Source organism: Pseudomonas sp. WS 5410 (genome assembly GCF_012985645.1).
GTDB lineage: Bacteria > Pseudomonadota > Gammaproteobacteria > Pseudomonadales > Pseudomonadaceae > Aquipseudomonas > Aquipseudomonas shahriarae.
Genome location: NZ_JAAQWS010000003.1, coordinates 286099 through 401441, shown reverse-complemented (window position 1 = coordinate 401441; position 115343 = coordinate 286099). Strand labels below are relative to the sequence as shown.

Sequence of the window (115343 nt, the reverse complement as noted above, 5' to 3'; positions counted from 1 at the left end):
GTAACCAGCTGTCGTTGCAGCGCCAGGAAATCAACATGTCCGAACCCCTGGTCGCCCAGGGTGCGGTGTCGCCGGTGGAAGTACTGCGCCTCAAGCGCGCAGAAATGGAAACCCGTGGCCAACTGGACGCCACTACCCTGGCCATCCCCCGTGCCGACTCGGCGATCAAGGAAGTACAGCGCAAGATCGACGAGACTCGCGGTAAGTATCGCAGTGAAGCCCTGACCGAGCTCAACGAAGCCCGCACCGACTTGAACAAGGCCCAGGCCACCGGCAAAGCCCTCGAAGACCGGGTGAGCCGGACCCTGGTCACCTCGCCGGTGCGCGGGATCGTCAAGCAACTGCTGGTCAACACCATCGGTGGGGTGATCCAGCCGGGCAGCGACATGGTAGAAATCGTCCCGTTGGACGACACCCTGCTGGTGGAAGCCAAGATCCGCCCGCAAGACATTGCCTTCCTGCACCCGGGGCAAGAGGCCGTGGTCAAGTTCACCGCCTATGACTACACCATCTACGGCGGCCTCAAGGCCAAGCTGGAGCGCATCGGTGCCGACACCATCACCGACGAAGACAAGAAAACCACCTACTACATGATCACCTTGCGCACCGACCGCAGCCACCTGGGTACCGATGAGAAGCCGCTGATCATCATCCCCGGCATGGTCGCCTCGGTCGATATCATCACCGGCAAGAAAACCATCCTCAGCTACCTGCTCAAGCCCATCATCAAGGCCCGGGCGGAGTCGCTGCAGGAGCGTTGATCTTCAGTGTCTGGGCGGGCCTCATCGCGAGCAAGCCCGCTCCCACACTCAACCGCATTCCTATGTTGGAAATCGGTCGAATGTGGGAGCGGGCTTGCTCGCGAAGGGGCCCTCAACTTCACCCCATCCCTCAGCCCTACCGCAAAAAGGCCATATCGTTATTCTCTAAAGATATTTAAATTCCGATTCTTATATCTATAAAGTCACTCTCCTGACTGCCAGGGAGTGATCTCATGTCCACCGCCACAGCCGCCTTGCCCACCGCCCAAACCTTCGACATCCGCCCATTCCCCGGCAGCGTAGGCGCCGAGATCATCGGCCTGGACCTGTCGCGCCCGGTCAACGACCAGGATTTCGCCCGCATCCACCGTGCGCACCTGGACCACCATGTGGTGGTGTTCCGCGACCAGCGCATCACCCCCGAGCAACAGATCGCCTTCAGCCGCCGTTTCGGCGTGTTGCAGATCCATGTGCTCAAACAGTTCCTGCTGGCCAACCACCCGGAAATCCTCATCGTCTCCAACATCATCGAGAACGGCCAATCCATCGGCCTGGGTGATGCGGGCAAGTTTTGGCACTCGGACCTGTCGTACAAGGAACTGCCGAGCCTGGGCTCGATGCTCCACGCCCAGGAGCTGCCGTCCGAAGGCGGCGATACGCTGTTTGCCGACATGCACAAAGCCTGGGACCAGCTGCCCGAGCATCTGCGCAAAGCCGTGGAAGGCCGCAGCGCTGCGCATTCCTACACCGCGCGCTACAGCGAAACCAAATTCGAAGGCAACTGGCGCCCAACCCTGACCCCCGAGCAACTGGCCCAGGTCGCCGAAGTGGTGCACCCCGTGGTGCGTACCCACCCGGAAAACGGCCGTAAGGCACTGTTCGTCAGCGAGGGCTTCACCACGCGCATCGTCGGCCTGCCCGAAGACGAAAGCCGCGACCTGCTGGCCCAGCTCTTCGCCCACAGCATCCATCCGCAAAACATCTACCGCCACCGCTGGCAGCCCCACGACCTGGTGTTCTGGGACAACCGCTCGCTGATCCACCTGGCCGCCGGTTGCCCCAGCCACCTGCGCCGCAAGCTGTTTCGCACCACTATCCAGGGCGACGCCCCCTTCTGATTCGGAGCATGACCATGTCCAGGAAAACCCCCTTTGCACGATTGGCCGCGACTGTGGGCCTTGGCGTCAGCCTGTTGGCCGGCAGTCTGGTTGCCCCGACTGTCGCCCAGGCCGAAGGCGAGATTCGCATTGCCGAGCAGTTCGGCATCGTTTACCTGCTGCTCAACGTGGTGCGCGACCAGAACCTGATCGAGAAATACGGCAAGCAGCAAGGCATCGACATCAAGGTCGACTGGACCCAGTTGTCCGGCGGCGCGGCGGTCAATGACGCGCTGCTCTCCGGTTCCATCGACATCGCCGGTGCCGGTGTCGGCCCGCTGCTGACCATCTGGGACCGCACCCACGGCAAGCAAAACGTCAAGGCCGTGGCCTCCCTGGGCAACTTCCCGTACTACCTGGTCAGCAACAATCCCAAGGTCAAGACCATCGCCGACTTCACCGAGAAAGACCGCATCGCCGTGCCGGCCGTGGGCGTTTCCGTGCAGTCGCGGTTCCTGCAATACGCCGCGGCCAAGCAATGGGGCGACAAGGAGTTCAATCGCCTGGACAAGTACACCATCGCCGTTCCGCACCCGGACGCCACGGCCGCGCTGATCGCCGGCGGTACCGAACTGACCGGGCACTTCTCCAACCCGCCGTTCCAGGACCAGGCCCTGGCCAACCCGAACGTGCATGTGGTGCTCAACACCTATGACCTGCTGGGGCCGAACTCGCCGACCGTGTTGTTCGCCACCGAGAAGTTTCGCAATGACAACCCGAAAACCTACAAAGCCTTTGTCGATGCCCTGACCGAAGCCGCGCAATTCGCCCAGAACGACAAGGGCGCCGCCGCCGACACTTACATTCGGGTAACCAAGGCCAAGATCGACCGTGCCGCGTTGCTGAAAATCATCGATAACCCGCAGTTTGAATTCAGTGTCACCCCGAAAAACACCTATCCGCTGGCCGAATTCCTCTACCGCGTGGGCGCGATCAAGCACAAACCCGAATCGTGGAAGGATTACTTCTTCCAGGATGCCAAACCGCTGCAAGGGAGCTGAGATGAACGCGCCCTTGCAAGGCCACACGGCCAGCAACCTGAGTACCGCCCAAGCCTTGCTCGCGGTGGATCACGTCAGCCTGGAATACCGCACCCCCGAACGGGTGGTGCGGGCCACCCACCAGGTCAGTTTCGAGATCGACCCGGCCGACCGCTTTGTACTGTTGGGGCCTTCGGGCTGCGGCAAGTCCACGTTGCTCAAGGCGGTGGCCGGGTTTATCAAACCCTGTGAAGGCGAGATTCGCCTGCTGGGGCAGAAGGTCGAGCAACCGGGCCCGGATCGCATCGTGGTGTTCCAGGAGTTCGACCAACTGCCGCCCTGGAAAACCGTCAAGCAGAACGTGATGTTCCCGTTGCTGGCGTCCAAGACCCTCAAGCGCCGCGAGGCCGAGGAGCGGGCGTTGTACTACCTCGACAAGGTTGGCTTGAGCGCCTTTGCCGACGCCTATCCGCACACCCTGTCCGGTGGCATGAAGGCGCGGGTGGCGATTGCCCGGGCATTGGCCATGCAGCCGAAAATCCTGTTGATGGATGAGCCCTTCGCCGCCCTCGATGCCCTGACCCGGCGCAAGATGCAGGAGGAGCTGCTGCTGCTGTGGGAAGAGGTGCGCTTCACCCTGTTGTTCGTCACCCACTCCATCGAAGAGGCACTGGTGGTAGGCAACCGCATCCTGCTGCTGTCGCCCCATCCAGGGCGCGTGCGCGCCGAAATCCACAGCCATCAATACGACCTGCACAGCCTCGGGGGTGTGGCGTTCCAGGCGTCGGCGCGGCGTATTCATCGCCTGTTGTTCGATGAGTCGCCCGAGGCAGAAACCGAACTGGATTTCGCCGATATCCGCATCGCTTATTGAAGGACCGTGCCCATGCGCCAGGAATATGAAATCACCCTGCAACCGCTGCCCGGCGTGCCCGTGGAGCGCGCTTTACCCCTGCGCCAACGCCTGTGGCAACAAGGCTGGCTGCGCAAGGGCCTGATCCTGATCGTGCTGGCGATCCTCTGGGAGGCTGCGGCGCGCTATCAGAACAACGATCTGCTGCTGCCCAGCTTCTTGCAGACCTTCCACGCCTTCTACGACGGCATTGCCAGTGGCGAGTTGCTGGGCAAGGTCAGCATTTCCCTGGTGGTGCTGCTCAAGGGCTACCTGATCGGGATTGTCCTGGCATTTGCCCTGACCACCCTGGCAGTCTCGACCCAGATGGGCCGTGACTTGCTGAGCACCCTGACCTCGATGTTCAACCCGCTGCCGGCGATTGCCCTGTTGCCCTTGGCGTTGCTGTGGTTTGGCCTGGGGCAGAACAGCCTGATCTTTGTGCTGGTGCACTCGGTGCTGTGGGCCTTGGCGCTCAACACCTACTCGGGGTTTATGGGGGTGTCGGAAACCCTGCGCATGGCCGGGCGCAATTACGGTCTCAAGGGCATGCGCTTTGTGCTGTTTATCCTGATCCCGGCGGCGCTGCCGTCGATCCTCGCCGGTTTGAAGATCGGCTGGGCCTTTGCCTGGCGCACGTTGATCGCTGCCGAATTGGTGTTCGGCGCCACCAGCGGCAAAGGCGGCCTGGGCTGGTACATCTTCCAGAACCGTAACGAGCTGTACACCGACAAGGTATTTGCCGGGCTGGCGGTGGTGATCCTGATCGGCCTGCTCGTGGAAAACCTGGTGTTCGATACCCTCGAGCGCGTCACCGTGAAGCGCTGGGGCATGCAGCGCTAAAAAGCCTGCTACGATTGCGTGCGCTGTACTCCAAACCCATCACGAGTGCTTGGCATGCAATTACCGGATATGAACCTGCTGGTGGCCCTCGACGCCTTGCTCGACGAGGGCAGCGTGGTGGGTGCCGCGCGGCGGATGAACCTGAGCCCGGCGGCGATGAGCCGCACCCTGACGCGCATTCGCGAAGCGGTGGGCGATCCGATCCTGGTGCGCGCCGGTCGCGGTCTGGTGCCCACGCCCAAGGCCCTGGAGTTGCAAGGCCAGGTGCGCAACGTGGTGGAGCAGGCGGCGTTGTTGTTCCGCTCGGCGGACGAGGTCGACCTGAGCACCTTGCGCCGGCGGTTCAGCGTGCGCGCCAATGACTTTTTTGTCGGCGTGTATGGTGGTCGTTTATTCGACACCATGGAGCGGGTGGCGCCCCATTGCGAGCTGCGCTTTGTCCCGGAAGGCGACAGCGATGACGAAGCCTTGCGCGAAGGGCGCCTGGACCTGCGCGTCGGCAACACCATGCCGATTACCCCGGAAGTGAAGGTGCAGAACCTGTTCTCCACCACCTTCGTCGGCCTGGCCCGCGAAGGCCACCCGTTGTTCGACGAAGAAATCACCGCTGCGCGCTTTGCCAGCTATTCCCATATCAGCATCTCGCGGCGCGGTATCGCCCGAGGACCGATCGACACCGCCCTCAGCGCCCAGGGCCTGGAACGCCGGGTGGCGATGATCGCGCCGGGGTTTCACGGTGCGATGTTTATGCTGCCTGACTCCGACCTGATCCTGCCGGTGCCCAAGGAAGCGCTCTACAGCGCCAATCGCCTGAAACTGCCACTGCGCGCATTTACCCTGCCGATTTCCCTGCCGACCCTGGTCCTGACCCAGGCCTGGCACCCGCGTTTCGACAAAGACCCGGCGCACAAATGGCTGCGCGAAACCATGCGCGAAAGCTGCGCCGCGACCTGGCGCGAAGCCCAACCCACCTGACGCCCACGATCAAAATGTGTGGAGCTAGCCTGGCTTGTGTGGGAGGTGGCTTGCCTGCGATAGCGGTGTGTCAGTGACAGATGCCTTAGCTGACACACCGCTACCGCAGGCAAGCCACCTCCCACATTCAATCATTGCGTCTGGTGCAGTTATAACCTTCCGATAAGTCAGTTTTCGTCATGTCTAAGCCTTATTAAACTGCTCGGGTATTCTATTGCCGAGTTGTACTTTCATGACGTCCCTCGCTGCCCCCGCGCCCTTGGCCACCGCCAAACCCGCCGCCGTCAGCCCCCCTGTGTTCGGCCCACGGATCATCATCGGCCTGGTCGGCGTGCTGCTGGCGGTGCTGGTCTCGGGCCTGAACGAAATGGTGACCAAGGTCGCCCTCGCCGATATTCGCGGTGCGCTGTACATCGGGTTTGACGAAGGCACCTGGCTGGTCGCGGCCTACACCGCCACCTCCGTCTCGGCCATGGCCTTTGCCCCATGGTGTTCGGTGACGTTTTCGCTGCGCCGTTTCACCCTGTGGGCCATCGGCCTGTTTACCCTGCTGGGGGTGCTTTGCCCGCTGGCGCCGAACTACGAAAGCCTGCTGGTGCTGCGCACCCTGCAAGGCCTGGCCGGCGGCGCGTTGCCGCCGATGCTGATGACCGTGGCCCTGCGGTTTTTACCGGCCAACGTCAAACTCTACGGCCTGGCCGGCTACGCCCTGACCGCCACCTTCGGCCCCAGCCTCGGCACGCCGTTGGCGGCGCTGTGGACCGAATACGTCGGCTGGCAGTGGGCGTTCTGGCAGATCGTCGCGCCGTGCCTGCTGGCCATGGCCGCCGTGGCCTATGGCTTGCCCCAGGACCCGTTGCGCCTGGAGCGCCTCAAGCAGTTCAACTGGCGCGGCCTGCTGCTGGGCTTCCCCGCGATCTGCATGCTGGTGATCGGCATCTTGCAGGGCAACCGCCTGGACTGGTTCGAGTCGCCGCTGATCACCACGCTGCTGATTGGCGGGGTGCTGTTGTTGGTGCTGTTCATGCTCAATGAATGGTCACACCCGATGCCGTTCTTCAAGTTGCAGATGCTTGGCCTGCGCAACCTGGCCTTCGCCCTGATCGTGCTGGCCGGGGTGCTGGTGGTGTTGCAGGCGGTGATCATCCTGCCGTCCAGCTACCTGGCGCAGGTGCAGGGCTACCGGCCGCTGCAAACCGCGCCGGTGATGCTGATCATGGCCCTGCCGCAGATGATCGCGCTGCCCCTGGTGGCCGCCCTGTGCAACCTGCGCTGGGTCGACTGCCGCTGGGTGCTGGGGATTGGCCTGGGCATGCTGACCCTGTCGTGCATCGGCGGCGCGCAACTGACCTCGGCGTGGATTCGTGACGAGTTCTACGTGCTGCAACTGCTGCAAATCTTCGGGCAGCCGATGGCGGTTTTGCCGCTGTTGATGTTGTCCACCGGCAGCATCGTGCCCGCCGACGGGCCGTTTGCCTCGGCCTGGTTCAACACGGTCAAGGGCCTGGCGGCGGTGGTCGCCACCGGGGTGATCGAGGTGCTGACCACCCACCGCCTGCATTTCCACTCGACCATGCTGGTGGACGCCCTGGGCAACTCGCCCCTGGTCGACAGCGACGCCACGGGCCTGGCCCACCGGCTGCACCAGCAGGCCGTAGTGCTGACTTCTTCGGATCTTTATTACGTCATGGCCGGTGTCGCGGTGGCGTTGATCCTCCTGATTTTCTGGATGCCGACGCGGATTTTTCCGCCGCGCGCACCCGCTTGATTGCTGACGCAGACCAAGGATTTTTATGAAACGCAAAGACCAGATTGCCGTGACTGTTATCAGCCTATTCGCCGTGGGCGTGCTGGTGTACCTGCTGGCGCCGGGTGTGTTTGGCAGTAAGCGCCAGACCACCAACGACGCCTTCGTCGCCGCCGACTACACCCTGGTGGCGCCACGGGTCGCCGGGTTTATCAAAGAGGTGTTGGTGGAAGACAACCAACAGGTCAAGGCCGGGCAGTTGCTGGCGCTGATCGACGACCGTGACTTGCGCGCCGCGGCTCAGGCCGCCGATGCCGAGACCCTGATGGCCCAGGCCCAGCTGAAAAACGCGGTGGCCACCCTTGAGCGGCAGAGCTCGGTGATCGCCCAGGCCCAGGCCACGGTGGCCGCCGATCGCGCCGAGGTGGCCTTTGCCGAGCACGAATTGAACCGCTACAACCACCTCGCCGGTGTCGGTGCCGGTACGGTGCAGAACGCCCAGCAAGCCAGGACCCGCATCGACCAGGCCACCGCACGCCTGGCCAACGCCACGGCGGTGTTGGCTGCCGAACGCAAGCAGGTGGAGATTCTCAGCGCCCAGCGCGATGCCGCCGAAGGCGGCTTGAAACGCGCCCAGGCGGCGCTGGAAATGGCCAGCTATCAACTGTCGTACACGCGCATCGTCGCGCCGGTGGATGGCATGGTCGGTGAGCGGGCGGTACGGGTCGGCGCCTTTGTCACCCCGGGCAGCAAGATCCTCGCCGTGGTGCCGTTGGCCGACGCCTATGTGGTGGCCAATTTCCAGGAAAACCAACTGTCCCATATGCACGCCGGCCAGGCGGTTGAAGTGCGGGTCGACAGCCTCGACGGTGAAGTCCTCAACGGCCACCTGGAAAGCCTGGCGCCGGCCACGGGCGTGACCTTCGCCTCGGTCAAACCAGACAACGCCACCGGCAACTTCACCAAGGTGGTGCAGCGCATCCCGGTGAAAATCATCCTGGAGCCGGGTCAGGCACAGGTCCATCGCCTGCGGGTCGGGATGTCGGTGGAGGCCAGCGTCAATACCCATCCCAGTGCGCAGCAACGTGAGGTGGCGCAGCAATGAGAAAACTCGCGCTGCTTACTCTCAGCCTGATTAGCTTGGGTGCCTGCACCGTCGGCCCGGATTTTAAACGGCCCGATGCCCAGCCAGCGACGCAATGGGCCGAGCCCCAGGGCCGCCAGGCCGCCAGCCGCGTGGTCAGCGACCCATTGGAAGAACAGTGGTGGGATGTGTTCCACGACCCGCAACTGTCAGCCCTGGTGCGCCGGGCACTGACCGACAACCTCGACCTGAAACTGGCCAGCAGCCGCTTGCAACAGAGCCGCGCAGTACGCCAGGTGACGACCGCCGGGCGCTATCCAGAGCTCAGCGCCGATGGCAACTACGGGCGCAAACGCAATAGCGCCAACGGCCTGAGCGATCCATCCGGCAACAACGGCCGTTCGGCCTTCAACCTGTGGGACGCCGGTTTCGCCGCCTCCTGGGAACTGGACTTCTGGGGCCGGGTACGGCGTGAAACCGAAGCCGCCGACGCCACCCTGCAAGTGGCGGAAAACGACCGCCGCACGGTGCTGCTATCGGTGCTGGCCGAGACCGCCCAGGACTACATCCAACTGCGCGGCGTGCAAAGCACCCGTGCGGTCACCGAGCAAAACCTCGACGTGGCGCGCCGTAGCCTGAAGCTCTCGCAACTGCGTTTGGCCGATGGCGTGGCCACTCACCTGGATGTCGCTGAAGCCGCTGCGCAAGTAGCCGCCATCGAAGCGCGCCTGCCGGATTTGCAACAGCGCCAGGACCAGTTGATCAATGCCCTGAGCCTGTTGATGGGCCAGGCTCCGCAAGCCTTGCATGCGCAGCTGTCGCCGGACGCCGCGGTGCCCCAGACCCAGCGCCAGGTTGCGATTGGCCTGCCGTCGCAACTGGCACAGCGCCGCCCGGATATCCGCCAGGCCGAGGCGCGCCTGCATGCGGCGACCGCCAGCATCGGTGTGGCCAAAGGTGACTTCTACCCACGGATCACCCTGTCGGGCAGCCTCGGTTCCCAGGCCATGCAATTGTCGGATCTGGGCTCCTGGGGCTCGCGCACCTTTGCTTTCGGCCCGTCGCTGAGCCTGCCGCTGTTCAACGGTGGCCGCCTGCAGGGCATGCTCGACCTGCGCGAAGCCCAGCAGCAGGAATTGGCCTTGGCGTACCAGCAGACTGTGCTGCGCGCCTGGCATGAAATCGACGACCAGTTGACCCGCTACAACGCCAGCCAACTGCGCCGTGACAGCCTGGCCGAAGCGGTGCGCCAGAACCAGATCGCCCTGGACACCGCCCAGCACCAATACGTCGAAGGGGTGGTGGATTTCGTCAACGTCCTCACGGTGCAGAGCGCGTTGCTGGCGACCCAGGAGCAATGGGTGGAAAGCTCCACCGGCGTGTCCCTGGCCATGGTCGGCTTGTACAAGGCGCTGGGCGGGGGCTGGGAGTCGGTGTATCCGGTGCAGACCGCCGGGCGGTAACAGATAAAGTTTTTTGCCAGTCGCGATACAAGCTGTAATGATAATTGCTCTCAATAGTGTATCCGAGCAATTCATGGACACCGCGACTGACGGCCAGCAACAGCTTCATCTCCTGTACCGCGACCATCATGGCTGGCTGCAAGGCTGGTTGCGCAAGCGCCTGGGCGACCGCGAGCACGCCGCCGACGTGGCGCAGGACACCTTCCTGCGCCTGCTGGTGTCGGGTCGTTTTCCCGGTGCCCAAGAAAGCCGCAGCTACCTGACGCAGATCGCCCGCAACCTGGTGATCGACCAATGGCGCCGCTTGCGCATCGAGCGCGCCTACCTGCAAAGCATTGCCCACTTGCCGGAACCCGAGTCGCCGAGCCTGGAAACCCGCGCGTTGATCCTCGAAACCCTGATGCAGATCGACGCCATGCTCGACCGCATGCCCGAGAACGTGCGCCGCGCGTTCCTGCTGTCGCAGTTCGAAGGCCTGACCTACGCGCAGATCGCCGCACGCCTGGGGGTGACGGTCAGCTCGGTGCAGAAGTACATGACCCGCGCGATCATCGCCTGCTACCAGGTGGTCTACGAAGAATGAGAGCCCGCCATGACGCGCCGATTGCCCAGGCTGTGGTCGAGCAGGCCAGCGAGTGGTTGATGCTGCAATGGGGCGGCGAACTCGACGGGGCCCAGCGCCAGGCCTTTGCCCGTTGGCAGGCCGCCGACCCGGAGCATCGTCGTGCCTGGCAGCGTTTGCAGCAGTTGCAGCAGACCTTGGGCGGCGTCCCCGCCGACAGCGCCCGCGCGGTGTTGCGTGACGCGCCGGACCCCCAGCGTCGGGCGGCGTTGAAACTGCTTGGGCTGTTGCTGGTGGCCGGCGGCAGCGGCTACCTGGTCCAGGGCAGCCAGCCGTGGCAGGCGGCGTTTGCCGAGCATCGCACCGCCACCGGCGAGATTCGCCACCTGACCCTGAGCGACGGCACCCAGATGGACCTCAACAGCGACAGCGCCGTCGACCTGCGCTTCAGTGCCACTGAGCGGCGCATCCGCTTGATTCGCGGCGAGATCCTGCTGACCAGCGGCCACGACCCATCCCGGCCGCTGATCGTCGAAACCACCGCGGGCGATATCCAGGCCCTGGGCACCCGCTTTGCCGTGCGCGAACTGCACGACGGCAGCCGCGTCGACCTCTATGAAGGGCGCGTACAGGTCCGCCCGGTGCAGGGTGTGCCGGTGCTGATGAAGGCGGGGGACAGCCTGTGGTTCAGTGCGACACAGACCTCGGCAGTGACTGCGCTGGATGCCAACGCCAGCAGTTGGACCCAGCACCGTCTGATTGCCGAGCGCCAGCCACTGGGGCGGTTTGTGGCTGAGCTGAGTCGCTATCGCCCGGGGTTGTTGCGCTGTGACGAGGCCATCTCCGGCTTGTTACTGACCGGCGTGTTTCCGCTGAATGACACCGACGCGATCCTCGCCGCCCTTGAGCGCTCACTGCCGGTGCGGGTACAGGCGGTGACCCGCTATTGGGTCACCCTCAAAGCCAGGGTTTGACTCGATCAACTGTAGGCGCTGGCTTGCCTGCGATAGCGGTGGGTCAGTTGGCCCATCTGTCACTGATACACCGCTATCGCAGGCAAGCCAGCTCCTACTTTGATGGGTGTTTTGGTGTGGAAAGTCAGTGGGCGCATTTTTTTTCATTTTCCTTTGTCGGTTTTCCAATCCCGTCCGGGTTACCTCTTGAAAGCCAATCAAGAAGCGTTCTCACGGGGAGTCCTGCAATGCCGCACCATCCAATCCAACCCCTGGCCCGCGCCCTGCGTCGTGGCCTGTTTGTCAGTGTGCTGGCGACTGTGCCGCTCGTCCCGACCCTGGTCCAGGCCCAGGAGAGCGCCGGCGAAGCCTTGCGCCAATACAACATCCCTGCCGGCAGCCTGGACCAGGCGTTGAACCGTTTCGCCAGCGCTTCGGGGATTTTGCTCTCGGTGGATGCGTCACTGACGTCCGGCAAGCGCAGCCCTGGCTTGCAGGGGCGCTATGCCACCGGGCCGGGCTTGGAGCGCTTGTTGGCCGGCAGCGGCCTGGTGGCGCTGCAGGCGGGGAGCGGTTGGTCGGTGCAGGCCCTCGCGGGGGACGGCGCGATGCAACTGGGGGCGACCCAGATCAGCGCCCAGCAGCACCAGGAAAACGCCTGGGGCCCGGTCGACGGCATCGTCGCCACCCGCAGCGCCACGGGCAGCAAGACTGATGCGGCGCTGGTGGAAATCCCTCAGACCATCAACGTGATCAGCGCCGCCGAAATCAAGGCGCGCGGCGCGCAAAGCGTGACCCAGGCGCTGCTCTACACCCCTGGCATGAGTGCCGGCGGCTTCTCCGACCGGGTGAAGCTGTTCGATGAACCGACATCCCGTGGCTTCTCGCCGACACCCTTGTACCTCGACGGTTTGCACCTGCCTTACGGTGGCGGCAGTACAGGCGGAGCGTTGCAGATCGAGCCCTATTCCCTGGAGCGCATTGAGGTGCTCAAAGGCCCGGCGTCGGTGCTGTACGGGCACAACCAGCCCGGCGGCATCGTCAATATGGTCAGCAAGCGTCCCAGCGAGACCCCGGTGCGCCAGGTGGTACTCGAAGCCGGCACCTACGAGCACAAAAGCGCGGCCATCGACCTCAGTGGCCCGCTGGATGATCAAGGGCAGTTGTTCTATCGCCTTACCGGGCGCCTCAAGGACGAGCAAGGCGAGATCGACTACTTCGAAAACCGCCGCCAATTCATTGCGCCAAGCCTGACCTGGCGGCCCAACGACGACACCAGCCTGACCCTGTTCGCCCAGTACCAGAAAGACAAGGGCTTGCCCGAGGCCCAGGGCCTGCCCGCGTCCGGCACGGTCTGGCGCAACCCCAACGGCAAGATCGACCGTGATGTGTTTATCGGCGAGCCGGGCGTCAACAAGTACAACCGTGAACAATTCGCCTTCGGCTACGAGTTGTCCCATCGCTTGAACGACACCTGGACCCTCAAGCAAAACGCGCGCTATGCCGAAGTGGACGACCGCTATGTGGCGCCGTTGCACGGCTACCGCTTTGTCGCCAACCCGACCACTGGCGCCATGGATCAACGCTACCTGCAACGTTTCGGCGTGGACTGGAGGCAGAACAACAAAGTGATTGGCGTGGATAACATCGCCCAGGCCGAATTCACCACTGGCGAGTTCTCCCACACCCTGATCGTGGGCCTGGATTACTACCACTTCAACTCCAGGTTCCTCGGCCTCTACGACCGCACCCCACCGATCATTGATCTATTCAACCCGGTGTATGGCCAGCCGCTGAATTTCGGCCAGCCGTATCGCTGGGACAACACCATCACCCAGACCGGCCTGTACGTGCAGGACCAGATCAAGTGGGACAAATGGGCACTGGTGCTGGGTGGGCGCTATGACTGGGCCAATGTGGTCAACAAGGCGCCGCTGAGCGACGATCGCACCAGCAGCAAGGATCAGGCCTTCACCGGCCGTGCGGGCCTGGTGTACCTGTTCGATAACGGCCTGGCGCCGTTTATCAGTTACTCGGAGTCCTTCCTGCCGCTGTCCGGCACCGATGTAAACCATAAGCCTTTCGACCCGTCCACCGGCAACCAGTACGAAGTCGGGGTGAAGTACCAGCCACCGGGCCAGGAAAGTTTTGTGCAGGTCTCGGTCTATCAACTGGACCAGGAAAACATCCTGACGGCCAACCCGCCGAGTAACTTCAGCAGCCAGAGCGGCGCCATGCGTTCGCGCGGCGTCGAGTTCGAAGCCAAGGCGGTGCTGAACGATTCCTGGGATGTGGTCGCTTCGGCGGCGCGCAACGACATCAAGTACACCAAGGACAACGAAGGTCGCGAAGGCCGCCACCCGGCCGGTATCTCACCCCTGACGGCCGCGTTGTGGGTCAACTACACCGTGATCGGTGACACCCCGCTGGCTGGTCTCGGCGCAGGCCTGGGGGCCCGCTACACGCGCAGCAGCATGGGTGACTACGTTGCCGGCGCGTTCACGGTGCCGTCCTACACCGTCTACGATGCCAGCCTGAGCTACGACCTGGGCGCCTCGGCTCTCAAGCTTAAAGGCGTGAAGTTGGCGATGAATGTGCAGAACCTTGCCAATAAAACCTATGTGTCGCAGTGCACCAGCGATCTGGATTGCTACTACGGCGAAGGGCGTACGGTGGTGTCGAGCCTGACTTACGACTGGTAAGACGCTACCCCCTGTAGGAACCGGCAAGCCGGCTCCTACAGGGGGTCAACCCGGATTCTGCAAAAACACCACATACCCCCGAAACCACTCATTTCCTTGCAAATACCCCGGCTCCTGCCACTGCCCGCCCTGGATCAAGCCAATCTTGAACGGCATTCCCAGCCGGTTCATCCGTGGCAGGTACGCCGCGTAATCGGGGATGCTGTGGCGGCCCTGATAGGTCTGCACCACCACTTCATCCACCACGCCCTTGAGCTGGGCGATGGCGGCCGGGTCGGCGTTGCTGCTCCAGTCCATCAGGCCGGTGATGCTCAGGCGCAAATCCTTTGGCAGGCGCTGGCGCAGGTCTTTGAGGAAGTCGGCGTATTCATGCAGGTACTGGGTGCGGGCGTCGAAGTCGATCTGGATGCCCACCACCGGGTTGCCCGCTGCGCGCCAGCGTTGCACCTGGCCGAGCATTTTTGTGTAGACCGGCTCTGGCCAGCGCAAGGTGTGGGCGCGGTAGACAATCCACACTTCGCCCTGGCGGATGCGCGGCACGCTCATGCCCTGGGCGATGAACTGCACGCCGCGTGAGGGCTGGCGGCGGGTCGAGTTGATCTGGCCCTGGAGGATGTACAGCGTCTTGGCCTGCTTGAGCACCGGCTGTGGCGCGACCCCGCTCCACAGCCAGAAGGCCTCATAGTCGCGGGCATCGACCGCGCCGAAGGCCGGGCTCGCCAGTACCAGCAGCGCCAGCCAGAAACCTTTCACCGGCTTACCAGTAGTACTGCAGCGACTTGCCCCACTGGGTGTCGGCAAACCCGGTTTTCAACTGGCGGAACCAGCCCTTGCGCACCGCCTTGTCCACATCTTCGCCGCCGCAGCTGTTGTAGCCCGACGGCGCATAGCAGTTGATCGCCCGGAACAGTGCATAGGCCTTGTCGTCACGGGGCGCCTTGGGGTTGGCGATTACTTGTTTGTAACCCTCGAGCCGGGAGAAGGTTTCGCCTTTGAAGGCCGATGCGGTGCTGCCCAGGCTACCGGCCGAGCGCACTTCTTCCAGGGGCATGCCATCCAGGCCGTTGCGCAGGATGAACTCACCCAGGCAGTTGAGGCCGTGGGGGTTTTTCGGCTCGCTCTGCAAGGTGCTGGCGGTTTGCGCGATGGTCGGGCAGGTGTAGCCGGAGGCGGCCTTGTCGCCGCTCCAGCGGAACAACGTCAGTGCCTGACCGCCGTTGTACACATAGCCCAGGCTGGTGCCGATCTTGTCGGCGGCAGGCGAGGCCGGCAGTTGCTGCAAGTCCTCGGCAAAGGTTGCGAACTGGCCGCGCAGCAGGTCTTTGTAGAGCAAGACAAATTGCGCGGTACTGCGCTCCAGCGGGTCGCTGGCCTGGCTGATCTGCTGGCGCAGCAACTCGGGCCCGGCCACGCTGCGCAGCAGGATATAGCGCACTTGCTTGGTCTGGATCGGCGAGTCGGCGGCGAACACCTTGGCCAATTGGCCGCTGCGTTCGTAGTTCATCGCCAGGGCCAGTTCCAGTTGATCGCGCTGCAAGGGCTGCTTGGCCAGGGGCAGCAGTTGCAGCCACAGCGCCTCGGCGCCTTTCCAGTCCTGCTTGGCTTCCAGGGCCAGGCCGCGCAGGGTTTGCTGGCTGAAGGCCAAGTAATCCAGGCTCGACGGCAGCTCTTGTGGCAGATGTTTCAACGCGTTGTCTGGCTGGTGCTCGACATACAGGGCGAACGCCGCCTGCAAGTAGTCGTACAGCGCCGGCTCGTTGGCAAACGCGGCCTTTTGCCCGTCGAGGGTGGCGCGGGTCAGCTTGGGCGGGTTGTTGGCGCGCATCCACATCAGGTCGTTGATCGCCAGCAACAATGGGTTGTGGATGGTCTCGGCGTAGCTGGTCAGCAGCTTGTTGTCGGTTTCTTCCACCAGCTCATCAATGGAGCCATTGCGCTCGGCATCGCTGGCCTCGGTCAGTTGCCAGGCGTAATCGTCCGCCAGCTTGCTCGCATCGCCCGCCAACCAGTGCACCCGGCGCAACAGGCCACGGGCGGAAGGGGCGTATTCACCCTGTGGATAAGTTTTCAGGTAGCTGAGGAAACTGTGCTCGGCTTCGTCCAGCGCGGACTTATCCACAGCCTGGCGCTGGGGTAGGCCATATTCATCGAAGGCGTTTTCCTGGGCATGATTGAGGGACGCGCGGGCGATCATGTACACCGCCGTTTCTTTGAGCCATGGCAGTGTGGTCAGGGTCACCGCAGCAAACCCGCGCTCGGCATACACAAAGCGCCCGCTGTAAAAGTCGGAAGCGGCGAGCAGGTAGGTGGTCAGCTCGCGACCCTGGGTGGAAGTGATCAACTGCGGCTCCAGCAGCACTTCCCCCTGCCAGTCGCAGGTGCCGAGCAATTTCAGGCGCGCATTGGCCAGCAGCACTCGCTCATTCGCCGGCACGTCGGCCTTGATCACTTGGCGCACAAAGTCGGTGGCACTCTGCACATTGTTGCTGCGGCAGCGGCTGCCTTCGCCCCACAAAAACTGATCGCCTGCCGCCGCCGTGGCCTCGCGCTGGATGCCCAGCGAGGCCAACAGTTGCGCAAGCTCCGTGCCTTGCTCTTCGCCCGTCTGCCCTTCGGGCGGGTGCGGCACCAGGCGATACACCGGGAACGGCACCGGGCCGAAGCCCTGGGCCAGGTCATCTTCACCCAGCGCATTAGGGGTCAGGGGCGCGTTCTTTTTTGCCGCGAGCAACAGGCGCAGGTTGGTCCGGCTGTCATTGCCGGGGCTCAGGAATGGCATGTTGCTGCAGGCGGTCAGCGAATCCTGGGACACGCGCCAGTCGGGGTAGCACGAGTCGTCGCCGCTGGCCTGGGCCTGCAGGGAAAAGGCGGCACACAGTGCCAGGGTCAGGGATGACAGAAGACCGATGCGCATGAATTGTCCTTATTCCGGGAGTCCGTGAATGCCGCTGGGCGAAAGGTGAAGATGATAGCGTGAACATTGCAAAATGTTGCACGAATGGCTGCCAATCTGTGGGTTTTATCGGTCTAGACTGAGGGCAATCCCTTATTTTTTGGAGTTGCCATGCAATCGCCTGTTCACAGCCTGCCGTCGTTGTTCAAACAGCTCGGGCTGCCCGATGACGCCACCAGCATTGAGCGTTTTGTTGCGGTGCATTCGCCGCTCAAGCCGGAGTTGAAACTCGAAGATGCGTTTTTCTGGACGGGTAGCCAGAAAGCGTTTCTACGCGAAGAAATTCTGGAGGATGCGGATTGGGCGGAAGTGGTGGATGAGTTGAATGTGCTGTTGCGCAGCAGCCGTGCTTAAGTGAACTCATTCGAATGTGGCAGCTGTCGAGCCCGAGCGAGGCTGCGATAGCGGTGGATCAGCCAGCATCAATCCAAGCAGTGCTACCGCCATCGCAGCCTCGCCAAGGCTCGACAGCTCCCACAGAGGCGGCGCGTTATAGGGGTCCCACCGCCTATCTGTGAATTTGTATCAAAACTTGACGAGATTCCATTCCTCCACCATATTGATAGTTAGCAAACTAACTGTATGCGAATGATCTCGTGCCTCAAACCCCCGAAACCCTTCATATGAGCCTCAGCAGCAGCATGGTGGCGGGCGCCCGTAACTGGCGCAAAATCTGCCAGGCCACGCTGGTGAGCTACGGTATTTCCGAAGCCTGTGCGGTGCCTTTACTGATGATCGGCCGTCTCGGTGACGGCGTGCATCAAGTCAAGGTGGCTCAGGCTTCGGGGATGGAAAGCCCGTCCCTAGTGCGCCTGCTCGACCAACTGTGCAGTGCCGGCCTGGTGTGCCGCAGCGAAGACCTGCACGATCGCCGCGCCAAGGCGTTGAGCCTGACCGAGCGCGGCCGCGAGTTGGTGCAGGCGGTCGAAGCCCAGCTGGTGCGCTTGCGCCATGAAGTGCTGGCAGACATGGCCCCTGCCGATCTGGAAGCCGCGTTGCGCGTGCTGCATGCTTTTGAAGCAGCCAACCACCCACCGTTGGTCGTGGCTTCTTGAACGGATTTTTTACCGGCATGCCGCCGGCCCGGGATTGGTTCTACGGTGTGCGCACTTTCGCGGCGTCGATGATTGCCCTGTATATCGCCATGCTGATGCAAATGCCGCGTCCGTATTGGGCGATGGCCACGGTGTATATCGTCTCCAGCCCGTTTGTCGGGCCCACCAGTTCCAAGGCCTTGTACCGTGCCATCGGCACCTTTCTCGGGGCGATGGCCGCGGTGTTTTTCGTGCCGCTGTTTGTGCAGACACCGTTCCTGCTGGTGGTGGTGATTGCGTTGTGGACTGGCATTTTGCTGTTTCTGTCCCTGCATTTGCGTACCGCCAACAGCTATGCCTTGATGCTGGCGGGCTACACCTTGCCGTTGATCGCCTTGCCGGTGGTGGATAACCCCCTGGCGGTGTGGGATGTGGCCGAGGCGCGTACCGAAGAAATCTTCCTCGGCATCGCCGTGGCGGCGGTGGTCGGCGCGATGTTCTGGCCACGGCGCCTGGCACCGGTGTTCGATGACTCGGTGCGTAAATGGTTTGCCGACGCGACGATCTACAGCCAGCGCTTCCTCAATCGCAACGTACAGCCCGAGGAAGTCAGCAGCCTGCGCGGCGGCATGGTCGCGACTTTTAACACCCTGGAATTGATGATCGGCCAACTGCCCCACGAAGGCGCGCGGCCGCAAACGGTGCGCAACACCAAGGAGCTGCGCGGGCGCATGATCCATCTGTTGCCGGTGGTGGATGCCCTGGATGACGCGCTGTATGCCCTGGAGCGCCGCACCCCGGAGTTGGTCGGCAAGTTCGCGCCGCTGCTGGCGGCCACCACCGAGTGGCTGCAAAGCACCACTGATGAGGCGCCGGTCGAACGCTGGCGCGTCCTGCGTGACCAGCTCGAAGCCCTGCAACCCGACGCCGAGGCCCTGGACGACCGTCATCAGTTGCTGTTTTCCAACGCGCTGTATCGCCTCGGCGAGTGGATCGACCTGTGGCAAGACTGCCGCAGCCTGCAAGCCGCCATCCACAGCGAAAGCCAGGCCCCGTGGCGCGCGGTCTATCGCCACTGGCGCCTGGGCCGGCTGACGCCGTTCCTTGATCGCGGCCTGATGCTCTACTCGGCGTTTTCCACGGTCAGCGCGATCATCGTCGCCTCGGTGCTGTGGATTCTGCTGGGCTGGACCGACGGCGGCAGCGCAGTGATCCTCGCGGCGGTGGCGTGCAGTTTCTTCGCCTCGATGGACGACCCGGCGCCGCAGATCTACCGGTTCTTTTTCTGGACCGCGATGTCGGTGCTGTTCGCCAGCCTCTACCTATTCCTGATCCTGCCCAACCTGCATGATTTCCCGATGCTGGTGCTGGCGTTTGCGGTGCCCTTTATCTGGGTCGGCACCCTGACGGTGCAACCGCGTTTCTACCTGGGCATGCTGCTGACCATCGTCAACACCTCGTCCTTTATCAGCATCCAGGGCGCCTACGACGCGGATTTTCTGAGCTTCGCCAACTCCAACCTCGCCGGCCCGGTGGGCTTGCTGTTTGCCTTTGTCTGGACCCTGATCGCGCGGCCCTTTGGTGCTGAGCTGGCGGCCAAGCGCCTGACCCGTTTCAGCTGGCGCGATATTGTCGGCCTCACGCAGCCGGCCACCCTCGCCGAGCACCGGCGCCTGGGCGTGCAAATGCTCGACCGCCTGATGCAGCACCTGCCGCGCCTGGCCATGACCGGCCAGGACACCGGCGTCGCCCTGCGCGAGCTGCGCGTGGCGCTGAACCTGCTCGACCTGCTGGCCTACGCACCCCGCATCCTCGGCGTGCCGCGAGTGTTGCTCGACCAGGTGGTGGCCGAGGTCGGCGAGTACTTCAAAGCGTGCCTGAAGGCCGGTGAGCGCCTGCCGGCCCCCAGCGGTCTGCTGATGACCCTGGACCGCACCCGCCGCGCCCTCAACGGCCAGGGCCTGCAAGGCGAGGGCGAAACCCGCCTGCACCTGCTGCACGCTCTCAGCGGTTTGCGCCTGGCGCTGTTGCCCGGCGTGGAGTTTGTCAGTACAGGCGAGATGGACGCGCCGTTACCCGATGGAGCGCCTCTATGATCGGTGACCTGGATATCAGCGGGGTGTTCCTGCCCACGCTGCTGGTGCTGATGGGCATTACGTATGGCTTTTACCTGGTGGTGCACGGGTTGTTGACCCGCGTCCACTTCTACCGCCTGGTCTGGCACCGGGCATTATTCAATGTGGCTCTCTACGCGCTGTTGCTGGGCGCTGTGGACTCACTCAGTCGATACCTGATGACATGAAAAAACCTTTTTTGACGATCGGCCGTGTGGTCCTGACGTTGCTGGTAGTGACCTTTGCCTGCGTCGTGGTCTGGCGCATGGTCATGTACTACATGTTCGCCCCCTGGACCCGCGACGGGCATATCCGCGCCGACATCGTGCAGATCGCTCCGGACGTGTCCGGGCTGATCCAGCAAGTGGATGTGCGCGATAACCAACTGGTGACCCGGGGCCAGGTGCTGTTCTCCGTGGACCAGGACCGTTTCAAGCTCGCCCTGCGCCAGGCCCAGGCGGCCGTGGCCGACCGCCAGGAAACCCTGGCCCAGGCCCAGCGCGAAGCCAGGCGCAACCGCGGCCTGGGCAACCTGGTGGCCAGCGAGCAACTGGAAGAAAGCCTGTCCCGCGTGGCCCGCGCCCAGTCGGCCCTGGCCGAGGCGCAGGTGACGGTGGATAGCGCCCAGCTCAACCTCGACCGCTCGGTGATCCGCAGCCCGGTGGACGGCTACGTCAACGACCGTGCGCCTCGGGCCCAGGAGTTCGTGACCGCCGGGCGCCCGGTGTTGTCGGTGGTGGACAGCAATTCCTTCCACATCGACGGCTACTTCGAAGAGACCAAACTGGACGGCATTCATGTCGGCCAGAGCGTGGATATCCGCGTGATTGGCGACAACGCCCGTTTGCGCGGGCATGTACAAAGCATCGTCGCCGGCATCGAAGACCGCGACCGCACCAGCGGCTCCAACCTGCTGCCCAACGTCAACCCGGCGTTCAGCTGGGTGCGCCTGGCCCAGCGGATCCCGGTGCGTATCGCCTTTGATGATGTGCCGGCGGACTTCCGCATGATTGCCGGGCGCACGGCCACCGTGTCGATCATGGATGACCAGCCCAAGTCCGGAGACCAGCCATGAAGCAACTGCTGGCGACCGCTGGGCTGGGGCTGCTGTTGTCGGCCTGCCAGGTAGTGGGCCCGGATTACCAGTTGCCGGATGCAGCCGCCGTCAACCGTGGCGACCTGCTGGGCCAACTGGCCGGGCAGGGCAATAATGTAGTCTCGGCGCCGGTGCCCGCCGACTGGTGGAAGTTGTACCAGGACCCGCGCCTGGATGAACTGGTGCGCCAGGCCATGGCCTCCAACACCGACCTGCGCGTGGCGGCGGCCAACCTGCAACGGGCGCGCTTCCAGGTGCAGGAAGCGCAATCGGCGGGCGGCTGGAGCGGCGGGGTCAAGCTCGGCGCCCAGCGTTTGCAGGAGTCCGGCGAGGCTTTTTTACAGGCGAATAAAGTGCCGGTGGCGAATGTCGGTGATATCGGCATCACCACCTCCTATCAGTTCGACCTGTTCGGCACCTTGCAGCGCGGCATCGAAGGCGCCCAGGCCAATGCCGACGCGACCCAGGCCGCCGTGGATACCGCGCGCATCACCCTGGTGGCGGACGTGGTGCGTTCCTACACCCAGGTGTGTGCAGCCAATGAAGAGCTGCACATCGCCCGCCAGTCCCTCGACCTGCAAGCCCAGAGCACGCGCCTGACCCAGCGCCTGCGCGATGCGGGGCGTGGCGATGAAACCCAGGTCACCCGCTCACAAACCCAATTCAAGTCTTTACGCGCTGAACTGCCGCGCTTTGAGGCGGCGCGCCAGGCCGGTTTGTTCCGCCTGTCGATGCTCCTGGCCAAACCCCTGGACCAATTGCCGGCCGGCACCCGCGATTGCGCCGAGTTGCCGCAGATTGCCCAGTTGCTGCCGGTGGGCGACGGCGCCACCCTGCTCAAGCGCCGCCCTGACGTGCGCCAGGCCGAACGCCGACTGGCGGCGGCGACGGCGGGCATTGGCGTGGCCACCGGCGAGTTGTACCCGGATATCAGCATCGGCGCCTCCATCGGCACCGTGGGCATTATCGACAACCTCGGCAAACCGGCCGCCAACCGCTGGGGCTTCGGCCCGCTGTTGAGCTGGACGGTGCCGTCCAACGGCTCGCGTGCGCGCATCCATGAAGCCGAAGCCGCGACCCAGGGCGCCTTGGCGCACTTTGACGGGGTGGTGCTCAATGCCATCCGCGAGACCCAGACCGGGCTTGCGCAATACACTGCCCAACTGCAGCGCCGCGATGCCCTGGCCGAGGCCGAGCAGTCGGCGCAACAGGCCGCCGACCAGACGCACCGCTTCTTCCAGGCCGGGCGCGAGTCGTTCCTCGCCGACCTGCAAGCCACGCGCACCTACACCGATATGCGTGCGCAACTGGCTCAGGCCAACACCCAGGTGGCGATGAGCCAGATCGACCTGTTCCTGGCCCTGGGCGGCGGCTGGGAAAGCGGACGAACGCAAGGCACACAACCCGGCAAACCCTGAGGCGGTTGCTATGCTTTGATCAGACGGGCTTGCGTGATGGCCCGCTGATCACTGCCTGCGTTGCTCATGGGGATTCCAATAATGAAAAACCCTTATGCTCCCGCGTTCTGGTGCGTGCTCTTCGCACTGGTGTTGTTATCGGCGACTTACTTTTACGGCGTCATGCTGGCCCATCAACTGGATAAGGCCATGGTGTTCCTCGACAGCGCCTGTGCGTTGATCGCCGCGTTGTCCATTGGCGTGGTGGCCTGGGCTTCCTACCAGGGCCAGCGCACCCAGAAAAAAATCCTCGAACAAGGCAAGACGCGGGTGGCGATCTGGGACACCAAGGTGGCCCTGCGCCGGGTCGAAACCGTGTTCGACCGCTATTTCTGGGGCAGCTACTGGCAGCCTGGGCGCACCTTCCAGGAAGTCATGGGCGAACTGACCGGCACGCCCCTGGAAAAAAGCCTCGAAGCCTTGAAGCAACAATGCGTGGTACTCGACCGACAAGTGGCCGAAGGGCGGCACTGGCTGAACAACGCCCGGGAACTGTCCGACGTCGCCACCGCCATGGCCCGCGAGCGTTACCAACTGGACTTCTACGACCCCAAGGCGGATACGCCGGGCAATGCGGTGATTCACCGCGAGTTTGAAGTGCTGGTGTACACCTGGACGGCGCGGCTGAAGAGTTTTGATCACCAGCTCGACGAAATCGAGATGGAATACTCCTGACCCAGGGCTGAGTCCGGTGGACCTGATAAAACTCAGTGAGTCTTATTGGGGCTGCTACGCGGCCCAACGGGGGCAAGCCCCCTCGCCACAATGTTCCATTTCCATCCCCTGGGCCGCGTTGTTCGCCACAAGAGATTGCAACGAGCCCCCCCGCCAGTGCTAACCTTGCCCCGATTTTCGGCGGGCTTGAGCCGACGCCCCACTTCGGGGTTCAGGGAAGACAGCCCACTTCGCACAGGATTGGATCAGGACACTTCATGAATAAATCAGCCGTTGTACTTTTGGGTTTTGTTGCCGCCGTCGGCGTAGTCAGTGCCGGCGGTGCCTGGTACACCGGCAGCCAATTGGAAGGTGTGCTTAAAACCACGATCGAAGACGCCAACAAGGAGATGGAGCGCTCCCTGGCCGGTGTCGATGGCCGTATGACCCTGGAGATGGTCTCCCTGGATCGCGGCTGGTTCAGCAGCACCGGCCACTTCCGTCTCAAGGCTGAAGGCGCGGTGTTCGGTGAACAGTTCAAAGACAGCGAACTGCTGTTTGTCGACCGTATCGAACACGGTCCGCTGCCGGTCTCGCGCCTGGTCACCCTGAAGTGGTGGCCAGTGCTGGCTACCAGTCACCTGGCCCTAGAGAAGAACCCGACCACCGAAAAATGGTTCGCCGCCACCAAGGACGTTTCGCCGGTCAAAGGCGTCGCCAACATCGGTTTCAACCGTTCGGTCACGGGCAACCTGGAGCTGCTGCCCCTGGAGTACAAGGACGGCACCACCAGCGTCACCTTCTCCGGCCTGAACATGGACTACTTCAACACCGAAAAGGCGACAGAGATCAAGGTCGACGGCTACATGGACGCCCTCAAGGTCTCCCTGGTCGACCCCAAGGGGGCACCGTTCCAGGCAGAGCTCAATGGCTTGACCCTCGCCAGTAACTTGACCAAGAGCAGCTTTGGTTTTTATGTCGGCCAGAATACCGTCGTGTTGAGCAACAGCACGTTCACCTTTGGCCCGGAACAAGCCGTGCTGACTGTCAAAGGGTTCGAGCAGAAAGACAGCAGCGATACCAAGGACAACAACCTGGACGGTCGCGTCGACTACAAAATCACCGAGATCGGTTACCAGGGTAAACCCGTGGGTTCGGCGGCCATGGCCGTGAGCGTCAAGAACATCGATGTGCCATCGACCATGGTGCTGACCAAGCTGTATCAGGACAAGATGCAACCGGTGCAGGCTGCCCAGGCTGCCGGCCAACCGATTCCTGAGCTGCAACTGAGCGAAGCCGAGCAAGTGCTGGCCCAGGCCAACGTTGATCTGCTGCTGGCCGCCAAGCCGCAAGTGGCCCTGGAAAACCTGTCCCTGAAGACCGCCAATGGCGAAAGCCGCTTCAACCTGGTGGTAGACCTGACCAAGCCGTCCACCATGGAGCTGCCGCCGGTTGAACTGGCCAAGCAGATGATCACGCTGCTGGATGCCAACCTGACCCTGTCCAAGCCGATGATCGCTGACGTGGCCGCCCTGCAAGCGCAGATCGGTGGTGTGACTGACCCCAAAGCCATCGAGCAGCAGGCCCAGATGGCCAGCGAGATGGTCAGCGGCATGGCCGTGGGCACGCAACTGGCGACCCTGGAAGGCAACGACATCCTGGCCAAGCTGCATTACGCCAACAATGAAGTGACCTTCAATGGCCAGAAAATGACCGTCGAGCAGTTTATCGGCGGCGTACTGGGCAAGCTGGGTGCGGTCAGCGGCGTGCAATAAGGCTGTTCGACCCGTGTAGGAATACGGTTTGTGTAGGCGCTGGCTTGCCTGCGATAGCATCACCTCGGTGTGTCAGTGAAACAGAGGTGATGCCATCGCAGGCAAGCCAGCTCCCACAGAGGCCAGCTCCCACACAAGCCCCACGTTTGATCTCCACTGGCTTTTAGGACGATTCTGAACAATTGTCCTAATTTGTCCTATTCCATATCCCTCTCAGGGATATTGCGCCCAGGAAAGCTTGGCCGGGTCATCAGACACCGGCGGCCTGATGCGTGTTGTACAGGCGAACCTATCGCTACAGCTTTCCGAGTAAGGAAGCTGACGACATGTTGCGTAATTTCTCTCCCTCTGGCCCTGGCCGCCTGCGTCTACTGATCGGTGCTGCCTTGTTGCTGCCGACCCTGGCCGTGGCCGATCCTGCCTATGATTCCCTGATTCGCCAGGCCCGTACCGGCAACTACACGCCAGCGCTCAACCTGTTGCGCCAATTGCCTGCCGAGCGCCAGACCTCTGGCCAGGTCAGCGATCACCTGTTGATCGCCAGTTGGGCGCGCCAGGATGACGAAGTACTCAAGGTCTATGAGGCCCAGGGGCGCCAGCGCCAACTGACCACCCAAGCGCTGACCACCGTGGCCCGCACCTACCGCAATCAACAGCGCTGGGCCCCCGCCGAGGCGGTGTATCGCCAGGCCTTGCTGCGCGAACCGAGCAACCCGGACCTGCAACTGGGCCTGGCCATGACCCTGGCCGATGGCGGCAAAACCGCCGAAGCCGTGCAGCGTGCCCGCACCCTGGTGGCGGCCAAGCCCGAGAATGTCGAGCGGCGTATGGCCCTGGGCTATGCGTTGTCCCGCGCCGGGCAGCCCTATGATTCGCTGTTCGAATTCGACCAGGCGTTTATCCGCGCCGGTAACCAGCCCGAGGTGGTGCGCGAATACCTGATCGCCCTGCAACGTGCACGTATGCCGGAACCGGCCCTGCGCCTGAGCGCCCGCCACCCCGGCTTGCTGGACCCGGTGACCCAGCGCCGCCTGGAAGGCGACCTGGCTGCCGAACGCGTGCGCCTGGCTGAATTCCCGACGCGCAGTGAAAGCGAGCGCTTTGTGATCGCCGACCGCGCCCTCAAGAATTACGACCAACTGCTCGCCACCTGGACCCCGGACGCCAGTGCCCATGACGATGTGGTGCGCTGGCGCATCGACCGCCTGGGCGCGCTCAAGGCCCGCGCACGTACCGCCGAGGTGCTCCACGACTACGAAGCCTTGCAAGCTCAAGGCGTGCAACTGCCCAACTACGCCCTGCGCTGGGTGGCCGCCGCCTACCTCGACCAGCGTTTGCCCGAGAAGGCCGCGCCGCTGTATCGCCAGGCAGTGACCGCGTCGGATGCCGACCCCAGCAACCAGGTGGTCGACAGCACCGCGCTGTACTACTCCCTGCTGGAAAACGACCAGACCCGCGAAGCTCGCGCCGTCGCAAACGACCTGGCGAGCACGCAAAGACCTCGGGTTGAACTCAAGGGGCTGCCCCTCGGTAACCCCAACGACGCGTGGCTGGCCGCCCAGCAACTGGCGGCCCAGGCCGCGACCTATGGCGCCGATCTGCCGACCAGTGAAAAAAGCCTGGAAACCCTGGTGCGCACCTCGCCCGGCAATGTCGGCATGCGCGTGGCCCAGGCGGACATGTTCCGCGCCCGCGCCTGGCCGCGACGTGCCGAAATTGCCCTCAAGAACGCCGAAAACCAGAACCCGCGCCATATCGACCTGGAAGTCTCCCAAGGCTACAACGCGCTGGATCTGCAGGAGTGGCGCCAGCTCGATATGCTCGCCGATGACGTGGTCGCCCGCGCCCCGGACAATCGCCAGGTCCAACGCCTCCAGCGCCTGCGCAAAGTGCATGAGATGGCCGAGCTGCGTATCGAAGCCGAGACCGGTAAAAGCCATGGCGGCGGGGCGGTTGCCGGTAGCCGTGACTGGGGGATCGAAACCCTGCTCTACAGCCCGCCCATCGATGAAGACTGGCGGATATTCGGCGGTATCGGCTACGCCACCGCCGACTTTGAAGAAGGCACGGGCCACCACCGCTGGCAGCGCCTGGGTGTGGAGCGGCGTACCCGTGATATGACCCTGGAGGCCGAAGTCTCCAATCACTCCTACGGCAAAGGCACCAAGCAGGGCGCACGCCTGGCGATTGCCCGCGACATCAACGACCACTGGCAGTACGGGGGCAGTCTTGACTACCTGGCCGCCAGCACGCCGTTGCGCGCGCTCAATGCCAACGTCACCGCCAACGGCGGCAGCGGGTTTATCCGCTGGAGCGCCAACGAGAGCCGTGAGTGGAAACTGGCGCTGAGCCCGTCCCACTTCAGTGACGGTAACGACCGTGTCGAAGCGTCGCTCATCGGCCGTGAGGGTGTCTACCGCTCGCCGGGCGTGCAAGTAGACCTTGGCCTGGAAGTCGCCGCCAGCCGCAACAGTAAGGAAGAGGCCGCGTATTTCAACCCGCGCTCAGACTTCAGCGTGCTGCCCACGGTGAGCGTCAACCATGTGCTTTATCACCGCTACGAAACCCAGTGGAGTCAGCAGTTCCAGGCCGGTGCGGGCACTTACAGCCAGCGCGATTACTCCACCGGTGCCATTGGTTTGCTCAGTTACGGCCAGCGTTATCGCTGGAACGACGTACTGGAAACCGGCGCCAACCTGAGCTGGATCAACCGACCTTATGACGGTGAGCGCGAAAGCGATGTGCGCCTGATCGTCGACCTCACTTACCGTTTCTAGAAGAGTCCGATCATGACCCTTGTTTCCCGTTGCCTGCTGGCCCTGGGCTTTTTGCTGAGCAGTGCCTGTGCCCAGTCCCCCGCGCCTTTTACGCCACCTGCTGAACGACTCAAACCGGTCAACGAAGCGCCGTGGCCGAAAAACCATTTCCTGGGCATTGCCTACCACGATGTCAACGACCGTGACCCCGACCAGAGAGTGGTGGCGGTGCGTACCGAACGCCTGATCGAACAGTTGTCCTGGCTGCGCGAGAACGGCTACCAGGCGGTCAGCGTCGACCAGGTCCTCGCCGCCCGTGCCGGCGGGCCAGAGCTGCCGCCCAAAGCCGTCATGCTCAGCTTCGACGACGGTTATTCGAGCTTTTACACCCGTGTTATGCCGATCCTGCGTGCCTACCAGTGGCCGGCCGTGCTGGCGCCAGTGGGCAGTTGGGTCGACACGCCGTTGAATCAGCCGGTGGATTTTGCCGGCGTGCCGCGTAACCGCGGGGAGTTTCTGACCTGGCAACAAGTGCGCGAAGTGGCGCAATCGGGCCTGGTGGAAATCGGCGCCCACACCGACGCCAGCCACAAGGGCGTGCTGGCCAACCCCCAGGGCAACCAGGAACCGGCCGCCGCCACCCGGCGCTATGACCCGGTCACCCGCAGTTATGAGTCCGAAGCGCAGTTCCGGGCGCGGATGCGCGCCGACGTCGCGGCGATTTCCAATAAGATCCGCGCCGTTACCGGCAAGGCCCCGCGTGTGTGGGTATGGCCGTATGGGGCGGCGGATGGCACTTCTCTGGCGGTGGTGGGTGAGCAGGGTTACCAGATGGCCCTGACCCTGGAGGACGGCCTCGACAACCTCGGCAACTTGATGAGCAGCCCGCGCTTTCTGGTGGACAACGACCCGTACGGTGAGGACTTCGCCAACAGCATGGTCTCGGCGCAGGTCAAAGCACCGATGCGCGTGCTGCATGTGGACCTCGATCATGTCTACGACCCGGACAAGGCGCAGGAGGTGCGCAACCTCGACGCGCTGGTCCAGCGTGTGCTGGACATGGGCGTCGACACCGTGTTCCTTCAGGCTTTTGCCGACCCCAAGGGTGATGGCCTGGCGCGTTCGCTGTACTTCCCCAACCGCCATCTGCCGATGCGCGCAGACCTGTTCAACCGTGTCAGTTGGCAGCTGCATACCCGTGCCGGCCTGGTCAAAGTCTACGCCTGGATGCCCGTGCTGAGCTTTGCCCTGGATGCCAAGCTACCCCGCGTCAGCCGCTGGGACCCGGCCACCGGCAAGGTGGCTGTCGACCCGAAACAGTACCAGCGCCTGTCGCCGTTCGATCCCCAGGTGCGCAAAGTCATCGGTGAGATCTACGAAGACCTGGCCCGTACCAGCGCTATCCACGGTGTGTTGTTCCACGATGACGCCGTGCTCTCGGACTTTGAAGACGCTAGCCCCCAAGCCCTGAAAACCTACGCCGCCAACGGCCTGCCGGGCAGCATCCAGGCGCTGCGCGCCGACCCTGAAGTGATGCAGCGCTGGACCCGTTTCAAGAGCCGGTACCTGATCGACTTCACCCATGAACTGACCGCCAAGGTCCGCGCCCTGCGCGGCCCGGAAGTGCTCACCGCGCGCAATATCTTCGCCGAGCCGATGCTCAACCCGGCCAGCGAAGCCTGGTTTGCGCAGAACCTCGACGACTTCCTCAAGCACTACGACTGGACCGCGCCGATGGCGATGCCATTGATGGAAGGTCAGTCACTGAAAAACTCCAACGCCTGGCTGGAAAAGCTCGTGGCCACGGTCAAGGCCCGGCCCGGTGCGATGCAGCGCACGGTCTTCGAGCTACAGGCCAAGGATTGGCGCACTCCAGCCGCCCCGGACATTTCCGGCGTGCAAATGGCCGAGTGGATGGGTGTGCTCAAGCGCCAGGGTGCCAGCAGTTTTGGCTACTACCCCGACAACTTCCTGGAGAATTCGCCGGATCTGAACACCGTGCGTCCGGCCCTTTCCAACAAATGGAATCCTTGACTCATGTTCGACAGAATCCTTGCTCTTCTCGTGTTGGCATTGGTGTTGGGTGTGCCCCTGGGCCTGATCTTCCTGGTCACCGGGCAGTTCCTGATGGAGTTCGTGTTTTTCTACCCGTTGTTCATGTCCGGGCTGTGGATTGCCGGCGGCCTGTACTTCTGGCTGCACTGGGAGCGCCACTGGCCGTGGTCCGATGACACCCCGGCGCCGGTGCTCAAAGGCGAGCCGCTGATCTCGATCCTGATCCCTTGCTACAACGAAGGCGACAACGCCGCCGAGACCATCGGCGCGGCGTTGGCCCAGCGCTATCGCAACCTGGAAGTGATTGCGATCAACGACGGCTCCAGCGACAACACCGCCGCTGTGCTCGACGCCCTGGCGCTGCAGGAGCCACGCTTGCGCGTGCTGCACTTGGCGCAAAACCAGGGCAAGGCCGTGGCCTTGCGCATGGGCGCCGTGGCGGCGCGCAGCGAATACCTGGTGTGCATCGACGGCGACGCCTTGCTCGACCGCAATGCCGCCGCCTACCTGGTGGCGCCGATGCTCGACAACCCACGGCTTGGCGCGGTCACCGGCAACCCGCGCATCCGCACGCGCTCGACCTTGATTGGTCGGGTACAGGTGGGCGAGTTCTCTTCGATCATTGGTTTGATCAAGCGTACCCAGCGGGTTTTCGGGCGGATCTTCACCGTGTCCGGCGTGGTGGTGGCGTTTCGGCGGGCGGCCCTGGACCGGGTCGACTACTGGAGCACCGACATGATCACCGAAGACATCGACGTGAGCTGGAAGCTGCAACTGGACCACTGGAGCATCTTCTACGAGCCGCGTGCGCTGTGCTGGATCCTCATGCCGGAAACCCTCGGCGGCCTGTGGAAACAGCGTCTGCGCTGGGCCCAGGGTGGCGCCGAAGTGCTGTTCAAGAATATTCGCGGGATCTGGCAATGGCGCCATCGCTACCTGTGGCCGCTGCTGTTCGAGTACTGCCTGTCCACCGGCTGGGCCTTCACTTTCCTGCTGTCGGTGATCTTCTGGGGCGTAGGGAAAGTGGTGCCGTTGCCCGAGGCGATTGCCGTCGGCATCGCTGATGCCGCCGGCCTTCACCGGCTTGCTGCTGGCGGTGGTGTGCCTGGTGCAATTTGCCGTGAGCATCATGATTGACCGGCGCTACGAGCGCGGCCTGTGGAAAACCCTGTTCTGGACGGTCTGGTACCCGCTGGTGTTCTGGCTGGTGAGCCTGTTCACCACCCTGGTCAGCTTCCCCAAAGTCCTGTTCCGCCAACATCAAAAACGCGCGCGCTGGGTCAGCCCGGATCGCGGCATCAAGGCACCTGCCAAGGAAGTTAAGCCATGAACCTGATCCGTACCCCACAGCGGCCTGTGATGCAGGCCATTGATATTTTCCTGACCCTGATGGCCTGGGCCGGCCTGGTGATCCTGCTGGTGCGCGGCCTGGTGCCGATGCTCGATAGCAATGGTGGCCCACGCATCGATGCACCGATTTTTGCCGCGCTGAACACCTTGCAGATCTACCTGTGGATCGCCTTGTTCAACGCGGTGCTGCTGATCGTCTGGGCGCGCTACCAACAACGACGCGGCAAGCAGTTCGCCCAGCGGCGCGCGGCGACCAAGGCGTTGAGCGACCACGGCTTGAGCGAGAGCTTCCGCCTGGCGGCAGGCGAGCTTGAGCAACTACGCCGGCCGGGGGTGTTGGTGATTCATAACGATCAGGAGGGCGGGGTGCAGGCGGTGACGGCGCATCACTCCCGTGAGGTGCGGCGGCCAGGGTTGAAACTGGTGGTGGGGCAGGAAAACTAGGCGCGTAGGGAAGGCGACCTTTTATTGTAGGAAAATTCGCCAATAGATTTAGGAATACTCCTATTTATCTCGCCTCGGCGGCCCACTGACAATCACGGAGTTGCGCGCCTTTAAACGTTTGATGAGTAGTTGTTCGTTATAAATCAATGGGTTGGCTGTTAATCAAAATGAGGTCCTCGCTCAATTTGAGAGCCTGTGTGCCGACAACCTGTTCGGCGATGACCGCGAACGCTTGCTCAATCTGCGGGAAATTGAGCAGGCCATTGATCAGCTCAAATGATGCAGGTCGTCGCTCAGTGCACGGGCTCAACAGGCTGTTTCGGTTTTATACCTGCTGCCGCGAGATCGTGAGCGGAGCCCCAGTCATACATGGAGTTTTACATGAAGCCAAAGCCGTTTAAAAAAAGCCTGCTGGCTTTAATCGTTGGGGCAATCAGCACTCAAGTGCTGGCCGTTGAAGTGGATGTTGGTCAAGGCAAGAGCACCTGGAGCGGTGAGAAGTTTAGTGAATCACTGACCCTCACCGGAACGGTGACTCAACCCACGAATGTGACCGCTAGCCGGGGCATTAGCAATTGGATGGGGGTGAGTGTCGCTGATACGAGCATTCAGGGCTCGTTGATCAATCGTGCAAATATTAATTTAGATGGACAAGGGCTCGACATTCACGGGTTCGCCGTGGACCCATCTCTGCAACTGACCGCTAATCCAGGAAGTAGCACCATCACGGGGGATGTTATCCAGGCAGCTGACATCACCCAGAGTAACGGGGCGTTTCAAGCCTTTGAGATCGGCGCTACCAATGTTGGCGGGAGCGTGATCAACTCCGGGACCATTCAATCCACGGCCCCAGTATCCAACCCCTGGACTTTTCGCGATGGCATCCGGTTGCATGGCACCACGGTGGCGGGGGATGTTTCCAACACTGGCGTGATACGGATGATGGGCGTCAACTCGCTTGCTATGCTGCTTGACCGAGGCGGCGTCTTCCCGATCAGCATAGGTGGCAAGATTCTCAACTCCGGTACGTTGTCTGTGACGGGCGACGACTCCTGGGCTTTCGAGGTGGAAACCTCCACATCTCCCTTGAGGATCGAAAACAGTGGCCTGATTTCCGCGAACGGCGCTGCTTCCGCTGGCGTGGTGTTTCATGACGGTACTGTCGATTACATCCTCAATACCGGCACGATCGAAGCAAAAGGCGAAAAGGCTGATGCTTTTGACTTCCACGGAGCAACTTTCGCTCAGAACAGTGCGCCCGGCTCTCGCGGCATCGTCAACCGAGGCACCATCAGTGCCGATGGCGTAGCCATTTATGCAGATATCGACGAGCAAACCTCCCCCTTCGAAATCAACCAGCAAGCCGGCGAAATCCGCAGCAACTCCGGCACCGCCATCGACGCGGCCAACCTGGCAAGCCTGAACTGGACTGGCGGCAAAATCGTCGGTGATGTACTCAACGTCACTGGCGTGAACATCGCAGGCCAGGCCGATTTCACCGGTAAGTACATCCAGAGCCCGGTATCGATCAACTCGGGCTCGTTAAACCTGTCGGACGCCGGCACCACCATCACTGGCGACCTGAATGTAGCCAGCGGCGCCGGGGTTGATATGCGCCTGTCCAACAGCGTGGTGCCGACCACGCCTTACCTGACGGTCAGCGGCGCCGCGAATTTTGCCCAGGCTTCGAAGGTGACCTTGAGCGCCAAGCCCGGTGATTTCACCGCAGCGCCCAGCGGCACCGAATACACCTTGCTGCAAGCCAGCAGCGTGCAGAACAACGGCCTGACGGTCGGCAGTACGTCGTCGCTGCTGGACGTGTTCAGTTACTCGGCTGATACGCAAACGGTCAAGGCTGTGGTGGGCTTGAAGAGTAATCAGCAGGTGCAAGAGGAGCTGACCAATGTCGGCGCCACTGAGCCGGTTATCACCGCCGTTAACGAAGTGAAAAATGACGTGCTTGGGCAACTGGATGAGAGTGATCCGGTGTTCCAGGCCGTGGCCAACGCCGGCAGCGCCCAGCAACTGGCGCAGATTGGCGAACAGCTCAAACCTGACGTAAACCGTGGTGCGCTGGACGTGGCCTTTTCCGGGCAGACCGTGATCAATGACGCGATCCTCAACCGCCTGGCCGGCCAGCGCGATGGCAGCGAACGCGGCGGTGTGTGGGTGCAAGGCTTGAGCAGCAACATGGACCAGGACGGTCGCGGTGGCGATAACGGTTACTCGGCCAACAGCAGTGGTGTGGCCGTCGGCGTGGACGGGCGTTTGAACGACAGCACCCGTGTGGGTGTGGCGTACAGCTACCTCAACTCCAATATCCATTCGGACCTGGGCAACAAGACTGAAGTGCAGGGCAACGCGCTGTCGCTGTATGGCAACTGGTCGCTGCAGAACTGGTTTGTCGATGGCAGCCTGAGCTATGGCGTCAACGACAACGACAGCAAGCGTCATATCACCGGCACTACAGCGAAGGGCAGCTACGACAGCCAGGCACTGTCGGCCAGTGTGGTGGGCGGTTACAGCTTCAAGGCGTCGGACAGCGTGCTGATCGAACCGCGTGTCGCCGCGCGTTACTCCAGCGTGCACATGGACAGCCTGCATGAGAAGGGCTCTTCGGCGGCGCTGAACACTGGTTCCCAACGTTACGAAGTCGGTGAGCTGGGCGCCGGCCTGCGTGTGGCAGGCAACCTGGCGCTGGGTGCCGGCACTCTGCAACCGGAAGCGACCGTGATGGCCTATCACGACCTGATGGGTGATCGCGTGGCGCAGACTTCCAGTTTTGTGAACGGTGGTTCGACGTTCAGCGTGACCGGCGCATCGGTAGCGCGTGACAGCTATGAGGCCAGCGTGGGCGTGAACTACCAGGTCTCGGCGTTCAGCGTCGGCGCCAGCTACACCCGCCAGGCTCGCAGCGGGTTTGATGCCGATGGGGTGATGGTTAAGGCGCGGTACGCGTTTTAAGTAGAAAAACCGGGGGCCAGACCACGATTGAATTTTTAATCGGGGTCTGGCCCTTTTTTATTGCTCGTTTTATGTGCTTTGCAGACTCAACCGTCGCCCAATCAAATCGTAGCCATTGCGTAAGGCCAGGTTTTCCAGCCGTTGGGGAAAACAGGCTTAAACCACGATTCAACCGCTACTGATTGTCTGGCCCCCTATTTGCTTCTTCTTTCATCAAAAAAGGCGGGTGCGTCACCTGACACAACGAGAGCAGGTTGTGACAATTTGCCAGCTCTGTGCATTTGGTGAAAACTCCACTTTAAAAGGCCCCAAGAATTTGCTGGGCAGGCATGTGCTGTCAGGGAGGCTGTTGCTCACAGTCTTTACGATGGCCAGTTACCACCAATGGCGATTATTTCTATAAAGGATTGAGATGTTCGAGATAGATCGCGGCAGCAAAGTACTGTTGGTGGACCAGATTCGCAGCGAAATCATCCGCCGCATCGAATCTTTTCAATGGGTGCAAGGTAGCCGTTTGCCGTCAGTCAGGGCACTTTCCAAACAGTTGGGCGTGAGTATTTTTACGGTGAGCAGTGCCTACGAGGATCTCGTTGCCCAACAGGTCATCGAGTCCCGGCCTGGTGCGGGTTACTACATTCTTGCGCCCACTGCTCCGGACGTTTCCAAGGATCTGGACAAGATCATTGCGCCATCCAGTTTGCACGCGGGTTTTCTTTATCGGGCGCTGGATCCTTCCCAATACGATATTCCTGTCAGTTCAGGGTATTTTCCACCTGCCTGGTTGGCGGACGCCGTTCCGGCGTCAGTGACCGGCCGGCTGATTCGCAGCACGCTGTCTTGTAGTGCCCCGGCGCCTGCTGCGGGCAAGCAGGAGTTGCGTTCGGTGATTGCGCGACAGCTGCGGGAAATTCAGATCAATGCCTCCAGCAGCCAGATTGTGGTGACTGTGGGGGCTACCCATGCGTTCTCGCTGATTCGCAGTGTCATGCTTGAGCCTGGTGATTACCTGTTGGTCGAGGATCCAAGTTACCTGCTGCTGCAGTTGCGGCTGATCAAAGACCGGGATTTCAACATCATCACCGTCCCCCGCATGGCAGATGGCCCGGACTTGGAGGCCATGGAAGCCATGTTGATCCAGTATCGACCAAAACTGTTTCTTACCCAGACCCTGATCCACAACCCTACCGGGGGCAATACCTCGCCGGCCAAGGGCTTCAAGATTCTTTCGTTGGCGCAGAAGTATGACTTTCATATTGTCGAGGACGATATCTTCGGTTCGTTATGTGCCCGGCAAACCCTGCGCTTGAGCAGCCTGGATGAATGGAACCGCACCTTCTATATCAGCGGATTCAGCAAGGTACTTAGCCCGGCATTGCGCCTTGGGTATGTGGTGGCGCCGGCGAAGTTTGTCGAGGGGCTGATCGAACAGAAAATGTACAACTTGTTGTGCGGTTCATCACTGGACGAGACGATCGTGACCTACACCCTGGAGTCCGGCCGCTATCGACACCATTTGGATGGTTTGCGCCAGCGGGTGACGCAGGAGCGTGTCCGGGCGCGGGAGTGGTTGGGGAACAAGGGGGTGGTGTTTGACGATGCCAGTGCGCAGGGGGTGTTTTTGTGGGCGCGGTTTCCTCAGCACGTGGATCTACGCCGCCTGATTGAGCGGGCACACGATGCCCGCATTTTCCTGGCGCCTGGATCACTGTTCAGTAACACGCACGATTATGATCAGTACATTCGCTTGAACGTCAGTCATTGCAACGATATCCGGTTCAAGCACTTCATCGATGCCCAACTGGACTGTGAAACTGAGCTCACAGGCAAGACTGAACAAGACGCCTGACCCTCAAGGCTTGATGCGTGACCCGGCATCGTGCGGTGAGTGTTGCGCCGGGTCGAGGTTTCGTTGCCAGCGTTTGAAGTACTCCGCCAGGGTTGCTACCTCTCCCAGGTCTTCATAAGAGTAGATGTTGCCGGTAAGGATCTGCACGTCATCATCGTCGTGGAGCATTTGGATGGATGAATCCTCAGCGATTTCCAATCCATTGACAGCCAAGCTGATGTTGTCGATCCAGTACAACGGTTTCCCGTCCTGGCCGGACCAGACCTGAGCGTCTGCGTAAAACGACTTCAGGGCCAGTCCGTTGGTTTTCATGGGCATAGCGTTAACCCCGTTTACGGCTGGGAGTGTTCTTGGCGCCTGCTGATGGATGACATCAGCCGCACTCGGTTAGATCAGACTGCGTGGGTCATTTTTTTTCAGCCCTGAAGCGCAGCCGTGTGTAGTCCACCGTCCAATGTCCGCTGGAGTCCAGCAGGTCGCTGGCCAGTTCCTCCGTGACCTCCTCCAGAAACTGCGCGTGTGCGTCTACCGGTAAAGCGGCCAAATAGGGGCTGCCATAGGTTTTTATCCATTCGCTGACGGGGTAATCCAGCACCATTGGGCGCTCGAACCAACTGATGAACGTGACGTGGAACCCCACCTGCTCCAACACCTGTTGGTACTCATGGGCGGAGGGCAAATACCAAGGGTCAATGTCCTGCGCATCGACGGACCTGCGTTCCAGGGCCTCATGGATGGCCCGCCGGATCAACAGGGCATTTTTCGCACCGGCAAACTCACCCACAAACCGCCCGCCGGGTTTGAGTGCCATAAAGGCGCCACGGGCTACTTGATCAGCATGACGCATCCAATGCAGGGCGGCATGGCTGAATACCGCATCGAATTCCTGGTGGAAGTAGAGCTCTTCGGCATTGCCCAGTTTCACCTCAAGGTTGCGCGAGCGTGCGGCGTTCACCTTCTCGGGGCTGGAGTCGAACCCCACCACCTCCGCACCCTGGCGAGCGAGTTGTTCACTCCAATAGCCATCACCGCAGCCGATGTCCAGCACCCGCTCCCCCGTTTTGATTGCCAGCAACTCGATCGCACCGTTGGCCCGGTGAATCTGCGAACACGTGTTGGTTTCATAAGGCAGGGCGTTCCTTTCCTGCAACTCGAAAAAGGGGCGGAAAAAGCTTGAGGCAGTCATCGGGAGGTCTCCGTTTAGGGGAGGTGATGTGGCTGTCGGGCTGCAAGCCCCTCTAAGCATCACCTTGGGCGAGGTGAAAAAGGGCGCGCCGGTTGCCCGGCGCACGCTCCGGTTCAGATGCGCTTGGACAACCAGACCAGCACGATTACCACGACGCATGCGGCCGGGGTCAACCAGTTCCAGAGCTCACCCATCAGCCAGATCGAAAAGGCAAACGTGAAGAACGGCTGTAGCAACTGCAACTGGCTAATGCGTTGGATGCCCCCCAGTGCCAGTGCACGGTTCCATGAAAAGAAGCCCAGCAGCGAGTTGACCAGCGCCAGGAAGAGCAGGGCTGCTACCCCTTGGCCAGGCAGGTTGGCAATAGCTTCGCCGTCATACAGCCAGAGGCTGACCGGAAGTAACACAGGCAGGCTGATGACCAGGGTCCAGCACATGACCTGCCAGCCCGGCAGTTCCTTGGACAGCGCGCCGCCTTGGGCGTAGCCAAAGCCGGCCAGCATGACGGCGCCCAGTAGTGCCAAGTCACCGATGTAGATATCCGAGACATTCGAGTTGATCACGGTATAGGTCATGACCACCAGGAAACCCAGGCTCGACACCACCCAGAACATTTTGGAGGGGCGGGTACCTGTGATCAGCGTGCCGAAGATAGCCGTAGACAGTGGCAGCGCCGCGAGCACCACGCCGCCATGGCTCACGGGAACGTATTGCATGCCAAGGGCGGTAAGGATTGGAAAGCCGTAAACGATCCCGGTGGATGTCAGCAGCATTCGTTTGATTTGTGATCGAGTGGGCAGCTTGGCTCGGCCGAGAATCAGAAATGGAATTGCCGCAAACGCTGCCAGCACCGACCGGAAAAAACCGACTTGCAGGGCGCTTAGATCGCCCGCGAGTATCTTGGCCGCCGGTAGGGTCATCGCGAAAGCTGCGACCGAAATGAGCCCTAGGAAGTAGGCTTGCAAGTCCTGGTTTTTTGATTCTTGAAAGCTGGCGATATTGGTTTGCGTCATGGGACGTTTCCTTTGGTTTCGCCGGTGGTGCATCCGCCCATGCGGGTGGATGCGCAGGCCGGTCAGATCTGTTTGTTATTGAGGTTGGGTTTATCCAGGGGGCTGGTGCTCAGGAAAAATACCAACGATGAACGTGTGCCACTTTGTACCTTGCGTACCCCATGGGGGATTTCGCAGCGATTGATCAGCACATCGGCATAGCCGGTTTTAAACTGCGACTCCTGGCCTTCATGCTCGATAAAGAACTCGCCGCCTTCGTATTGCCTGCCGAACTGAATGACCACCGAGTAGCGATATTCCAGGTTGCTGTAGGTATCAATGTGCTTACCGATATAGTTGCCAGCCTCCAGCAGGTTGGATTGGCAACGACGGATAAAACACTCTCCCTCCATGATGCCGTTGAAAAACTCACGGCTTTTGCCTGACGAGAGAATTTCCACCACCCGTTCGCCATACGGTGTGTTCCGATAGACGGGCAACTGGCCTTTTTGGTCTTCCATGAAGCGCCCAACCGCCAAAAAGTTTTCTTCGCCCACATCGCCGATTTTAATGATGGTTTTGGGGATGACCTGGCACGCGGTCTCCAAGTAGTCGATATCTTCATCTGAGAACAGTTGTGAAGCCTTGAGGCGTGCGTAGGCGTCGGTGTGCAACTGTTGATTGGCTGCTTGAATCGTCTCTTGCATGGTCAGGCTCCTTGAGAGGTGGAAGTGGAGAACGGGCAGTTATGAGTGTCCGAGACAGTGGTTTCGAGAGGGCCGAAAGGCTCCTGCACACCTCGGCACAAGTGGTCGCGAATCAGATACAGCCCGGCCATGAACCCCCAGACTTCCAGGAACGGGCCATAGGGCGAGGGTTGTTGCTCGAGACTGGCGCGATAGTTGGCGATGTGCCGGAAGTGCACGTTGGGGCGGCGGTGATGCGCGTCATGGTTCGGCAAGTCTTGCGGGTACACATACATCCGCACGGGGATGTCCAGGCACACGCACTGCAAACCCCAGATCAGATGGGCGATGATGCCGCGCTCCGGCGGTTTGCGGCCCTGGTAGCGACCCCAGGTCAGGCGGCCGTAGTGGTCTTTTTCGCTGCGCCGGGCGTCCCGTTGATAAAACCAAAGGTGCTCGGTAAACAATTGCAGCCACATGGAGTGTTCAAACAGCACGGCGCGAGGAATCACGTACATCAATGCGAAAGCAGGTAACCCGCCCGTCGCCCACAAGAGCACCAGCACCACCCCCCAGAAGCACCAGCGAAACAGCGCTGCGCGGCGGTCAAGACGCACGAAGCAGTCAAGCCATGTCTCCCGCCATTGACGCAGCAGATAAGCAGGGCGAAACGGGGTGCAGCACACTCGCAACCAGTACGCTGTTTCAGGCATTCCCGGGTAGAACCCTTGCGCCCGGATAAAGCGTTGGTCGGGGTCCTCGTCAGAACACAGCACGCGGATGTTGTGGTGCTCGCGCACATGGCTCTGGTTGTAGGTGTCCCAGTCCTGATAGAGCAGCGGTGTGCTCAGAAATAACCTGGCGTAGCGCTGCGCCCGTGTCTTGTCCTTGAGTACGGCACCGTGGGTAAGGTAGTGAAAGGTGGCTTGCAGGCTACGCAGGCGATTGACCATCAAGACCCAGGCCATCAGTACCAGCAGCACCGCAGTAGCGGGTTGAAAAGCGCCCTGCAGAACGGCCTGGCCGAGCATCACCAAGGCGATTATCACGGCCCATGTAAAGCACAGATGAACCACCAGGTAGCGTTCCCCGGTCTTCTCCATTTCACGCTGCAACACCTGCGCTGTCCGCGCCTGACCCTTACCGGTCAGCCACGTCCAGAGCCCCTGAAAGGGCAGGTGGGCATAGGCCGCTCGAACATCGCCCCGTGGCCCGTACTGACAGTAGTGAGTGTGGTGACGTGCACCTTGCCCCGGACTCATCAATAGACCCTGGTCAAGTAGAGGACGGGGATGGTGCTGTACAGCCAATAGAATGGCTGCATGCGATTGTGATCGGCGCCGATCACTATGGGGTTGGTCCACTGCTGGGCAAACACTTTGCCAATCGCGGCGTACTCCGCCCCCTGGGCATACAGCACCTGCATCAACTCTTCATTACTGCGCTGCTGATGCCAGGCCTGATAGAGCGCCAGCCTCGCATTCAAGATCGCGGCGTAGTCCAGATCGTTGTCGACGATGCAACCGTTATCCCCGATCGCCAGGCGTTGCTGGGCCTGCGCTGTCAGCGCGTTCCAGATGTCCTCCCCACCGGCCGCCTCGGCGATCATGATCGTCTCGGTGTCCCGCCCCAGGCGGTCGAGGATTTTCTGCTGGCTGACTCGCAGTTTGTGGGCGAAACCTTCGCGTGTTTCCTTGAGGCGGCTCAACGTACGCTCGTCGAACCCTTCAAAATCCCCGGCTGCGATGGCGATGCGTGTCTCAATGCCGTGTTTTTGCAACACTGCCTGTAAGTCGGGCAGGGTCTTGACTACACGTCCGGCCACCAACCCGATGCCTTCGCCCAAATAATCGAAGGTGTAGCGAAGTCGCCCGTTTTTGTTCTCGTAGCCATAATCAGGGCATACGGGGGAAACCAGCGTGACGATTTCTCCGGCAAGCCCCTTGGCCAGGGTCTCGGCGAAACGCGCGATAAAGTGAGGCGCCGATTGGGCGAATGACAGCCGTTTAAACGCCTGCTCCAGGTCCACCACCAGAGCATCTGGCAGCGCTCGCATGGCCGGATAACGTACTTTCAAGGCTGGCGTCGTCGCGGTGTTGTCGTTTACTGCACAGAGCAGCAAGTTCAACAGCGACGGGCGGCTTTGATTGATATACGGCTTGTTCAGAACCAGCGTTTTCTTGTTTTGATGTGTGCGCACTTCCCACTGGAAGCCAGGAAACTTTGACTGGATAAAACGATAAAAGGGCATGTAGCGAGGAAGCCCCGTAACCACATCATCCGAATGTTGAAACTGTGCATATACGGCCGACAGTTTTGTAACTTCTTCTTCGATGCAAAGTGCCTTGACCAAGTCGGATGGCGGCATTTGAGAAAGCGATATCGGCGACAACACACGCTTGCTGATAAGTTTATGCGTAAGTTTGTTTCTGACGTAATAGTGCGCGAGAGATTGGCTCATAAGTTCACCGGTACGAAAGTTCCTGGTCGGCAGGCATTAGTTCAATACTGTTGATGTTGACGTGTTGCGGCTGTTGCAGGGCCCAAAGAACAGAATTTGCAACATCCATTGGCTCAAGTGGCGTCAGGGAGCTATACGCCCGGTCAGCCAGGGACTGGTCGCCTGCACATTGAACCAGGGCAAACTCCGAGCGGGTTTTGCCGGGCGCGATGTTGGTCAGGCGTACTTTGGTACCGACCAATTCCGTACGCAGGCACCGGCCAAAGTGATCGACAAATGCTTTGGATGCGGCATAAACGTGCCCGCCTTTATAGTGATAATGAGCACCGATCGAAGTCAGGTTGATCACATGCCCGCAGCCACTTTTTATAAGTGCTGGCAATACGGCCCGCGTGACATTGATCAAGCCGTGAATGTTGGTATCCAACATGGTTGATACATGCTCATCCGAGATGTCCAGCAGTGTGCCCTGGCCCTGGATCAAACCTGCACAGTTGATAAGTTTACTAATGTCTGCAAATTCGGCAGGAAGGCCTTTCAAGCAAGTCTTGAGCTGTGCACTGTCCCGAACATCATTGGTCAACGGATAGAAGTTTTCGCGCAGCTCATCGGCTATTGCAGATAGCCGTTCGGTACGACGCCCGATGCCGACGACCTTGTTGCCCTGCGCGATCAACTTTCTGGCACATGCCAGCCCAATGCCAGATGTCACCCCAGTTACGACAACCGTCACGTCACTGTTCAATTGAAGCCCCTTTTGATTGTGGTTTTTATGGATAACTGGAGAGCAGACGCGTCGGTGCCTAGTGAGCTCCCGCAGATTAGAAAGCATCCCAGGCGATGTACCGGTACGGCGATGAGGGGGGGCAGCAAACTGTCTGGTGCTGCGACCATGACAGTTGAAGGGGGCTATTTTTGGCGTTCGTGAGGGCGGCACAGCCGCGAAGGCAGATCTGTGATGCCATTCCCGTGCGCGACCCTCTAGGAGCCGACCCGGCGGTGGTCGTTAGCGATGACGCTGGGCAACTGACAGTCGGCGGCGCTGTAACGGCCGTTATCGCTGGCAAGCCAGCTCTCACAGGAGGAGGTGGTGTCAGGGGGCTGCGATGCCTGTCGTCAGAAATGGGATCCAATTCACACAATAGCCGCGAACTTTTCCGCTTATTTGGCTACTAACCCATCTCGGCACAGCATTGATGGCTAACTAGTGGCAACTTTCAAGTTGTGCCGAAAGCTGTATCAAAACTGATACCGCTTGTCGGAATAAAAATTCCGAATACAAGCATTTAATTGTTGCTGATAGTTTTTATCGTTATTAATCAGCAGCTTACGGGTGATTTAATTTTTAGCTTCAACTAGCCGGGAGTTTTGGCTGGGTGGAAGTTCGATGTTAGTTTGCCGCCCCTTGTTACTCGATGGATCGAAAATGCCTTCGTTATTGCCACGGATTCGGTATTCCCTGTGTATTGCCCTGTTCGCCCTCTGTGGGTCAAACAGCGCAGTGGCCGCGACTTCGCCTGGCGATCAGGACCTGATCCGCGAGCGGCAAAACCGCCTGCTCGAAGAGCAGCGCCGGCGCCTCGAAGACCTCAAGGAATTGCCCGGCAAGGAAGTCAAACCCACAGCGCCCACCGCCCCGGTGGATAACCGTTGCTTCCCGATCAAGACCATTGAACTCAAGGGCGCCGACAGCCTGTCCGCCACCGAGCGTGAGCGCTTGATCAAGCCTTACATCGACCAGTGCCTGGGCGTTTCCCAGCTCAATCAACTGCTCAAGGCCGTCACCGATCACTACATCGACAAGGGCATGGTCACTAGCCGTGCCTACTTGCCGCAGCAGGATTTGTCCAAAGGGCATCTGCAGGTGCTGGTGGTCGAAGGCAAGCTCGAAAGTTTGCAAGGCGCGGACAACAGCAAGCTCTCGGCGCGCGAGTTGGCCATGGCCTTTCCTGGCCAAAACGGCGACCTGCTCAACCTGCGGGAAATCGAGCAGGCCATCGACCAGCTCAACCGCTTGCCATCCAACCAGGCCCAAATGGAACTGGCCCCCGGCGAAGCCGTCGGCGGCAGTTCGGTGTTGGTGAAAAACAACCCGCAAAAGCCCTGGCGCGCCAGCTTGTCGCGCAATAACGACGGGCAAAAAAGCACTGGCGAGCAGCAGTGGGGCGCCGGCCTTGAGTGGGACAGCCCCCTGGGCCTGGCGGACCAGTTGGTGTTGCGCGGCGGCCATGACGCGATCAGCGATCACCAGAAAACTTCGAAAAACGGCATGTTCTATTACAACGTGCCATGGGGCTGGTGGAACTTCAGCTACACCTACAGCGAGAGCGATTACCGCGCGTTGGGCCAGGCCGATACGTTCAGCTTCAAGCAATCGGGTGACAGCCAGAACCACCAACTGCGCGCCGAGCGCGTGGTGCATCGTGATGACGTGAGCAAGACCTCGGTCAACGTCGGCCTGGCTCACCTGCGCACCAATAACTATGTGTTCACCACCCGCCTGGACAGCAGCACTCGCCTGAGTGAAATGCAGGTCGGCATCAACCACGGTCGGCGGGTCGGCAGTGCCTTCGTCAACATGGATTTGGGCATGCAGAATGGCATTGGCCTGCTCGATGCCCAGTCCCAGGACGAACGCGGCGAGTTTGGCAGTCGTCAGCCCAATTCGCGCTACCGCAAATACACCGCCACCGTCAGCTACCTGCAGCCGTTCACCTTGTGGGGCGAGTCGTTCAGTTTCACCAGCCTGGCCACCGGCCAACGCAGCGAAGACATACTGTTCAGCCCGCAGCGCATGAGCCTGGGTGGCTCGTCCTCGGTGCGCGGCTTCAAGGACCAGCAACTCAACGGTGACAGCGGCGGCTACTGGCGCAACGACCTGCGCTGGGCGCGGCCGGTGCTGGTGGATTGGTTGCGCCCGGCCTTCGGCGAGTACGGCGTGAGCCTGGGTTACGACCAGGGCGTGATCCGCAATGACCGCTACAACGACACTGTCCACGGCCGGGTTTCCAGCAACTCCGTGGAGCTGTTCGCCCGTGGCAAGAATGTCAGCACCAGCGTGACCTTCGCCCATTCTTTGGAACGTCCGGCAGTGATGAGCGAGCGCGAAGCGCCGATCTACTTCCGGATGGATTTCTACCTGTAATTCAACGCCTAGCCGCATCGAGAATTTGACATGGACGTCCGCCAGTTTGCCTTCCTCGCCCGCCTGCCTTCTGCTGCCTTGAAGCGTCGTGACGCGTTCTGCGGCCTGCCCAAGCGCGGCCTGGTGCTGATCCTGGCCAACGCGCTGTTCTGGCAGCCGCTGCTGGCCCAGGCCGACGGCATTGTGGTCAGCGGCCCCGGCACGACGGTGGGCGCGGCGGGCAATGGGGTGCCGGTGGTGAATATCGCCACGCCCAATGGCAGCGGCCTGTCCCACAACCACTTCAAGGACTACAACGTCGGCCCCAATGGCGTGATCCTCAACAACGCCGGCGGCCCGTTGCAGTCCACCCAACTGGGCGGGATTATCGTCGGCAACCCCAACCTCAAGGGCGGCTCGGCGAATGTCATCCTCAATGAAGTCAACGGCGGCAGCCCCAGCCAACTGCGCGGCTATACCGAGGTGGCGGGCCAATCGGCCAAGGTTATCGTCGCCAACCCCTATGGCGTGACCTGCAACGGCTGCGGCTTTATCAATACGCCCAACGTGACCCTGACCACCGGCAAACCGATCCTCGATAACGGCCGCCTGGACCGCTACCAGGTCGATGGTGGTGCGGTGACCATCGACGGCCAGGGCTTAAACGCGAGCAATGTCGACCGCTTCGAAATCATCACCCGCACGGCCAAGATCAACGCGCAGATCAATGCCCGCAACCTGACCGTGATTGCCGGGCGCAACGACGTCAATGCACAGACCTTGAATGCCACCGCGCGCGCCGACGATGGCAGCGCCAAGCCGGAGTTGGCGATTGACTCCTCGGCCCTGGGCGGCATGTATGCCGGCGCGATCAAGCTGGTGGGCACCGAGGCCGGTGTCGGGGTGAAACTGGACGGCACGTTGGCGGCCAGCGCGGGCGATATCCAACTCGATGCCAATGGGCACCTGAGCATGGCGCAAGCGGCGGCCAGTGGCGCGATTGACGTCAAGGCGGCAAGCCTCGACGCCCAGGGTCCGGCCTACGCCGGCACCGCCCTGACGGTGACAACCAGCGGCGACCTGAACACCCAGAAAAGCCTCGCCGCCCGCGACACGGTGCGCCTGAGCAGCGGCGGGCAGTTGACCAACAACGGCGTCATCGAAGCCGGCGTGAATCCCGATAACACCCGAACCACCACCGGCGACGTCAGCCTCGACGCCCGCGATATTCGCAATAACGCCAGTGTGGTTGCCAGCCGTACCGCCACTGTCAAGGCCAGCCAGACCGTGGATAACCAGGGCGGCGTCATCAGTGCCAGAAAGGCCCTGGACATCACCGCCAGCACTGTGGATAACCGCAACAAAGGCCGCCTGCTGACCAGCGGCAGCACCCAGTTGACTGCCGCTGCGCTGCATAACAGCCAGGGCGAAATCATCAGCGACGGCGCGTTGCAGGCCAACGTCGCGCAGGTCAATAACCAGGGTGGCGCGGTGGTCAGTCACGACACCCTCAGCGTCACCGGCGACAGCCTCGATAACAGCAACAAAGGCGTGATCTCCAGCGCCGGAGCGCAAACCCTGACCCTCAGCGGCGCGCTCAACAACAGCCAGGGCGGCGCCATCGACAGCGCCGCCGCATTCACCCTGCGCGGCAAGAGCCTGGACAACAGCGCCGGCAGCCTCACCGGCAACGGCGCGCTGACCCTCGACCTGCTGGCCGACCTGATCAACCGCAACGGCAAGCTGGCCAGCGCCGGCCCGCTGTCGATCGAGCGTGTCGCCGCGCTCGACAACCAGGGCGGCAAACTCACCAGCCAAACCTTGCTGACGGTATTGGCGGCCAGCCTGGACAACCGCAACAGCGGCACCCTGGCGGCAAACGCTGGGCTGACCCTGAACGCCAGCGGCCTGGTGCAAAACGACAACGATGGCCTGATCCACAGCGAAAACGCCGGCCTGAACCTCACCGTCGGCAGCCTGAACAACGCCGGGGGCAAGCTCTCGGCCAAGGCGGGTGATGCGCTGATCAACGCCGGTGTTTTCAACAACGGCAACGGCGGTGTATTCGCCGGCCAGCGCGTGCGCCTCAGTGGCGGCAGCGTCGATAACGCCGGGCAGATCGCCGGTCAGCAAGTCGACCTCAGCCTGCTGGGCGCCCTCAACAACCGTGGCCTGATCGAAAGCGCCAGCACCCTGGACATCGCCGCCGCCAGCCTGAACAACCAGGGCGGGCAATTGCGCGCCCTGGGGAGCACGGGCAAAAGCCGCCTGGCGATTGGCGGTACCTTGGATAACAGCGGCGGCAAGCTGGAAGCGGCCAATGCCGACTTGAGCCTGGCCGCCGGCACCTTCCAGAACCAGGGCGGCAGCGTGCTGCATGTCGGCACCGGCGTGTTCGATATTGCCGGCATCAACCTCGATAACGTCGGCGGCAGCCTGGTGACCCAGGGCGACCTGAGCCTGGACAAAACCAACTGGACCAACAGCAGCCTGATCCAGGCCGGCAACCTCACGGTCAATGTCGACACCCTCGAGCAAACCACCAGCGGCCAATTGCTCGCGGCCAACCGCATCAAGGGCACCGGCCAGAACTGGTCCACCCAGGGCGTAATCGCCAGTAACGGCAGCCTTGATCTGACCCTGGGCGGCACCCTCAACAACACGGGCCGCCTGACCGCCGCCACGGACTTCAGCCTGGCCAGCGCCGCGCTGAACAACCTCGGCACCCTGGGCAGCGGTCGCACCATGACCCTGACCACTGGCAGCCTGCTTAACCAGAATGGCCTGCTGTTCAGCGGCGGCGATATGAGCCTGCGGGTCGATCGCCTGAAAAACCTCGCTGCCGATATCTATGCCATGGGCAACTTGAGCATCGACCGTGACGGCAAGGGCGCGTTCGCCACCAGCATCATCAACAGCTCGTCGAGCATTCAGAGTGACGGCAACCTGAGCCTGGCCGCCGGCACCATCCAGAATATCCGCACGGTCCTGACCAGCGAGTCGGGGATCTACAGCGCCTCGATCAGCCCGGTGCAGTGCATTGAAAACGTCAACGGCGGTGACTGCGAAGGCGGCAAGGAAAACCGTCCGTTCCTGATTGCCCAGCGAGAGCGCCTGAGGGTCACCGACGCCAGCGCGGCCTCCAGCATTACCTCCGGCGCCAACCTGCTGCTGGTCGGCGGCGATGTGCTCAACAGCAGCAGTAGCATCGCTGCAGCCGGCAGCCTGACGGCGCGGGTCAACCAGTTGACCAACCTCGGCCTGGAAACCCACGACACCCTGACCGAGCGCGTATTTTCTTCCGAGCGCACCCGTGATCCGTCGGGCTACAACCAGACCGCCGCGCAATTTACCCAGCGTTATTCCATCGGTGGCGCGGCCTACAACCCCAATAACCTGGGGGGCCTGGAGGCGGCCATGGCGTTCTTTATCGGCGCGATGGAGCGCCAATGGGGCGAGACCAAAACCACCCAACTGGCGGCTCCGGACCAGCGCTACGCTGCGGTGATCCAGGCCGGCGGCGCGGTGAATATCCAGGCCCAGGCCGGCATCGACAACAGCGTGGTGCGCGGCGGCTACACCTACGTCGGCAGTGGCGCCAAGACCGACACCAACGCCCCTGGCTTCTCCACCCAGGTGAAGCTCAACGGGCAATTGCCACCGGATGTCGCCCAGCAACAAGTCAACCCGCTGGGCCTGCCGGGCTTCAGCTTGCCCACCGGGCAGAACGGCCTGTTTCACTTCAGCGACGGCAGTGGTGTACAGGGCCTGCCCAACAGCCAGTTTGCCGCCAACCCGCACAAGTACCTGATCGAGACCAACTCGCAGCTGACCAATATGGCTGAGTTCCTGGGCTCGGATTACATGTTGGCCAAGCTGGGCTACGACCCCGACGCCAGCCAGAAGCGCCTGGGCGATGGGTTCTACGAGCAGCGCCTGATCCAGCAAGCCGTACTTGCCCGCACCGGCCAGCGCTTTATCGACGGCCAGACCAGCGACGCCGGTGTGTTCAAGTACCTGATGGACAATGCCATCGGCGCTCGCCAGCAACTGAACCTGGCCGTGGGCGTGAGCCTCACCGCCGAACAAGTGGCGGCCCTGACCCACGATATCGTGTGGCTGGAAAACGCCACCGTTGCCGGTCAAGACGTGTTGGTGCCGGTGCTTTACCTGGCCCAGGCCAGCAACCGCCTGGCACCCAATGGCGCACTGATTTCCGGCAGCGACCTGAACCTGATGACCGGCGCCAACCTCAACAACGTCGGCACACTGCGCGCTACCAGCAACCTGGGCGCCAATATTGGCGGTGATTTGCACAACAGCGGGTTGATGGAGGCTGGCAACCGCCTCGACCTGCTGACCGGCAAGAACCTCAACAACCGTGCCGGCGGCATCATCGCCGGGCAGCAGGTCAACCTGGTGGCCGGTGCCGACCTGCTCAACGAGCGCAGCGTCACCACGCACCAGAGCGCCAGCGACTACCGCATCGAGCGCAGCGATTTTATCGACAGCGCTGCGCGCATCGAGTCGGCCAGCACTCTGGCGATGCAGGCCGGGCGCGATATCAACAGTGTGGGCGGCGCGCTCAAGAGCGGCGGCGACACCACCGCCCAGGCGGTGCGCGACGTCAATATCGTCGCGGCACAAACCCTGGACAGCGGCGCCATTGGCAGCCGTTCGCGTCACGAGATCATCACCCAGCAAGGCTCGGTGGTTGAAGCCGGGCGTGACTTCCATGTGGTCGCCGGGCGGGATGTGAGCGCGGTGGGCAGCCAGATCGAAGCCAAGCGCGACCTGAGCGTCGGCGGCGTGCGCAATGTGACCCTGGCGGCGGCGGCCAACGAGCAGCATTCGGCGTACAACTCGAAAAAGGTCAAGAGCATCGAGGACCACGTAAGCCAGGTTTCCAGCGTGCTCAAGGCCGGTGGCAACGTGAGCTTGAATGCGGGCGAAGATTTGCTGCTGCTCGCCAGTAACGTCAGCGCCGGCAATGAAGCGTACCTGGTGGCCGGCAAGAATCTGGCCCTGCGGGCCGCCGAGGATCAGGACTACAGCTTCTACAGCAAGACCAAGAAAAGCTCCTCGGGGAAAAAATTCCGTCTCGACGAGACCGACACCATCAACAACGTTGGCAGCAGTGTCAGCTCTGGCGGCAACAGCACCCTGGTAGCCGGTGAAAACCTGCTGCTGGCGGGTAGCACCGTGGCCGCCGACAAAGGCGCGGCAAAACTGGTGGCGGGCAAGGATGTGCAAATCGTCGCGGTGACTGATGCCGAAAGTGCCCGGCATGAGCGCAAGGAAAGCAAAAGCAGTTGGGGCGGGCTGAAGTCGAGCAAGGTCCAGGACAAGGTCGACGAGAAGCGCACCGTGGCCGTGGGCAGCATGGTCTCGGGCGAGACGGTCAGCGTGGTGGCGGGGCAGGATGCGACAGTGACCGGCTCGGCGCTGGTCAGCACCGGCGACCTGGCCGTGCAGGCCGGGCGTGACCTGACGATTGATGCGGCGCAGAACACCTTTTCGCGCACCGACATGCACAAGGAAAAGAACCGCGACCTGACCGGCGTGTTGACCGGCAATAAGCTGGGCCTGGACGACATCACCGGCAATCAGCACCTGTCCATCAGCAGCAGCAAACACAACGGCACCGCCCAGGAAACCACCCTGACCGGCAGCACCATTGGCTCCAGCGAAGGCAACGTTGCGTTGATTGCCGGGCGTGAATTGAACGTGGTCGCCAGTGATCTGGTGAGCACCAAGAACATGGACCTCAGTGGCGCCAACGTGACCATCACCGCCGGCGCTGAAACCGCGCGGCAAACCACCGAAGACAGCTCCAAAAGCCTGGCCGTGGGCCGGGTGATTGGCGGTGCGGTGATCGACACCGCGCGCAGCATTCACGATGCCACCGAGGCGGCGAAGAACGCCGATGACCCGCGCCTCAAGGCGGTGAAAATCGCCCAGGCCGCCCTGGCGGCCTACAACCTGGGTGGCCAGGCCTCGGACGCCAACGGCCAGAGCGCCGGCTTCAAGAACAAGCAGGGCGGCTCACCCAGCAACGGTTCGTTGATCAAGATTGGCACCGAACTGGCCAACACCCGCAGCAAGGCCAGCAGCGAGTACAACAGCCTGACGGCGCGCCAGAGCACGCTCAATGCCGGGCAGGATCTGTCGATTGTCGCCACCGGCGAAGCGCCCGGCACCCAGGGCAATATCGAGATCACCGGCAGCAGCCTGAAAGCCGCCAACACCTTGTTGCTGGCCAAGAACAACGTGTTGCTGCAAAGCGCCCAGGACACTGTCGACCGCAAGAACGATGGCTCGACCAACAAGACTGCAATTGGCGCCAGCTTCAACATCGGCGAGCAGAACGGTTTCACCCTCGACCTCGGCGCCCAGGGCGCGAAAAACAACGGCAATGGCAACTCGGTAACCCAGGTCAATACCACCCTGGACACCGGCTCGCTGCTGCTCAAAAGCGGTGGCGATACCACCCTCGCCGGCGCCCAGGTGCGCGCTGACCGCATCCAGGCCGACATCGGCGGCAACCTCAATATCCTCTCGCGCCAGGACAGCGAATCGTCGCGCAGCAAGCAGAGCAGTGCAGGCTTTGGCGCGAGTATCTGCATCCCGCCGTTCTGCTACGGCTCCACTGTCGCCGGCTCGGCCAGTATTGCTGCGGCCAAGATGAACAGCGACTACAAGGCCGTGACCGACCAGACCGGCCTGTTTGCGGGTACCGGGGGCTACGACATCAATGTCGGCAAGACCACCACCTTGCAGGGCGGGGTGATTGCCAGCGAAGCGGCGGCGGTGAAGAACCGCTTGAGCACCGATCGCTTGATCGTCAGCGATATCAAGAACACCAGCGAGATCCAGAGCCAGTCGGCGGGGCTCTCCGCTTCGTTCAGCAGCAGCGGCGGCACCTCGCCGGGTGGCAGTATTCCGGTGGCGCTCAAGGAAGACGAGCGCAGCCACACTCGCAGCGCGGTCAGCGAGGGCACGATTGTGGTCCGCAACCCTGAGGGCGCCAATGACCTGGTGGGGCTGAACCGCGACACCGCCAATGCCAACCAGAAGCTCGAGCGCCCAGATGAAAAGGCCATGCAAGAGCGCATCGACTTGATCCAAAGCTCGGCGCAATTGGCCAGCGGTGTGATCAGTACGGTGGCCAAAGCCAAGGCGGATGAAGCCAAGAAGCTTGGGCAAGAGGCAAAAGACCAGGCCAGCGCGGGCTCGCCAACGGCGGGGGCTGCGGCCCAGGCGTACGAGGCGGCGAATGCCGAGGCGCTGCGCTGGCAGGTGGGTGGCGACAAGAAACTGATGGCTGACATTGCGTCCGGGCTGATTGCGGCCGGGCTGGGCGGCGCTACCGGCGGCACGGCGGTGGGGATCGTGGCCAATACATCGGCCAGCGATATCTTCAATAAAATCGGGAGTTTTGCCGACGAGCAGAAAAACCGCAAAGACATCGACAGTGCGACCAAGGCCGCCTGGGCCGAAGGCGGCGCAGCGCGCGTTATGTTGCACGCATTGGCGGGGGCTGCCCTGGGGCTTTCCAGCGGCAATGTGCAGAGCGGCGCGCTGGGTGCAGGCGCCTCGGCGGCGCTGATGCCCTCGATTCTGCAAGCGCTGGAAGACAGTGGCATGAAAGAGGCCGACCGTAAGGCCGTGGCTACCCTGATTGCCTCCGGCGTGGGTACGGCGGTCGGTTCCGGGCATGGCACCGGCGGCGCCATTGTGGGCGGTGGCACTGCGGCCAGCGTGGATCGGTACAACCGTCAGTTGCACCCGGACGAGATCAAGTTCGCCTCCGACAAAGAGCGCGTCGATCGCTACGCCGCCGAGCAAGGCATCACCGAGCAGCAGGCGCGCATTGAGTTGCTGCGCACCGCCGCGGCGATGGTCGATCGCGGCTGGAATACCGTGTTGGGTGCCGAGGATGGCAACACCACGACTGCCGCCAGTTTCCTGCGCAGCGAGCTTTCGCAGTCCAAAAGCGCTGACCTGTTCCAGGTCAGCCTGGCCGATTACAACAATGAGCGGTTGGGCCTGTCGCGCCTGATGAAAGACCGGAACTCGGTTGAGAACCTGGTCAAGTACATCGAACTGGTCGACCCCTACAAGTACCTGCACGACCCGAAAAACATGGCCGAAATTCTCAATGCCAAGGGCCAGGGCAGTGCCGAGGGTATTGCCAATGCCGTAGAGGATCTGGCCAGTTTCGGTTCCAAGACGGCGCTTTGGGCGATGAGTACCGTCAATTGCCCAAGCTGTGGCGGTCGGCAATTTATCGCGGCGGTAGAGGCGGTGCAGAGCTTGCCCGAAGAGCTGAGGCTCAAGGGCTATCTGGACACCCTGCATATCATGCAGGGCTATGGCGCCGACGTGCTGCGCCAGAACGAGATGATCGCCACCTCTACCGGCGTGGGCCTCGGCCTGGGCGGCGCGGGTGTCAGTAGTGCTGGCGCGACCACTACCCGCCTGACCGGCGAGCTGGCAGGGGCTGTGGGCAAACGCTTCACCGGTATCATCAACGAAGCGGCCGAGCAGGCACTGCTCAAAAGTGGCGGTATCTTTGGTCCTGATGGCAAACCGCTGATGGATCTGAGCGTGTTGACCCGGGAACAGAAAGGGGTCATGGGCGACTTGTTTGGCGAGCGTTCCGTTAAGCAAATCGTGCCAGACGGACAGAAATTGGCACGGGTACCGGGTTTGGGTGAGACGGGGGTTGATGATCTTTACAAGGTCAGCCGCCCGGATGTCGACTTTGTCGTTATCGAATACAAGTTTGTCAGCGCCGACAAAAAGTCCGGATCTTCGGGGCTGGGCAATACGCTGGATGGCAAGCAAGGCTCCACAGCCTGGACGCTGGGCGGTGATCGCCTGATCCGTGCAGTGGGCAGGGAGCAGAGCCGGGATGTTCGGGCTGCCATCGAAATGAACCGTACCGAAACATGGGTCGTCAGATCGCGGCCGGATGGCTCGACAGAAATTGAGGTGTTGGATGCGCTTGGTAAGGTCAAACCGGTAGACACCTCTAGAATACTACCTTCCAAAAATCTGAATGGGGTTCTTCCATGATTCGTGCACCGCTGGGAGATAAGCAGTATTGGGAGGGGCGTGAGTCAAAGGACCAGCAGTGGATTGAGCGGGCCCGTAAGCTGTTGGCGGAGCCCTCAGCCAACCCCGTCTATAGGCCGCAATTTGCGTTCGACGTTGCCAAGGATAGTTTGACCTCAGGCATCAGAGCCTATTCCCAAGGGCGCAATGTCGTAGAGATCGCGACCTGTTTCCCGCTCCTGCTGGACGCCTGGGAGATGTCCAATAGTGCTGCCCACGAAGTCTGTGCACAAAACAATCTTCAGGTTTGCCGAGACTGGACTTTCGAGCTGACGGATCTCAGCCACTACATCTGGTGTTTCTGGTTGGTGAGCCTGGCGCTGGCGCTGGAGATTCCCGACGACCAGTGGCGTCGACTGGTTGCCTTGATCGGCGAAGGTGGGCACGACGTTCTGCTGGATCGAATCATCGCCGCCCGCGAGCCCGGGCGGGTGATTGGGGAGCAGCTACTGCACGCCAAGCCTTACTCAAGATTGCTCAAGGCAATCGACGCACCCCAGGAACAACAGGCCTTGCTGTTGCTGGCGTTCGTAGAGCATTGGTACCCGGAGTTGAACCGGCGCGGTAAACAGCAACCCTGGTGGTACGTTTATGGTGACCCGGTAAAACACCCCCTTGAGATGGAAGGCTACTTCGGCCGCTGGTGCTTTGAGGCGGTTGCCGCTGTCAAGGCGTTCGGGCTGGATGACAGCGCTTGTATCGGGCATGAACATTACCCTGCCGACTTGCTCCACCCCAGTGAAGCCGTTATCCCCGCACCAGCTCCTGCCCGCGTAGAAAAGGCCGGCTGGCTGGCGCGGTTGTTTGGGCGCTCGGATGAATGAGCCGTCACTTGTACCAGTACCGGCATGGCATTGGCGTGGCTTTGGTACTGGCTGCGTTGTTGAACGGCTTCTTGCGATTTGATGGCAGTTGGAAGCGTTTTTTGACCATGGTGTTAGTGCAGCTGTGGTTTGGCCAGGCGGTTTACAACTATGCGCGTGGCGCCCGGGTGGCCATAGCACCGGGTGGCATGAGCAAGGACGCCGACCCGGAGTGGCGCGCGGCCTTGGCCGGCTTTGCCCTGTTTTTATATGGGGGCGTGTTCTTTTTGAGTTTTTGACTCTTGCAGGGCAACCCCAGCCCTTTATTGCCACGGAAGACCCTTTATGAAAAAAGTTGCCTTTATCCTCGCGGCCCTGGCCCTTGCGGGCTGCCACTCCACTGCCCGCGACTCGTCGCCCAGCCTGTTGAAAGATGGCGTGCAGTTGCGGCAGAACAAAGTCGTGGCGGACGCCGAACACGCCAAAGTGATCATGCGCGCCACCGGCTTTACTTACCCCGTGCAGTTCTCCGTGCGCCGTGGCGGCGATGCCGATCAGCGGCCGGAGATCCTCGGCACGGTGGTGGATTCTGGTCGGGGCAAGGTGTTTGGCTGGATCGCCAAGATGAGCGAGGTGGCCAACAGCGCTGCCGTCAAACGCTTCCCGCAGTTGGAAGTACTGGCCGATCCGGGGCAGACGATCGAGGTGTTGGGCGAGTCGCGAGTGTATGACTCGAACTACTACAGCTACGCCGAAAAAACGGTCTACGCCTGCGGCCCGATGACCTCGGCGTTCAAACCGCAAAAGCAAAAGGTTTACCTGGTGGAATTCGTGATTGTCGGCGCCGGCTGTGAGCAGCATGCCTATGACATCACCGACCCTGCGCAGCGCATCCCCGTCCCCGCGTCCTGAATCATGCACCCTACAACCGCCGGGCACATTGGCGGTGTTGTCCGTAGTAAATGGAGTTTCAAATGAAGCGCAAGCAGTTCCAGAAAACCCTGTTGGCCATGATGGTCAGCGCAGTTGCCGCACAAGTCAGCGCGGTGGAGTTTGACGTCAGCACCGGGCATAACAACGTATGGGTCTCCCAGACGTTCAACGAGCCTGTGACCCTGGTGGGCACGCGCAACGTGGTGTCGACCCAGCCCAGTGCCGATGGTGTGAATATTGCCCTGACGAATATCCAGGGCACGCTGCGCAACGACGCCAACCTCACCCTGGATGCCAGCGGCCGAGCCATCCGTGGCCTGATCGTCGATGGGGCGCTGGATCAAATGCTCACCACCACCGGCAGCAACATCACCGGCGATATCATCCAGGCCGGCAATATTCACCTGAGCAACACCATTTGGGCCGAAGGCTTTGAAGTCGGTGCCAGCAACGTGGGCGGCAGCATCATCAACTCGGGCAACATCACCCTGGTCGAAGTCCCCGGCTCCGGCGATGAATCCGACGCCGAGGGTATCTACCTCAACGGCACCACCGTGGCGGGCGACGTGGTCAACAGCGGTGTGGTGGATGTCACGTCCTACTACGGCTACGGCCTGATCCTCGATACCCACAACAACCTGCCGGTGACCATCGGTGGCAAGCTGCTCAATTCCGGGACCCTCCGCGTTACCGGTGAAGAGGCCCTGGGGATCGAGATCGAAACCGATACCAACCCCCTGCGTATCGAAAACAGCGGCCTGGTTTCCGTCAACGGCGGGCAGGCGATTGCCGTGCAGCTCGATGCGGGCACCTACGATTACCTGCTCAACACCGGCACCATCGAAGCCAGCGGCAGCAACGCCATGGCCTTCAACGTGCAACGCGCGACCTTTAATACCACCTCGCCGAGCGGTGAGCGCGGCCTGATCAACCGTGGCGTGATCAGCGCCGACGCGACGGCGATCAAGGTCAACCCGAAGTCCCAGTTGACGCCGTTCGAGATCAACCAGCAAGCCGGGGAAATCCGCAGCAACTCCGGCACCGCCATCGACGCGGCCAACCTGGCGAGCCTGAACTGGAGCGGCGGCAAAATCGTCGGTGATGTGATCGGTGTCACGGCTGTGAACATCAACGGCCAGGCCGACTTTACCGGCGCGCGCATTGGCAGCCCGGTATCGGTCAACGCGGGTTCGTTGAACCTGTCCGGCGCCGGCACCACCATCACTGGCGACCTGAATGTAGCCAGCGGCGCTGGGGTTGATATGCGCCTGTCCAATAGCGTCGTACCGACCACGCCTTACCTCACGGTCAGCGGCGCCGCGCACTTCGCCCAGGGCTCCAACGTGACCTTGAGTGCCAAGCCCGGTGATTTCACCGCAGCCCCCAGCGGCACCGAATACACCCTGCTGCAAGCCAGCAGCGTGCAAAACAACGGCCTGACGGTCGCCAGCAGCTCGTCGTTGCTCGATGTGCTCAGCTACTCGGCCGATGCGCAGACGGTCAAGGCCGTGGTGGGCTTGAAGCCAGACGAGCAGGTGCAAACCGACCTCGGCGGCGTGGGCGCCAGCACCTCGGCAGTCACCGCCGTGAACCTGCTGAAAAACGAAGTGCTGGGGCAACTGAGCCAGGACGACGCAGTGTTCCAGGCCGTGGCCAACGCCGGCAGCGCCCAGCAACTGGCGCAGATTGGCGAACAGCTCAAGCCTGACGTAAACCGTGGTGCGCTGGACGTAGCCCTGTCCGGGCAGACCGTGATCAACGGCGCGATCCTCAACCGCCTGGCCGGTCAGCGCGATGGCAGCGAGCGTGGCGGCGTGTGGGTGCAAGGCCTGAGCAGCAACATGGACCAGGACGGTCGCGGTGGCGATAACGGTTACTCGGCCAACAGCAGCGGCGTGGCCGTCGGCGTGGACGGGCGTTTGAACGACAGCACCCGTGTGGGTGTGGCGTACAGCTACCTCAACTCCAATATCCATTCGGACCTGGGCAACAAGACTGAAGTGCAGGGCAACGCGCTGTCGCTGTATGGCAACTGGTCGCTGCAGAACTGGTTTGTCGATGGCAGCCTGAGCTACGGCGTCAACGACAACGACAGCAAGCGCCACATCGCCGGCACCACGGCCAAGGGCAGCTACGACAGCCAGGCGTTGTCGGCCAGCGTGATCGGCGGCTACAGCTTCAAAGCGTCGGACAGTGTGCTGATCGAACCGCGTGTCGCCGCGCGTTACTCCAGCGTGCACATGGAGAGCCTGCATGAGAAGGGCTCTTCGGCAGCCCTGAACACCGGTTCCCAGCGTTACGAAGTCGGTGAACTGGGCGCCGGCCTGCGTGTGGCAGGCAACCTGGCGCTGGGTGCTGGCACCCTGCAACCGGAAGCGACCTTGATGGCCTATCACGACCTGATGGGTGATCGCGTGGCGCAGACTTCCAGCTTTGTGAACGGCGGTTCGACGTTCAGCGTGACCGGCGCTTCGGTGGCGCGTGACAGCTATGAAGCCAGCGTGGGTGTGAACTATCAGGTCTCGGCGTTCAGCGTCGGCGCCAGCTACACCCGCCAGGCTCGCAGCGGGTTTGATGCCGATGGCGTCATGCTCAAGGCCCGTTACGCGTTCTAAACCGTCCTGGTAGGAGCGAGCTTGTGTGGGAACTGGCAAGCCTGCTCCCACATAAGCCTGCTCCCACCAGTGCGAAACAACTTGAGAACCGCTCTCAACCCCGTAAAATGCGCAGCACTTAATCAGGGATGAATTTGAAGATGCGCATTTTTGCCTTGCTGCTGGCTCTTTCCTTTCTGGCCGGCTGCGCTTCCAAACCCCCGTACTACATCTCTCCAGCACCCGTGACCATTCCCAAGACTGCCACCTTCTGGGTCGATACCTTCGACGTCAAAGTGGTGGGGCAGGGCCGAATTTTCATGTCGGACGCCAAAGTCCGCGAGCAACTGGGCGTCGACCTGGTCGACCGTCTGCTCAAGGCCAAGCGCTACGCCAGCAGCAAGCAGACCGCTGACTACCTGCTGGACGTGGATATCGTCTACGTGCGCCATATCCTCGACTCCAAGGGCGGTATCACCAGCCTGGTGGTCGACGACAACACCATCCTGCAAAGCATCGACTTCGGCTACAAGGTCAAGGTCAAGAAAGCCGACGCCGAGGTGCTGCATTTTGCCCAGGATCGGGGTGGCCTAGTGCCCAATAACTGGGGCGGCCAGGTGCAGCAATGGAAGACCATTGGCGGGGTCCTGACCAATGAAGGCAACGCCAATATCGAGCGCCATTTCACCGGTGGCTTGAGCAATTACATCGTGCACGACCTGCGCGCCATACCCTCACGTTAATACCCCGGATTTATTCACCTAGGAGCACCCTGTGAAATCACTCTGCAAAATCCTGCTGTCCGGCCTTGCCGCCACGGCACTGCTGACCCTGGCCGGTTGCGCCACGGAAAGCTCCCGCGCACTGCCGATCGAAAAAGTCGCCAGCGCCAGCGTCGCCTACTCCGGCGTACGCGTGCCGATTGCCGTGGGCAAGTTCGATAACCGCTCCAGCTACATGCGCGGGATCTTCTCCGATGGCGTGGACCGCCTCGGTGGCCAGGCCAAGACCATCCTGATCACCCACTTGCAGCAGACCAACCGCTTCAGCGTGCTGGACCGCGACAACATGGGCGAAATCTCCCAGGAAGCGAAAATCAAGGGCACCGTCCAGAACCTCAAGGGTGCTGACTACGTGGTGACCGGCGATGTGACCGAGTTCGGCCGCAAAGAAACCGGCGACCGCCAGTTGTTCGGCATTCTCGGGCGTGGCAAGACCCAGGTGGCCTACGCCAAGATCAACCTGAATATCGTCAACATCAGCACCTCCGAAGTGGTGTATTCCACCCAGGGCGCCGGTGAATACGCGCTGTCGAACCGTGAAGTCGTGGGCTTTGGCGGCACCGCCAGCTATGACTCCACCCTCAATGGCAAGGTCCTGGACCTGGCCATGCGCGAAGCGATCAACCGCCTGGTCGACGGTATCAACGCCGGCGCCTGGAACCCGCGTAACTGATTTAAGTGTTTTCAAGGAGCAGTACACGGATGAGCAAGGCAGTTAAGTTAGCGCTGATGCTGACAGCAACCGCGCTGGTTGCAGGGTGCCAGACGGCACCCAAGCCCCTGTATCAATGGGAAAGCTACCAGCCACAGGTTTACGAGTACTTCAAGGGCGAGCCCAAGGAAGCCCAGGTCGAAGCGCTGGAACGCGACCTGCAAAAGATCAACGCCAGTGGCCGCCAGGCCCCGCCGGGCTACCACGCCCACCTGGGCTTGCTGTACCTGAGCATGGGCAAGGATGACCAGATGGTGCAGCAGTTGCGCACCGAGAAGGCGCTGTTCCCCGAGTCTGCTGCCTACATGGACTTTTTGCTCAAGAACGCCAAGGCCCCAGAGGTGAAGAAATGAGCTTTTTGAAACTCACCGGCGCCTTGCTCGCCCTGGCCTTGCTGGGCGGTTGCGCGGCACCCAAGACCGTCGATTACTCGGCCTACAAGCAGGCGCGGCCGAAGTCGATCCTGGTGCTGCCACCGATCAACGAGTCCCCTGAAGTGCAGGCCTCCTACAGCCTGGTATCGCAGGTGACCTACCCGTTAGCGGAAGCCGGTTACTACGTGATGCCGATTGCCCTGGTGGACGAAACCTTCCGCCAGAACGGCCTGACCACCGCCAACGATATCCAGGGCGTGCCGCCGGGCAAGCTGCATGAAATCTTCGGCGCAGACGCGGCGCTGTACATCACCGTCAGCGAGTACGGCACCAAGTACATGCTGATCACCAGCGACACCTCCGTGACAGCCTCGGCCAAACTGGTCGACCTGCGCACCGGCACCACCCTGTGGACCGGCTCGGCACGGGCGTCCAGCGAGGAAGGCAACAACAACGGCGGCGGCCTGGTGGGCATGCTGATCACTGCGGCGGTCAAGCAAGTGATCAACAGCTCCACCGACGCGGCGCACCCGATTGCTGGTATCACCAGTGCGCGCCTATTGTCGGCCGGGCAACGCACCGGGATCCTGTACGGCCCGCGCTCGCCCAAGTACGGCTCGGACTGATCTGGACCAGTCACTGCCGATCCAATGTGGGAGCGGGCTTGCCCGCGATAGCGGTAGGTCAGTCACCGTATGTATTGACTCGCCCACCGCTATCGCAGGTCAAGCCAGCTCCCACATAGGTTGAGTGACCAGACGCTAACCCGAATCCCGACGCTCCTACGTCTGACCTTGTGAACGCATCATTCACACACGAGGTTCAGCCCATGTCCCATCCTCTTCTCCTCCTGCGCCCCGCTGCCCAGGGCTTTGCCGTGACCTTGCTGGTGGCACTTGCCGGGTGTGGGCTGTCATCCCGTGACGAGGCCAAGGCGCCCGAAGCGGCTGCCGTCCCCGAACTGCAAAGCGTGCCTGTCCAGGCTCAGGGCGCCATGCTCAAAAGAATGGCGATGCCGGCACCGATGGCCATGCATGACGCTGTGGCGATGGAGTACCGCGCGGAGCCGCGTGAGCAGTATCAAAACCTGCCGGACAACCCGGTGCACAGCGTTGCCGAAACCCCGGTCTCGACCTTCAGCGTCGATGTCGATACGGGCAGCTATGCCAATGTCAGGCGTTTCCTAAACCAAGGCCAGCTGCCGCCCGAAGGTGCCGTGCGACTTGAGGAAATGGTCAATTACTTCCCCTACGACTACCCACTGCCGAGCGATGGCTCACCGTTCGGCGTGACCACCGAAGTCGCCGCCACCCCCTGGAACCCCAATACGCGCCTGCTGCGCGTCGGCATCAAGGCCTCCGAGCGTGCGGTGGCCGAACTGGCGCCGGCCAATCTGGTGTTCCTGGTGGATGTTTCCGGCTCCATGGACCGCCGCGAAGGCCTGCCGCTGGTGAAAAGCACCCTCAAGCTGCTGGTCGACCAACTGCGCGATCAGGACCGTGTGTCGCTGGTGGTGTATGCCGGCGAGTCGCGGGTGGTGCTCAAGCCCACGTTCGGGCGTGACAAGGCAAACATCCGCAACGCCATCGAGCAACTGACCGCCGGCGGCTCCACGGCGGGCGCATCGGGCATCGAACTGGCCTACCAGATGGCCCGCGAAGGGTTTCTCGACCAAGGTATCAACCGCATCCTGCTGGCCACCGACGGTGACTTCAACGTCGGCATCAGCGACTTCGACAGCCTCAAGCAGATGGCCGTGGACCAGCGAAAAAGCGGGGTATCCCTGACCACCCTGGGGTTTGGTGTGGACAACTACAACGAACACCTGATGGAACAACTGGCCGACGCGGGCGATGGCAACTACGCCTATATCGACAACCTGCGCGAAGCGCGCAAGGTCCTGGTGGAGCAACTCAGCTCGACCCTGGCCGTGGTGGCGCGGGATGTAAAGCTGCAGGTGGAATTCAACCCGGCCCAGGTCAGCGAATATCGCCTGCTGGGCTATGAAAACCGCGCCTTGAAACGTGAGGATTTCAGCAATGACAAGGTGGACGCCGGCGAAATCGGTGCCGGGCATACCGTGACAGCGCTGTATGAAATCGTACCCAAGGGGTCAAAAGGCTGGCTGGAACCGCTGCGCTATACCCAGGCCAAGGCTGGCGAGGGCAACGCCACAGAACTGGCCATGTTGCGGGTACGCTACAAGCCGGCGGCGGGTGGCAGCAGTCGCCTGATCGAACACCCGATCAAGAGTGCTCAACACACGCCCAGCGACGACCTGCGCTTCTCGGCCGCCGTGGCCGCCTTCGCCCAACAGCTCAAGGGCGATGGCCGCTACACTGGCAGCATGAGCCTAAAAGACACCGCCGCCCTGGCCCGCTCGGCCCGGGGTGATGATCCCTACGGCCTGCGTAATGAATTCGTACAGTTGGTGGAACTGGCCCAGAGCCTCAAACACTGATCTTGCACACGATACAGCTCTAATGTGGGAGCTGGCTTGCCCGGCTCCCACAGGTAATCTGCAGTGATCCATCGAAAGGAGTTCGCCACTTAACATGGCCGTACCAGATGATCCACCCAGCGACGAATCGCTGCTGGCCCGCTACCGCAGCGGCGATGCAGGCGCCTTCGAAATCCTTTATGCCCGGCACCGCCAGGGCCTTTACCGGTTTCTCGTGGGCCTCTGCAATAAGGCCGAACTGGCTGAGGAAATCTACCAGGACACCTGGCTCAGCCTGATCCGCAGCACTACCCAGCCACAAGGCCGCGCGAGTTTTCGTACCTGGCTGTTCCAGATTGCCCGCAACCGCCTGATCGACCATTGGCGCAAGCACGGCATCCACAACCCGCTGCACGACAGCTACGACGAACAACTGCACGCCCAGCCCGACGCCGGCGCCGGCCCCGAGCAGCAACTGAGCCTGAGCCGCGACCAGGGCCGTCTCGATGCAGCGTTGCAAGACCTGCCCGAAGACCAGCGCGAAGTGTTTATGCTGCGCCTGCACGGCGACCTGGAACTGCCACAAATCGCCGCCCTGACCGGCAGCCCACTGGAAACGGTAAAAAGCCGCTTGCGTTACGCCCAGCAGAAATTGCGTCGGCTGCTGGCCGAGGAGGTACCCGTATGACTGACTCCCGACACCCCCAGGATCCGACTGACGAAGGGCTGATCCAGCACTTTCGCCAACACAGCGCCAACGAGCCGCCTGCGTCCCTCGACGCCTTCATCCTCGCCGCCGCCCGCCGCGAAGCACCGGCACCCGGGCCAAACCTGTGGCAACGCTGGCTGCAAGCCTGCCAACGACCACGCTGGCAGATGGCGTTTGCCACCGTGGCCGGGGTCGCACTGATGATTGGCGTGGTAATGCGCTCGCCAGTACCTGATATCGACCTGCCCGAAGCCGCCGAATATGCCGCTGCGCCACCGCCGCAGGCACTGTCTGCCCCAGCCGCCCCCGCGCCCATGGCCCGTATGGCGATGGCACCACAGGCTGACAGCGCGTCGGTCCAGGCCGAGATGGCGGCGGTCGTGGCCGATGAGCCCGTGGCGAAAATGAGCAAGCAGATAGCCGCCAAACCGCAGTCCCTGGAGCAGGGGCTTGAGGAGATTGTGCATCTGCGCGAGGCGGGAGAGAGCAGGGCGGCGGATGAGAAGCTGCTGGCGCTGCACAAGCGCTTTCCTGACGAAGACCTGCCCGCCCGGTTGGAAGCGTTGCAAAAGCGTTGAACCCGCGCCCACCAAAAAGCCCCAGGTCTTGCGACCTGGGGCTTTTCGTCTGTATCTGCGGCTCCCGGCCCGATTTGAACTAAGACCTACAGGCAGCGGTTTTATAGGCTGTCTTGATACGCCACGACTTGGTCTTTGAGCCAGCTGTGCAGGGAGGTTAATTGCGCCGAACGTTTAATCCCCAGTGGCCAGACCAGGTAGTAGCTCGAAGAATGCGCCGGTTCGATGTCGGTGAGTTTGACCAGCTCCCCACGTTGAATCAGTGAATGGGCGATCGAGCGGCGCGTCAATGCGACGCCGTGCCCGAGCCGTACCGCTTCGAGCAGCAAGGTGGAGTCGGTGAACTCCAGCGAGGCGTGAGGGCGCTGTCCCTCCACGCCTGCGGCGCACAGCCAGGTTGCCCAGCTTTCACTGGCGTGTAGCAGTGGCTGCTCGAGGATGGCGTGCGGCGTGTCTGGCAATACACCGTGGTTGAAGTCGCGAGCAGCGACCACCAGCAATGAGTCGCTCATCAGTGTTTCGCAATGCATATCGGGCCATTGGCCGTGACCGAAGCGGATTGCGCAATTGACCAGGCCCTGTTCTAAACCGGCGAACGCCATGGTCGATTCCAATTTCAGGCGCAACCCGGGATGGGCACTCATAAAACCGTGCAAGCGCGGCAATAACCAGTGCATGGCATAGGAGGGCAGCACTGACAGGGTCAGTTGCGGGAAATTGCTTCTCGCCAGAAACTTCTCTGTGACCCCGGCGATTTCACCCAGCGCCTGCCTGATCTGGTAGGCATAAATGCGCCCCTCTTCCGTCAACACCAGGGAACGTCCGCTGCGCATCACCAAGGCAATACCCAAATACTCTTCAAGAGAGCCAATCTGATGGCTGACGGCACTGTGGGTCACGTGCAGCTCAACGGCCGCCAAATTCACCTTGCCCAGCCGGGCCAAAGCCTCGAAGGCGCGCAATGCGGCGAGTGGAGGGAGCTTCAATAGGTGAATTCCTTTCACGGAAAAGTCTAATAATAGCCGCTATACGTGAAGCGAGCGAGATACCGATAATAGCGACGATTTAATTATTTAAATAATGTCATGCTAATAAAGCGGGAGTTGTTCGCCATGATCAATGAAATCCAGTCGTTTCTGAAAAACTACTTTGATGTATTGCAAACCCAGGACTTGAATCTGTTTGATCGGGTCTTTCATCGGGGTTGCGTGTTATATAGCGCACAAGACTCGACCGTGGTCGTCCGGTCTTTTGATGAGTACAGGGCCATGGTTCAAGGCCGTCAGTCGCCACAGGAAGGTGGTTTTCCACAACTTGATGAAGTGTTGATGATTGATGTGATGTCTGCGGAAATGGCCATCGTTAAAGTGCGTTTGCGCCTATTCAATAACGTCATGGTCGACTACTTGAACTTGATGAAAGTCGATGGCCAGTGGATGATCTTCGCCAAGCTCTTTCACAAGGCCGGTGAAGTGACAACTCAGTAAGCTAACGGCCAGATGCAAAATGAGAACAAACTTATGTAGTGCACTCTTCGCGTTGCCAGTTTACGCACTCCAACTTACAACGCAAAAGCGCTTTGCCTAGTTGGATATGGCCGGCAGAAGAGTCTTTGTGACAGCGCCCACAAAAAAGCCCCAGGTCTTGCGACCTGGGGCTTTTTTCTGTATCTGGTGCACCCGGCGGGATTCGAACCCACGACCCCTGCCTTCGGAGGGCAGTACTCTATCCAGCTGAGCTACGGATGCTTGTGCGGGCGCCATCATACCCATGTCGACCTTGGGCGTCCATGCTGGTTTTTGGCCGTCTGCCGGTAGGATTCTGGAGCGGCGAGGCTCTGTACCGGGCGGTGTGTGCCCTTGGCGCTGAATCCGGCTGTTGTGCGCCTGTCAGAATAATTCGGCTAATGCGCCGTTTTCGTTCTTTTTTTCGAACAGACTATTGCCCTGCCCCCCCATTGATCCTAGGATTCGTTTGAGATTTCAAACGCACTGTCTCCCGTGCGCGATGTTTCAGCTTGCGCCCAGTGACTGATTTCCCTGACGGCAGCCTTCGAGGCGCCTTTCAACAACTCTAATTTGCCCCGCGCGCGCGCGGTGCTGTTAAGGAAAGCCGACATGCAGCTTAAAGACACCCAGTTGTTCCGCCAGCAAGCCTTTATTGATGGCGCTTGGGTCGATGCGGACAACGGTCAAACGATCAAGGTCAACAACCCCGCGACTGGCGAGATCCTGGGCACCGTGCCGAAGATGGGCGCCGCCGAAACCCGTCGTGCCATCGAAGCCGCCGACAAGGCCTTGCCGGCCTGGCGCGCACTGACTGCCAAGGACCGTGCAAACAAGCTGCGTCGCTGGTTCGAGCTGATCATCGAGAACCAGGATGACCTGGCGCGTCTGATGACCCTGGAGCAGGGCAAGCCGCTGGCCGAAGCCAAGGGCGAAATCGTCTACGCCGCTTCGTTTATCGAGTGGTTCGCCGAAGAGGCCAAGCGTATCTACGGGGACGTGATCCCTGGCCATCAGCCAGACAAGCGCCTGATCGTGATGAAGCAGCCGATCGGCGTCACCGCCGCCATCACGCCGTGGAACTTCCCGGCCGCGATGATCACCCGTAAAGCCGGCCCGGCCCTGGCTGCCGGTTGCACCATGGTCCTCAAGCCTGCGTCGCAAACCCCGTTCTCGGCGTTTGCCCTGGCTGAGCTGGCCCAGCGTGCCGGGATTCCAAACGGCGTGTTCAGTGTGGTCTCCGGCAGCGCTGGCGATATCGGCAGCGAGCTGACCAGCAACCCGACCGTGCGTAAATTGTCCTTCACCGGCTCGACCGAAATCGGTCGCCAGTTGATGGCCGAATGCGCCAAGGACATCAAGAAAGTTTCCCTGGAACTGGGCGGCAACGCGCCGTTCATCGTGTTCGACGACGCCGACCTGGATAAGGCCGTCGAAGGCGCGATCATCTCCAAGTACCGCAACAACGGCCAGACGTGCGTGTGCGCCAACCGCCTGTACATCCAGGATTCGGTGTACGACGCGTTCGCGGAAAAACTCAAAGTGGCCGTAGCCAAATTGAAGATCGGCAACGGTCTGGAAGAAGGCACCACGACTGGCCCGCTGATCGACGAAAAAGCCGTGGCCAAGGTCCAGGAACACATCGCCGATGCCTTGAGCAAAGGTGCGACCCTGTTGGCGGGCGGTAAGGTTATGGAAGGCAACTTCTTCGAGCCGACCATTCTCACCAACGTGCCGAAAAACGCTGCCGTGGCCAAGGAAGAAACCTTCGGCCCGCTGGCGCCGTTGTTCCGCTTCAAAGACGAAGCCGAAGTGATCGCGATGTCTAACGACACCGAATTTGGCCTGGCCTCCTACTTCTATGCCCGCGACCTGGGCCGTGTGTTCCGTGTGGCCGAGGCCTTGGAATACGGCATGGTCGGCGTCAACACCGGGCTGATCTCCAACGAAGTGGCGCCGTTCGGCGGTATTAAGGCGTCGGGCCTGGGCCGTGAAGGCTCCAAGTACGGTATCGAGGATTACCTGGAAATCAAATACCTCTGCCTGGGTATCTAACCGGCAAGGTATCGCTGCAAACGCAAAGGGCACGAGAGCGCTGTCCCTTTGCGTGCTTCAAACCGTTATTCGAAGTGGCCGGGAAAGCTGTGGCAGTCGATCATCGCATGCTGCCGTAGTTGCCTCCCCGTCACGTATTCCTTGGACCACGCCACCCGATGAGTGGCGAATGAGGACTTTATGAGCAACAAGACCAACGCTTCCTTGATGAAACGCCGCGAAGCCGCTGTACCGCGCGGTGTTGGCCAGATTCACCCGATCTTCGCCGAATCCGCGAAGAACGCCACCGTGACTGACGTTGAAGGTCGCGAGTTTATCGACTTCGCCGGCGGCATCGCCGTACTGAACACCGGTCACCTGCACCCGAAAATCATCGCGGCCGTGACCGAGCAGTTGAACAAGCTGACCCACACCTGCTTCCAGGTCCTGGCTTACGAGCCGTACGTGGAGCTGTGCGAAAAAGTTAACGCCAAGGTGCCAGGTGATTTCGCCAAGAAAACCCTGCTGGTCACCACCGGTTCCGAAGCCGTGGAAAACGCCGTGAAAATTGCGCGTGCCGCGACTGGCCGTGCCGGCGTGATCGCTTTCACCGGCGCTTACCACGGCCGCACCATGATGACCCTGGGCCTGACCGGCAAGGTTGTACCGTACTCCGCTGGCATGGGCCTGATGCCAGGCGGTATCTTCCGTGCGCTGTACCCGAACGAGTTGCACGGCGTGAGCATCGACGACTCCATCGCTAGCATCGAACGCATCTTCAAGAACGATGCCGAGCCGCGTGATATTGCTGCCATCATCATCGAGCCGGTACAGGGCGAGGGCGGTTTCTACGTAGCGCCTAAAGCCTTCATGAAGCGCCTGCGCGAACTGTGCGACAAGCACGGCATCCTGCTGATCGCCGACGAAGTGCAAACCGGTGCCGGCCGTACCGGGACCTTCTTTGCCATGGAGCAGATGGGCGTTGCTGCCGACCTGACCACCTTTGCCAAATCCATCGCGGGCGGCTTCCCGCTGGCTGGCGTGTGCGGCAAGGCAGAATACATGGACGCCATTGCCCCAGGTGGCCTGGGTGGCACCTATGCCGGTAGCCCGATCGCGTGCGCCGCGGCCCTGGCCGTGATGGAAGTGTTCGAAGAAGAGCATCTGCTGGACCGCTGCAAGGCTGTTGGCGAGCGTCTGGTCACTGGCCTGAAAGCCATCCAGGCCAAGTACCCGGTGATCGGCGAAGTGCGTGCCCTGGGCGCGATGATCGCGGTCGAGCTGTTCGAGGACGGCGACAGCCACAAGCCGAACGCTGCTGCGGTGGCCGCGGTGGTTGCCAAGGCGCGTGACAAGGGCCTGATCCTGCTGTCGTGCGGCACCTACGGCAACGTGTTGCGCGTGCTGGTCCCGCTGACCTCGCCGGACGAGCAGTTGGACAAAGGTTTGGCGATCATCGAAGAGTGCTTCTCCGAGCTGTAAGTGCAGGTTGGCTGGATCGAAAAAAACCCGCTTCGGCGGGTTTTTTTGTGGGCTATGCACCTATTCAGGCCTTGTTCCTTGTACGCAGGCGCTTCCTTTGTCTAATGTGCAAGGATTGCCGATGGAGCGTGCTGCATGACTGCTGTTGATTTACCTGCTGTACCCCGTGTGCTGATTGCCGAGCCCGACCCTTGGTCGCGGGATCTGCTCAAGCAGGTGTTGTTGAATGTGCGCTGCGACGCGCGGCTGGATGTGTGCGCCGACGGGCAGCACGCCGCCGAGCTGCTGCGAGACAAATCCTACGATTTGATCATTGCCGATTGGGAGCTGCCGGGCGTTGACGGCCTGAGCCTGTTGCGCAGTGTGCGTCAGCGTCGGCGGGTGCCCGTGTTGCCGTTCATCCTGCTGAGTACACGCAATGACGGCGCCAGCGTGCGCGAGGTATTGCCGCTGGCGCCCACCGCCTACCTGACCAAGCCACTGAACATGGAGGGTCTTACGCAACGCCTGCAGGATTTGTTGCTCAACGAAGGCGAAACGGTGTATTGCGAACCCCCCGCCCTGGCGGCGGGCGTGTCCTTGCCGGTGTTCCTGGAGCAGCGTCGCGAGCTGTCGGACGGCGCGCCGCTGCGGGTTGACGTCAAGGCGGCCGTGCAACGCAGCCTCACGCCGCAGGGGCTGGATCTCAAGCAATTGGAAGAGCAGGTCAAGGTTGATCCACAGATCACCGCGGTGCTGATCGCCGCCGCCAACAGCGCCGGCCAGCACGGCACACCGGTGCAGACCCTGTCCATGGCGCTGCACAAACTGGCCGCCGGGCAGAGCATGAACCTGATCCTCGGCCTGGCCCTCAAGCACAACGTGATCCTCAGCGATGCCAGCCTGATGGAATACGCTGAGCGTTACTGGCAATTGTCCCAGCGGACGGCGCAATACGGTCGTTCACTGGCGCGCATGCTCGACCTGGAACACGAACGCTGTTACAGCGCCGGTATTCTCCATCGGTTGGGTGACCTGGCCCTGCTGCGCAGCTTGCAGGAGTGGCGCCAGGGCGGTGGTGAACTGGATGAGGCGTTGATTGGCGAGTCATTGTCCACCTTTGGCGCCAGCTATGGCTCGGCGCTGCGCACGCGCTGGCGCTTGCCCCTGGAGCTGCGCCAACTGATCGCGGCGACCTACTCCCTGGAAGGCGGGGTGTATTCCCGTGAGGCGCTGGTGATGAACATCGCGGCGCAACTGGCAGGGCTGACGGAGCATGAAGGGGTCGAGGTGTTAGCCAAGGGCAAGACGGCGAGGTTGCTCAAGGTCGGGTTTGCAGAGCTGACGCGCATCCGCAAGCCTGGGTAGGCGCTGTGTCTGGCAGCAACAATGCTGAATGTGCCGCCGCCATCGTAGCCTCGCTAAAGCTCGACAACTCCCACATTTGATTTGTGGTGTGTCCAGAACTCCCAGCCTGGTCGAGCTCCCACATGGGGTTTGTGGAGTATCCAGAACTCCCAGCCTGGTCGAGCTCCCACATGGGGTTTGTGGGGTATCCAGAATTCCCAGCCTGGTCGAGATCCCACATGGGGTTTGTGGAGTATCCAGAACTCCCAGCCTGGTCGAGCTCCCACATGGGGTTTGTGGAGTATCCAGAACTCCCAGCCTGGTCGAGATCCCACATGGGGTTTGTGGGGTATCCAGAATTCCCAGTCTGGTCGAGATCCCCTGTGGGAGCGGGCTTGCCCGCGATGGCGGTGGTCCAGGCGCTATTTTTTAGGGCCGTGAAAGGGCAGGCATTCAGCCGACAATCACCCGGTTCTTGCCCTGGCGCTTGGCTTCATACATGGCCGCATCAGCCCGGGCGAACAGGCTGTCCAGGGTTGCATCTGCGGCGGTGAGGCTGGCCAGGCCCTGGCTGACGGTCACGCCATAGGGCCGGCCGTCATGGCTGAATTCCAGTTGGCGCACTTCCTGCCCCAGGCGTTCGGCGACCTGCATGGCCCTTTCCGGTTCGCACCCCGGCAGCACCGCAGCAAATTCCTCGCCGCCAATGCGCCCGAACAGGTCGCCACGGCGCAATACCCCGCGGCCGCTCTCGGCGATACGCAATAACACCTGATCGCCCTCCAGGTGGCCGTAGGTGTCGTTGATGGCCTTGAAGTTATCTATATCCAGCAACAGGAAGGCCAGGGGCAGGCCTTGGGTGCAGGCACGTTCGAATTCGTGATGGGCGCACTCGAAGAAGTGGCGACGGTTGCTGCTGCGGGTTAGCACGTCGGTGGTGGCCAGGCGCTGCAGCTCGAGTTCCAGGTGCTTTTTTTCGGTGATGTCCTCAGCGATGCCCACCACAATCAACGGTTTCCCTGGGGTGGCCTGTTGGTTGGTGAAGCACTTGTCGCTGAGCCAGCGGATCTGCCCGTCTGCGGTGATGATGCGGTACTGGCGATTCTCGACCGCCCCCAGCTCCAGCACCTGGGCCAGGCTGTGCTCGGCGTAATGCTGGTCTTCAGGGTGGATGCTGTCGCGCCAGCCACGGTGCTCGGCCAACAGTAGGCTGGCCGAGCGCCCGAAGATGCGCTCATAGGCCGGGCTTACGTACAGCACGCGGCGGGTCTCCCACTCGATGGCCCAGAGCACGGCGTTCACACTGACCAGCAGCGAGCTCAACAGCTGTTCACGCTGGCTCAGACGCTCCACTTCGCCCTGGGCATGCATCAACGCCAGCAAGGTAGCGGCAGCCGGCCGTGACGTATCCGTTGAGTCAGGTGTGGTGGGGATCGGGGAGTCCGTTTCGTGGACCATCGGCACAATTCTCTCTGGACATGCCGCAGCATTGAACAGCAGTCAAAACAAGGCCCGCCAGGATGGCGAAGTGTTGTTTGAGAGAGGGGAATTGCAGCTAAGTTCCGTTATCAGTCGCGATTGAGACGGAATGTTCGGTGACTGTGAAATGGCGCCAAAAAACTGTGGAGCCGGTAAGGACTGGGCGTCCTCCCGGCTCCTGCAACACCTAGGCGTTTGCGGGGCGCAACGAATAGGTTTTCAACTGGTGGGCAAAGTCGCGCAGGGATTGGATCCCGCTGGCCTCGGCCTCGTGCACCCACTCCTTGATGGCCGCGAGCATGTCATGCCCGTTACTGCTGGTCTTGAGCCAGATCTGTTGCAGCGCCAGGCGCTTTTCGTAGATCACCTTCAAGGCCTGGCTGTGCTCCAGCATGCTCTGGATGCGCACATGGTGGCGCTCATCCAGCAGGCTGGTTTCCCGTGACAGCAGGCGCTTGGCCCGGTGGAACTGGTGGCGTACCGAATGATCGACCTTCTCCAGCTCCTGCTTGACCAGCGGCGCAATCACCAACTTGCGGTACTGGGCCATGATCTGGAAGCGGTTGTTGAGGATCGCCATGGCGGTGTCCATGTCCAGGTGGCCCTTGCCTTCCACCCGATGGGCAATCGGCGCCACGCGCTGCACCTTGGCCAGGCGCAGGAAGCTGAACACTTGGATCCAGGCCCAGCCCAGGTCGAATTCCCACTTCTTCACCGACAGTTTGGCGGAGTTGGGGTAGGTGTGATGGTTGTTATGCAGCTCTTCGCCACCGACGATGATGCCCCACGGCACCAGGTTGGTCGCCGCGTCGCGGCATTCGAAGTTGCGATAACCGATGGCATGCCCCAGGCCGTTGATCACGCCGGCGGCCCAGAACGGGATCCACATCATCTGGATCGCCCAGATGGTGATGCCGATGGTGCCGAACAGCAGCACGTCGATAACGCCCATGAGGGCCACGCCCAGCAGCGGATAGCGGGTATAGAGCTTGCGTTCGATCCAGTCGTCCGGGCAGTTCTTGCCGTAGATGCGCAGGGTCTCGGGGTTTTCCGCCTCGGCGCGATACAGCTCGGCACCTTTGCGCAGGACCGTGGACAGGCCCTTGATCACCGGGCTGTGGGGATCGTCGACGGTTTCGCACTTGGCGTGGTGTTTGCGGTGGATAGCGGTCCATTCGCGGGTATTCTGCGCCGTGGTCAGCCACAGCCAGAAGCGGAAGAAGTGTTTCAGGCCAGCATTGAGCTCCAGGGAGCGGTGGGCTGAATAGCGGTGTAGATAGACCGTGACACCGATAATGGTCACGTGGGTCATCAACAGAGTGACTGCCACCAGTTGCCAGGCTGACAAGTCAAGAAAACCGTTGTACCACATAGGCTGTATGGCCCTCAGATAAAGATAAGAACAACTGACGCATTATCACTTAGCCTACAGATAAAACCAGTCACCCTTTCAGATAGGAGTGACGAGATGTTACTTGTCCTATAATCCGCAGCCTCTGTAGGGCGATTCTGTTTTTTAGTAAGGATTACTAGTCATATGCTGCTTTCATACCGAGGTGCCCTACGTGCAGGGCTGGTGTACTTGTTGCTTTCGGTCTTGTGGATACAGCTCAGTCAGCAGGTATTTAACAATTTTATCGATGAACCCAAGGAAATGATTCACTGGCAGATGCTGCGCGGCTATCTGTGGGTGACCCTCAGCGCCCTGTTTATTTTCCTGTTGTGCGCCCGCAGTGCGCGGGCCCATCGCATCCAGCAACCCTTGACGGAAAATCGCGAGCGCCTGCGCCAGGCGGCGGCGGTGTTCGATTGCACCCGCGAAGGGGTGCTGGTCACCGACGCCCGCGGGCAGATAGTCCACGTCAACCGCGCGTTTATTGAAATCACCGGTTACCAGGTGGAAGACGTGATGGGCCACCAGCCGAGCCTGTTCAAGTCCGGGCGCCATTCGCCGGATTTTTATGAGCAGATGTTTCGCGCCCTCAACCAAGAGGGCGAGTGGAGCGGCGAGATCTGGAACCGCCGTAAAAGCGGGGAAATTTATCCACAGTGGCAAACCATCCGTGTCATCCACGATGACCAGGGCCAGGTCAGCCATTACGTGGCGGTGTTTTCCGACATCAGCGCCATCAAGCATTCCGAGCACGAACTGGCGCACCTGGCCCACCACGACCCGTTGACCGACCTGCCCAACCGCCTGTTGTTCACCGACCGCGCCGAGCAGGCGCTGGCCTCGGCGCAGATTCACAAGCGTGGCTGTGCGCTGTTGATGCTGGATCTGGACCACTTCAAGATCATCAACGACAGCCTGGGTCACAATGTAGGCGACCAGTTGCTCAAGGCCGTGGGCGAGCGCCTGCAGGGCTTGTTCGGTCCCGGCGTGACTTTGGCGCGCCTGGGCGGCGATGAGTTCGCGGTGCTGGCGGAAAGTTGTCCACAGGTGGTCCAGGCGGCCGCCCTGGCCCAGCGCATCATTGACAGCATGAAGCAGCCGTTCGTGTTCAACGGCCACCAGCTGTTTGTCAGCGTGAGTATCGGCATCAGCCTGTTCCCCAGCGATGCCCTGAGTGCCGAACAGCTGCTGCGCAACGCCGACTCCGCGTTGTTCAAGGCCAAGAGTTCCGGGCGCGAAGGCTACGCCCTGTACACCGAGGAACTGACCGCCCACGCCCAGCACCGGATCGAGATCGGCAATGAGCTGCGTCGCGCCCTCGATCAGCAAGAGCTGCGGGTCTACTACCAGCCGGTCCACGACCTGCAAACCAGCCGGATGATTGGTGTGGAAGCCCTGGTGCGCTGGCAGCACCCGCTGCGCGGCCTGGTGTCACCGGCAGAATTTATCCCGATTGCCGAACGCACCGGGTTGATCGCCGAGATTGACGGCTGGGTCATGGAGCAGGCCTGTCGCCAGATGTGCCAGTGGCTGGCAGACGGCAAGAACCTGTCCTTTATGGCGGTCAATATCTCCAGCCGCCTGTTTGCCCGCCACGAATTGTTCGAGCAGGTGGCCAAGGTGCTGCACGACACCGGCCTGGACCCGGCGAAGCTGGAACTGGAAGTCACCGAAAGCGCAGTGATGGACGACCCGGAAGTGGCCCTGGAACAACTGCACCGCCTGCGCGAACTGGGCCTGAGCCTGGCTATCGACGACTTCGGCACTGGCTATTCGTCACTGCTGCGCCTCAAGCGGTTGCCGGTGCAGAAGCTGAAAATCGACCAGGGCTTCGTCGCCGGCCTGCCGTGGGATGAAGACGATGCGGCGATTGTGCGGGTAGTCATCGCCCTGGCGCAGAGCATGGGTATGCAGGTGCAAGCCGAGGGTATCGAGCAGATGGAACAGGCGCGGTTCCTGTTGAATCACCAATGCGACCTGGGCCAGGGCTACTGGTTTGGCCGGCCGATGCTGGCGGCAGAGATTGATTGGGCCCTAGCCCCCGCCATCCACTAACCCCACCCCCCGGGGTTGGAATGCAATAAAAAATGTGGGAGCGGGCTTGCCCGCGATAGCGGTGTATCAGTGCCAGATTTACTGGCTGACACTCCGTCATCGCGGGCAAGCCCGCTCCCACATTTTTATCTGCGCACGCCTTAACGTCGTGTCCTGCCTGAAAATTCTTTCTGGTTATATAAACATTCTTAAATAGTATTTTTAAGAATATCCGCGCTTATCTACTATCGCCCTCACGCCGCAAGCAGTGCCGCCACTGCCAGGCACTTCTCATTTCAGGAGCACGACCATGAGCGCATCTCTACGCAGCGTTGACGGCCAGGACGAAGCAGCCATTTTGCGCGAGATCCAAAGCGCATTGCGTGACCTGCGTTTCGGCGCAGTGGAAATCACCGTACACAACGCCCAAGTGGTGCAGATCGAACGTAAAGAGAAATTCCGCTTGCAGAGCCCGGGCAACAAAACGAGCTGAGCCAAGACGGCGCTTCGATTGCAGGACCCGTACTTATAAGAAAAGCCAACACCCAAGAATTTCAGGAGCTTGTCTATGTCGTCGATTCGCCGTTACGCCCTGGCCGCCCTGGCCAGCGCCGTGTTTGCCGGTTCCGCAGTGGCCAAGGATTACGAGCTGCTTAACGTTTCCTACGATCCGACCCGTGAGCTGTACCAGGAGTACAACGCCGAATTCACCAGTTTCTGGAAAAAGGCGCACCCTGGCGACAACGTCAAGATCCAGCAATCCCACGGTGGTTCGGGCAAGCAGGGCCGGGCGGTGATCGACGGCCTGCGCGCCGACGTGGTGACCCTGGCCCTGGCCGGCGACATCGACGAAATCGCCAAGCTGGGCAAGACCCTGCCAGAGAACTGGCAGACCCGCCTGCCTGAAGCCAGCACGCCATACACCTCGACCATCGTGTTCCTGGTGCGCAAGGGCAACCCCAAGGGCATCAAGGACTGGGGCGACTTGATCAAGAACGACGTCTCGGTGATCACGCCGAACCCGAAAACCTCCGGCGGCGCCCGCTGGAACTTCCTCGCCGCCTGGGCCTATGGCCTCAAGGCCGGTGGCAGCGAAGCCAAGGCCCAGGAATACGTGAAAGCGCTGTTCAAGCACGTGCCGATCCTCGACACCGGTGCGCGCGGTTCGACCATCACCTTCGTCAACAACGGTCAGGGTGACGTGTTGCTGGCCTGGGAAAACGAAGCGTTCCTGGCCCTCAAGGAAGATGGCGGCGCTGACAAGTTCGACATCATCGTGCCGTCCCTGTCGATCCTCGCCGAGCCGCCCGTGGCCGTGGTCGACAAGAACGCCGAGAAAAAGGGCAACACCGAAATCGCTACGGCGTACCTCAACCACCTGTACAGCCCGGCTGGCCAGGAAATCGCGGCGAAGAACTTCTACCGCCCGCGTGACAAGGATGTGGCCGCCAAGTACGCCCAGCAGTTCCCGAAACTGGAACTGGTGACTATCGACAAAGACTTCGGCGGCTGGAAAACTGCCCAACCGAAATTCTTCAACGACGGTGGCGTGTTCGACCAGATCTACACTGCCCAATAACCAACACGGCCTCCCTGTGGAATGCGGCTTGTGTGGGAGCGGGCTTGCTCGCGAAAGCGGTATGTCAGTCACTAAATGCGTTGACTGGCACACCGCTTTCGCGAGTAAGCCCGCTCCCACATGAGTTCGTTCCTGCAGTGGTATTGAACTGTTAACCAAGGACTTTTATGTCGCGTCGTATCTCCCCCGTCATACCCGGCTTCGGGCTGACGCTGGGCTACACCTTGGTGTACCTCAGCCTGATTGTGCTCATACCGCTGGCGGCCATGTTCGTCCACGCCGCCCAACTCACCTGGGATCAGTTCTGGGCCATCATCTCGGCGCCGCGGGTCTGGGCAGCCTTGAAGTTGAGCTTCAGTACCGCCCTGTATGCCGCGCTGATCAACGGCGTGATCGGTACGCTGCTGGCGTGGGTGCTGGTGCGCTACACCTTCCCCGGGCGCAAGATCATCGACGCGATGATCGACCTGCCGTTTGCCCTGCCCACCGCCGTGGCCGGTATTGCGCTGACCGCGCTGTACGCGCCCTCCGGCCTGGTCGGCCAGTTCGCCACCGACATGGGCTTCAAGATCGCCTACACCCCGCTGGGCATCACCCTGGCCCTGACCTTCGTCACGCTGCCTTTCGTGGTGCGTACGGTGCAGCCGGTGCTGGCCGATATCCCCCGGGAAATCGAAGAAGCCGCCGCCTGCCTGGGCGCCAAGCCCTGGCAGGTGTTTCGCTACATCCTCGTGCCGGCGCTGCTGCCGGCCTGGCTGACCGGGTTCGCCCTGGCGTTCGCCCGAGGTGTGGGTGAGTACGGTTCGGTGATTTTCATCGCCGGCAACATGCCGATGAAAACCGAGATCCTGCCGCTGCTGATCATGGTCAAGCTCGACCAATACGACTACACCGGCGCTACCTCCATCGGCGTGCTGATGCTGGTGGTTTCCTTTGTCCTGCTGCTGCTGATCAACTTGTTGCAGCGGCGCATCGAACACCCATAAGGAGGCGCGGAACATGTCCCAATCGTCTATTTCCGCCGCGTCTTCGGCCAATGCTGCCCGCCGTGGCAGTGCGGTGTCGCGACGCATCCTGATCGGCCTTGGCTGGCTGATCTTCGCCCTGTTTTTGCTGTTGCCGCTGTTTATCGTGGTGTCCCAGGGCCTCAAGCTCGGCCTGGGCGCATTCTTTGCCGCGATCTTTGAGCCGGACGCGCTGTCGGCCTTGAAGCTGACGGTGATTGCGGTGCTGATTTCGGTGCCGCTCAACCTGGTATTCGGCGTCAGTGCGGCCTGGTGCGTGAGCAAGTACTCATTCCGTGGCAAAAGCATGCTGGTGACCCTGATCGACCTGCCGTTCTCGGTCTCGCCGGTCATCGCCGGTCTGGTCTATGTGCTGATGTTCGGTGCCCAGGGGTTCTTCGGCCCGTGGCTGCAGGATCACGATATCCAGATCGTCTTCGCCTTGCCGGGCATCGTGCTGGCGACGATCTTCGTCACCGTGCCGTTCGTGGCCCGTGAACTGATCCCGCTGATGCAGGAGCAGGGCACCCAGGAAGAAGAAGCCGCACGCCTGCTGGGCGCCAATGGCTGGCAGATGTTCTGGCATGTCACCGTGCCCAACATCAAGTGGGGCCTGATCTACGGCGTGGTGCTGTGTACCGCGCGGGCGATGGGTGAGTTTGGCGCGGTGTCGGTGGTGTCCGGGCACATTCGCGGCGTGACCAACACCCTGCCGCTGCACGTCGAGATTCTCTACAACGAATACAACCACGTCGCCGCGTTTGCGGTGGCGAGTCTGTTGCTGATCCTGGCGCTCTTCATCCTGCTGCTCAAGCAGTGGAGCGAGAATCGTATTAACCGCCTGCGCGCCGGTGCGGCTGAGGAATAAGTCATGTCGATCGAAGTCCGTAACGTCAGCAAGAACTTCAACGCCTTCAAGGCCCTGGACAGCATCAACCTGGATATCCAGAGTGGCGAGCTGGTGGCTTTGCTTGGCCCCTCCGGCTGCGGCAAGACCACCTTGCTGCGCATCATTGCCGGCCTGGAAACCCCGGATGCCGGGAGCATCGTGTTCCACGGTGAAGACGTGTCCGGCCACGATGTGCGTGATCGCAACGTCGGCTTTGTGTTCCAGCACTACGCGTTGTTCCGCCACATGACCGTGTTCGACAACGTCGCCTTCGGCCTGCGCATGAAGCCGAAGAACCAGCGCCCGAACGAAACCCAGATCGCCGCCAAGGTCCACGAACTGCTGAACATGGTGCAACTGGACTGGCTGTCGGACCGCTACCCGGAACAACTCTCCGGCGGCCAGCGCCAGCGGATCGCCCTGGCCCGTGCCCTGGCGGTGGAGCCCAAGGTACTGCTGCTCGACGAGCCTTTCGGCGCCCTGGACGCCAAGGTCCGCAAGGAACTGCGCCGCTGGCTGGCACGTCTGCACGAGGACATCAACCTGACCTCGGTGTTCGTGACCCACGACCAGGAAGAAGCCATGGAAGTTGCCGACCGCATCGTGGTGATGAACAAGGGCGTGATCGAGCAGATCGGCTCACCGGGCGACGTCTACGAAAACCCGGCCAGCGATTTCGTCTATCACTTCCTCGGCGATTCCAACCGCCTGCACCTGGGTGAAGACCAGCACCTGCTGTTCCGCCCCCACGAAGTGTCGTTGTCACGCCATGAACTGGAAGACCACCATGCTGCGCAAGTGCGCGACATCCGCCCGCTGGGCGCCACCACGCGGGTCACGCTGAAGGTCGAAGGCCAGAGCGAACTGATCGAAGCGGAAGTGGTGAAGGATCACGACAGCCTGACCGGGCTGGCGCGGGGTGAGACGTTGTTCTTCAAGCCCAAGGTCTGGCAAAAGGCTTAAAAAATTGCAAAAAATCTGTGGGAGCGGGCTTGCTCGCGAACGCGCAGTGTCAGTCACTGGATGTACCGACTGAACCACCGCTTTCGCGAGCAAGCCCGCTCCCACATTTGGATTACCGGTGCTTCTCAGACCGTGGCGTTCTTGTGACGCGCGCGCACCGGCCCCGCCCGCTCTTCAATCTGCCGCTTGAGCTCATGGCGCAACCCCAGCAGAAACGCCAGCTCCGCCACCACAAACAACGGCCCCACGATCAGCCCGGACACGTCATCGACGAACGCAGGCTTGCGCCCCTCGTAGTAGTGGCCGACAAACTGGATCACCCAGCCCAGCACAAACAGGCCGATACCACTGCTGAGCCACACCAGCGTGCTTTGCGCCGCCAGCACATGCCCGGCCCACACCGACAGGCCCATCAGCACGCTCATCAACACCCCCAGCGCCAGTTCCAGGCGCAGGTAGAACCCCGCAGAAAACAGTGCCAGCAGCACCGCCGGTGACAGCCACAGGCCGGTCACTTGCCATTCGGGGCGTGACAGCAGCACGGCGACGGCCACCACGATCATGGGGATGCCGATAAAGTGGCTGGCGATGTTGCGGGGGTCGCGGTGGTAGGCGGCGTATTGGCTCAGATGGTCGACGAGGCTTTTCATTGTTATTCCTCCTGTAGGATGCTTGATCATGCCCTGTAGGACTGCGACAAACTGTCAACTGGGCGACAATCTTTGGAGTTCTCATGGACGCAGAGTCTTGGCATGGGCGCCTGTCCAGCGGCCACTGGTACCGCCATCTGCCTGCTCCTTTGCAGCATAGCTTGCTGGCCAACGCCCGCGTGCGGCAGCTGGCGGCGGGGCAGGTGCTGTTCAAGCGCGGCGACCCACCGTGCGGCTTGTATGCGGTGCTCGATGGCAGCCTGCGCATCAGCGCGGTGAACGAGCAGGGCAAGGAAGCGTTGTTGAGCCTGGCGCAAGCGCCTTTCTGGTTTGGCGAAATCGCCGTGTTCGACGGCCTGCCACGCACCCACGACGCTTGTGCGGTCGGGCCTTGCACGCTGTTGCAGGTCCCGCAGTCGGCGATCCTGCACTTGCTTGCGCACAGCCCGGCCTATTGGCGGGACATGGCCTTGCTGATGAGCCAGAAGTTGCGGCTGACCTTTATCAATATCGAGCAGTTGAGCCTTGCGCCCGCGTCGGTGCGGGTGGCCCATCGGTTGTGGATGATTGCCGAGGGTTATGGCGAGATCGACGGCTCGCGGCGTGTGGTGCAATTGGCGCAGGAGGATTTGGCGGCGATGCTGGGTGTGTCGCGCCAGACCACCAATGCGCTGCTCAAGGCGTTGCAAGAGCAGGGCGTTGTGCGGTTGGGGTATGGGGAGATTGAGATACTCGATGCCCAGCGGTTGCGGGAGATGGCGCAGGGGTAGGCGGTGCCTGTAGCGGCCCTTTCGCGAGCAAGCCCGCTCCCACATCCGACCACATTCCAAAGAATGTACTCGGTCAAATGTGGGAGCGGGCTTGCTCGCGAAAGGGCCCTCCCAGGCACTAAATAACCTCAGTCCGGCTGAAACGGCGAAGCACTCAGCACCACCCCCGTCTCCTCCACATACTGTTGCCAATGGCCAATCAAGGTCGCCAGCTTTTCCGGCTGGCTCGACGCCAGGTCATGGATCTCTCCGGGATCCCTGCCCAAGTCATACAGCTGCCAGGTCGCCGGCCCCACGGGACCTGGGATGTACACCGCCTTCCACTGCCCCTGGCGAATCGCCCGGCGGCCGAACAGTTCCCAGCCGGTGACGGTGTGTTCATCGTGCACCTGCAGGGTCTCCCCGGACAAAAAGCCCAGCCACGACTTGCCCCGCAGCGGCGCAATCGGCTTGCCGCGCCACTGTTTACCGGGGTGGCGCACGCCGGCCAGGTCGAGAATGGTCGGGGTGATATCCATCACCGTGCCAAAGCCATGGCTGATCCGACCCTTGAGTGCCAGCTGCGGGTAATGCACCAGCGCCGGCACGCGGATCCCGCCTTCGGTGGTGAAGGCCTTGAACAGGCGCGACGGCGCGGTGGCCACCTGGGCCCAGGACGGTCCATACCAGACATAGGAGTTGGCGCGGCCGATGTTGCCCAGGCTGTTGTCGTAATGCTGGTTGAGGTAAGTCAGCAGCTCAGGCCCGAATTTGGGGAAGGCTTCCAGCAGCGCGCCCTCGGCGCCGTTGTCGGACATAAACAGGATGAAGGTATTGTCCAGTTGCCCCTGCTGGCGCAGGTACTCCACCACCCGGCCGATGTTCCAGTCCATGCGCTCGACCATCGCCGCATACACTTCCATGGCCCGCGCCGAGACCTGGCGTTGTTCATCGCTCAGGGCCGCCCACTGGGTGTTCAGTTCGATCAGCGGATGGGGCTCGACATCGGCATCGATCAGCCCCAGGGCCTTGAGTTTTTCCAGGCGCTCCAGGCGCAGCACCTCGGGGCCGGCGTCGTAGCGGCCACGGTATTTGTCGACGATCTCTACCGGCGCCTGCAACGGCCAGTGCGGGGCGGAAAACGGCAGGTAGGCGAAGAACGGCCGGGCCTGGTCGCGTTCCTTGAGGTACTGCAAGAGCTTGTCGCCAAAGGCATCGGAGGAATAGAAACCTTCGGGCAATTGCTCGACGAAGTGGTCGTCCTCGATATACAGCGCCGGGGTGGATTTGAGCAGGCCAGGGGTGGTGTCGTCGTAGGTCGGCTCGAAGCCATAGTGGTTGGCCGCCCCCGGCAGCAGCGAAAACGAGCGCTCGAAACCCCGGGCGTGGGGCGCCAGTTCAGCGGTCAGTCCCAGGTGCCATTTGCCGCTCATCAGGGTCTGGTAACCGGCGTCGCGCAGCAGTTCGGGCAGGGCCACCACCTTGTCGTTGAGGTAGCCTTCATAGCCCGGCTTGCCGATCAGTTCCGGGGTCAGCGCCTCGGCCATGGTGCCGATGCCGGCGATATGGTGGTCAGTGCCGGTGAGCAGCATCGAACGGGTCGGCGAGCAGGTGGGCGCGGTGTGAAAATCGGTCAGGCGCAGGCCGTTGAGCGCCAGGGCGTCCAGGTGCGGTGTAAAGATTTCCCCGCCAAAGGCCCCGAGGTCGGAGAAGCCCATGTCATCGGCCAGGATCACTAGAAAGTTGGGACGTTGCGACATCAAGACACTCCTCAATCAGCAGGCAATAAACGCCAGGGGCAGGTCACGGATCTGTTCACGCAGCGGCGGCTGGTAATGGTCGTCGCTGATCAACTCGTGCAGCAGTTCTTCGCGCAATTGGTGGAAGTCGAAACTGCTGCGCTGGCGCGGATGGGGCAGGGCGATGTCCACCACCTGCTTGATCCGCCCGGGCCGGGGCTCCATCACCACCACGCGGTCGGCAAGAAAAATCGCTTCTTCCACATCGTGGGTCACCAGCACCGTGGTGATCCTGGCGCGGGCGCGGATCGCCAGCAGTTCATCCTGCATCTGCTGGCGGGTCAGGGCGTCGAGGGCGCCGAAGGGCTCGTCCAGCAATAGGATGCGCGGGCTGGCCACCAGGCCGCGGGCGATTGCCACCCGTTGCGCCATGCCGCCAGACAATTGGTGTGGGTAGGCGCGGGTGAAATCGGTGAGGCCCACCAGCTCGATAAAATCGCTGATGCGCTGTTGGCGCTGGGCCTCGCTCAAGGGCTCGTTGACCAGGCCCAGGCCGATGTTTTCTGCTACCGTCAGCCACGGGAACAAACGGTGTTCCTGGAACACGATGCCGCGCTCGCCGCCGATGCCTTGCACTGCCTTGCCATCGACGCAGATTTCGCCGCGAAACTGCGTATCCAGGCCGATCAGCAGGCGCAGCAAGGTGGATTTGCCGCAGCCGCTGGAACCGACGATCGCGACGAACTCGCCCTCGGCAATGTCCAGGTTGAATTCGCGGATGGCCTCCAGCTCGAAGCCATCGACGTCGAAGGTCTTGCCCACATGGTTGAAGCTGACGATAGGTGCAGTCATGCGTGTCTCCAGCGCGTGGCGCGGGTTTCGATGCGTTGGCCGATAAGGTTGAGTGCCGCGCCCGTGAGGCCGACCAGGAGCATGCCGCTCATGATCAGGTCCATGCGCAGCAGCTGTTGGGCGCCGATCATCAGGCTGCCGATGCCGCCATTGGACGGCATGAAATATTCCGCGCCGATGGTGCCCAGCCAGGCGTAGATCAGGCTCAGGCGCAGCCCGGCAAAAATGCCCGCCGCCGCCCCCGGCAGCACCAGGCGGCGCAGGCGCAGGGCCAGGCTCAGGCGCAGCACCTGGGCGGCTTCATTGAGCTGCGGCGAGAGGTTGAGCACGCTGCGTTGGGTGGCGATAAACAGCGGGAAAAACGCGGCAAGGGCGATAAACACCGACTTGGCCAACTCCCCCAGGCCGAACCAGGCGGTAAGCAGCGGTACCCAGGCAAAAATCGCGATCTGGCGCAGGGCCGCCAGGGTTGGGCCCAGTACCCGCTCACTGCGGCGCGACAGGCCCAACAGCAGGCCAAGGGCAAAACCCAGCCCGCCGCCAAGGAGCAAGCCACTCAAGGTGCGTCCCAGGCTTTTGCCCAGGGCGCTGAGCAGGCTGCCATCGAATATGCCGCTGGCGGTGGTGTACAACACGGTCCACGGGCTGACCAGGATATTAGGATCGACCCAGTCCAGGGCTGTCGCCGACTGCCACAGCGCCAACAGGCTCAAGGGCAGCAACCACGGTTGCAGGCGTTGCCAGCCCTGGTAGCGCGGGCCACGGCGGATCTGCGCGGTCGCCGGATGGGGCCAGTGCACCCACTTGCGATCCAGCCAGCCAATGCCGCGATCCATCGTCACGCCCAGCACGCCAATGACCACGATGCATACAAATACGATATCGAGCATGAACAGCTGCCGTGCCCACACCATCAGGTAGCCGATGCCTTCGCTGGAGGCCAGCAATTCCACGGCCAGCAACGAGGTCCAGCCGGCGGCCAGGGCCAGGCGTACACCTGCCATGAATGCGGGCAGTGCGGCGGGCAGGATCAGCCGGCGGATCAGCAGGTGCGTGGGTAAGCGCAGCACCCGCGCGGCCTCGCGTAAACCGGGCTGGGCATCGCGCACGCCGACCAGGGTGTGCAGGGTCACCGGCACCACAATCGCCTTGACCAGCACCACCAGCTTAAGGGTTTCGCCGATCCCGAAAAACACCATGAACAGCGGGATCCAGGCCAGGGTCGGGACTTGCGACAGGGCGCTGAAGGTCGGGAACACCAGGCGCTCGGCGCGTGCACTCAAGCCCAGCAGCGCACCCAGCAACGCCCCGGCGCCGACCCCTGCGAGCAATCCCCAGAACAGCCGTTGCAGGCTGATCGCCAAATGGCTCCACAACTCGCCGCCGGCCAGTTCCACGGCGCTGCTCCAGACCAGCGCGGGGGCGGGCAATATCTGCTCGCTCATCCAGTGCTGACGGCTGGCCAGCCACCACAGCGCAAACAGCGTGAGTGGCAGCAGCCACGGCAGCAGGCGTTCCCTCAGGTTCGGCCAATGTGCCCGCCCGGCCTTGGCGGGGGCGGCGAGCGGCAGGCTCAACAGTGAGATTCGGGCCATGGAAGACCTCCGTGGTCGGCGAGTGCGTTATGTGATTTTGATCTTATAAACAAACAATCAAGATTATTTAGGGATAAGAAAAACCATTTAAAGCCTCTGCCCGACACGCATCCAATGCATTTGGAGAATATTTTCCATGCTGTTGATGCATAACCCTCTGGAACCGGCGTCTGTGGCTGCATAGTCCAAAAAGCTATTAAATTGTGAATTTATAGTATTTAAAGTTTTTATCGTGTTGTGCGTACTTTCTGCTCACCAGGCCACCGTCGCCCACAGGAGCACCTCTATGAAACTGCCCTTCAAACGCTTGATTACCCTGGTTGCCGGCACCGCGCTCGCCGGGCTGGTGCATGCCGCCGACCTCAAGGAAATCCGCATCGCCGTGCCCGACCTGAGCGCCGGTACCCAGAACAGCGGTGGTGGCTTGACGGATGTGCTGAGGAGCCAGCAGATCTTTGAAAAAGCCTTCGCCGACCAGGGCATCAAGATCCAGTGGAATTACTTCAAGGGCGCCGGTCCCGTGATCAATGAGGCCTTTGCCAACGGCCAGGTGGACCTGGCTTACCTGGGCGACCTGGCAGCGATCATCGGCCGTTCCAATGGCCTCGACACTCGCCTGTTGAGCGCCACCGCTCGCGGGGTGAAGCAATACCTGGGCGTGGTGCCGGGCTCGGGGATCAAGACCTTGCAGGACCTTAAGGGCAAGCGCGTGGCGGTGTTTCGCGGCACGGCCACCCAGTTGTCCCTCAACGGCGCCCTGGCCAGCCAGGGTTTGAGTGAAAAGGACCTGAAGATCATCAACCTGGATTTCAACGCCGCCGTGGCCGCCCTGGCTGCCAAGCAGGTCGATGCGACCTGGGGCGGGTCGAACCTCAGTTCATTGCAGGCCAAGGGCCTGGCCGAAATCCCCCTGACCACCAAGGACCTTGGCGGCGCAGGCAGCATCCAGGCGGTGCTGGTGGGCAGCGGCACGTTTGTCGACGCCCATCCCGAGGTGGTGGCCAAGCTGCTCAAGGCGCAGCAGCAGGCGGTGCAGTGGTTGACCGATGACAACAACAAGCAGGCGTATATCGATTTGGTGTCGGGGCTGGCGAGTTATCCGCCGGTGATTCTGACCAATGATCTGAAGGACCAGAAACTCAGTGAGATTTTCCCGTCGACGTTGGATCCGGTGTTCCTGGGCAAGCTGCAGGACGCGGTGGATCTGGCTTCGAAGGAGCGGCTGATTCGCAAGTCGTTCCAGGTCAGTGATTGGGTGGTGCCGGGGTTGGTGGCGGCGGGGCTTTGAATTAAGTGGTGACTGTACCGGCCTCATCGCGAGCAATCCCGCTCCCACATTTGACCGCATTCCAACGGATGTAATCGGTCAAATGTGGGAGCGGGCTTGCCCGCGATGGCGCCCTTCAGACCGCCACATCCATCGCCTGCCGATCCACCGCCACCAACGTCTCGATCATCGCTTTTGCCGCCGGCGACAAGCGCGAGCCGGTGCGGCTGACGATCCCGCACCGCGCGCTCATGGTCTCCATGTTCTGTGGCAGGTTGCGCCAGTGCAGCAGCACCAGGGCGCCGCGGGCGATGTCCTCGGCAAAGGCTTCCTCAGTGCCCACGCCAATGGCGTTGGACTGCAACACGATCTTCACCAGCGCCGGGAAGTGCTCGGTCTGGATGCTCGGTGAAAAGTCCATGCGCCCGCTGAGGTTCGCCAGCAGTTTGCGAATGCCCTGGGAGATCAGCGGCGACGCCAGCGGGTAGTCGAACATGTCGTTGGTCGAAAGGCTGTCCTTGGCCAGCAGTGGATGCCCAGGCCTGCAAAAAAATACCCCGCGCTTGGGCGAAAGCGCCTGGGTCTGGAAATTCGGATCGGCTTCGAACTGGCGGATGTCGGCGATAAAGAATTCGATCTCTTCCCGGCTCAGGCTGCGGCTCAGCGTTTCCCAGTTATCCACCTGGAACCGCGTGCGGATTTTCGGGTGGGCGTTGACGAAGCGCGCCACCGCGTCCGGCACCAGCTTCACCGCTGGCGCCGGGCCGCAACCGAAGCGCAGTTCGCCGGCATCGAGCTTGGTCATGCGCGTCACTTCACTGCTCAGCAGCGCGGCGCCGTGCACCAGGCTCAGGGCATGTTGCAGCACCACCTGGCCTTCCGGGGTGGGGCGCAAATCCTTGTGGCCACGGTCCACCAGCACGCAGCCAAATTCCTGTTCCAGGCCCTGGATGCTGCGGCTGAACGCCGGTTGCGTGATGCCCATGGCGTCGGCCGCGCGCACAAAACTGCGGTGTTCGTTGAGGGCGATGAAGTAGCGCAGTTGGCGAAGATCCATATGCTTTCCCGGCATTTTAAAAATAGGTCGAAGGCATTTGCGACCAGGGGAGCTGAGGTTTTAAATGCAAGCTCTTATTCCGTCAACGAAGCATGTGTTCATTTGCTAGACCTAAATTGCATATGAATAGAGCGTTGGCACAGCGTCACCCAACCGTAAGCAGACACATGAGGGTCATCCAATGAGCAATGCCGCACTCGCTGTTCAACCCGTCGCCCTGGCGCTGGATATCCACCCGGTCGCCGGGCGTATCGGCGCCGAGATCCGGGGCATCAAACTGTCCGGCGACCTCGACGCCGCCACCGTCGACGCCATCCAGCAAGCGCTGGTGCAGTACAAGGTGATCTTCTTTCGGCAGCAGACTCACCTCGATGATCAGAGCCAGGAAGCGTTTGCCCACTTGCTCGGCGAGCCGATTGCCCACCCCACGGTGCCGGTGCGCGATGGCACGCGGTTTTTGCTGGAGCTCGATGGCGCCCGTGGTCATCGTGCCAACTCCTGGCACACCGATGTGACCTTCGTCGATGCGTACCCCAAGGCCTCGATCCTGCGTTCGGTGCTGGCGCCTTCATCGGGTGGCGACACGGTCTGGGCCAACACTTCCAGCGCCTACAACGACTTGACGCCCGAAGTGCGCGCGCTGGCCGACATCCTGTGGGCGGTACACAGCAACGAATACGACTACGCCGCGCGCAAGCCGGATGTGGCGCCTGAAAAGCTCGAGGAATACCGCAAGATCTTCACCTCGACGGTGTACGAGACCGAGCACCCGGTGGTGCGCGTACACCCGGTCAGCGGCGAGAAGACCTTGCTGCTGGGGCATTTCGTCAAGCGCCTGAAGGGCTACTCGCAGGCCGATTCCGCGCACTTGTTCAACTTGCTGCAAAGCCACGTCACCCGCCTGGAAAACACCGTGCGCTGGCGCTGGAACACCGGCGACGTAGCGATCTGGGACAACCGCGCCACCCAACATTACGCAGTGGATGACTACGGCACCCAGGAACGCATCGTGCGCCGCGTGACCCTCAAGGGTGATGTGCCGGTCGGGGTGCAGGGGCAGCGGAGCCAGACCATCAAGGGCGTGTAGCCCAGCGCAGATCAAATGTGGGAGCGGGCAAGCCCGCTCCCACACAAGCCCGCGTCCCACAGGGGGTTTGGGTGTTTACCAAACCCCGATCTGCACCACCTTTTCCGCTTCCGGCTCCCCATAACGAAACCGTTGGCCACGCAGGTCAATCTCCGCGTGGCTGATGGTGGTGCGCCGCTTCAAACCCCGCAGCCATTCGAACAGATAGCCCTGATGCTCTTCTCGCACCGGGGCATACGCTGGGTCAGCGCCCAAATCGTGCAGTTCCTGGGGATCGTTTTCGAGGTCGAACAGCTGCGCGCGAAAGCCGTCATAGGCCAGGTATTTCCAGCGTTCGCTGCGCACCATGGTCATGCGGCAACGGTCGATCGGCTGCGCCAGGCGTTCGCGGGCCGGGGCCTGGAAGGCGTAGTCGTACTCGGCAATGGCGTAGCGGCGCCAGTCGGTTTCCAGGCCATGCAGCAGCGCGATCAACGAGCGGCCTTCCAGGCGATGCTCGGCGTTGGGCAGGCCCAGGGCCTCAAGGAACGTGGGCAGGGCATCGATGGTTTCCACCAGGCGTGCGTCCACCGTACCCCGACTGATATCGGCAGCGGCACGCGGGTCGCGGACAATCAGCGGAACCCCCACCGCCGGCTCCAGCAAAAACTCTTTTTCACCCAGGTGGTGGTCGCCGAGGAAGTCGCCATGGTCGCTGGTGAACACAATCAGCGTGTCATCCCAGCGGCCAGTGCTGTGCAGCACATCGAACAGCCGGCCGAGCTGGTCATCGACCTGCTTGATCAGGCCCATATAGGTGGGAATCACCCGTAGCCGTACCTCGTCGCGGGAAAAATTCAGGCTCTCCTGGTGTTGGCGGAAGGCCTGGTACACCGGGTGATCACTGGCCTGCCCGGGCTCGGCGCGCAGGGGCGCCTGCACCTGATCGACGCCATACAACGCGTGATACGGCGCAGGCGCGATATAGGGCCAGTGCGGCTTGATGTACGACAGGTGCAGGCACCAGGGCTGCTCGCCTTGTTCGTGGATAAAGTCGATGGCGCGGTCGGTGGTGTAGACCGTCTCCGAATGCGCCTCGTCCACCCGCGCCGGCAAGTGGGCGTTGCGCATGTGCCAGCCACTCAGGACTTCCCCGCCTTCGCCGGCGGCGGCGTTGGCCCATTCATGCCAGGGGTTGGCGCCGGCATAACCCTGTTCGCGCAGGTAGTGGGTGTAGGGCGCGGACTCGCGCTTGCTTTCGAACAGCGGGCTGTCGGGGAAGATCCCGTCATGGCGAAAGTACGCCTCGAATCCGACCTCGTTGAGTGGCTGCGCTTGCGCGCTGTCGGGGTCGATCTCCAGGCGTTGCAGTGCGTCGAGATTGGGCGTGGCGTGGGTCTTGCCCACCAGCGCGGTGCGGATGCCGTGGGGGCGCAGGTAGTCGCCGATGGTCAGCTCTTCCAGGGGCAGCGGCACAGCGTTCCATGCCACTTGATGGCTGCTGACGTAGCGCCCGGTATAGGCCGACATGCGCGACGGCCCGCAGATCGTGCCCTGGGTGTAGGCGCGGCTGAAACGCACGCCGGCGGCGGCCAGGCGATCGATATTGGGCGTGTGCAGGTGGGCGTGGCCGTAGCAGGAAAGGTAATCGCGACGCAGTTGGTCGCACATGATGTAGAGCACGTTGCGCACAGGGGACATGAGGGTTTACCGAACGGGGAACAGGCAGTGTTTTTCGCCGGTGAAGCGGGGGTGAGGCAAGTGCATTTGGGGAATGAGGTTTATGCAGGCGGTGCATGGTCAGCCCACATTGGAATGCGATCAACCTGTGGGAGCGGGCTTGCCCGCGATAGCGGTCTTTCAGACCGCAAGATTCTCCAGCGCACACACCTGCTCATCCTGCTCATCCACCTCCTTGATCTGCTCGATCATCGCCTCCGCCAGCGGCGACAACCGATACCCCGCCCGGCTGACAATGCCATAGCGGGTGTAACGCTCCTCCAGGTCCTCGGCCAGGCCGTCGATCTTCAAGCACACCAAGTCGCCCCGGGCCATGTGCAGCACGTCGCTGTTGGCGCTGACGATACCGATGGCGTCGGAACGCAGCACCACCCCCAGCAGGCTATAGCCGTTCTCGCATTCGACATTGGGCGTGTAGTCCGGCCGGCCGCTGAGGTCGACGATGACCTTGCGCAGGTTCGGCGGGCGGATGGTCACGGCCAGGGGATAACTCATCAGCTCGGCGGCGCTGACACTTTCGCGCTGGGCCAACGGGTGCCCGCTGCGGCAGCAAAAGTGCCATTTGCGCGGGCGCAGGCGGTGGGTCTGGTAGTCGGGGTTGGCTTCGAAGTGGCGGGTGTCGGCGACGAAGAATTCGAACTCTTCGCTGAGCAGGCGCTTGCCCAGGCTTTGCCAGTCATCCACCTGGAACTGCACGCGAGCCTTGGGGTAGCGCCCGATAAAGCTGCCGATCGCACGCGGGATCAACCCGGCCGCTGGGGCCGGGCCGCAGCCAAAGCGCAGTTCGCCGGCTTCCAGGCCGTTGAACTGGCTGATCTCGTTGGCCAACTGCTGCGCGCCGCTGACCAGGCGCCGTGCATGTTCCAGCAGCACCTGGCCTTGCTTGGTCGGGGCCAGGTCCTTGCGCCCGCGATCCACCAGTTGGCAGCCGGCACTGTGTTCCAGGGCCTGGATGCTACGGCTGAAGGCCGATTGCGACAGGTTCACGGTGGTCGCGGCCGCGACAAAGCTGCGCTGTTCGGCGAGGGCGATGAAGTGACGGAGCTGACGCAAGTCGATATGCATTTTTCACATTAAAAATATCGGGGAAATGCATTGGCTATGCATTAGGTCGACTCCTTATAAAGGCTATCTCTTATGCAGTAAATGTTTGTAAAAACATAAATAAATAACTTTATAGAATATGTAACTGTGCATATTCCGCGATTCCGGAGCCGCTTATGAGTGTGTCGAAGCCCGCTGTACCGTCTTCCCCCTGGCGGCTCAAGCGCCTGCCCCTGGCGCTGTTGCTGGCGGGCAGTGCCAGCTGGTTGCCGAGCCAGGCCGCCGAAACCCCCGCCCCCGCGCACAAGGGCGAGAGCGCCAGCGGGCAACTGGAAACGGTCACCGTGACGGCTCGCCGCCGCACCGAAAGCGCCCAGGAAGTGCCCACGCCCATGAGTGTGATCGGTGGCCAGGCGCTGGAAAGCCAGCGGGTCTACCGGATCCAGGATTTGCAGCAACTGGTGCCCAGCGTCAACGTCGCCTACATGCATGCGCGCCAGTCCAGCGTGTCGATTCGCGGCCTGGGCAACAACCCGGCAAGCGATGGCCTGGAAGGCAGTGTCGGGCTGTATATCGATAACGTGTACCTCGGGCGCCCGGGCATGGCGGTATTCGACCTGATGGACATCGAGCAGCTTGAGGTCTTGCGCGGCCCGCAGGGCACGCTTTTTGGCAAGAACACCACGGCCGGGGTGATCAATATCAGCACCCGCGCGCCGAGCTTCACCCCGGAGCGCAGCATCGAGACCTCGGTGGGCGAAGACGGTTATTTCCAGACCAAGGGTACGATTTCCGGGCCGCTCAACGATGAGCTGGCCGGGCGCTTTTCGGCCTATCGCACCCGCAGCGACGGCGATATCCAGAACCAATACAACGGCCACGACCTCAACGGCGGTTCACGCCAGGGCTTTCGCGGGCAACTGTTGTACAAGCCCAACGAGGCGTTCAACCTGCGCTGGATCGGCGACTACAACGAAGAAGACTCCAGCGCCGGCACCCGCGTGCTGTACAGCACCGGCCCGACCATCAACGGCACCAACCTCTACCAATCGCGGGCCGATGCGGCCGGGGCGACCCTGGTCAACGGCTCCCACCGCAAGGTCAACCTGGACAACGACCAGCGCGTCACAGTGTTCCAGGGTGGCACGTCCCTTGAGGCCAACTGGACACTGCCCAGCGACTTCACCCTGACCTCGGTCAGCGCCTACCGCTGGTGGAATTTCACCCCGCGCAACGACGACGGCCTTAACGTGCCGGCCTCGTATAACGCTGGCGTATCGGTGGAAGATAAACAGTGGTCCCAGGAGTTTCGCCTGGCCTCGCCTACCGGTGGGTTCTTTGATTACGTGGTGGGCGCTTACTACTTTGGCTCCGACCTGGACAACAAATCCTTCGCTTACTACGGGCCCCAGGCCGATATCTGGAACGGCACGCCAGCAGGGGCCTTGAGCAATGTCAGCAGCGTCGGCAACGGGCATATCCGCACCGACAGTTTTGCCCTGTTCGCCCAGGGCACCTGGCACCTTACCGAACGCCTGGATTTCACCGCCGGCCTGCGCGGCACCTATGAAGAAAAAAGTGCCTCGGTCAGCCGCAACGCGCCGCTGGGTGGCGCAACGGTGACGGGCGCGGCAGCCACTGCACGCCGTGGCCGTGCCGGAGCCTACGATTCGGGCGATCTCAACCAATACAGCACCAGCCCTTCTGGCCTGCTCAACCTCAGCTACCGTTTCAGCGATGACTTGCTCGGCTATGCGACCTTGTCCCACGGCGAGAAATCCGGCGGGGTCAACCTGGCAGTGGGCTCTGCCCCGACCGCTGGCGCAGACTCGCTGTTGATCGGCACCGAGCGCGCCAACAACGCCGAGTTGGGCTTTAAGAGCACGCTGTGGGACCGTCGCCTGCAACTCAACGCCAACCTGTTCTGGACCCAGGTCAACGGCTACCAGACCAACGCCTACGACTATGGCAACCGCGTGCAGTACCTGACCAACGCCGGCTCTGTGCGCTCGCGTGGGGTGGAGCTGGAAAGCACCCTGGTGCCGATCCGTGGCCTGACGCTGAACATCAATGGCTCGTTCAACGATGTGCGCTACCTGTCGTACAAAGATGCGCCATGCCCACCGGAAGTCAGCCTGCGCCCTGGTGCACCGGCCTCGTGCGATCTCAGCGGGCACCCGGTGGTGGGCGCCTCGAAGTGGATTGCCAACGCCAACGGCGAATACAAGTGGAACCTGGATAACGGTTTGGAGCCCTACGTCACCGCAAGCTATGCCTACCGCTCCAAGGCGGTGGGTACGGTCGAGGATTCGGATTACGGGCAGATCCCAGGTTATGCGGTGGTCAACCTGTCCACCGGCCTGCGCGGCGATTTCCAGCAGGGTCAGTGGGACGTGTCGCTATGGCTGAAAAACGCCTTCGACAAGACCTATTACACCACCCTGTGGACAGGCGGCAACGGTGGCTATGAAGGGCTGCTGGGCACCCCGCGCACGCTGGGGGTGACCGGGCGCTACGACTTCTAGCCAGGGACGGTGGCGCTGCGGTAGGTGGCCGGGCTGAAGACCCGGGTCACCACCAGCATCGCGATCACCGTCACGGCCAGCACCACCCAGGCGCTGACAAAACTGCCGGTGAGTTCGCGCAGCCAACCGGTCATCCATGGCGACACAGCATTGATCAGAAAACCCACGCCCTGCACGAATGCCGCCAGTTGCCCGGCTTCCCGTGGGTCGCGGCGATGGTCCAGGGTCAACAGCAGGCTCAGGGCAAAGCACGCCCCCAGGCCGAAGCCGATCAGCGCCACCCACAGGTGCGGGTATTGCAGCGGCGCCAGCAGCAGGCCGAGGTAGCCCACGGTCTGGGCCAGCAGGCTGATGGTCAGCAAGGGCCTGCGGTCGATACCGCGTTGCGCCAGCGCCGGCATCAACAGCGCGGCGATCACCTGGAAAATTGTCATGAACGCCAGCAGCGAGCCGCTGGGCAGCACGCCCCAACCCAGTTGCTGGTAGTACGCCGGCAGCCACGCCACCATGCTCATGTACCCGCAATTCACCAGGCCGAAATACAGCGCCAGCAACCAGGCACGGCGATTGCGCAGGCCCTTGAGCGGCGCCGTCGCCTGCAGGTTTTTCGCCGCACCCAACGGCAGCCATGCCCACAGCAGCAACGCGCCGAGCGCCGGCAGCAGCCAGATGCCGAGGCCGGCCTGCCAGTGCTGGAAATGGCTGGCCACCAGCGGGCTGAGCAGCGCCGCCAAGCCACCGCCCCCCATCAACGAGGCCGAATACACCCCCATCGCCAGCGGCACCCGGTGGTGGAACTGGCGCTTGATCATCGCCGGCACCAGCGCCTGGATCAGCGCCACCCCGGCCCCGCCCAGCAAGGCCGTGGCCAGCAGCGCCGGTGCCTGACCCAGCAGCCAGCGCGCCAGGCACGCCAGCAGGATCATCATCAAGCCCAGGGCAATCCCGCGCCGCTCGCCCAACTGCGCTTCGACGCGGATGCCCACCAGCGCCACCAAACCCATGCACACCACCGGCAGGCTGGTGAGCAGGGCACTGCTCTGGAAACTCAAGCCGGTGGCCAGGCGGATTTCCCCGAGCAACGGGCTGATAGAGCTGAGGATCGGCCGCAGGTTGAGGCCCAGCACGACCAGCAGGCCCCAGCCGGCGAGGGATTTATTCAGGGTCATGCAGGGTCTTCCATTGGCGGTAAAGGGCTTGCATGGCCGGCACCGGCAGGTGCTCGACGGGCAGTTGCTGGGCGGTCAATGGCAGGCTCATCTGTTGGTAAATCGCTGCGGTCGACAGGCCAAAAGGTGCCGCCATTTCATTGCTCGCGGCAAACACCACGCGGGACACGCCGCACAGGTACATCGCGCCCAGGCACATCGGGCACGGCTGGCCGCTGGCGTAGATCACACAGCCTTCAAGGCGCGTACCGAGCTGTTGGCTGGCGCGGCGCATGGCGAGCATCTCGGCATGGGCGGTGGGGTCCTGGTCGAGGTGGATCTGGTTGACCGCTTCCACCAGCACTGCACCGTCCTTGACCAGGACGGCGCCAAACGGCCGTCCACCCTGGGCCACGTTGTCCTGCGCCAGGGCCACGGCGCGCTGCAGCCAGGCTTGATCGCTCTGTGAACTCATTGCGCACCTGCTGCTTGCAGGCGTTGGGCGATGGCGACCTGACCACGTTTTTGCGCCTGTTGCAGTGGGCTGACGCCGTCGCGGTCGGGCAGGTTCACGTCGGCGCCGGCAGCGATCAGCATGGCGACGATTTGCTGATGCGGCGGCCCGCCGTCCGAGAGCACGATGGCTTCCATCAGGCCGGTCCAGCCCAGGCGGTTGACGTGGTTGACGTCGACTCCAGCGTCGATCAGCAGGCGCACGGTTTGCACGTGCCCGCGCTCACAGGCAGGAATGAGGGCGGTGCCACCGTAGCGATTGGTGCTCTTGAGATCGGCGCCATGGGCCAGGGTCATGGCCAGGATCTGATCGTGGCCGCTGGCGCCGGCCAGCAGGTAGGGGCTGTCTTGCATCAGGTTCTTGCGGTTCACATCAGCCCCGGCTTCGATCAGGGCGCGGGCGATGTCGATGCGATTGGCCTGGGTGGCCAGCAACAGCGGGGTGCTGCCATCAATGGCGCGGACATCAAGGTCAACGCCCTTGGCCAGCAACTGTTCGACCTGTGCCAACTGCCCGCCGCGCACGGCGTCGAGCAGATCTTTATCGGCCGCCATGGCGCTACTCGCCACCATCAACCCCAGCGCCAGCACGGCGGTTTTGAAAGGAATGGGCCATGCCATGGGAACCTCGCTTCAGTGCAATGAACGCGAAGTATGGCCACCGCCTGGGGTATTCTGAAATTAAATATAACCATGCCAACCAGTGGCAAATGAGATGGTGGTGCCCATGTTCGACCCCGTGCTGTTGCGCAGTTTTGTCGCCGTTGTCGATTGTGCGAATTTCACCCGCGCCGCCGAACGCCTGCACTTGACCCAATCCACGGTCAGCCAGCAATTGCGCCGTCTGGAAGACAGTGTCGGCTGCCGCTTGCTCGACCGCGATCAGCGCCGGGTGGTGGCGACGGTCGAGGGCGAGCGCTTGCTGGCCTATGCACGGCGCATCCTGGCACTCAACGAAGAAGCCGCCGATGTGCTGATCAACCAGCAGAGCGACGGCGTGCTGCGCCTGGGCGTGCCCGAAGACTTCGCCGCCGAGCGCCTGATGCCGTTGCTCTCGGCGTTTGTCGTTGCCTATCCACGGGTGCGCCTGGAGGTCACCAGCGGTCTGGGGCCGGCGCTGCTGCGCCAGTATCGCGGCGGTGAGTTCGATGTGTTGCTGGTCAAGCAGATGGGCGACAGCGACGACTGCCTGGCCTCCTGGCCGGAGCCGCTGTGCTGGGTCGACAGTCGCCACATGCCGGCCCTGGGCCGCGACCCATTGCCCTTGGTGGCGTTCCCGGTGGGCGGTCTGTACCGCAATGAAATGCTCCAGCATCTGGAGGTCGGTGGCTGGCGCTGGCGCATTGGCTATTCCAGCGCGAGCCTGGCCGGTGTGTGTTCGGCGGTGGCGGCGGGGTTGGGCATCAGCCTGCTGCCTGAGCGAGTGGTGCAGGCCGGGCATGTGGTGCTCGGCGCCGACAGTGGTTTGCCCGCGGTGCAGGGCGTGCGGCTGGCGTTGTATGGGCGCAATGGGATGGGGGCGGCGGGGCAGAGCCTGCAGGGGCAATTGTGGGATTTATGCGAGGCCAACCCGCGCTGATCCATGCCTTTGAGGAATGTTTTTCATGCCCGCAAAGCATCATGATTTTGCCTCTCGCCGGCAAGCCCCGTGGGGCGTGGCTTTGGGCCAACCGCTGATTTTTTATATTCCTGTTTGGTCTATGCATAACTTTAAAGATTACTTTAAGAGATAAGCGTCTGCCCCCGATGATTCAGCTCTCGACGGTCGCCCCGCAGGCCCGTCGGTTTTTTCGCTGAAGACAGCAGGGAGTGAATCAATGGGCAATGTCCAGACCGCCGCCAGTGCACATGAGGCGCAGTGGCGCCAGGCACCGAGTGGTGAGTTGGTCGACCTTGGCCGGCCGCATCGCGCGCCCTTGGGGCAGTTGCGTTTGCAGAAAACCCCCAAGGGGATCTTGAGCCGCCGTGAAGGCATTTTATTGGGCCTGTTGGCGCTGGCGCTGCATGGCGCGGTGATCTACTGGGTCAGCCAGAAACCGGTGCCGGTGCTGCCGATTGTGCCGCCGGAAATTCCACCGATGACCATCGAGTTTTCCCAGCCGGCGCCGCCGGTGGTGGAACCGCCGTCGCCTGTACCGCCACCGCCGCCAGTTGTAGAACCACCGCCACCGGTGGTGGATGAGTTGGCGGCCAAGCCGGCACCACCCAAGCCGGTTCCCAAGCCCAAGCCAAAACCTGTGCCCAAGCCGGTGCCCAAAGCCGTCGAACAGCCGCCTGCGCCACCCCAGCCGGCTCCCCCCGCGCCCACGCCAGCTGCGCCTGCGCCGGCACCGGTGACGCCTGCTTCGGCCAACGCTGCATACCTGAAGAACCCGGCGCCCGAGTACCCATCACTGGCCCAGCGCCGTGGCTGGGAAGGCACGGTGTTGTTGCGGGTGCATGTATTGGCCAGCGGCAAGCCCGGTGAAATCCAGGTGCACAAGAGCAGCGGTCGCCAGCAACTCGACGACGCCGCACTCAGCGCCGTGAAGCGCTGGAGCTTCGTGCCCGCCAAGCAGGGCGACGTGGCCCAGGATGGCTGGGTCAGCGTGCCTATCGATTTCAAGATTCATTGAGCCGTTGCTCGACACTCTATCGCTTACACCGAGGACCACATCATGACGTTACTGGCATCTCCACTTGAATCCATCGAAAGCGCGGTGATCTGGCTGCTGGTGGTTTTTTCCGTCGCCACCTGGGGCCTGGCCCTGCTCAAGGGCGTGCAGTTCGGCCGCCTCAAGGCCCAGGATCGCAAGTTCCACAAGCAGTTCTGGGCGGCGTCGAGTCTCGATTCGGCCGCCGAACTGAGCGAAACCCACCCCGGCGCCGCCGCCCGTGTTGCCCAGGCCGGTTATGCCGCGATCCAGGTCGGTGATGCGCCGCACGCCGTTGACTTGAGCCAGGCGATCAACCACCAGGACCGCCTCGAGCGTGCCCTGCGCCAGCAGATCGTGCGTGAGCGGCGCTCCCTGGAAACTGGCCTGGCCGTGGTCGCGAGTATTGGCAGCACCTCGCCCTTTATCGGGCTGTTCGGCACCGTGTGGGGGATCATGGAAGCGTTGAAAGGGATCAGCGCCGCGGGCTCCGCCAGCCTCGAAACCGTGGCCGGGCCCATCGGTGCGGCGCTGGTCGCGACCGGTGTGGGGATCGCCGTCGCCGTACCGGCGGTACTGGTCTACAACTATTTCCTGCGTCGCCTGAAGCTGACGGCTGCCGACCTGGATGACTTCGCCCATGACTTCTACAGCCTGGCGCAGAAAAATTCGTTCCGCGTGCTGGTCCACCCGGCGCTGCACAAAAACGCCGCCCAGGGCAGCGCGCAAAAAGTGAAGGAGGCGTCCTGATATGGCCTTCTCCACCCAAGACAGCGACGAGGTACTGAGTGAGATCAACGTCACGCCCCTGGTGGACGTGATGCTGGTCCTGCTGGTGGTGTTTATCGTCACCGCCCCGCTGTTGACCAATGCGATCCCGATCAACCTGCCCAAGACCGAGGCCGTGGCCCCGGTGGAGCAGAAAGACCCGCTGGTGGTGAGCATCGACGGCGCCGGCAAAGTGTTTATCAACAAGGACGAAATCCAGCCGGACCTGCTGGAATTCAACCTGCAGGCCGCCAAGGTGAAGGACCCAGAGGTGCGGGTACAACTGCAGGCTGACGATGGTGTGAACTATGGCGAAGTGGCTCGGGCCATGGCGTCGATTGAGCGAGCGGGAATTACCAAGCTGTCGGTGATTACTGCGCGTTAGTGTCAACAGCCTCGACAATTTTTTGGCCGTCTCCTTGGCAGGGTGCGGCCTTTTTTTTGCCTGTGATTTAAGCCTCGGCAAAAAATCGTTGGGGTGGGCTCATGTGGTAGCGGGCTTGCCCTAATGCCAGTCAGTTAAGCGCTGATCCCTGTGGGAGCGGGCTTGCTCGCGAAAGCAGTGGGTCAGTCAACATCAATGTTTGCTGGGCCGACGTCTTCGCGAGCAAGCACGCTCCCACATTTGAATGATTCGACTGTGTTTTTGGTTATTAATAAATAGCTTCTTATTCCTTAACGAATATATGCCCCGTCCCTATACTGGTCAGCAACGTTAAACGCTGCAGGAGGGCACACCCATGCACAGCGAGTTGATCCGTTACCTGATCGTGCCGGGCTGGCAAGGATCGCCAGAAGATCATTGGCAAACCCATTGGCAGAACAGCCTGCCCAACAGCGCCCGGGTGGAGCAGGCCGACTGGTTGACCCCGCGCCGTGAAGACTGGGTGGCGGCCCTGGCCGAAGCCATTGCGGCCGACAGTACCCCGGTGATTCTTATCGCCCACAGCCTGGGTTGCATCACCGTGGCGCACTGGGCGGCCAGCGCGCCGTTGCAGTTCCTGCGCCAGGTGCGTGGGGCCTTGCTGGTGGCCCCGGCAGATGTCGAGCGTCCGGCGTGTGCGCCGGCGTTGCGCAACTTTGCACCGATTCCCCGTGACCTGCTGCCGTTTCCCAGCCAGGTCGTCAGCTCCGACAACGACAGTGCGGTCAGCGCCCCTCGGGCCCTGGAGCTGGCGCGTAACTGGGGGGCTGAAGCCGGGATTCTCGCAGGCGCCGGGCATATCAACGTGAAGTCCGGCCACCAGCGCTGGGAGCAGGGTTTCGCCTACCTCTATCGCCTGCAAAACCGTCTGGAGCATCACTCCCGACGCCGCGCCTAATACCTTTTCAACGCCCCGTCCCTTGAATGGAAACGGGGCGGGAGCCTGCCATGAGCCTGCATGAAACCTTCGGCCAGCCGTTGCTGACCTTCCCCGACGCCGAAAAAAGCCCCTTGAGCATCCGCGCCAAGGCGCTGGTATTTGTCGACCCCCGTTCCCGGCAACTGCGCGAAGACCTCGAAAGCCTGGCCCCGCGTGCCTTGCCCGTACTGATTCGCGGCGAAACCGGCAGCGGTAAAGAGCTGCTGGCGCGCCATGTCCATCGCGGCAGTGACCGCAGCGGCTTGTTTGTGTCGGTCAACTGCGGTGCGATCAGCCCGACTTATGCCGATGCCGAACTGTTCGGCTATGCCGCCGGCAGCCACAGCGGCGCGGCCAGCAGCCGGGCCGGTTGGTTCGGCTCGGCCAACGGCGGCACCTTGTACCTCGATGAGATCGGCGACTTGCCGCTGCCGATCCAGATCAAGCTGCTCGCCGCCCTGGAAAACCACGAAGTCACCCGCGTAGGGGCGCATCAACCGAGCCCGGTGGATGTGCGCCTGGTCGCCGCCACCAGCATCGACCTGGCCCAGGCCGTGGCCGTCGGCAAGTTCCACGAGCGCCTATTCCATTACCTCAGCGAAGGCCAACTGGAGCTGCCGGCGCTGCGCGAGCGCGTAGGCGACATCCTGTCCCTGGCCGAGTACTTCCTGGGCATCTACAGCCAGCGCCTGGACTTGCCGGTGCCGCTGATCAGTGAGGACGCGCAGCGGCTGCTGGAGCAACACAGCTGGCCGGGCAATACGCGGGAGCTGGAGAACGTGATCCACTTTGCGCTGCTGGTCAGCAGTGGCGATGAGATCCTGCCGGAGCATCTGAACCTGCCGGTGGCGTCGGTGGCGCAGATTGAGCAGCAGGTGCGACAGATCCTGAGCAGCGGCAGCGAAGTCGAGCGCGCAGCGTTGACGCGTCTGTTTCGGGGCTTGGGCTCTGTATGAACAAAATGGAATATCAACGTGAATAAAAGGTATTGTTCGGGAATAAAAAATATCGGTATTGTCCATTCCACGCCGCGATAGCACATCGATGGCACCCCCATAAGAAGTGGCCGTCACCGACGTCCCGGATTTTCGATTAAGGACACTGCATGAAAAAGGTTCTGTTGTTCACCGCCCTGGCGGCTGCCCTGACTGCCGGTATCGCTCAAGCCAACGAAAAACTGGTGATCGCGGCCACGCCGGTGCCGCACGCCGAGATCCTTGAGCTGATCAAGCCGACCCTGGCCGAAGAAGGCGTGGACCTGGAAATCAAGGTCTTCACCGACTACGTGCAACCGAACGTGCAAGTGGCCGAGAAGCGCCTGGACGCCAACTACTTCCAGACCCTGCCGTACCTGGAAAACTTCAACAAGGGTAAAGGCACCAACCTGGTCACCGTGATTGGCGTGCACGTAGAACCGTTTGGCGGCTACTCGAAGAAAGTCACCAAGCTTGAAGACCTGAAAGACGGCGCCACCGTGGCCATTCCCAACGAAGGCTCCAACAGCGGTCGCGCCCTGTTGCTGCTGCAAAAGGCCGGCCTGATTACCCTCAAGGACCCGAAAAACGCCCTGTCCACGCCAAAGGATATCGCCAGCAACCCGAAGAACCTGAAGTTCAAGGAGCTGGAATCGGCCCTGCTGCCGCGCGTCCTGGACCAGGTCGACCTGGACATGATCAACACCAACTACGCCCTGGAAGCCGGCCTGAACCCAGCCAAGGATGCGCTGATCATTGAAGGCGCCGACTCGCCGTACGTGAACTATCTGGTGGCTCGTCCAGACAACAAGGACAGCGCCGCGATCCAGAAACTGTCCAAGGCCCTGACCAGCCCTGAAGTCAAAGCCTTCATCGAGAAGAAATACAGCGGCGCGGTCTTGCCAGCGTTCTGATTTGCCAAACCCCCTTCAAGAAATGTGGGAGCTGAGCTTGTGTGGGAGCTGGCTTGCCTGCGATAGCATCACCTCGGTAATACTGATAAACCGAGGTGTCTGCATCGCAGGCAAGCCAGCTCCCACACAAGCCTGCTCCCACGTTGGGTTGGTGTTATGCCTGTTAATCCCGGCGGTTGATCGCCCGCCGCAGCGCCACCAGCCACTTCACCAAGTCCTGCGGATCAATCGGTTTCGCCTCGTTCATCTGTCATTCCCTCGCTGGTTAACTGGCCCTCAGTCTGGCCATGCGCTGTCCTTCCTTGTGGTTCAGCGCTGAAAAAAGACCCTTCCTACATCCCCCAGAACAATAGCTGTCACCTGCCATCCCGGCGAATCCGCAGGTTAGCTTTTTGGGTGATATCAATATGCTATTTCGGTATTTAAATTTTGGTTTTTATACCTTTAAAGTCAGCGTCTGCCGACGTTACCGCGTCGAACCGGACTGCGTTTACGCCGCATTACCCCTGCGGCGCCCAGGACTTGAAATGACCTTAGACTACGCGTTTATCCTCAGCACCCTGCCGGCGTTTCTCAAGGCCGTGGGGGTAACCCTGCAAGTGGGCTTGATCGCCATCGGCACCTCGCTGCTGGTGGCGCTGATCAACGCGGCCCTGCTGGTGTTTCGCACGCCCTACCTGTCGCGCCTGGTGGCGCTGTATGTGGAACTGGCGCGTAATACGCCGCTGCTGATCCAGCTGTTCTTCGTGTACTTCGCCTTGCCGGCCCTGGGCTTGAATATCTCCGGGTTCTGGGCGGCGATCATCACCATGACCTTTTTGGGCGGCGCCTACCTCACCGAAGTGCTGCGCGCCGGTGTGGAAGCCGTGCCGCTGGCGCAGATCGAGTCGGGCAAGTCCATCGGCCTGTCCGACTGGCAGTTGCTGCGCCATGTGATCCTGCCCCAGGCCGGGATCCTCAGCCTGCCGGCGCTGTTCGCCAATTTCATTTTTTTGCTCAAGGAAACCACGGTGGTTTCGGCAGTGGCGGTGCCAGAGATTCTCTACACCACCAAAAGCTACATCGCCCTCTACTACAAGACTTACGAAATGCTCGCCGTGCTCACGCTGATTTGCGTGCTGCTGTTTTTGCCGCTGTCGCTGCTGCTCAGCCGTCTGGAAAGGAGGCTCCAGCATGGCCAGTTCGGGTCTTGAGTTGTTGTGGGTGTCGTTGCCGCAACTGGGTAAGGGCGCTGCGCAAACCCTGTCGATTTCATTTTTGAGCATCGCCTTCAGCACGATTGGCGGGGTGCTGTATGGGGTGCTGCGCACCTTGAATGTGCGCGCGATCAACCTGTTGCTGCGCATCTACCTGGAGTTGTTCCGCGCAATTCCCGTGCTGGTGTGGCTGTATCTGCTGTTTTTTGGCCTGCCGATTTTCACCGGCCTGAGCATCCCCAGTTTCTGGTGCGCGGTGCTGGTGTTGTCGCTGTGGGGCGCCAGTGAAGTGGGCGAAGTGGTGCGCGGGGCCTTGCATTCGCTGCCGCGCGGGCAGCGGGAGGCGGGGCTGTCGATTGGCTTGTCGGCGCCGCAGCTCTACGGCTACGTGCTGCTGCCCCAGGCGCTCAAGCGCATGACGCCGCCGACCATCAACGTCTACACGCGGATCATCAAGACCAGCTCCCTGGCGGTGCTGATCGGCGTGGTGGACGTGATCAAGGTCGGCCAGCAAATCATCGAGCGCACCTATGAGTCGGTATTGATCTACGGCGCGCTGTTCCTGTTTTTCTTCTTTATCTGCTACCCGTTGTCGGCCGCCTCCAAGGTGCTGGAACGGCGCTGGGCCCAAGCATGAGCGCATTGATCGAGTTCCAGGGTTTCAATAAATTCTTCGGCGAACAGCAGGTGCTCAATGGCATCGACCTGAGGGTGCAAAGCGGCGAAGTGCTGGTGATCCTCGGCCCCAGCGGCTGCGGCAAAAGCACCTTGCTGCGCTGCCTCAATGGCCTGGAAGTGGCCCACAGCGGCAGCCTGCGCTTTGCCGGCAAACAGCTGCTGGATAAACACACCGACTGGTGCCAGGTGCGCCAGGACGTGGGTATGGTGTTCCAGAGTTACCACCTGTTCCCCCATATGAGCGTGCTCGACAACATCCTGCTGGGCCCGCTGAAAGTACAAAAGCGCGAGCCCCGCGAAGCCCGCGAGCAGGCGCAAAAACTGCTGGAGCGGGTGGGGCTCGCCGACAAGCGCGATGCCTTCCCGCGCCAGCTCTCGGGCGGCCAGCAGCAACGCATCGCCATCGTCCGTTCGCTGTGCATGAACCCCCAGGTCATGCTGTTTGATGAAGTCACCGCCGCCCTCGACCCGGAAATGGTCAAGGAGGTGCTGGAAGTGATCCAGGGCCTGGCCCGCGATGGCATGACCCTGCTGATCGTCACCCACGAAATGGCTTTCGCCCGCGCCGTCGCCGACCGCGTGGTGTTTATGGAGGCCGGCCGCATCCTCGAACACAACACCCCCGAGGCCTTCTTTACGAACCCGCAGACCGCACGCGCGCAGCAGTTCCTCGAGAAATTCTCGTTTGTTTCAACACTGCCCAAGAAAATCAAGGAACTGGAGCTGTCATGAAAACTGCCAAGTTGTTACTGCCGCTGCTCGGCCTGGCCTTACTGGCCGGCTGCAACAAAACTGAAGAACCGGCCAAACCCGCCGCTGCCGCGCCGGCGGCGGCGGTGAGTTATATCGACAAGATCAAGGCTCGCGACAAGCTGATTGTCGGCGTGTTTACCGACAAGCCGCCGTTCGGCTTTGTCGATGAAGCCGGACGCTACGTCGGCTTCGATACCGATATCGGCCGCCGGTTTGCCAAGGACCTGCTGGGCGACGAGAACAAGGTCGAGTTCGTGGCCGTGGAACCGGCCAGCCGCATCCCGTTCCTGCAGAGCGACAAGGTCGACCTGATCCTCGCCAACATGACCGTGACCCCGGAGCGCAAGGAAGCGGTGGAGTTCACCAACCCCAACCTGAAAGTCGCGGTCCAGGCCCTGGTGCCTAACGACAGCGTGGTCAAAAGCCTCGACGACCTGGCGACCCGCACCACCATCGTCACCACCGGCACCACTGCCGATATCTGGCTGACCAAGAACCACCCGGACTGGAAACTGCTCAAGTTCGAGAAAAACACCGAGTCGCTACAAGCCCTCTCGGCTGGGCGTGGCGATGCCTATGCCCAGGACAACCTGGTGCTGTTCAGCTGGGCCAAACAGAACCCGGGCTACCGCGTGCTCGAACAGAAACTGGGTGATGAAGCACCGATTGCGCCGGCAGTGAAGAAGGGCAATATCGAACTGCGCGACTGGGTGAATGCCGAATTGGCGAAGTTGGGCGAAGAGAAGTTCTTGCTCAAGCTGTATGACCAGTACGTGCGCAAAGAACTGAGCGATGAGACCAAGCCTGAGAGTGTGATTGTTGAAGGGGGTAAGTGGCAGGGTTGATCCCCGGCCTCTGTGTTGTTTGATCTACTGCCATCGCGAGCAAGCCCGCTCCCACATTTGCATGTATTCACTAATCAAATGTGGGAGCGGGCTTGCTCGCGATGGCGGCAGTACAGACGCCGCTTACTGAGGCCAATGCCAGGCCGGCTCATCCAACACCCGCTGCCCCACAATCTGCGTCTGCCCCAGCACCTTCTCCAGCACAATCGAATTGCATCCCTCATCCTGCTGCAACGCCGCAATCAAGCGGCTGGCATGGGACACCACCCACACCTGGCAGTGCTTTGATGCCTGGATAATCAGGCGCGCCAAGGCCGGCAACAGGTCCGGGTGCAGGCTGGTTTCCGGTTCGTTGAGTACCATCATCGTCGGCGGGCGTGGCGTCAGCAGGGCGGCGATCAGCAGCAGGTAACGCAAGGTGCCGTCCGACAACTCTGCCGCCGACAGTGGCCGCAGCAAGCCCTCCTGATAAAACTCAATGGCGAAACGTCCGCCCTGCAACGGCTCGATATGCAGGCGTGCGCCGGGGAACGCATCACTCACCGCCTGCTGTAATGCCTCGGGATTGCCGATTTCGCGGATGGTCTGCAACGCGGCCGCGAGGTCGCGGCCATCGTGATGCAGCACCGGCGTGCGCGTACCCAGTTGCGGCTGGCGCACAGGTGCATCGGCGTCGCTGCGAAAGTGATCGTAGAAGCGCCAGCCACGAATGCTTTCGCGCAGCATCAGCACTTCCGGCGAGCCGCGCAGGCTGCCGACCTGGTCGAACAGGCTGTGGTAGTTCGGCGTGTGTTGGGCCAGCACATCCCAGGCCTGCCCGTCTCGGGCGCGCACCATCGCCCCGGAGCGCTGCACCAGCAGGCTGGCCGGGCGATAGACGTGACCGGCCCAGATGCATTCCTTCTTGATCTCGGGATCGAGGGAAAAATACGACGAGCTGGGTACTGGCAAGCCCAGGGAAATCGCGTAGCTGAAATCCTCCCCGGCAAAGCCCAGGCGCAAGCGCTTGGCGCCTTGGGCCACGCTGCCTTGTACCGGGATTTCGCCATTGAGCATGCGCCGGCTGACGTTTTCGGGGCCGGCCCAGAACGTCGAATCCAGGCCCCCTTCACGGGCCAGCGCATTGATCACGCCGCCCTGGGCGGTTTCTGCCAGCAGGCGCAAGGCGCGGTACAGGTTGGACTTGCCGCTGCCATTGGGGCCGGTGATCAGGTTCAGCCGATCCAGCGGTACCACCAATTTATTGATCGAGCGGTAATTGGCTACCGCTAAGGTCTTGAGCATTGAGGGCGTTCCGCGCCGGCATGGACCAACATCTTATCGTGTAGAACCGCATCATCGCAGGCCTGTAAATCACTCAGATGAAGGTGGAACCCTGAACTAAGCTCACAGTCGCATACACACTGGCACGTCAGTATTACGCGAAAGGAGTCTGCATGGGCGGTCCCACCTCAACAGTTATTTGTGGCCTTGCCCTGCTGGCATTGCTGAGCGGCTGTGGCCAGGAAAAACCTGAACCCAAGGCCCATTCCAGGGTGTTTGTGCAAACGGTGCAGCCGACCGATTTCGCCGCCGCAGTGACCCTTACCGGAGATATCCAGGCGCGGGTGCAGACCGATTTGTCGTTCCGCGTCGGCGGCAAAATTATCCAGCGCATGGTCGATGTCGGCGACCGCGTGACAGCCCGGCAAGTGCTGGCCAAGCTCGATCCCAAGGATTTGCAGACCAATGTCGATTCCGCCCAGGCCCAGGTGGTGGCGGAACAGGCACGGGTCAAACAGACGGCCGCGGCCTTTGTGCGCCAGGAAAAACTCCTGCCCAAGGGCTACACCAGTCGCAGCGAATACGACGCCGCCCAGGCTGCATTGCGCAGCAGCCAAAGTGCCCTGGCGGCCGCGCAGGCGCAGTTGGCTAACGCCCGTGAGCAACTGGGCTATACGGCGTTGATCGCCGAAGCGCCGGGGGTGATTACCGCGCGGCAGGCTGAAGTCGGCCAGGTGGTGCAGGCCACCGTGCCGATTTTCAGCCTGGCCCGTGATGGCGAGCGCGATGCGGTGTTCAACGTCTACGAATCGCTGCTGGCGGAGCCTGTGCCGGATGTACCAATCACTGTCAGCCTGCTGGACAACCCGGGCATCAAGGCCGTGGGCCGAGTGCGTGAAGTGACCCCGGCCGTCGCCGCCAACAGCGGCACGGTGCAAGTAAAGATCGCCCTGGATGCCTTGCCCAAGGGCATGCAACTGGGGTCGGTCGTCAGTGCCACTGCCAACGGGCAAGCCAAACCCAGCGTCGAGCTGCCCTGGGCGGCACTGACCAAAGACCTCAGCGAGCCTGCCGTGTGGCTGGTGGACGGTGACGGCAAGGCGCAATTGCACAAGGTCACTGTCGCGCGCTACCTGACCGGCAAAGTGATCATCAGCGATGGCCTCAAAGGCGGCGAAAAAGTCGTGGTGGCCGGCGGGCAATTGCTGCACCCAGGCATGTTGGTGGAGATCGCCCAGGCGCCGGACCAGGCCCAGGCCAACGGAGTGCAGCCATGAAGCGCCTGACGCTGATCCTCGCCAGCAGCCTGTTGCTGATCGCCTGTTCCAAGGAAGAGCCGGCGCCGGAGCCTATAAGACCAGTGCTCTGGGTCGAGGTGAAAGCTGAAGACCAGGAAAACCTCGGACGCTTCGCCGGCACGATCCAGGCGCGCTACGAAAGCAACCTGGGCTTCCGAGTGCCCGGTCGTATTGCCCGGCGCGCGGTGGATGTGGGCGCCGAAGTGAGCAAGGGCGCCTTGCTGGCGGTGCTTGACCCCACCGACCAGCAGAACCAGTTGCGCGCCGCCCAGGGCGACCTGGCGCGGGTCCAGGCGCAATTTATCAATGCCCAGGCCAATGCACGCCGCCAGCAGGAACTGTTCAACCGTGGCGTCGGCGCCCAGGCGCAACTGGACATTGCCCAGACCGACCTGAAAACCACCCAGGCCTCTCTCGACCAGGCCAAGGCGTCGGTGGCCCAGGCCAGGGATCAGCTCAACTACGCCGAACTACGCACCGACCACGGCGGCATCGTGACCGCCTGGAATGCCGAAGCCGGCCAGGTGGTCAGCGCCGGCCAGCAAGTAGTGACCCTGGCCCGCCCGGATATCAAGGAAGCGGTGATCGACTTGCCGGCTGGCCTGGCCGAGCGCTTGCCGCCCGATGTGGTGTTTCTAGTGGCCAGCCAGTTGGAGCCCGGCATCAACACCACCGCCACCGTGCGCGAGATCGAGCCCCAGGCACAAAGCGCGACCCGCACCCGTCGCGCGCGCCTGACCCTGGCCCAGACGCCCCCGGCGTTCCGGTTGGGCACGGCGATCAGTGTGACCTTGAGCTCGGCCATCGCCCCACGTATCGAACTGCCCGCCAGCGCGGTGCAGGACGTCGAGGGCAAGACCCGCATCTGGGTCATGGATCTGCAGCAGCAGACCGTGCAGCCCCGTGACGTGACCCTGGTCAGCCGTGATGCCAGCAGTGTTGTGCTCAGCGGTGGGGTGCAGCCTGGCGAGCGTGTGGTCAGCGCCGGCGTCAACAGCCTCAAGCCCGGACAAAAAGTCAAAACCGACGAGGACAGCCCACGATGAAAGGGAGCTTCAACTTATCCGACTGGGCGCTCAAGCATCAGTCCTTCGTCTGGTACCTGATGTTCGTTGCGCTGCTGATGGGCGTGTTTTCCTACATGAACCTGGGGCGTGAAGAAGATCCGTCCTTCACCATCAAGACCATGGTGATCCAGACCCGCTGGCCGGGCGCAACCCAGGAAGAAACCCTCAAGCAGGTCACCGACCGCATCGAGAAAAAGCTCGAAGAGCTGGACTCGCTGGATTACGTGAAAAGCTACACCCGGCCCGGTGAGTCCACGGTTTTCGTGTTCCTCAAAGACACCACCAGCGCCAAGGCGATCCCCGAGATCTGGTACCAGGTGCGCAAGAAGGTCGACGACATTCGCGGCACCTTCCCCCAAGGCTTGCAGGGTCCGTCGTTCAACGACGAGTTCGGTGATGTGTTTGGCTCGGTGTATGCCTTTACCGCCGATGGCATGTCGATGCGCCAGCTGCGCGACTACGTCGAACAGGTGCGCGCCGAGATCCGGGCGGTGCCGGGGTTGGGCAAGGTCGAGATGATCGGCCAGCAGGACGAAGTGATTTACCTGAATTTTTCCACGCGCAAACTCGCCGCCCTGGGGATTGACCAACGGCAAGTGGTGCAGAGCCTGCAATCGCAGAACGCGGTGACCCCGGCCGGGGTGATCGAGGCCGGGCCGGAGCGGATTTCGGTACGCACCTCCGGGCAATTTGCCTCGGAGAAGGATCTGGCCGACGTCAACCTGCGGCTCAATGACCGCTTTTATCGCCTGGCGGATATCGCGGATATCAGCCGTGGCTATGTGGATCCGGCGCGGCCGATGTTTCGTTTCAATGGCCAGCAAGCCATCGGCCTGGCCATCGCCATGCAGAAGGGCGGCAATATCCAGGAATTCGGCAAGGCGCTCCACCAGCGTATGGATGAGCTGACTGCCGACCTGCCGGTGGGCATCGGCGTGCATAAGGTGTCGGACCAGGCCGAGGTCGTGGAAGAGGCCGTCGGTGGTTTCACCAGTGCGCTGTTCGAAGCGGTGATCATCGTGTTGGTGGTGAGCTTTATCAGCCTCGGCCTGCGCGCCGGGCTGGTGGTGGCGTGCTCGATCCCGCTGGTGCTGGCGCTGGTATTTGTCTTTATGGAGTACAGCGGCATCACCATGCAGCGGGTGTCGCTGGGCGCGTTGATCATCGCCCTCGGTTTGCTGGTGGATGACGCGATGATCACTGTGGAAATGATGATCACGCGCCTGGAAAAGGGCGAGACCCTGGAGCAGGCGGCGACCTTCGCCTACACCTCCACCGCGTTCCCGATGCTCACTGGCACCCTGGTGACCGTGGCCGGCTTTGTACCGATTGGCCTTAACGCCAGCTCGGCGGGTGAGTACACCTTTACCCTGTTTGCGGTGATTGCCGTGGCGATGCTGGTGTCGTGGGTGGTGGCCGTGTTGTTTGCGCCGGTGATCGGCGTGCATATCCTCAGCACCAAGGTCAAACCCCACAGTGACGAGCCGGGGCGGGTCGGGCGGGTGTTCAACGCCGGCATGCTGTGGGCCATGCGCAATCGCTGGTGGGCGATTGGCCTGACGGTGCTGCTGTTTGCGGCGTCGGTGTTTTCCATGCAGTTTGTGCAGAACCAGTTTTTCCCGTCGTCGGATCGCCCGGAGATCCTCGTCGACCTCAACCTGCCGCAAAACGCCTCGATCAATGAAACGCGCAAGGCTGTGGACCGGCTGGAAGCGATCATCAAGGACGACCCGGATATCGCGCGCTGGAGCACCTACATCGGCCAGGGCGCGATCCGTTTCTACCTGCCCCTGGACCAGCAACTGGAGAACCCGTACTACGCGCAGCTGGTGATCGTCAGCAAGGGCCTGGAGGAGCGCGGCGCGTTGATCGAGCGCCTGCAACAGCGCTTGCGCGATGATTTCGTGGGCGTCGGCAGCTTTGTCCAGCCCCTGGAAATGGGCCCGCCGGTCGGGCGGCCGATCCAGTATCGGGTGTCGGGCAAGGACATCGACCAGGTGCGTAAACACGCCATCGAGCTGGCGACGTTGCTGGATAAAAACAGCCACCTGGGCGAGATCATCTATGACTGGAACGAGCCGGGCAAAGTGCTGCGGATCGATATTGCCCAGGACAAGGCGCGCCAGCTCGGGCTGTCGTCCGAAGACGTGGCGCAGTTGATGAACAGCGTGGTCAGCGGCTCGGCGGTGACCCAGGTGCATGACGATATCTACCTGATCAACGTGGTCGGCCGTGCCGAAGACGCCGAGCGCGGCACTCCGGAAACCTTGCAGAACCTGCAGATCGTCACGCCCAGCGGCACCTCGATCCCGCTGCTGGCCTTTGCCACCGTGCGTTACGAGTTGGAGCAGCCGCTGGTGTGGCGTCGCGATCGCAAGCCGACCATCACCATCAAGGCCGCCGTGCGCGACGAGATGCAGCCGACCGATCTGGTCAAGCAGCTCAAGCCGGAAATCGAGAAATTCAGCGCCGGTTTGCCGGTGGGCTACACGGTCGCTACCGGCGGTACCGTGGAGGAAAGCGGCAAGGCCCAGGGCCCGATTGCCAGCGTGGTGCCGTTGATGCTGTTCTTGATGGCGACCTTCCTGATGATCCAGTTGCACAGCGTGCAGAAGATGTTCCTGGTGGCCAGCGTGGCCCCGCTGGGCCTGATTGGCGTGGTCCTGGCGCTGATTCCCACGGGTACGCCCATGGGCTTTGTGGCGATCCTGGGGATCCTCGCGCTGATCGGCATCATCATCCGCAACTCGGTGATCCTGGTGACCCAGATCGACGCCTATGAACAGGAAGGCTACACGCCATGGGACGCGGTGGTGCAGGCCACCGAGCACCGGCGCCGGCCGATCCTGCTGACGGCGGCGGCGGCCAGCCTGGGCATGATCCCCATCGCCCGGGAAGTGTTCTGGGGGCCGATGGCCTACGCGATGATTGGCGGGATCATCATCGCCACCCTGCTGACGCTGCTGTTTTTGCCGGCGTTGTATGTGGCCTGGTACAAAATCCGCGAGCCTGAGGCCGCGCCATAAGGCAAACACGCTGTTGGGCATCACTACTGTGGCGAGGGAGCTTGCCCCCGGTTGGGCTGCAAAGCAGCCCCAAAACCGGCCACCTCAGTGTGTCTGATACAACCCGGTGGATCTTACAGGGGCCGCTGCGCAGCCCAACGGGGGCAAGCCCCCTCGCCACAGGGGCAGGCAGTGGGAAAACTCTCTAAATGTGTATTGGATTAGTTCCGGTCAACGAACTGTTTTACCCTCGGGCTTTCGCTCCTGTGAAGGCCCACGTCATGACCCTTAACCTGCGCCGAGCCTTGTGCATCTGCGTGCTGCTGCTGTCGCCACTGGCCGTTGCCGGCACCGTTCTGGAAAACCCCCAATGGCGCATCGAGCTCGACCCGGCGAACCTGGCCGTGCGCGTGACCCCTTCCGGCGGCGAGCCGGTGCAGGCCTCCAGCGGCGTGGCTACCCATAAGGTCAGCCAGTTGCAGCAGTCCACTCAACACGCCAACTGGCAATGGGACAACGGTGCCTATCGGCTGAGCGCCACCCTGGACCAGCGTGACCTGATCCTGACCATCACCGCCCGCGAGGCCGGCGAGCTGGAGATCGTCCGCCAGCCGGCCAGCGCCATGGGCAAGGGCCTGATCTGGCCGCTTGCCGAGGGGCATTACGTGCCCGCCGGCAACAGCCTCTGGCAGCGCTTTTTGCTGGAGCAGGGGGATGTCAACAGCACCCAGGACCTGAGCCTGCCGTTATGGGGCGTCGATCACGCAAGCTTCACCCTCAACTGGCTGCTGACCAACCCCTACAACAACCGTTTGCAGTGGCAGGCCGAGGGCCCGGGCCTGGGCTTGTCGTTGCATCATGAATTCACCGCCCTGGACCCCACCGCGCCCATGACCCTGCGCCTGAATCTGGGCGAGGCCGATTTGCTGGCCGGTGCCAAGCGCTACCGCCAATGGCTGGTGGAACAGGGGCTCTACGAGCCGTTGGCCGACAAACTGCAACGCCTGCCGGCCGGCGAAAAGCTATTGGGTGCCAGCCACGTCTACCTGTGGGGCAATGACCTGCTGGGCCTGGGCGATGTGCGCGATTGGGAGCAGTTACGCACCGTGCTGCGTGGACCCGATGGCTTGGGCGCACAACTCAATGGCCTGCTGGATTCGGAGGCGGCACAGGTGGTGCAAGCCCCCCAGCCGTTTCTGGATCGCTACCAGCAAGCTGTGTTGCTCAGAGGGCTCAACGCGGCGCTCAACAAAAAGGCGCGCCAGGGCTGGCAAGCCACGACCGAGCCCGACATGCCCGCGCTTGCCCAAGGCTACGGCGCACTGCGCCAGCAACTGGCGCTGGCGTTTGCCGGTGCCTTGCGTGCCAACCCCGAAACCTGGGGCAGCACGTTATCCTCGACGACGATCAAGACCCTGCAGGAGAGTGGCCTGCCACGCCTGCTGCTGACCCTGGGCGAAGGCTGGGAGGGCGGGCTCTGGCACCCGGAGGCGGTGCGTTACGGGGTCGCGGCCGGGTACTTGATGGCGCCTTACGACTCCTATGAAACTGCCCTGGCAGCCAGCGAGAACCCCGACTGGACCACCGCGCACCTGGGCAGCCGCGCCTATCGCGACTGCGCGATCATGTTGAAGAACGGCCAGCTCAAGACCGGCTTCCAGAAGTCCGGGCACTACACCGACCCGCGCTGCGTCCGCCCATTGCTGGAGGCGCGGGTGACGGCGGTGCAGGCCAAGGCCGGGTTCAATGCCTGGTTCCTCGACGCCTATGCCACCGGCATGCTGTTTGACAGCTATCGCTTGGTGCTGGGCATGACCCAGGCGCAGAACGCCCAAGGCAACATCGATGCCGCCCGCTGGATCGCCAGCCACCTCCAGTTGCCGGTGGGTTCCGAAGATGGCAACGCCACCACCGCTCGCGGCGTGTTGTTCGCCCATGGCATGCAAACCCCGGTCATGGGCTGGGGTGATCGTGAGATGACCCAGGACAAGCAATCACCGTACTACGTGGGGGCCTGGTATCCACCGGAGGAACCGGCGGTGTTCTTCAAACGCGTGCCGCTCAAAGAGCCGCTGCGCAGCGTGTACTTTGCCCCGGCGATGCGCCTGCCGCTGTATCAGGCGGTGTTCCATGGCTCGGTCATTACCAGCCATCACTGGTTGTTCGACAGCCTGAAGCTGAGCAATGTGCAGGCGGAAAACGAGCTGGCCCAACTGCTGTACAACGTGCCGCCGCTCTATCACTTGAGCGCCGCTACCTTGAAGCAGCGCTTGCCGATGATCCAGCGTCAGGATGGGTTCTTCCGGCCGTTGCATGAGCGTCTGGCGACCCAGGCAATGACGGATTTTCGCTGGCTGAGCAACGACCGGCTGGTGCAGCAGACCACGTTTGCCGATGGCACGCGGTTGGTGGCCAACTTTGCGCAGGAGGAGAGGGACGGGTATGCGGGGCAGAGTGTGACGGCGTGGGTGGTGGGTGAAAGTCCGGTGGTGTATCAGGTGGCTCAGCAGCGCCCTTGAGGCCATCGCGGGCAAGCCCGCTCCCACAGGGGGAGCTCGACCAGGCAGGGAATTCTGGACACACCACAAACCAATGTGGGAGCTGGCTTGTCGGGTCGCCGCATCGCTGCGATAGCGTCCGCTCAGACACCCCCTACCTTACGCCACACACTGGCCAACCAAGGCTGCTGCTCGCGCGGCAGTCCTGCCGGGCGATAGTAGTGCTCCAACTCCACAAACCCTGCGGTGGTCAGCAGCGCCTGCCAGGCCGCAAGGTCGTGATACGAGCCATAACGCGGGCCGTTCCAGCCCTCCTGGTTTTCCCCCCTGGGGTTGGAGCTGAACAACACTCCACCCGGTTTCA

The 115343-nt window shown here is 62.0% G+C and carries 92 protein-coding genes, 1 tRNA gene and 1 pseudogene (2 of these 94 only partly in view); 69 read left to right on the top strand and 25 right to left on the bottom strand.

What is annotated here, in order from left to right:
- From HBO24_RS07570 to HBO24_RS07515, 12 genes are all read left to right on the top strand, one after another.
- Window positions 1–761: the 3' portion of an HlyD family type I secretion periplasmic adaptor subunit gene (locus HBO24_RS07570; RefSeq protein WP_115129340.1), read on the top strand. The gene continues 598 nt to the left of window position 1, outside the view; only the last 761 of its 1359 coding nucleotides appear in the window; the start codon falls outside the window, past its left edge; it ends in the stop codon at window positions 759–761.
- 233 nt (window positions 762–994) lie between these two features.
- Window positions 995–1879, top strand: a complete 885-nt coding sequence (locus HBO24_RS07565; RefSeq protein WP_057438935.1) for a TauD/TfdA family dioxygenase — start codon at window positions 995–997, stop codon at window positions 1877–1879.
- A 14-nt stretch (window positions 1880–1893) separates the two neighbouring features.
- Window positions 1894–2919, top strand: a complete 1026-nt coding sequence (locus HBO24_RS07560; protein ID WP_057438936.1) for an ABC transporter substrate-binding protein — start codon at window positions 1894–1896, stop codon at window positions 2917–2919.
- A gap of 1 nt (window position 2920) precedes the next feature.
- Window positions 2921–3772, top strand: a complete 852-nt coding sequence (locus HBO24_RS07555) for an ABC transporter ATP-binding protein (protein WP_170044801.1) — start codon at window positions 2921–2923, stop codon at window positions 3770–3772.
- Between the two features lie 12 nt (window positions 3773–3784).
- Window positions 3785–4633, top strand: coding sequence for an ABC transporter permease (locus HBO24_RS07550; protein ID WP_057438937.1), 849 nt, complete (start codon window positions 3785–3787; stop codon window positions 4631–4633).
- Window positions 4634–4687: 54 nt separating this feature from the next.
- Window positions 4688–5608 carry a LysR family transcriptional regulator gene (locus tag HBO24_RS07545; RefSeq protein ID WP_057444856.1) on the top strand — a complete coding sequence of 307 codons (921 nt, stop codon included), beginning with the start codon at window positions 4688–4690 and terminating at the stop codon, window positions 5606–5608.
- Between the two features lie 232 nt (window positions 5609–5840).
- On the top strand, window positions 5841–7376 hold the full coding sequence (locus tag HBO24_RS07540) for an MFS transporter (RefSeq protein WP_170044800.1): 1536 nt from the start codon (window positions 5841–5843) through the stop codon (window positions 7374–7376).
- A 25-nt stretch (window positions 7377–7401) separates the two neighbouring features.
- Window positions 7402–8460 carry an HlyD family secretion protein gene (locus tag HBO24_RS07535; protein ID WP_057957935.1) on the top strand — a complete coding sequence of 353 codons (1059 nt, stop codon included), beginning with the start codon at window positions 7402–7404 and terminating at the stop codon, window positions 8458–8460.
- Window positions 8457–9902, top strand: coding sequence for an efflux transporter outer membrane subunit (locus tag HBO24_RS07530; protein WP_170059513.1), 1446 nt, complete (start codon window positions 8457–8459; stop codon window positions 9900–9902). Before HBO24_RS07535 ends, HBO24_RS07530 begins: the two co-directional genes overlap by 4 nt.
- Before the next feature lie 73 nt (window positions 9903–9975).
- The gene (locus HBO24_RS07525) at window positions 9976–10485 is read left to right on the top strand and encodes a sigma-70 family RNA polymerase sigma factor (protein WP_170044798.1); all 510 of its coding nucleotides are present in this window, start codon (window positions 9976–9978) and stop codon (window positions 10483–10485) included.
- The gene (locus HBO24_RS07520; protein ID WP_170059512.1) at window positions 10482–11438 is read left to right on the top strand and encodes a FecR domain-containing protein; all 957 of its coding nucleotides are present in this window, start codon (window positions 10482–10484) and stop codon (window positions 11436–11438) included. Before HBO24_RS07525 ends, HBO24_RS07520 begins: the two co-directional genes overlap by 4 nt.
- A 227-nt stretch (window positions 11439–11665) precedes the next feature.
- A complete protein-coding gene (locus tag HBO24_RS07515; RefSeq protein ID WP_170044797.1) occupies window positions 11666–14119 on the top strand; it encodes a TonB-dependent siderophore receptor in 2454 nt (817 codons plus the stop codon).
- A gap of 45 nt (window positions 14120–14164) precedes the next feature.
- Here HBO24_RS07515 and HBO24_RS07510 read toward each other — a convergent pair whose 3' ends face one another.
- Both HBO24_RS07510 and HBO24_RS07505 read right to left on the bottom strand, forming a co-directional pair.
- Complete coding sequence (locus HBO24_RS07510) at window positions 14165–14872, bottom strand: DUF3142 domain-containing protein (protein WP_170059511.1); 708 nt, start codon at window positions 14870–14872, stop codon at window positions 14165–14167.
- Window positions 14873–14876: 4 nt separating this feature from the next.
- Window positions 14877–17033 (bottom strand): outer membrane assembly lipoprotein YfiO, encoded by a 2157-nt coding sequence (locus HBO24_RS07505; protein WP_170059510.1) that lies wholly within the window; start codon window positions 17031–17033, stop codon window positions 14877–14879.
- Between the two features lie 150 nt (window positions 17034–17183).
- Between HBO24_RS07505 and HBO24_RS07500 the strand changes: the two genes are divergently transcribed.
- The 15 genes and pseudogenes from HBO24_RS07500 (at window position 17184) to HBO24_RS07430 (ending at window position 36617) form a co-directional block, all read left to right on the top strand.
- Window positions 17184–17426: a DUF2789 domain-containing protein gene (locus tag HBO24_RS07500; protein WP_057957941.1), complete on the top strand. Its 243-nt coding sequence runs from the start codon at window positions 17184–17186 to the stop codon at window positions 17424–17426.
- Between the two features lie 269 nt (window positions 17427–17695).
- Window positions 17696–18127, top strand: a complete 432-nt coding sequence (locus tag HBO24_RS07495; RefSeq protein WP_057438945.1) for a MarR family transcriptional regulator — start codon at window positions 17696–17698, stop codon at window positions 18125–18127.
- Window positions 18124–20202, top strand: coding sequence for an FUSC family protein (locus tag HBO24_RS07490; RefSeq protein ID WP_057957942.1), 2079 nt, complete (start codon window positions 18124–18126; stop codon window positions 20200–20202). The genes HBO24_RS07495 and HBO24_RS07490 overlap by 4 nt, the downstream gene beginning before the upstream one ends.
- On the top strand, window positions 20199–20408 hold the full coding sequence (locus tag HBO24_RS07485; protein ID WP_057438946.1) for a DUF1656 domain-containing protein: 210 nt from the start codon (window positions 20199–20201) through the stop codon (window positions 20406–20408). The genes HBO24_RS07490 and HBO24_RS07485 overlap by 4 nt, the downstream gene beginning before the upstream one ends.
- Window positions 20405–21295 (top strand): efflux RND transporter periplasmic adaptor subunit, encoded by an 891-nt coding sequence (locus HBO24_RS07480; RefSeq protein WP_115127115.1) that lies wholly within the window; start codon window positions 20405–20407, stop codon window positions 21293–21295. Before HBO24_RS07485 ends, HBO24_RS07480 begins: the two co-directional genes overlap by 4 nt.
- Window positions 21292–22734 (top strand): efflux transporter outer membrane subunit, encoded by a 1443-nt coding sequence (locus tag HBO24_RS07475; protein WP_170059509.1) that lies wholly within the window; start codon window positions 21292–21294, stop codon window positions 22732–22734. The genes HBO24_RS07480 and HBO24_RS07475 overlap by 4 nt, the downstream gene beginning before the upstream one ends.
- Before the next feature lie 81 nt (window positions 22735–22815).
- A complete protein-coding gene (locus HBO24_RS07470) occupies window positions 22816–23448 on the top strand; it encodes a hypothetical protein (protein ID WP_057438948.1) in 633 nt (210 codons plus the stop codon).
- A gap of 257 nt (window positions 23449–23705) precedes the next feature.
- Window positions 23706–25202 (top strand): YdgA family protein, encoded by a 1497-nt coding sequence (locus tag HBO24_RS07465; protein WP_170059508.1) that lies wholly within the window; start codon window positions 23706–23708, stop codon window positions 25200–25202.
- A gap of 326 nt (window positions 25203–25528) precedes the next feature.
- Window positions 25529–27979 (top strand): poly-beta-1,6 N-acetyl-D-glucosamine export porin PgaA, encoded by a 2451-nt coding sequence (gene pgaA / locus HBO24_RS07460; protein ID WP_170059507.1) that lies wholly within the window; start codon window positions 25529–25531, stop codon window positions 27977–27979.
- 12 nt (window positions 27980–27991) lie between these two features.
- A complete protein-coding gene (gene pgaB / locus HBO24_RS07455; RefSeq protein WP_170059506.1) occupies window positions 27992–29992 on the top strand; it encodes a poly-beta-1,6-N-acetyl-D-glucosamine N-deacetylase PgaB in 2001 nt (666 codons plus the stop codon).
- Window positions 29993–29995: 3 nt separating this feature from the next.
- A pseudogene (gene pgaC / locus HBO24_RS07450) lies at window positions 29996–31343 on the top strand (poly-beta-1,6-N-acetyl-D-glucosamine synthase).
- The gene (pgaD, locus tag HBO24_RS07445; protein ID WP_057438951.1) at window positions 31340–31807 is read left to right on the top strand and encodes a poly-beta-1,6-N-acetyl-D-glucosamine biosynthesis protein PgaD; all 468 of its coding nucleotides are present in this window, start codon (window positions 31340–31342) and stop codon (window positions 31805–31807) included. The pseudogene pgaC and the gene pgaD overlap by 4 nt, the downstream one beginning before the upstream one ends.
- A 151-nt stretch (window positions 31808–31958) precedes the next feature.
- Complete coding sequence (locus HBO24_RS29490) at window positions 31959–32087, top strand: hypothetical protein (RefSeq protein ID WP_170059505.1); 129 nt, start codon at window positions 31959–31961, stop codon at window positions 32085–32087.
- 101 nt (window positions 32088–32188) lie between these two features.
- The gene (locus tag HBO24_RS07435) at window positions 32189–34771 is read left to right on the top strand and encodes an autotransporter outer membrane beta-barrel domain-containing protein (RefSeq protein ID WP_170059504.1); all 2583 of its coding nucleotides are present in this window, start codon (window positions 32189–32191) and stop codon (window positions 34769–34771) included.
- Between the two features lie 412 nt (window positions 34772–35183).
- Window positions 35184–36617, top strand: a complete 1434-nt coding sequence (locus HBO24_RS07430) for a PLP-dependent aminotransferase family protein (protein WP_115127121.1) — start codon at window positions 35184–35186, stop codon at window positions 36615–36617.
- 3 nt (window positions 36618–36620) lie between these two features.
- Here HBO24_RS07430 and HBO24_RS07425 read toward each other — a convergent pair whose 3' ends face one another.
- From HBO24_RS07425 to HBO24_RS07395, 7 genes are all read right to left on the bottom strand, one after another.
- The gene (locus HBO24_RS07425; RefSeq protein WP_147283315.1) at window positions 36621–36929 is read right to left on the bottom strand and encodes a hypothetical protein; all 309 of its coding nucleotides are present in this window, start codon (window positions 36927–36929) and stop codon (window positions 36621–36623) included.
- A gap of 94 nt (window positions 36930–37023) precedes the next feature.
- Complete coding sequence (locus HBO24_RS07420) at window positions 37024–37803, bottom strand: class I SAM-dependent methyltransferase (protein WP_169990439.1); 780 nt, start codon at window positions 37801–37803, stop codon at window positions 37024–37026.
- A 113-nt stretch (window positions 37804–37916) separates the two neighbouring features.
- On the bottom strand, window positions 37917–38816 hold the full coding sequence (locus HBO24_RS07415; RefSeq protein WP_057441728.1) for a DMT family transporter: 900 nt from the start codon (window positions 38814–38816) through the stop codon (window positions 37917–37919).
- Between the two features lie 62 nt (window positions 38817–38878).
- Window positions 38879–39502: a 2OG-Fe(II) oxygenase gene (locus tag HBO24_RS07410; protein WP_057957953.1), complete on the bottom strand. Its 624-nt coding sequence runs from the start codon at window positions 39500–39502 to the stop codon at window positions 38879–38881.
- 2 nt (window positions 39503–39504) lie between these two features.
- Window positions 39505–40743, bottom strand: a complete 1239-nt coding sequence (locus HBO24_RS07405) for a hypothetical protein (RefSeq protein ID WP_157717305.1) — start codon at window positions 40741–40743, stop codon at window positions 39505–39507.
- Window positions 40743–41942, bottom strand: a complete 1200-nt coding sequence (locus HBO24_RS07400) for a hypothetical protein (RefSeq protein WP_169990441.1) — start codon at window positions 41940–41942, stop codon at window positions 40743–40745. Before HBO24_RS07400 ends, HBO24_RS07405 begins: the two co-directional genes overlap by 1 nt.
- Window positions 41943–41946: 4 nt before the next feature.
- Window positions 41947–42687, bottom strand: a complete 741-nt coding sequence (locus HBO24_RS07395; RefSeq protein WP_198848645.1) for an SDR family NAD(P)-dependent oxidoreductase — start codon at window positions 42685–42687, stop codon at window positions 41947–41949.
- A gap of 681 nt (window positions 42688–43368) precedes the next feature.
- Between HBO24_RS07395 and HBO24_RS07390 the strand changes: the two genes are divergently transcribed.
- From HBO24_RS07390 to HBO24_RS07330, 13 genes are all read left to right on the top strand, one after another.
- Window positions 43369–45087, top strand: a complete 1719-nt coding sequence (locus HBO24_RS07390) for a ShlB/FhaC/HecB family hemolysin secretion/activation protein (protein WP_057957957.1) — start codon at window positions 43369–43371, stop codon at window positions 45085–45087.
- 30 nt (window positions 45088–45117) lie between these two features.
- Entirely contained in the window at window positions 45118–54147 is a 9030-nt protein-coding gene (locus HBO24_RS07385; RefSeq protein WP_170059502.1) for a hemagglutinin repeat-containing protein, read from the top strand.
- Window positions 54144–55010 (top strand): PoNe immunity protein domain-containing protein, encoded by an 867-nt coding sequence (locus HBO24_RS07380; protein ID WP_169960009.1) that lies wholly within the window; start codon window positions 54144–54146, stop codon window positions 55008–55010. Before HBO24_RS07385 ends, HBO24_RS07380 begins: the two co-directional genes overlap by 4 nt.
- Entirely contained in the window at window positions 55007–55288 is a 282-nt protein-coding gene (locus tag HBO24_RS07375) for a hypothetical protein (RefSeq protein WP_152987907.1), read from the top strand. The genes HBO24_RS07380 and HBO24_RS07375 overlap by 4 nt, the downstream gene beginning before the upstream one ends.
- 46 nt (window positions 55289–55334) lie before the next feature.
- Complete coding sequence (locus tag HBO24_RS07370) at window positions 55335–55901, top strand: hypothetical protein (protein WP_170059501.1); 567 nt, start codon at window positions 55335–55337, stop codon at window positions 55899–55901.
- Between the two features lie 62 nt (window positions 55902–55963).
- Window positions 55964–58537 carry an autotransporter outer membrane beta-barrel domain-containing protein gene (locus HBO24_RS07365; RefSeq protein WP_170059500.1) on the top strand — a complete coding sequence of 858 codons (2574 nt, stop codon included), beginning with the start codon at window positions 55964–55966 and terminating at the stop codon, window positions 58535–58537.
- 140 nt (window positions 58538–58677) lie between these two features.
- A complete protein-coding gene (locus HBO24_RS07360; protein WP_057437666.1) occupies window positions 58678–59259 on the top strand; it encodes a hypothetical protein in 582 nt (193 codons plus the stop codon).
- Window positions 59260–59290: 31 nt separating this feature from the next.
- Complete coding sequence (locus tag HBO24_RS07355) at window positions 59291–59971, top strand: CsgG/HfaB family protein (protein WP_057436965.1); 681 nt, start codon at window positions 59291–59293, stop codon at window positions 59969–59971.
- A 29-nt stretch (window positions 59972–60000) separates the two neighbouring features.
- Window positions 60001–60363: a DUF4810 domain-containing protein gene (locus HBO24_RS07350; protein ID WP_057957961.1), complete on the top strand. Its 363-nt coding sequence runs from the start codon at window positions 60001–60003 to the stop codon at window positions 60361–60363.
- Complete coding sequence (locus HBO24_RS07345; RefSeq protein WP_057436967.1) at window positions 60360–61010, top strand: DUF799 domain-containing protein; 651 nt, start codon at window positions 60360–60362, stop codon at window positions 61008–61010. Before HBO24_RS07350 ends, HBO24_RS07345 begins: the two co-directional genes overlap by 4 nt.
- A gap of 203 nt (window positions 61011–61213) precedes the next feature.
- A complete protein-coding gene (locus tag HBO24_RS07340; protein WP_170059499.1) occupies window positions 61214–62845 on the top strand; it encodes a VWA domain-containing protein in 1632 nt (543 codons plus the stop codon).
- 94 nt (window positions 62846–62939) lie between these two features.
- The gene (locus HBO24_RS07335; protein ID WP_057436971.1) at window positions 62940–63512 is read left to right on the top strand and encodes an RNA polymerase sigma factor; all 573 of its coding nucleotides are present in this window, start codon (window positions 62940–62942) and stop codon (window positions 63510–63512) included.
- On the top strand, window positions 63509–64111 hold the full coding sequence (locus HBO24_RS07330) for a hypothetical protein (protein WP_057436973.1): 603 nt from the start codon (window positions 63509–63511) through the stop codon (window positions 64109–64111). The genes HBO24_RS07335 and HBO24_RS07330 overlap by 4 nt, the downstream gene beginning before the upstream one ends.
- A 101-nt stretch (window positions 64112–64212) precedes the next feature.
- Here the strand turns inward: HBO24_RS07330 and HBO24_RS07325 are convergent, their stop codons facing one another.
- Window positions 64213–65115 carry a LysR substrate-binding domain-containing protein gene (locus HBO24_RS07325; RefSeq protein WP_232544802.1) on the bottom strand — a complete coding sequence of 301 codons (903 nt, stop codon included), beginning with the start codon at window positions 65113–65115 and terminating at the stop codon, window positions 64213–64215.
- A 108-nt stretch (window positions 65116–65223) separates the two neighbouring features.
- Between HBO24_RS07325 and HBO24_RS07320 the strand changes: the two genes are divergently transcribed.
- The gene (locus HBO24_RS07320; protein WP_057436977.1) at window positions 65224–65598 is read left to right on the top strand and encodes a nuclear transport factor 2 family protein; all 375 of its coding nucleotides are present in this window, start codon (window positions 65224–65226) and stop codon (window positions 65596–65598) included.
- A gap of 184 nt (window positions 65599–65782) precedes the next feature.
- Here the strand turns inward: HBO24_RS07320 and HBO24_RS07315 are convergent.
- Window positions 65783–65859: transfer RNA gene (locus HBO24_RS07315), tRNA-Arg, on the bottom strand.
- Window positions 65860–66228: 369 nt separating this feature from the next.
- Between HBO24_RS07315 and gabD the strand changes: the two genes are divergently transcribed.
- The 3 genes from gabD (at window position 66229) to HBO24_RS07300 (ending at window position 70479) form a co-directional block, all read left to right on the top strand.
- Window positions 66229–67671, top strand: coding sequence for an NADP-dependent succinate-semialdehyde dehydrogenase (gene gabD, locus HBO24_RS07310; protein ID WP_057957966.1), 1443 nt, complete (start codon window positions 66229–66231; stop codon window positions 67669–67671).
- 180 nt (window positions 67672–67851) lie between these two features.
- Complete coding sequence (gene gabT / locus HBO24_RS07305; RefSeq protein ID WP_057436980.1) at window positions 67852–69132, top strand: 4-aminobutyrate--2-oxoglutarate transaminase; 1281 nt, start codon at window positions 67852–67854, stop codon at window positions 69130–69132.
- A 135-nt stretch (window positions 69133–69267) separates the two neighbouring features.
- The gene (locus HBO24_RS07300; RefSeq protein ID WP_170059498.1) at window positions 69268–70479 is read left to right on the top strand and encodes an HDOD domain-containing protein; all 1212 of its coding nucleotides are present in this window, start codon (window positions 69268–69270) and stop codon (window positions 70477–70479) included.
- A gap of 432 nt (window positions 70480–70911) precedes the next feature.
- On the opposite strand, the gene HBO24_RS07295 is transcribed toward HBO24_RS07300, so the two are convergent.
- Window positions 70912–71916, bottom strand: coding sequence for a sensor domain-containing diguanylate cyclase (locus HBO24_RS07295; protein WP_170059497.1), 1005 nt, complete (start codon window positions 71914–71916; stop codon window positions 70912–70914).
- Between the two features lie 208 nt (window positions 71917–72124).
- Window positions 72125–73309 carry a delta-9 fatty acid desaturase DesA gene (gene desA, locus HBO24_RS07290; RefSeq protein ID WP_057436984.1) on the bottom strand — a complete coding sequence of 395 codons (1185 nt, stop codon included), beginning with the start codon at window positions 73307–73309 and terminating at the stop codon, window positions 72125–72127.
- Between the two features lie 165 nt (window positions 73310–73474).
- On the opposite strand from desA, the gene dibA reads away from it, so the two are divergent.
- From dibA to HBO24_RS07260, 6 genes are all read left to right on the top strand, one after another.
- A complete protein-coding gene (gene dibA / locus HBO24_RS07285; protein ID WP_170059496.1) occupies window positions 73475–75385 on the top strand; it encodes a phosphodiesterase DibA in 1911 nt (636 codons plus the stop codon).
- 289 nt (window positions 75386–75674) lie between these two features.
- A complete protein-coding gene (gene oscA, locus HBO24_RS07280; RefSeq protein ID WP_057436988.1) occupies window positions 75675–75857 on the top strand; it encodes a sulfur starvation response protein OscA in 183 nt (60 codons plus the stop codon).
- Between the two features lie 75 nt (window positions 75858–75932).
- Window positions 75933–76943 carry a sulfate ABC transporter substrate-binding protein gene (locus tag HBO24_RS07275; protein WP_057436990.1) on the top strand — a complete coding sequence of 337 codons (1011 nt, stop codon included), beginning with the start codon at window positions 75933–75935 and terminating at the stop codon, window positions 76941–76943.
- Window positions 76944–77110: 167 nt separating this feature from the next.
- Complete coding sequence (gene cysT / locus HBO24_RS07270) at window positions 77111–77929, top strand: sulfate ABC transporter permease subunit CysT (protein WP_057436992.1); 819 nt, start codon at window positions 77111–77113, stop codon at window positions 77927–77929.
- Window positions 77930–77942: 13 nt separating this feature from the next.
- Window positions 77943–78815, top strand: a complete 873-nt coding sequence (cysW, locus tag HBO24_RS07265; RefSeq protein ID WP_029299486.1) for a sulfate ABC transporter permease subunit CysW — start codon at window positions 77943–77945, stop codon at window positions 78813–78815.
- A gap of 3 nt (window positions 78816–78818) precedes the next feature.
- Window positions 78819–79799, top strand: a complete 981-nt coding sequence (locus tag HBO24_RS07260; protein ID WP_057436996.1) for a sulfate ABC transporter ATP-binding protein — start codon at window positions 78819–78821, stop codon at window positions 79797–79799.
- A 125-nt stretch (window positions 79800–79924) separates the two neighbouring features.
- On the opposite strand, the gene HBO24_RS07255 is transcribed toward HBO24_RS07260, so the two are convergent.
- Window positions 79925–80449, bottom strand: a complete 525-nt coding sequence (locus tag HBO24_RS07255) for an Mpo1-like protein (RefSeq protein ID WP_170044778.1) — start codon at window positions 80447–80449, stop codon at window positions 79925–79927.
- An 83-nt stretch (window positions 80450–80532) separates the two neighbouring features.
- Here HBO24_RS07255 and HBO24_RS07250 point away from each other — a divergent pair, with 83 nt between their 5' ends.
- On the top strand, window positions 80533–81219 hold the full coding sequence (locus tag HBO24_RS07250) for a Crp/Fnr family transcriptional regulator (protein ID WP_128593629.1): 687 nt from the start codon (window positions 80533–80535) through the stop codon (window positions 81217–81219).
- A gap of 128 nt (window positions 81220–81347) precedes the next feature.
- Here HBO24_RS07250 and HBO24_RS07245 read toward each other — a convergent pair whose 3' ends face one another.
- Genes HBO24_RS07245 through HBO24_RS07235 form a run of 3 tightly spaced genes read right to left on the bottom strand, consistent with a single transcriptional unit; the run spans window position 81348 to window position 85384 of the window.
- Entirely contained in the window at window positions 81348–82958 is a 1611-nt protein-coding gene (locus tag HBO24_RS07245; protein WP_170059495.1) for an arylsulfatase, read from the bottom strand.
- A gap of 15 nt (window positions 82959–82973) precedes the next feature.
- Complete coding sequence (locus HBO24_RS07240; RefSeq protein WP_170059494.1) at window positions 82974–83789, bottom strand: ABC transporter ATP-binding protein; 816 nt, start codon at window positions 83787–83789, stop codon at window positions 82974–82976.
- Window positions 83786–85384 carry an ABC transporter permease subunit gene (locus tag HBO24_RS07235; protein WP_170059493.1) on the bottom strand — a complete coding sequence of 533 codons (1599 nt, stop codon included), beginning with the start codon at window positions 85382–85384 and terminating at the stop codon, window positions 83786–83788. Before HBO24_RS07235 ends, HBO24_RS07240 begins: the two co-directional genes overlap by 4 nt.
- A gap of 286 nt (window positions 85385–85670) precedes the next feature.
- Between HBO24_RS07235 and HBO24_RS07230 the strand changes: the two genes are divergently transcribed.
- Window positions 85671–86672, top strand: coding sequence for an ABC transporter substrate-binding protein (locus HBO24_RS07230; RefSeq protein ID WP_170059492.1), 1002 nt, complete (start codon window positions 85671–85673; stop codon window positions 86670–86672).
- A 115-nt stretch (window positions 86673–86787) separates the two neighbouring features.
- On the opposite strand, the gene HBO24_RS07225 is transcribed toward HBO24_RS07230, so the two are convergent.
- Window positions 86788–87708, bottom strand: a complete 921-nt coding sequence (locus HBO24_RS07225) for a LysR family transcriptional regulator (RefSeq protein WP_170059491.1) — start codon at window positions 87706–87708, stop codon at window positions 86788–86790.
- Window positions 87709–87889: 181 nt separating this feature from the next.
- Between HBO24_RS07225 and HBO24_RS07220 the strand changes: the two genes are divergently transcribed.
- Window positions 87890–88795 carry a TauD/TfdA family dioxygenase gene (locus HBO24_RS07220; RefSeq protein ID WP_170059490.1) on the top strand — a complete coding sequence of 302 codons (906 nt, stop codon included), beginning with the start codon at window positions 87890–87892 and terminating at the stop codon, window positions 88793–88795.
- 75 nt (window positions 88796–88870) lie between these two features.
- Here the strand turns inward: HBO24_RS07220 and HBO24_RS07215 are convergent, their stop codons facing one another.
- Window positions 88871–90475: an alkaline phosphatase family protein gene (locus HBO24_RS07215; protein ID WP_170059489.1), complete on the bottom strand. Its 1605-nt coding sequence runs from the start codon at window positions 90473–90475 to the stop codon at window positions 88871–88873.
- A gap of 159 nt (window positions 90476–90634) precedes the next feature.
- Window positions 90635–91579: a LysR family transcriptional regulator gene (locus HBO24_RS07210; protein ID WP_170059488.1), complete on the bottom strand. Its 945-nt coding sequence runs from the start codon at window positions 91577–91579 to the stop codon at window positions 90635–90637.
- Window positions 91580–91734: 155 nt separating this feature from the next.
- Between HBO24_RS07210 and HBO24_RS07200 the strand changes: the two genes are divergently transcribed.
- Window positions 91735–94083: a TonB-dependent receptor gene (locus HBO24_RS07200; protein ID WP_170059487.1), complete on the top strand. Its 2349-nt coding sequence runs from the start codon at window positions 91735–91737 to the stop codon at window positions 94081–94083.
- Here the strand turns inward: HBO24_RS07200 and HBO24_RS07195 are convergent.
- Genes HBO24_RS07195 through HBO24_RS07185 form a run of 3 tightly spaced genes read right to left on the bottom strand, consistent with a single transcriptional unit; the run spans window position 94080 to window position 96317 of the window.
- Window positions 94080–95252 carry a CynX/NimT family MFS transporter gene (locus tag HBO24_RS07195; protein ID WP_115127135.1) on the bottom strand — a complete coding sequence of 391 codons (1173 nt, stop codon included), beginning with the start codon at window positions 95250–95252 and terminating at the stop codon, window positions 94080–94082. The genes HBO24_RS07200 and HBO24_RS07195 overlap by 4 nt on opposite strands.
- Window positions 95239–95706 carry a nucleoside deaminase gene (locus HBO24_RS07190; protein ID WP_057437009.1) on the bottom strand — a complete coding sequence of 156 codons (468 nt, stop codon included), beginning with the start codon at window positions 95704–95706 and terminating at the stop codon, window positions 95239–95241. The genes HBO24_RS07195 and HBO24_RS07190 overlap by 14 nt, the downstream gene beginning before the upstream one ends.
- Window positions 95703–96317 (bottom strand): ankyrin repeat domain-containing protein, encoded by a 615-nt coding sequence (locus HBO24_RS07185; RefSeq protein ID WP_225923862.1) that lies wholly within the window; start codon window positions 96315–96317, stop codon window positions 95703–95705. Before HBO24_RS07185 ends, HBO24_RS07190 begins: the two co-directional genes overlap by 4 nt.
- A 154-nt stretch (window positions 96318–96471) precedes the next feature.
- On the opposite strand from HBO24_RS07185, the gene HBO24_RS07180 reads away from it, so the two are divergent.
- From HBO24_RS07180 to HBO24_RS07130, 11 genes are all read left to right on the top strand, one after another.
- Window positions 96472–97323, top strand: a complete 852-nt coding sequence (locus HBO24_RS07180) for a LysR substrate-binding domain-containing protein (protein ID WP_115129341.1) — start codon at window positions 96472–96474, stop codon at window positions 97321–97323.
- Window positions 97324–97561: 238 nt separating this feature from the next.
- Window positions 97562–98359 carry an energy transducer TonB gene (locus HBO24_RS07175; protein ID WP_170059486.1) on the top strand — a complete coding sequence of 266 codons (798 nt, stop codon included), beginning with the start codon at window positions 97562–97564 and terminating at the stop codon, window positions 98357–98359.
- Between the two features lie 42 nt (window positions 98360–98401).
- Window positions 98402–99127 (top strand): MotA/TolQ/ExbB proton channel family protein, encoded by a 726-nt coding sequence (locus tag HBO24_RS07170; protein ID WP_170059485.1) that lies wholly within the window; start codon window positions 98402–98404, stop codon window positions 99125–99127.
- Between the two features lies 1 nt (window position 99128).
- Window positions 99129–99530, top strand: coding sequence for a biopolymer transporter ExbD (locus HBO24_RS07165; protein WP_170059484.1), 402 nt, complete (start codon window positions 99129–99131; stop codon window positions 99528–99530).
- Between the two features lie 355 nt (window positions 99531–99885).
- The gene (locus HBO24_RS07160; protein ID WP_032856553.1) at window positions 99886–100467 is read left to right on the top strand and encodes an alpha/beta hydrolase; all 582 of its coding nucleotides are present in this window, start codon (window positions 99886–99888) and stop codon (window positions 100465–100467) included.
- A 50-nt stretch (window positions 100468–100517) separates the two neighbouring features.
- The gene (locus HBO24_RS07155; RefSeq protein ID WP_057957978.1) at window positions 100518–101444 is read left to right on the top strand and encodes a sigma 54-interacting transcriptional regulator; all 927 of its coding nucleotides are present in this window, start codon (window positions 100518–100520) and stop codon (window positions 101442–101444) included.
- A 149-nt stretch (window positions 101445–101593) separates the two neighbouring features.
- Window positions 101594–102376 (top strand): MetQ/NlpA family ABC transporter substrate-binding protein, encoded by a 783-nt coding sequence (locus HBO24_RS07150; protein ID WP_170059483.1) that lies wholly within the window; start codon window positions 101594–101596, stop codon window positions 102374–102376.
- A 527-nt stretch (window positions 102377–102903) separates the two neighbouring features.
- On the top strand, window positions 102904–103569 hold the full coding sequence (locus HBO24_RS07145) for an amino acid ABC transporter permease (RefSeq protein ID WP_057437020.1): 666 nt from the start codon (window positions 102904–102906) through the stop codon (window positions 103567–103569).
- The gene (locus HBO24_RS07140; protein WP_057437022.1) at window positions 103550–104209 is read left to right on the top strand and encodes an amino acid ABC transporter permease; all 660 of its coding nucleotides are present in this window, start codon (window positions 103550–103552) and stop codon (window positions 104207–104209) included. The genes HBO24_RS07145 and HBO24_RS07140 overlap by 20 nt, the downstream gene beginning before the upstream one ends.
- Window positions 104206–104982: an amino acid ABC transporter ATP-binding protein gene (locus tag HBO24_RS07135; protein ID WP_120731214.1), complete on the top strand. Its 777-nt coding sequence runs from the start codon at window positions 104206–104208 to the stop codon at window positions 104980–104982. The genes HBO24_RS07140 and HBO24_RS07135 overlap by 4 nt, the downstream gene beginning before the upstream one ends.
- Window positions 104979–105848, top strand: coding sequence for a transporter substrate-binding domain-containing protein (locus HBO24_RS07130; protein ID WP_170059482.1), 870 nt, complete (start codon window positions 104979–104981; stop codon window positions 105846–105848). The genes HBO24_RS07135 and HBO24_RS07130 overlap by 4 nt, the downstream gene beginning before the upstream one ends.
- A gap of 123 nt (window positions 105849–105971) precedes the next feature.
- On the opposite strand, the gene HBO24_RS07125 is transcribed toward HBO24_RS07130, so the two are convergent.
- On the bottom strand, window positions 105972–107132 hold the full coding sequence (locus tag HBO24_RS07125; protein WP_170059481.1) for an AAA family ATPase: 1161 nt from the start codon (window positions 107130–107132) through the stop codon (window positions 105972–105974).
- Window positions 107133–107284: 152 nt separating this feature from the next.
- Between HBO24_RS07125 and HBO24_RS07120 the strand changes: the two genes are divergently transcribed.
- The 4 genes from HBO24_RS07120 to HBO24_RS07105 all read left to right on the top strand — a co-directional run bounded on the left by HBO24_RS07120 (window position 107285) and on the right by HBO24_RS07105 (window position 115000).
- Window positions 107285–108388 carry an efflux RND transporter periplasmic adaptor subunit gene (locus HBO24_RS07120; protein ID WP_169959984.1) on the top strand — a complete coding sequence of 368 codons (1104 nt, stop codon included), beginning with the start codon at window positions 107285–107287 and terminating at the stop codon, window positions 108386–108388.
- Window positions 108385–109455 (top strand): efflux RND transporter periplasmic adaptor subunit, encoded by a 1071-nt coding sequence (locus HBO24_RS07115; RefSeq protein ID WP_169990527.1) that lies wholly within the window; start codon window positions 108385–108387, stop codon window positions 109453–109455. Before HBO24_RS07120 ends, HBO24_RS07115 begins: the two co-directional genes overlap by 4 nt.
- A complete protein-coding gene (locus HBO24_RS07110) occupies window positions 109452–112502 on the top strand; it encodes an efflux RND transporter permease subunit (protein WP_120731218.1) in 3051 nt (1016 codons plus the stop codon). Before HBO24_RS07115 ends, HBO24_RS07110 begins: the two co-directional genes overlap by 4 nt.
- A gap of 260 nt (window positions 112503–112762) precedes the next feature.
- A complete protein-coding gene (locus HBO24_RS07105) occupies window positions 112763–115000 on the top strand; it encodes a glycoside hydrolase (RefSeq protein ID WP_170059480.1) in 2238 nt (745 codons plus the stop codon).
- A 122-nt stretch (window positions 115001–115122) separates the two neighbouring features.
- On the opposite strand, the gene HBO24_RS07100 is transcribed toward HBO24_RS07105, so the two are convergent.
- Window positions 115123–115343, bottom strand: partial view of a class I SAM-dependent methyltransferase gene (locus HBO24_RS07100; protein ID WP_115127146.1) — the 3' end only. The gene runs 415 nt beyond the window's last position; 221 of the gene's 636 nt are visible here — the last part of the coding sequence; its start codon lies beyond the right edge, outside the window; the stop codon is at window positions 115123–115125.

Excerpts from the sequence above, each read along its gene's own strand:
- HBO24_RS07160 (WP_032856553.1), top strand. The coding sequence starts at position 99,886 with ATGCACAGCGAGTTGATCCGTTACCTGATCGTGCCGGGCTGGCAAGGA.
- HBO24_RS07525 (WP_170044798.1), top strand. The coding sequence starts at position 9,976 with ATGGACACCGCGACTGACGGCCAGCAACAGCTTCATCTCCTGTACCGC.
- HBO24_RS07500 (WP_057957941.1), top strand. The coding sequence starts at position 17,184 with ATGCAATCGCCTGTTCACAGCCTGCCGTCGTTGTTCAAACAGCTCGGG.
- HBO24_RS07400 (WP_169990441.1), bottom strand. The coding sequence starts at position 41,942 with ATGAGCCAATCTCTCGCGCACTATTACGTCAGAAACAAACTTACGCAT.
- HBO24_RS07185 (WP_225923862.1), bottom strand. The coding sequence starts at position 96,317 with ATGGTGGCGAGTAGCGCCATGGCGGCCGATAAAGATCTGCTCGACGCC.
- HBO24_RS07180 (WP_115129341.1), top strand. The coding sequence starts at position 96,472 with ATGTTCGACCCCGTGCTGTTGCGCAGTTTTGTCGCCGTTGTCGATTGT.
- HBO24_RS07245 (WP_170059495.1), bottom strand. The coding sequence starts at position 82,958 with ATGTCGCAACGTCCCAACTTTCTAGTGATCCTGGCCGATGACATGGGC.
- HBO24_RS07425 (WP_147283315.1), bottom strand. The coding sequence starts at position 36,929 with ATGAAAACCAACGGACTGGCCCTGAAGTCGTTTTACGCAGACGCTCAG.
- HBO24_RS07470 (WP_057438948.1), top strand. The coding sequence starts at position 22,816 with ATGAAAAACCCTTATGCTCCCGCGTTCTGGTGCGTGCTCTTCGCACTG.
- gabT (WP_057436980.1), top strand. The coding sequence starts at position 67,852 with ATGAGCAACAAGACCAACGCTTCCTTGATGAAACGCCGCGAAGCCGCT.
- HBO24_RS07435 (WP_170059504.1), top strand. The coding sequence starts at position 32,189 with ATGAAGCCAAAGCCGTTTAAAAAAAGCCTGCTGGCTTTAATCGTTGGG.
- HBO24_RS07155 (WP_057957978.1), top strand. The coding sequence starts at position 100,518 with ATGAGCCTGCATGAAACCTTCGGCCAGCCGTTGCTGACCTTCCCCGAC.
- HBO24_RS07220 (WP_170059490.1), top strand. The coding sequence starts at position 87,890 with ATGAGCAATGCCGCACTCGCTGTTCAACCCGTCGCCCTGGCGCTGGAT.
- desA (WP_057436984.1), bottom strand. The coding sequence starts at position 73,309 with ATGTGGTACAACGGTTTTCTTGACTTGTCAGCCTGGCAACTGGTGGCA.
- HBO24_RS07125 (WP_170059481.1), bottom strand. The coding sequence starts at position 107,132 with ATGCTCAAGACCTTAGCGGTAGCCAATTACCGCTCGATCAATAAATTG.
- HBO24_RS07550 (WP_057438937.1), top strand. The coding sequence starts at position 3,785 with ATGCGCCAGGAATATGAAATCACCCTGCAACCGCTGCCCGGCGTGCCC.
- HBO24_RS07530 (WP_170059513.1), top strand. The coding sequence starts at position 8,457 with ATGAGAAAACTCGCGCTGCTTACTCTCAGCCTGATTAGCTTGGGTGCC.
- HBO24_RS07465 (WP_170059508.1), top strand. The coding sequence starts at position 23,706 with ATGAATAAATCAGCCGTTGTACTTTTGGGTTTTGTTGCCGCCGTCGGC.
- pgaA (WP_170059507.1), top strand. The coding sequence starts at position 25,529 with ATGTTGCGTAATTTCTCTCCCTCTGGCCCTGGCCGCCTGCGTCTACTG.
- HBO24_RS07340 (WP_170059499.1), top strand. The coding sequence starts at position 61,214 with ATGTCCCATCCTCTTCTCCTCCTGCGCCCCGCTGCCCAGGGCTTTGCC.
- HBO24_RS07485 (WP_057438946.1), top strand. The coding sequence starts at position 20,199 with ATGATCGGTGACCTGGATATCAGCGGGGTGTTCCTGCCCACGCTGCTG.
- oscA (WP_057436988.1), top strand. The coding sequence starts at position 75,675 with ATGAGCGCATCTCTACGCAGCGTTGACGGCCAGGACGAAGCAGCCATT.
- HBO24_RS07195 (WP_115127135.1), bottom strand. The coding sequence starts at position 95,252 with ATGACCCTGAATAAATCCCTCGCCGGCTGGGGCCTGCTGGTCGTGCTG.
- HBO24_RS07410 (WP_057957953.1), bottom strand. The coding sequence starts at position 39,502 with ATGCAAGAGACGATTCAAGCAGCCAATCAACAGTTGCACACCGACGCC.
- HBO24_RS07370 (WP_170059501.1), top strand. The coding sequence starts at position 55,335 with ATGAAAAAAGTTGCCTTTATCCTCGCGGCCCTGGCCCTTGCGGGCTGC.
- HBO24_RS07225 (WP_170059491.1), bottom strand. The coding sequence starts at position 87,708 with ATGGATCTTCGCCAACTGCGCTACTTCATCGCCCTCAACGAACACCGC.
- HBO24_RS07240 (WP_170059494.1), bottom strand. The coding sequence starts at position 83,789 with ATGACTGCACCTATCGTCAGCTTCAACCATGTGGGCAAGACCTTCGAC.
- HBO24_RS07565 (WP_057438935.1), top strand. The coding sequence starts at position 995 with ATGTCCACCGCCACAGCCGCCTTGCCCACCGCCCAAACCTTCGACATC.
- HBO24_RS07140 (WP_057437022.1), top strand. The coding sequence starts at position 103,550 with ATGGCCAGTTCGGGTCTTGAGTTGTTGTGGGTGTCGTTGCCGCAACTG.
- HBO24_RS07295 (WP_170059497.1), bottom strand. The coding sequence starts at position 71,916 with ATGGTCCACGAAACGGACTCCCCGATCCCCACCACACCTGACTCAACG.
- HBO24_RS07420 (WP_169990439.1), bottom strand. The coding sequence starts at position 37,803 with ATGACTGCCTCAAGCTTTTTCCGCCCCTTTTTCGAGTTGCAGGAAAGG.
- HBO24_RS07545 (WP_057444856.1), top strand. The coding sequence starts at position 4,688 with ATGCAATTACCGGATATGAACCTGCTGGTGGCCCTCGACGCCTTGCTC.
- HBO24_RS07385 (WP_170059502.1), top strand. The coding sequence starts at position 45,118 with ATGGACGTCCGCCAGTTTGCCTTCCTCGCCCGCCTGCCTTCTGCTGCC.
- HBO24_RS07165 (WP_170059484.1), top strand. The coding sequence starts at position 99,129 with ATGGCCTTCTCCACCCAAGACAGCGACGAGGTACTGAGTGAGATCAAC.
- HBO24_RS07380 (WP_169960009.1), top strand. The coding sequence starts at position 54,144 with ATGATTCGTGCACCGCTGGGAGATAAGCAGTATTGGGAGGGGCGTGAG.
- HBO24_RS07235 (WP_170059493.1), bottom strand. The coding sequence starts at position 85,384 with ATGGCCCGAATCTCACTGTTGAGCCTGCCGCTCGCCGCCCCCGCCAAG.
- HBO24_RS07120 (WP_169959984.1), top strand. The coding sequence starts at position 107,285 with ATGGGCGGTCCCACCTCAACAGTTATTTGTGGCCTTGCCCTGCTGGCA.
- HBO24_RS07255 (WP_170044778.1), bottom strand. The coding sequence starts at position 80,449 with ATGAAAAGCCTCGTCGACCATCTGAGCCAATACGCCGCCTACCACCGC.
- HBO24_RS07330 (WP_057436973.1), top strand. The coding sequence starts at position 63,509 with ATGACTGACTCCCGACACCCCCAGGATCCGACTGACGAAGGGCTGATC.
- HBO24_RS07115 (WP_169990527.1), top strand. The coding sequence starts at position 108,385 with ATGAAGCGCCTGACGCTGATCCTCGCCAGCAGCCTGTTGCTGATCGCC.
- HBO24_RS07210 (WP_170059488.1), bottom strand. The coding sequence starts at position 91,579 with ATGCATATCGACTTGCGTCAGCTCCGTCACTTCATCGCCCTCGCCGAA.
- HBO24_RS07475 (WP_170059509.1), top strand. The coding sequence starts at position 21,292 with ATGAAGCAACTGCTGGCGACCGCTGGGCTGGGGCTGCTGTTGTCGGCC.
- HBO24_RS07250 (WP_128593629.1), top strand. The coding sequence starts at position 80,533 with ATGGACGCAGAGTCTTGGCATGGGCGCCTGTCCAGCGGCCACTGGTAC.
- HBO24_RS07405 (WP_157717305.1), bottom strand. The coding sequence starts at position 40,743 with ATGAGTCCGGGGCAAGGTGCACGTCACCACACTCACTACTGTCAGTAC.
- HBO24_RS07535 (WP_057957935.1), top strand. The coding sequence starts at position 7,402 with ATGAAACGCAAAGACCAGATTGCCGTGACTGTTATCAGCCTATTCGCC.
- HBO24_RS07105 (WP_170059480.1), top strand. The coding sequence starts at position 112,763 with ATGACCCTTAACCTGCGCCGAGCCTTGTGCATCTGCGTGCTGCTGCTG.
- HBO24_RS07540 (WP_170044800.1), top strand. The coding sequence starts at position 5,841 with ATGACGTCCCTCGCTGCCCCCGCGCCCTTGGCCACCGCCAAACCCGCC.
- HBO24_RS07415 (WP_057441728.1), bottom strand. The coding sequence starts at position 38,816 with ATGACGCAAACCAATATCGCCAGCTTTCAAGAATCAAAAAACCAGGAC.
- HBO24_RS07190 (WP_057437009.1), bottom strand. The coding sequence starts at position 95,706 with ATGAGTTCACAGAGCGATCAAGCCTGGCTGCAGCGCGCCGTGGCCCTG.
- HBO24_RS07230 (WP_170059492.1), top strand. The coding sequence starts at position 85,671 with ATGAAACTGCCCTTCAAACGCTTGATTACCCTGGTTGCCGGCACCGCG.
- HBO24_RS07360 (WP_057437666.1), top strand. The coding sequence starts at position 58,678 with ATGCGCATTTTTGCCTTGCTGCTGGCTCTTTCCTTTCTGGCCGGCTGC.
- cysW (WP_029299486.1), top strand. The coding sequence starts at position 77,943 with ATGTCCCAATCGTCTATTTCCGCCGCGTCTTCGGCCAATGCTGCCCGC.
- HBO24_RS07345 (WP_057436967.1), top strand. The coding sequence starts at position 60,360 with ATGAGCTTTTTGAAACTCACCGGCGCCTTGCTCGCCCTGGCCTTGCTG.
- HBO24_RS07390 (WP_057957957.1), top strand. The coding sequence starts at position 43,369 with ATGCCTTCGTTATTGCCACGGATTCGGTATTCCCTGTGTATTGCCCTG.
- pgaB (WP_170059506.1), top strand. The coding sequence starts at position 27,992 with ATGACCCTTGTTTCCCGTTGCCTGCTGGCCCTGGGCTTTTTGCTGAGC.
- HBO24_RS07495 (WP_057438945.1), top strand. The coding sequence starts at position 17,696 with ATGAGCCTCAGCAGCAGCATGGTGGCGGGCGCCCGTAACTGGCGCAAA.
- HBO24_RS07375 (WP_152987907.1), top strand. The coding sequence starts at position 55,007 with ATGAGCCGTCACTTGTACCAGTACCGGCATGGCATTGGCGTGGCTTTG.
- HBO24_RS07175 (WP_170059486.1), top strand. The coding sequence starts at position 97,562 with ATGGGCAATGTCCAGACCGCCGCCAGTGCACATGAGGCGCAGTGGCGC.
- HBO24_RS07145 (WP_057437020.1), top strand. The coding sequence starts at position 102,904 with ATGACCTTAGACTACGCGTTTATCCTCAGCACCCTGCCGGCGTTTCTC.
- HBO24_RS07335 (WP_057436971.1), top strand. The coding sequence starts at position 62,940 with ATGGCCGTACCAGATGATCCACCCAGCGACGAATCGCTGCTGGCCCGC.
- HBO24_RS07505 (WP_170059510.1), bottom strand. The coding sequence starts at position 17,033 with ATGCGCATCGGTCTTCTGTCATCCCTGACCCTGGCACTGTGTGCCGCC.
- dibA (WP_170059496.1), top strand. The coding sequence starts at position 73,475 with ATGCTGCTTTCATACCGAGGTGCCCTACGTGCAGGGCTGGTGTACTTG.
- HBO24_RS07300 (WP_170059498.1), top strand. The coding sequence starts at position 69,268 with ATGACTGCTGTTGATTTACCTGCTGTACCCCGTGTGCTGATTGCCGAG.
- HBO24_RS07515 (WP_170044797.1), top strand. The coding sequence starts at position 11,666 with ATGCCGCACCATCCAATCCAACCCCTGGCCCGCGCCCTGCGTCGTGGC.
- cysT (WP_057436992.1), top strand. The coding sequence starts at position 77,111 with ATGTCGCGTCGTATCTCCCCCGTCATACCCGGCTTCGGGCTGACGCTG.
- HBO24_RS07170 (WP_170059485.1), top strand. The coding sequence starts at position 98,402 with ATGACGTTACTGGCATCTCCACTTGAATCCATCGAAAGCGCGGTGATC.
- HBO24_RS07430 (WP_115127121.1), top strand. The coding sequence starts at position 35,184 with ATGTTCGAGATAGATCGCGGCAGCAAAGTACTGTTGGTGGACCAGATT.
- HBO24_RS07320 (WP_057436977.1), top strand. The coding sequence starts at position 65,224 with ATGATCAATGAAATCCAGTCGTTTCTGAAAAACTACTTTGATGTATTG.
- HBO24_RS07135 (WP_120731214.1), top strand. The coding sequence starts at position 104,206 with ATGAGCGCATTGATCGAGTTCCAGGGTTTCAATAAATTCTTCGGCGAA.
- HBO24_RS07560 (WP_057438936.1), top strand. The coding sequence starts at position 1,894 with ATGTCCAGGAAAACCCCCTTTGCACGATTGGCCGCGACTGTGGGCCTT.
- HBO24_RS07350 (WP_057957961.1), top strand. The coding sequence starts at position 60,001 with ATGAGCAAGGCAGTTAAGTTAGCGCTGATGCTGACAGCAACCGCGCTG.
- HBO24_RS07150 (WP_170059483.1), top strand. The coding sequence starts at position 101,594 with ATGAAAAAGGTTCTGTTGTTCACCGCCCTGGCGGCTGCCCTGACTGCC.
- HBO24_RS07520 (WP_170059512.1), top strand. The coding sequence starts at position 10,482 with ATGAGAGCCCGCCATGACGCGCCGATTGCCCAGGCTGTGGTCGAGCAG.
- HBO24_RS07215 (WP_170059489.1), bottom strand. The coding sequence starts at position 90,475 with ATGTCCCCTGTGCGCAACGTGCTCTACATCATGTGCGACCAACTGCGT.
- HBO24_RS07365 (WP_170059500.1), top strand. The coding sequence starts at position 55,964 with ATGAAGCGCAAGCAGTTCCAGAAAACCCTGTTGGCCATGATGGTCAGC.
- HBO24_RS07110 (WP_120731218.1), top strand. The coding sequence starts at position 109,452 with ATGAAAGGGAGCTTCAACTTATCCGACTGGGCGCTCAAGCATCAGTCC.
- HBO24_RS07200 (WP_170059487.1), top strand. The coding sequence starts at position 91,735 with ATGAGTGTGTCGAAGCCCGCTGTACCGTCTTCCCCCTGGCGGCTCAAG.
- gabD (WP_057957966.1), top strand. The coding sequence starts at position 66,229 with ATGCAGCTTAAAGACACCCAGTTGTTCCGCCAGCAAGCCTTTATTGAT.
- HBO24_RS07480 (WP_115127115.1), top strand. The coding sequence starts at position 20,405 with ATGAAAAAACCTTTTTTGACGATCGGCCGTGTGGTCCTGACGTTGCTG.
- HBO24_RS07130 (WP_170059482.1), top strand. The coding sequence starts at position 104,979 with ATGAAAACTGCCAAGTTGTTACTGCCGCTGCTCGGCCTGGCCTTACTG.
- HBO24_RS07555 (WP_170044801.1), top strand. The coding sequence starts at position 2,921 with ATGAACGCGCCCTTGCAAGGCCACACGGCCAGCAACCTGAGTACCGCC.
- HBO24_RS07260 (WP_057436996.1), top strand. The coding sequence starts at position 78,819 with ATGTCGATCGAAGTCCGTAACGTCAGCAAGAACTTCAACGCCTTCAAG.
- pgaD (WP_057438951.1), top strand. The coding sequence starts at position 31,340 with ATGAACCTGATCCGTACCCCACAGCGGCCTGTGATGCAGGCCATTGAT.
- HBO24_RS07275 (WP_057436990.1), top strand. The coding sequence starts at position 75,933 with ATGTCGTCGATTCGCCGTTACGCCCTGGCCGCCCTGGCCAGCGCCGTG.